This window comes from Streptomyces sp. NPDC127595, assembly GCF_042671685.1.
Classification (GTDB): domain Bacteria; phylum Actinomycetota; class Actinomycetes; order Streptomycetales; family Streptomycetaceae; genus Streptomyces.
In genome coordinates this window covers 301,299-415,004 of the sequence record NZ_JBHXWK010000008.1, presented here as the reverse complement: position 1 = coordinate 415,004, position 113,706 = coordinate 301,299, and the positions used below count along the sequence as shown (strand labels likewise).

General features: G+C 70.4%; 100 protein-coding genes and 1 riboswitch (1 of these 101 cut by a window edge). Of the genes, 68 read left to right on the top strand and 32 right to left on the bottom strand.

Features of this window, described 5'->3' with window-relative positions; genetic code table 11:
- On the bottom strand, positions 1-1,866 hold the 5' portion of the coding sequence (locus ACFVKT_RS26655; RefSeq protein WP_385735670.1) for a DNA topoisomerase (ATP-hydrolyzing) subunit A. The gene continues 594 nt to the left of window position 1, outside the view; the window shows 1,866 of its 2,460 coding nt (coding positions 1-1,866); it begins with the start codon at positions 1,864-1,866; its stop codon lies off the left edge, out of view.
- A gap of 331 nt (positions 1,867-2,197) precedes the next feature.
- Here ACFVKT_RS26655 and ACFVKT_RS26650 point away from each other — a divergent pair, with 331 nt between their 5' ends.
- The 4 genes from ACFVKT_RS26650 to ACFVKT_RS26635 all read left to right on the top strand — a co-directional run bounded on the left by ACFVKT_RS26650 (position 2,198) and on the right by ACFVKT_RS26635 (position 6,961).
- Positions 2,198-3,553, top strand: coding sequence for a M16 family metallopeptidase (locus ACFVKT_RS26650; RefSeq protein WP_385735717.1), 1,356 nt, complete (start codon positions 2,198-2,200; stop codon positions 3,551-3,553).
- Positions 3,550-4,938 carry a M16 family metallopeptidase gene (locus ACFVKT_RS26645; protein ID WP_385735668.1) on the top strand — a complete coding sequence of 463 codons (1,389 nt, stop codon included), beginning with the start codon at positions 3,550-3,552 and terminating at the stop codon, positions 4,936-4,938. The genes ACFVKT_RS26650 and ACFVKT_RS26645 overlap by 4 nt, the downstream gene beginning before the upstream one ends.
- Before the next feature lie 203 nt (positions 4,939-5,141).
- Positions 5,142-5,302, top strand: a riboswitch (cyclic di-AMP (ydaO/yuaA leader).
- A gap of 12 nt (positions 5,303-5,314) precedes the next feature.
- Positions 5,315-6,067, top strand: coding sequence for a M23 family metallopeptidase (locus tag ACFVKT_RS26640; RefSeq protein ID WP_385735666.1), 753 nt, complete (start codon positions 5,315-5,317; stop codon positions 6,065-6,067).
- A gap of 198 nt (positions 6,068-6,265) precedes the next feature.
- Positions 6,266-6,961 carry a GntR family transcriptional regulator gene (locus ACFVKT_RS26635; RefSeq protein WP_385735664.1) on the top strand — a complete coding sequence of 232 codons (696 nt, stop codon included), beginning with the start codon at positions 6,266-6,268 and terminating at the stop codon, positions 6,959-6,961.
- 39 nt (positions 6,962-7,000) lie between these two features.
- Here ACFVKT_RS26635 and ACFVKT_RS26630 read toward each other — a convergent pair whose 3' ends face one another.
- Both ACFVKT_RS26630 and ACFVKT_RS26625 read right to left on the bottom strand, forming a co-directional pair.
- Positions 7,001-7,225 (bottom strand): hypothetical protein, encoded by a 225-nt coding sequence (locus ACFVKT_RS26630; RefSeq protein ID WP_385735662.1) that lies wholly within the window; start codon positions 7,223-7,225, stop codon positions 7,001-7,003.
- A 28-nt stretch (positions 7,226-7,253) separates the two neighbouring features.
- Complete coding sequence (locus ACFVKT_RS26625) at positions 7,254-7,535, bottom strand: HPr family phosphocarrier protein (protein WP_385735660.1); 282 nt, start codon at positions 7,533-7,535, stop codon at positions 7,254-7,256.
- 231 nt (positions 7,536-7,766) lie between these two features.
- On the opposite strand from ACFVKT_RS26625, the gene ACFVKT_RS26620 reads away from it, so the two are divergent.
- The 4 genes from ACFVKT_RS26620 (at position 7,767) to ACFVKT_RS26605 (ending at position 13,134) form a co-directional block, all read left to right on the top strand.
- The gene (locus tag ACFVKT_RS26620) at positions 7,767-10,583 is read left to right on the top strand and encodes a GNAT family N-acetyltransferase (protein ID WP_385735658.1); all 2,817 of its coding nucleotides are present in this window, start codon (positions 7,767-7,769) and stop codon (positions 10,581-10,583) included.
- 78 nt (positions 10,584-10,661) lie between these two features.
- The gene (locus tag ACFVKT_RS26615; protein ID WP_385735715.1) at positions 10,662-11,258 is read left to right on the top strand and encodes a DUF5998 family protein; all 597 of its coding nucleotides are present in this window, start codon (positions 10,662-10,664) and stop codon (positions 11,256-11,258) included.
- Positions 11,258-12,445, top strand: coding sequence for an alkaline phosphatase family protein (locus ACFVKT_RS26610; protein WP_385735656.1), 1,188 nt, complete (start codon positions 11,258-11,260; stop codon positions 12,443-12,445). The genes ACFVKT_RS26615 and ACFVKT_RS26610 overlap by 1 nt, the downstream gene beginning before the upstream one ends.
- Before the next feature lie 41 nt (positions 12,446-12,486).
- A complete protein-coding gene (locus tag ACFVKT_RS26605) occupies positions 12,487-13,134 on the top strand; it encodes a thymidine kinase (protein ID WP_385735654.1) in 648 nt (215 codons plus the stop codon).
- Positions 13,135-13,162: 28 nt separating this feature from the next.
- On the opposite strand, the gene ACFVKT_RS26600 is transcribed toward ACFVKT_RS26605, so the two are convergent.
- On the bottom strand, positions 13,163-13,966 hold the full coding sequence (locus ACFVKT_RS26600; protein WP_385735652.1) for a VOC family protein: 804 nt from the start codon (positions 13,964-13,966) through the stop codon (positions 13,163-13,165).
- Between the two features lie 324 nt (positions 13,967-14,290).
- On the opposite strand from ACFVKT_RS26600, the gene ACFVKT_RS26595 reads away from it, so the two are divergent.
- Positions 14,291-15,118 carry a sulfurtransferase gene (locus ACFVKT_RS26595; protein ID WP_385735713.1) on the top strand — a complete coding sequence of 276 codons (828 nt, stop codon included), beginning with the start codon at positions 14,291-14,293 and terminating at the stop codon, positions 15,116-15,118.
- Between the two features lie 73 nt (positions 15,119-15,191).
- On the opposite strand, the gene sepH is transcribed toward ACFVKT_RS26595, so the two are convergent.
- Positions 15,192-16,244, bottom strand: a complete 1,053-nt coding sequence (gene sepH, locus ACFVKT_RS26590) for a septation protein SepH (protein WP_385735650.1) — start codon at positions 16,242-16,244, stop codon at positions 15,192-15,194.
- Positions 16,245-16,734: 490 nt separating this feature from the next.
- On the opposite strand from sepH, the gene ACFVKT_RS26585 reads away from it, so the two are divergent.
- Positions 16,735-17,487: a hypothetical protein gene (locus tag ACFVKT_RS26585; protein ID WP_385735648.1), complete on the top strand. Its 753-nt coding sequence runs from the start codon at positions 16,735-16,737 to the stop codon at positions 17,485-17,487.
- Here the strand turns inward: ACFVKT_RS26585 and ACFVKT_RS26580 are convergent.
- On the bottom strand, positions 17,411-18,730 hold the full coding sequence (locus tag ACFVKT_RS26580; protein WP_385735646.1) for a D-arabinono-1,4-lactone oxidase: 1,320 nt from the start codon (positions 18,728-18,730) through the stop codon (positions 17,411-17,413). The genes ACFVKT_RS26585 and ACFVKT_RS26580 overlap by 77 nt on opposite strands.
- Positions 18,690-19,928, bottom strand: a complete 1,239-nt coding sequence (locus ACFVKT_RS26575; protein ID WP_385735644.1) for an MFS transporter — start codon at positions 19,926-19,928, stop codon at positions 18,690-18,692. Before ACFVKT_RS26575 ends, ACFVKT_RS26580 begins: the two co-directional genes overlap by 41 nt.
- Positions 19,929-20,149: 221 nt before the next feature.
- Here ACFVKT_RS26575 and ACFVKT_RS26570 point away from each other — a divergent pair, with 221 nt between their 5' ends.
- Together ACFVKT_RS26570 and ACFVKT_RS26565 are read left to right on the top strand one after the other, a co-directional pair.
- Entirely contained in the window at positions 20,150-21,277 is a 1,128-nt protein-coding gene (locus tag ACFVKT_RS26570; protein WP_385735642.1) for a ferrochelatase, read from the top strand.
- Positions 21,278-21,285: 8 nt separating this feature from the next.
- Complete coding sequence (locus ACFVKT_RS26565) at positions 21,286-22,101, top strand: inositol monophosphatase family protein (RefSeq protein ID WP_385735640.1); 816 nt, start codon at positions 21,286-21,288, stop codon at positions 22,099-22,101.
- Positions 22,102-22,265: 164 nt separating this feature from the next.
- On the opposite strand, the gene ACFVKT_RS26560 is transcribed toward ACFVKT_RS26565, so the two are convergent.
- Positions 22,266-22,439 (bottom strand): hypothetical protein, encoded by a 174-nt coding sequence (locus ACFVKT_RS26560; protein WP_365426212.1) that lies wholly within the window; start codon positions 22,437-22,439, stop codon positions 22,266-22,268.
- Between the two features lie 392 nt (positions 22,440-22,831).
- Between ACFVKT_RS26560 and ACFVKT_RS26555 the strand changes: the two genes are divergently transcribed.
- From ACFVKT_RS26555 to ACFVKT_RS26540, 4 genes are all read left to right on the top strand, one after another.
- The gene (locus ACFVKT_RS26555) at positions 22,832-23,485 is read left to right on the top strand and encodes a response regulator transcription factor (RefSeq protein ID WP_365426214.1); all 654 of its coding nucleotides are present in this window, start codon (positions 22,832-22,834) and stop codon (positions 23,483-23,485) included.
- Positions 23,486-23,491: 6 nt separating this feature from the next.
- Positions 23,492-24,724 (top strand): sensor histidine kinase, encoded by a 1,233-nt coding sequence (locus ACFVKT_RS26550; protein WP_385735638.1) that lies wholly within the window; start codon positions 23,492-23,494, stop codon positions 24,722-24,724.
- A 392-nt stretch (positions 24,725-25,116) separates the two neighbouring features.
- Positions 25,117-25,413, top strand: coding sequence for a DUF4193 domain-containing protein (locus ACFVKT_RS26545; protein ID WP_003997302.1), 297 nt, complete (start codon positions 25,117-25,119; stop codon positions 25,411-25,413).
- 13 nt (positions 25,414-25,426) lie between these two features.
- A complete protein-coding gene (locus ACFVKT_RS26540; protein ID WP_385735635.1) occupies positions 25,427-26,362 on the top strand; it encodes a hypothetical protein in 936 nt (311 codons plus the stop codon).
- 42 nt (positions 26,363-26,404) lie between these two features.
- Here ACFVKT_RS26540 and ACFVKT_RS26535 read toward each other — a convergent pair whose 3' ends face one another.
- Complete coding sequence (locus ACFVKT_RS26535) at positions 26,405-26,866, bottom strand: DUF3093 domain-containing protein (RefSeq protein ID WP_385735633.1); 462 nt, start codon at positions 26,864-26,866, stop codon at positions 26,405-26,407.
- A 58-nt stretch (positions 26,867-26,924) separates the two neighbouring features.
- Here ACFVKT_RS26535 and ACFVKT_RS26530 point away from each other — a divergent pair, with 58 nt between their 5' ends.
- The 8 genes from ACFVKT_RS26530 (at position 26,925) to ACFVKT_RS26495 (ending at position 34,879) form a co-directional block, all read left to right on the top strand.
- Complete coding sequence (locus tag ACFVKT_RS26530) at positions 26,925-27,509, top strand: PaaI family thioesterase (RefSeq protein ID WP_385735631.1); 585 nt, start codon at positions 26,925-26,927, stop codon at positions 27,507-27,509.
- Complete coding sequence (dut, locus tag ACFVKT_RS26525; RefSeq protein WP_385735629.1) at positions 27,506-28,021, top strand: dUTP diphosphatase; 516 nt, start codon at positions 27,506-27,508, stop codon at positions 28,019-28,021. Before ACFVKT_RS26530 ends, dut begins: the two co-directional genes overlap by 4 nt.
- A 1-nt stretch (position 28,022) precedes the next feature.
- Positions 28,023-28,784, top strand: coding sequence for a DUF3710 domain-containing protein (locus ACFVKT_RS26520; protein WP_385735627.1), 762 nt, complete (start codon positions 28,023-28,025; stop codon positions 28,782-28,784).
- 204 nt (positions 28,785-28,988) lie between these two features.
- Positions 28,989-30,209, top strand: a complete 1,221-nt coding sequence (locus tag ACFVKT_RS26515; protein ID WP_385735625.1) for an alginate lyase family protein — start codon at positions 28,989-28,991, stop codon at positions 30,207-30,209.
- A 180-nt stretch (positions 30,210-30,389) separates the two neighbouring features.
- A complete protein-coding gene (locus tag ACFVKT_RS26510; protein ID WP_385735623.1) occupies positions 30,390-32,954 on the top strand; it encodes an ATP-binding protein in 2,565 nt (854 codons plus the stop codon).
- Positions 32,951-33,634, top strand: a complete 684-nt coding sequence (locus tag ACFVKT_RS26505; protein WP_385735622.1) for a response regulator — start codon at positions 32,951-32,953, stop codon at positions 33,632-33,634. The genes ACFVKT_RS26510 and ACFVKT_RS26505 overlap by 4 nt, the downstream gene beginning before the upstream one ends.
- A gap of 87 nt (positions 33,635-33,721) precedes the next feature.
- Complete coding sequence (locus ACFVKT_RS26500; protein ID WP_385735620.1) at positions 33,722-34,120, top strand: OB-fold nucleic acid binding domain-containing protein; 399 nt, start codon at positions 33,722-33,724, stop codon at positions 34,118-34,120.
- Positions 34,121-34,123: 3 nt separating this feature from the next.
- Positions 34,124-34,879 carry a DUF3159 domain-containing protein gene (locus ACFVKT_RS26495; RefSeq protein ID WP_385735618.1) on the top strand — a complete coding sequence of 252 codons (756 nt, stop codon included), beginning with the start codon at positions 34,124-34,126 and terminating at the stop codon, positions 34,877-34,879.
- A gap of 286 nt (positions 34,880-35,165) precedes the next feature.
- On the opposite strand, the gene ACFVKT_RS26490 is transcribed toward ACFVKT_RS26495, so the two are convergent.
- Entirely contained in the window at positions 35,166-35,843 is a 678-nt protein-coding gene (locus ACFVKT_RS26490) for a potassium channel family protein (protein WP_385735616.1), read from the bottom strand.
- Complete coding sequence (locus ACFVKT_RS26485; protein ID WP_385735614.1) at positions 35,843-36,514, bottom strand: potassium channel family protein; 672 nt, start codon at positions 36,512-36,514, stop codon at positions 35,843-35,845. The genes ACFVKT_RS26490 and ACFVKT_RS26485 overlap by 1 nt, the downstream gene beginning before the upstream one ends.
- Positions 36,515-37,083: 569 nt before the next feature.
- On the opposite strand from ACFVKT_RS26485, the gene ACFVKT_RS26480 reads away from it, so the two are divergent.
- The 3 genes from ACFVKT_RS26480 to ACFVKT_RS26470 all read left to right on the top strand — a co-directional run bounded on the left by ACFVKT_RS26480 (position 37,084) and on the right by ACFVKT_RS26470 (position 43,710).
- Positions 37,084-39,138, top strand: a complete 2,055-nt coding sequence (locus ACFVKT_RS26480) for an APC family permease (protein WP_385735612.1) — start codon at positions 37,084-37,086, stop codon at positions 39,136-39,138.
- Between the two features lie 158 nt (positions 39,139-39,296).
- Entirely contained in the window at positions 39,297-40,625 is a 1,329-nt protein-coding gene (locus tag ACFVKT_RS26475) for a class I SAM-dependent RNA methyltransferase (RefSeq protein WP_385735611.1), read from the top strand.
- A 1,111-nt stretch (positions 40,626-41,736) separates the two neighbouring features.
- Positions 41,737-43,710 (top strand): discoidin domain-containing protein, encoded by a 1,974-nt coding sequence (locus tag ACFVKT_RS26470; protein ID WP_385735609.1) that lies wholly within the window; start codon positions 41,737-41,739, stop codon positions 43,708-43,710.
- A gap of 348 nt (positions 43,711-44,058) precedes the next feature.
- Here ACFVKT_RS26470 and ACFVKT_RS26465 read toward each other — a convergent pair whose 3' ends face one another.
- Positions 44,059-44,499, bottom strand: coding sequence for a nuclear transport factor 2 family protein (locus ACFVKT_RS26465; RefSeq protein WP_385735608.1), 441 nt, complete (start codon positions 44,497-44,499; stop codon positions 44,059-44,061).
- A 73-nt stretch (positions 44,500-44,572) separates the two neighbouring features.
- On the opposite strand from ACFVKT_RS26465, the gene ACFVKT_RS26460 reads away from it, so the two are divergent.
- The 10 genes from ACFVKT_RS26460 (at position 44,573) to ACFVKT_RS26415 (ending at position 53,561) form a co-directional block, all read left to right on the top strand.
- Positions 44,573-45,532: a 3-hydroxyacyl-CoA dehydrogenase NAD-binding domain-containing protein gene (locus ACFVKT_RS26460; protein WP_385735607.1), complete on the top strand. Its 960-nt coding sequence runs from the start codon at positions 44,573-44,575 to the stop codon at positions 45,530-45,532.
- Positions 45,532-46,518, top strand: coding sequence for a zinc-binding alcohol dehydrogenase family protein (locus tag ACFVKT_RS26455; RefSeq protein ID WP_385735605.1), 987 nt, complete (start codon positions 45,532-45,534; stop codon positions 46,516-46,518). The genes ACFVKT_RS26460 and ACFVKT_RS26455 overlap by 1 nt, the downstream gene beginning before the upstream one ends.
- Before the next feature lie 112 nt (positions 46,519-46,630).
- Positions 46,631-47,269, top strand: coding sequence for a hypothetical protein (locus tag ACFVKT_RS26450; RefSeq protein ID WP_385735603.1), 639 nt, complete (start codon positions 46,631-46,633; stop codon positions 47,267-47,269).
- Between the two features lie 28 nt (positions 47,270-47,297).
- Complete coding sequence (locus tag ACFVKT_RS26445; protein ID WP_385735601.1) at positions 47,298-48,218, top strand: NADP-dependent oxidoreductase; 921 nt, start codon at positions 47,298-47,300, stop codon at positions 48,216-48,218.
- On the top strand, positions 48,215-49,801 hold the full coding sequence (locus ACFVKT_RS26440) for an MFS transporter (RefSeq protein WP_385735599.1): 1,587 nt from the start codon (positions 48,215-48,217) through the stop codon (positions 49,799-49,801). Before ACFVKT_RS26445 ends, ACFVKT_RS26440 begins: the two co-directional genes overlap by 4 nt.
- 1 nt (position 49,802) lies before the next feature.
- Positions 49,803-50,198: a PPOX class F420-dependent oxidoreductase gene (locus ACFVKT_RS26435; RefSeq protein ID WP_385735597.1), complete on the top strand. Its 396-nt coding sequence runs from the start codon at positions 49,803-49,805 to the stop codon at positions 50,196-50,198.
- A gap of 91 nt (positions 50,199-50,289) precedes the next feature.
- Positions 50,290-51,174: a DUF6081 family protein gene (locus ACFVKT_RS26430; RefSeq protein WP_385735596.1), complete on the top strand. Its 885-nt coding sequence runs from the start codon at positions 50,290-50,292 to the stop codon at positions 51,172-51,174.
- A gap of 26 nt (positions 51,175-51,200) precedes the next feature.
- Positions 51,201-52,085 carry an NmrA/HSCARG family protein gene (locus ACFVKT_RS26425; protein ID WP_385735594.1) on the top strand — a complete coding sequence of 295 codons (885 nt, stop codon included), beginning with the start codon at positions 51,201-51,203 and terminating at the stop codon, positions 52,083-52,085.
- Entirely contained in the window at positions 52,082-53,227 is a 1,146-nt protein-coding gene (locus tag ACFVKT_RS26420; protein ID WP_385735592.1) for an acyl-CoA dehydrogenase family protein, read from the top strand. Before ACFVKT_RS26425 ends, ACFVKT_RS26420 begins: the two co-directional genes overlap by 4 nt.
- Positions 53,220-53,561, top strand: a complete 342-nt coding sequence (locus tag ACFVKT_RS26415) for an antibiotic biosynthesis monooxygenase (protein ID WP_385735590.1) — start codon at positions 53,220-53,222, stop codon at positions 53,559-53,561. The genes ACFVKT_RS26420 and ACFVKT_RS26415 overlap by 8 nt, the downstream gene beginning before the upstream one ends.
- 21 nt (positions 53,562-53,582) lie before the next feature.
- Here ACFVKT_RS26415 and ACFVKT_RS26410 read toward each other — a convergent pair whose 3' ends face one another.
- The gene (locus ACFVKT_RS26410; protein WP_385735589.1) at positions 53,583-54,323 is read right to left on the bottom strand and encodes a TetR/AcrR family transcriptional regulator; all 741 of its coding nucleotides are present in this window, start codon (positions 54,321-54,323) and stop codon (positions 53,583-53,585) included.
- A gap of 141 nt (positions 54,324-54,464) precedes the next feature.
- Between ACFVKT_RS26410 and ACFVKT_RS26405 the strand changes: the two genes are divergently transcribed.
- From ACFVKT_RS26405 to ACFVKT_RS26395, 3 genes are all read left to right on the top strand, one after another.
- Positions 54,465-56,159 (top strand): MFS transporter, encoded by a 1,695-nt coding sequence (locus ACFVKT_RS26405; RefSeq protein WP_385735587.1) that lies wholly within the window; start codon positions 54,465-54,467, stop codon positions 56,157-56,159.
- Positions 56,159-58,294: an MMPL family transporter gene (locus tag ACFVKT_RS26400; RefSeq protein ID WP_385735585.1), complete on the top strand. Its 2,136-nt coding sequence runs from the start codon at positions 56,159-56,161 to the stop codon at positions 58,292-58,294. The genes ACFVKT_RS26405 and ACFVKT_RS26400 overlap by 1 nt, the downstream gene beginning before the upstream one ends.
- A gap of 153 nt (positions 58,295-58,447) precedes the next feature.
- Complete coding sequence (locus tag ACFVKT_RS26395) at positions 58,448-59,215, top strand: BTAD domain-containing putative transcriptional regulator (protein WP_385735583.1); 768 nt, start codon at positions 58,448-58,450, stop codon at positions 59,213-59,215.
- A 146-nt stretch (positions 59,216-59,361) separates the two neighbouring features.
- Here ACFVKT_RS26395 and ACFVKT_RS26390 read toward each other — a convergent pair whose 3' ends face one another.
- The gene (locus tag ACFVKT_RS26390; protein ID WP_385735581.1) at positions 59,362-60,147 is read right to left on the bottom strand and encodes a 3-oxoacyl-ACP reductase; all 786 of its coding nucleotides are present in this window, start codon (positions 60,145-60,147) and stop codon (positions 59,362-59,364) included.
- A gap of 80 nt (positions 60,148-60,227) precedes the next feature.
- Here ACFVKT_RS26390 and ACFVKT_RS26385 point away from each other — a divergent pair, with 80 nt between their 5' ends.
- From ACFVKT_RS26385 to ACFVKT_RS26350, 8 genes are read left to right on the top strand one after another with little or no spacing between them, the layout of a single operon-like run.
- Positions 60,228-61,637 (top strand): beta-ketoacyl-[acyl-carrier-protein] synthase family protein, encoded by a 1,410-nt coding sequence (locus ACFVKT_RS26385; RefSeq protein WP_385735711.1) that lies wholly within the window; start codon positions 60,228-60,230, stop codon positions 61,635-61,637.
- Positions 61,634-62,857 (top strand): ketosynthase chain-length factor, encoded by a 1,224-nt coding sequence (locus ACFVKT_RS26380; RefSeq protein ID WP_385735580.1) that lies wholly within the window; start codon positions 61,634-61,636, stop codon positions 62,855-62,857. Before ACFVKT_RS26385 ends, ACFVKT_RS26380 begins: the two co-directional genes overlap by 4 nt.
- A gap of 48 nt (positions 62,858-62,905) precedes the next feature.
- Positions 62,906-63,163 (top strand): acyl carrier protein, encoded by a 258-nt coding sequence (locus ACFVKT_RS26375; protein ID WP_385735578.1) that lies wholly within the window; start codon positions 62,906-62,908, stop codon positions 63,161-63,163.
- Positions 63,160-64,092, top strand: a complete 933-nt coding sequence (locus ACFVKT_RS26370) for an aromatase/cyclase (RefSeq protein WP_385735576.1) — start codon at positions 63,160-63,162, stop codon at positions 64,090-64,092. The genes ACFVKT_RS26375 and ACFVKT_RS26370 overlap by 4 nt, the downstream gene beginning before the upstream one ends.
- A complete protein-coding gene (locus tag ACFVKT_RS26365; RefSeq protein ID WP_385735575.1) occupies positions 64,089-64,982 on the top strand; it encodes an MBL fold metallo-hydrolase in 894 nt (297 codons plus the stop codon). The genes ACFVKT_RS26370 and ACFVKT_RS26365 overlap by 4 nt, the downstream gene beginning before the upstream one ends.
- A gap of 34 nt (positions 64,983-65,016) precedes the next feature.
- Positions 65,017-65,550: a flavin reductase family protein gene (locus tag ACFVKT_RS26360; RefSeq protein WP_385735573.1), complete on the top strand. Its 534-nt coding sequence runs from the start codon at positions 65,017-65,019 to the stop codon at positions 65,548-65,550.
- Positions 65,551-65,568: 18 nt separating this feature from the next.
- Positions 65,569-67,146 (top strand): acyl-CoA carboxylase subunit beta, encoded by a 1,578-nt coding sequence (locus ACFVKT_RS26355; protein ID WP_385735571.1) that lies wholly within the window; start codon positions 65,569-65,571, stop codon positions 67,144-67,146.
- A complete protein-coding gene (locus ACFVKT_RS26350; RefSeq protein ID WP_385735569.1) occupies positions 67,143-67,352 on the top strand; it encodes an acyl-CoA carboxylase subunit epsilon in 210 nt (69 codons plus the stop codon). The genes ACFVKT_RS26355 and ACFVKT_RS26350 overlap by 4 nt, the downstream gene beginning before the upstream one ends.
- A gap of 86 nt (positions 67,353-67,438) precedes the next feature.
- On the opposite strand, the gene ACFVKT_RS26345 is transcribed toward ACFVKT_RS26350, so the two are convergent.
- The 8 genes from ACFVKT_RS26345 to ACFVKT_RS26310 form a co-directional block, all read right to left on the bottom strand.
- Positions 67,439-67,957, bottom strand: a complete 519-nt coding sequence (locus tag ACFVKT_RS26345; RefSeq protein WP_385735567.1) for a hypothetical protein — start codon at positions 67,955-67,957, stop codon at positions 67,439-67,441.
- 416 nt (positions 67,958-68,373) lie between these two features.
- On the bottom strand, positions 68,374-68,958 hold the full coding sequence (locus ACFVKT_RS26340) for a TerD family protein (RefSeq protein WP_385735566.1): 585 nt from the start codon (positions 68,956-68,958) through the stop codon (positions 68,374-68,376).
- A gap of 185 nt (positions 68,959-69,143) precedes the next feature.
- On the bottom strand, positions 69,144-69,824 hold the full coding sequence (locus ACFVKT_RS26335; RefSeq protein ID WP_385735564.1) for a response regulator: 681 nt from the start codon (positions 69,822-69,824) through the stop codon (positions 69,144-69,146).
- 120 nt (positions 69,825-69,944) lie between these two features.
- Entirely contained in the window at positions 69,945-71,126 is a 1,182-nt protein-coding gene (locus ACFVKT_RS26330; protein ID WP_385735562.1) for a sensor histidine kinase, read from the bottom strand.
- Positions 71,127-71,438: 312 nt separating this feature from the next.
- A complete protein-coding gene (locus tag ACFVKT_RS26325) occupies positions 71,439-73,649 on the bottom strand; it encodes an MMPL family transporter (protein WP_385735560.1) in 2,211 nt (736 codons plus the stop codon).
- Between the two features lie 230 nt (positions 73,650-73,879).
- On the bottom strand, positions 73,880-74,650 hold the full coding sequence (locus tag ACFVKT_RS26320; RefSeq protein WP_385735558.1) for an SDR family NAD(P)-dependent oxidoreductase: 771 nt from the start codon (positions 74,648-74,650) through the stop codon (positions 73,880-73,882).
- Between the two features lie 74 nt (positions 74,651-74,724).
- A complete protein-coding gene (locus ACFVKT_RS26315; protein WP_385735709.1) occupies positions 74,725-76,443 on the bottom strand; it encodes a hypothetical protein in 1,719 nt (572 codons plus the stop codon).
- Between the two features lie 93 nt (positions 76,444-76,536).
- Positions 76,537-76,956, bottom strand: a complete 420-nt coding sequence (locus tag ACFVKT_RS26310) for a molybdopterin-binding protein (RefSeq protein WP_385735556.1) — start codon at positions 76,954-76,956, stop codon at positions 76,537-76,539.
- A 176-nt stretch (positions 76,957-77,132) separates the two neighbouring features.
- Here ACFVKT_RS26310 and ACFVKT_RS26305 point away from each other — a divergent pair, with 176 nt between their 5' ends.
- The 4 genes from ACFVKT_RS26305 to ACFVKT_RS26290 all read left to right on the top strand — a co-directional run bounded on the left by ACFVKT_RS26305 (position 77,133) and on the right by ACFVKT_RS26290 (position 79,817).
- A complete protein-coding gene (locus ACFVKT_RS26305; protein ID WP_385735554.1) occupies positions 77,133-77,522 on the top strand; it encodes a cell division protein SepF in 390 nt (129 codons plus the stop codon).
- 112 nt (positions 77,523-77,634) lie between these two features.
- Positions 77,635-78,786: an AAA family ATPase gene (locus ACFVKT_RS26300; protein ID WP_385735552.1), complete on the top strand. Its 1,152-nt coding sequence runs from the start codon at positions 77,635-77,637 to the stop codon at positions 78,784-78,786.
- A 38-nt stretch (positions 78,787-78,824) separates the two neighbouring features.
- Positions 78,825-79,157 carry a nucleotide pyrophosphohydrolase gene (locus ACFVKT_RS26295; RefSeq protein WP_385735550.1) on the top strand — a complete coding sequence of 111 codons (333 nt, stop codon included), beginning with the start codon at positions 78,825-78,827 and terminating at the stop codon, positions 79,155-79,157.
- Positions 79,158-79,361: 204 nt separating this feature from the next.
- Positions 79,362-79,817, top strand: coding sequence for a DUF6099 family protein (locus tag ACFVKT_RS26290; RefSeq protein ID WP_385735548.1), 456 nt, complete (start codon positions 79,362-79,364; stop codon positions 79,815-79,817).
- Positions 79,818-79,966: 149 nt separating this feature from the next.
- Here the strand turns inward: ACFVKT_RS26290 and ACFVKT_RS26285 are convergent, their stop codons facing one another.
- Positions 79,967-80,131, bottom strand: coding sequence for a hypothetical protein (locus ACFVKT_RS26285; RefSeq protein ID WP_385735546.1), 165 nt, complete (start codon positions 80,129-80,131; stop codon positions 79,967-79,969).
- Positions 80,132-80,365: 234 nt separating this feature from the next.
- On the opposite strand from ACFVKT_RS26285, the gene ACFVKT_RS26280 reads away from it, so the two are divergent.
- Positions 80,366-81,289, top strand: coding sequence for an LLM class F420-dependent oxidoreductase (locus ACFVKT_RS26280; RefSeq protein WP_385735544.1), 924 nt, complete (start codon positions 80,366-80,368; stop codon positions 81,287-81,289).
- 131 nt (positions 81,290-81,420) lie between these two features.
- On the opposite strand, the gene ACFVKT_RS26275 is transcribed toward ACFVKT_RS26280, so the two are convergent.
- From ACFVKT_RS26275 to ACFVKT_RS26265, 3 genes are all read right to left on the bottom strand, one after another.
- The gene (locus tag ACFVKT_RS26275) at positions 81,421-82,401 is read right to left on the bottom strand and encodes an ABC transporter substrate-binding protein (RefSeq protein WP_385735542.1); all 981 of its coding nucleotides are present in this window, start codon (positions 82,399-82,401) and stop codon (positions 81,421-81,423) included.
- A gap of 83 nt (positions 82,402-82,484) precedes the next feature.
- Positions 82,485-83,891, bottom strand: a complete 1,407-nt coding sequence (gene fes, locus ACFVKT_RS26270; RefSeq protein ID WP_385735540.1) for an enterochelin esterase — start codon at positions 83,889-83,891, stop codon at positions 82,485-82,487.
- Complete coding sequence (locus ACFVKT_RS26265) at positions 83,888-85,036, bottom strand: nucleotide disphospho-sugar-binding domain-containing protein (RefSeq protein ID WP_385735538.1); 1,149 nt, start codon at positions 85,034-85,036, stop codon at positions 83,888-83,890. Before ACFVKT_RS26265 ends, fes begins: the two co-directional genes overlap by 4 nt.
- Before the next feature lie 116 nt (positions 85,037-85,152).
- Here ACFVKT_RS26265 and ACFVKT_RS26260 point away from each other — a divergent pair, with 116 nt between their 5' ends.
- From ACFVKT_RS26260 to ACFVKT_RS26240, 5 genes are all read left to right on the top strand, one after another.
- A complete protein-coding gene (locus tag ACFVKT_RS26260; RefSeq protein WP_385735536.1) occupies positions 85,153-89,634 on the top strand; it encodes an ABC transporter transmembrane domain-containing protein in 4,482 nt (1,493 codons plus the stop codon).
- On the top strand, positions 89,631-90,683 hold the full coding sequence (locus tag ACFVKT_RS26255; RefSeq protein WP_385735534.1) for a FecCD family ABC transporter permease: 1,053 nt from the start codon (positions 89,631-89,633) through the stop codon (positions 90,681-90,683). Before ACFVKT_RS26260 ends, ACFVKT_RS26255 begins: the two co-directional genes overlap by 4 nt.
- A gap of 2 nt (positions 90,684-90,685) precedes the next feature.
- Positions 90,686-91,762 (top strand): FecCD family ABC transporter permease, encoded by a 1,077-nt coding sequence (locus ACFVKT_RS26250; RefSeq protein ID WP_385735708.1) that lies wholly within the window; start codon positions 90,686-90,688, stop codon positions 91,760-91,762.
- 179 nt (positions 91,763-91,941) lie between these two features.
- Complete coding sequence (locus ACFVKT_RS26245) at positions 91,942-93,432, top strand: 3' terminal RNA ribose 2'-O-methyltransferase Hen1 (protein WP_385735532.1); 1,491 nt, start codon at positions 91,942-91,944, stop codon at positions 93,430-93,432.
- Positions 93,429-95,966 carry a polynucleotide kinase-phosphatase gene (locus ACFVKT_RS26240; protein WP_385735530.1) on the top strand — a complete coding sequence of 846 codons (2,538 nt, stop codon included), beginning with the start codon at positions 93,429-93,431 and terminating at the stop codon, positions 95,964-95,966. The genes ACFVKT_RS26245 and ACFVKT_RS26240 overlap by 4 nt, the downstream gene beginning before the upstream one ends.
- A 200-nt stretch (positions 95,967-96,166) precedes the next feature.
- On the opposite strand, the gene ACFVKT_RS26235 is transcribed toward ACFVKT_RS26240, so the two are convergent.
- Both ACFVKT_RS26235 and ACFVKT_RS26230 read right to left on the bottom strand, forming a co-directional pair.
- Positions 96,167-97,066 (bottom strand): hypothetical protein, encoded by a 900-nt coding sequence (locus ACFVKT_RS26235; protein ID WP_385735528.1) that lies wholly within the window; start codon positions 97,064-97,066, stop codon positions 96,167-96,169.
- Complete coding sequence (locus ACFVKT_RS26230) at positions 97,063-98,109, bottom strand: SPFH domain-containing protein (RefSeq protein WP_385735526.1); 1,047 nt, start codon at positions 98,107-98,109, stop codon at positions 97,063-97,065. Before ACFVKT_RS26230 ends, ACFVKT_RS26235 begins: the two co-directional genes overlap by 4 nt.
- A 232-nt stretch (positions 98,110-98,341) precedes the next feature.
- Between ACFVKT_RS26230 and ACFVKT_RS26225 the strand changes: the two genes are divergently transcribed.
- Positions 98,342-99,565 (top strand): arginine deiminase, encoded by a 1,224-nt coding sequence (locus ACFVKT_RS26225; protein WP_385735524.1) that lies wholly within the window; start codon positions 98,342-98,344, stop codon positions 99,563-99,565.
- 89 nt (positions 99,566-99,654) lie between these two features.
- A complete protein-coding gene (argF, locus tag ACFVKT_RS26220) occupies positions 99,655-100,662 on the top strand; it encodes an ornithine carbamoyltransferase (RefSeq protein WP_385735522.1) in 1,008 nt (335 codons plus the stop codon).
- Between the two features lie 25 nt (positions 100,663-100,687).
- Here the strand turns inward: argF and ACFVKT_RS26215 are convergent, their stop codons facing one another.
- The 3 genes from ACFVKT_RS26215 to ACFVKT_RS26205 form a co-directional block, all read right to left on the bottom strand.
- Entirely contained in the window at positions 100,688-101,143 is a 456-nt protein-coding gene (locus ACFVKT_RS26215) for an ATP-binding protein (protein ID WP_385735521.1), read from the bottom strand.
- 523 nt (positions 101,144-101,666) lie between these two features.
- Positions 101,667-102,491, bottom strand: coding sequence for a PaaX family transcriptional regulator C-terminal domain-containing protein (locus tag ACFVKT_RS26210; protein ID WP_385735519.1), 825 nt, complete (start codon positions 102,489-102,491; stop codon positions 101,667-101,669).
- Positions 102,492-102,597: 106 nt separating this feature from the next.
- Positions 102,598-102,792 (bottom strand): DUF5999 family protein, encoded by a 195-nt coding sequence (locus tag ACFVKT_RS26205; protein WP_385735517.1) that lies wholly within the window; start codon positions 102,790-102,792, stop codon positions 102,598-102,600.
- Positions 102,793-103,069: 277 nt separating this feature from the next.
- On the opposite strand from ACFVKT_RS26205, the gene ACFVKT_RS26200 reads away from it, so the two are divergent.
- Positions 103,070-103,501 (top strand): DUF6299 family protein, encoded by a 432-nt coding sequence (locus tag ACFVKT_RS26200; protein ID WP_385735515.1) that lies wholly within the window; start codon positions 103,070-103,072, stop codon positions 103,499-103,501.
- A 64-nt stretch (positions 103,502-103,565) separates the two neighbouring features.
- Positions 103,566-104,018, top strand: coding sequence for a hypothetical protein (locus ACFVKT_RS26195; protein ID WP_385735513.1), 453 nt, complete (start codon positions 103,566-103,568; stop codon positions 104,016-104,018).
- Positions 104,019-104,179: 161 nt separating this feature from the next.
- Here ACFVKT_RS26195 and ACFVKT_RS26190 read toward each other — a convergent pair whose 3' ends face one another.
- A complete protein-coding gene (locus tag ACFVKT_RS26190) occupies positions 104,180-106,003 on the bottom strand; it encodes a right-handed parallel beta-helix repeat-containing protein (protein WP_385735512.1) in 1,824 nt (607 codons plus the stop codon).
- A gap of 647 nt (positions 106,004-106,650) precedes the next feature.
- On the opposite strand from ACFVKT_RS26190, the gene ACFVKT_RS26185 reads away from it, so the two are divergent.
- From ACFVKT_RS26185 to ACFVKT_RS26160, 6 genes are all read left to right on the top strand, one after another.
- The gene (locus tag ACFVKT_RS26185) at positions 106,651-106,851 is read left to right on the top strand and encodes a hypothetical protein (RefSeq protein WP_385735511.1); all 201 of its coding nucleotides are present in this window, start codon (positions 106,651-106,653) and stop codon (positions 106,849-106,851) included.
- 317 nt (positions 106,852-107,168) lie between these two features.
- Positions 107,169-108,137 carry a hydroxyacid dehydrogenase gene (locus tag ACFVKT_RS26180; RefSeq protein ID WP_385735706.1) on the top strand — a complete coding sequence of 323 codons (969 nt, stop codon included), beginning with the start codon at positions 107,169-107,171 and terminating at the stop codon, positions 108,135-108,137.
- A gap of 282 nt (positions 108,138-108,419) precedes the next feature.
- A complete protein-coding gene (locus ACFVKT_RS26175; protein ID WP_385735509.1) occupies positions 108,420-109,397 on the top strand; it encodes an ABC transporter permease in 978 nt (325 codons plus the stop codon).
- A complete protein-coding gene (locus tag ACFVKT_RS26170) occupies positions 109,394-110,371 on the top strand; it encodes a carbohydrate ABC transporter permease (RefSeq protein ID WP_385735507.1) in 978 nt (325 codons plus the stop codon). Before ACFVKT_RS26175 ends, ACFVKT_RS26170 begins: the two co-directional genes overlap by 4 nt.
- An 8-nt stretch (positions 110,372-110,379) precedes the next feature.
- Positions 110,380-112,041 carry an ABC transporter substrate-binding protein gene (locus ACFVKT_RS26165; RefSeq protein WP_385735505.1) on the top strand — a complete coding sequence of 554 codons (1,662 nt, stop codon included), beginning with the start codon at positions 110,380-110,382 and terminating at the stop codon, positions 112,039-112,041.
- On the top strand, positions 112,038-113,706 hold a 1,669-nt coding region (locus ACFVKT_RS26160), incomplete at its 3' end, for a DUF2264 domain-containing protein (RefSeq protein WP_385735503.1). The genes ACFVKT_RS26165 and ACFVKT_RS26160, both read left to right, overlap by 4 nt.

Here is a 113,706-nt window from a genome sequence, read left to right as displayed (position 1 = left end):
CGACGACTCGTCGAGCGTCGTCAGGCAGATCACCGTCTCGTCCGCCTCCAGGGAGGACAGGAACTCCGAGATCGGGGCGCCTCCGGAGAGGTTTGGCGCGGACGCCGTCCCCGGGAGCTGCGGGAGGTCGATCACGTTCAGTCGCAGCAGCCGGCCGGAGGAGATGACCGCGCCGATCTCACCGCGGGCCGTGGCGGGCACCGCGGAGACGATCAGGTCGTGCTTGGCGCGCTTGTCCTCCTCGGCCTCTCCGAAGGGGTCTCCATTTGCCGTACGGGCGAGCAGGCCCGTGGAGGACAGCAGGACCCGGCACGGGTCGTCCGCCACCTGGAGCGGGACCGTGGCGGCGGTGGCGCCCGCGGACTCCAGCAGCACCGTGCGCCGGTCGGTGCCGAACTTCTTGGCCACCGCGGCCAGTTCGGTGGAGACCAGCTTGCGCAGCTCCGTGTCCGAATCCAGGATGCCGGTCAGCTCGTCGATCTCGCCGTTGAGCCGGTCGCGCTCCGACTCCAGCTCGATGCGGTCGAACCGGGTCAGCCGGCGCAGCGGCGTGTCCAGGATGTACTGCGTCTGGATCTCGCTGAGCGAGAAGCGCTCGATCAGACGCTCCTTCGCCTGCGCCGAGTTGTCGCTGGAGCGGATGAGGCGGATGACCTCGTCGATGTCGATCAGGGCGACGAGGAGGCCCTCGACCAGGTGCAGCCGGTCGCGCTTCTTGGTGCGGCGGAACTCGCTGCGGCGGCGTACGACGTCGAAGCGGTGGTCGAGGTAGACCTCGAGGAGCTCCTTGAGACCCAGGGTGAGGGGCTGGCCGTCCACCAGAGCAACGTTGTTGATACCGAAGGACTCCTCCATCGGCGTCAGCTTGTAGAGCTGCTCCAGGACCGCCTCCGGCACGAAGCCGTTCTTGACCTCGATGACCAGACGCAGACCGTGCATGCGGTCCGTGAGGTCCTTCACATCGGCGATGCCCTGCAGCTTCTTCGCGCCGACCAGGTCCTTGATCTTGGCGATCACCTTCTCCGGGCCGACGGTGAAGGGCAGTTCGGTGACGACGAGGCCCTTGCGCCGGGCTGTCACGTCCTCCACCGACACCGTGGCGCGGATCTTGAAGGTGCCGCGGCCGTTCTCGTACGCGTCCCTGATGCCGGTGAGGCCGACGATCCGGCCGCCGGTGGGCAGGTCGGGGCCCGGGACGTACTTCATCAGCGTGTCCAGGTCGGCGCCCGGGTGCCGGATCAGGTGGCGGGCGGCCGCGATGACCTCGCCGAGGTTGTGCGGCGGCATGTTCGTGGCCATGCCGACGGCGATCCCCGACGCGCCGTTGACCAGGAGGTTCGGGTACGCCGCCGGGAGGACGCCCGGCTCCTGCTCCTGGCCGTCGTAGTTCGGCGAGAAGTCGACCGTGTCCTCTTCGATGGACTCGGTCATGAGTGACGTGGCGTCGGCCATCCGGCACTCGGTGTAACGCATGGCGGCCGGTGGGTCGTCGTTGCCGAGCGAACCGAAGTTGCCGTGGCCGTCGACCAGCGGCAGGCGCATGGAGAAGGGCTGCGCCAGGCGCACCAGCGCGTCGTAGATCGACGCGTCGCCGTGCGGGTGGAGCTTACCCATGACTTCGCCGACGACGCGGGCGCACTTCACATAGCCGCGGTCGGGGCGAAGGCCCATCTCGTTCATCTGGTAGACGATGCGACGGTGCACCGGCTTGAGGCCGTCGCGGGCGTCCGGCAGGGCTCGGGAATAGATGACCGAGTACGCGTACTCGAGGAAGGAGCCCTGCATCTCGTCGACGACGTCGATGTCGAGGATGCGCTCCTCGAAGTCGTCGGGCGGTGGCGGGGTCTTCGTGCTGCGGCGGGCCATCGCTGCTGCGGCTCCTTCACAGTCTCTGCCGGGGCATGAACGGGTTCTGACGCGCACCATTGTGGACCGCCCCACTGACAACGCGGACCACGACCCGTCTGTTGAGGGTCTTTGCGGGGCGCTCAGAGGGGCCGGTGCTGCACCCGAGCCGGGCTCCGGGCGTACCAGGACGGTACGCGTCCGCCCCTCTCCTCATACGAGATCCGTACGCCGATTCTCGCTCTCGGCGTACGAGGTGCGGGAACTTCGCCAGCTGTCCGCGCGCTTGCATACAGTGGCAGGACCGACAGGAAATCCGTAGTTTTCCGCGATCGAAGGGACGTACATGCCCATGGGTCACACGGCCACAGCTGAGGCAGGCTCCGGCGGGCTGTCAGCGACCGAGCACCGCCTGGCCAACGGCCTGCGCGTGGTGCTCTCCGAGGACCACCTGACCCCGGTCGCCGCGGTGTGCCTCTGGTACGACGTCGGCTCACGCCACGAGGTCAAGGGGCGTACGGGCCTCGCCCACCTCTTCGAGCACCTGATGTTCCAGGGCTCGGGCCAGGTGAAGGGCAACGGCCACTTCGAACTGGTCCAGGGAGCCGGTGGTTCGCTGAACGGAACCACCAGCTTCGAGCGCACCAATTATTTCGAGACCATGCCCACCCACCAGCTGGAGCTCGCCCTCTGGCTGGAGGCCGACCGCATGGGCTCGCTGCTCGCCGCGCTCGACGAGGAGTCCATGGAGAACCAGCGGGACGTCGTCAAGAACGAGCGGCGCCAGCGTTACGACAACGTCCCCTACGGGACCGCGTTCGAGAGGCTGACCGCGCTCGCGTATCCCGAGGGCCACCCGTACCACCACACGCCGATCGGGTCGATGGCCGACCTGGACGCGGCCACCCTGGAGGACGCCCGCGCGTTCTTCCGCACCTACTACGCGCCCAACAACGCGGTGCTGTCGGTCGTCGGGGACATCGACCCCGAGCAGACCCTCGCCTGGATCGAGAAGTACTTCGGCTCGATCGCCGGGCACGACGGCAAGCCCGCGCCGCGTGACGGCGCGCTGCCCGACACCATCGGCGAGGAGCTGCGCGAGGTCCTCGAGGAGGAGGTCCCCTCACGCGCGCTGATGGCCGCCTACCGGCTCCCGGAGGACGGCACGCGCGCGAGTGACGCGGCCGACCTGGCGCTCACCGTCCTCGGCGGCGGCGAGTCGTCCCGGCTCTACAACCGGCTCGTACGCCGCGACCGCACCGCCGTCGCGGCCGGGTTCGGCCTGCTGCGGCTCGCCGGAGCGCCCTCCCTGGGATGGCTCGACGTGAAGACCTCCGGCGATGTGGAGATCCCCGTCATCGAGGCAGCCGTGGACGAGGAGCTCGCCCGGTTCGCCGAGGAGGGCCCCACGGACGAGGAAATGGAGCGCGCCCAGGCCCAGTTGGAGCGCGAGTGGCTGGACCGGCTCGGCACGGTCGCAGGCCGCGCCGACGAACTGTGCCGGTACGCCGTCCTGTTCGGCGACCCGCAGCTCGCCCTGACCGCCGTACAGCGCGTCCTCGACATCACCGCCGAGGAGGTCCAGGAGGTCGCCAAGTCCCGCCTGCGCCCCGACAACCGCGCGGTGCTCGTCTACGAACCGATCGCCGCCGAAGACGCCGAAAACGCTGAAGCCGCTGAAGACACCGACGAGGAGGCGGCGAAGTGACCGAGCTCGCCACCATGGAGTTCCACCCCCAGCCGCAGGCCGGCGAGGCCAGGCCGTGGGCCTTTCCCGCACCCGACCGGGGCATCCTCGGCAACGGCCTGACCGTGCTGCGCAGCCACCGCCCCGGCCAGCAGGTCGTCGCCGTGGAGGTGCTGCTCGCAGCACCCCTGGACGCCGAGCCCACGGGCCTCGACGGTATCGCCACGATCATGGCGCGGGCCTTCTCCGAGGGCACCGACAAGCTCTCCGCCGAGGAGTTCGCCGCCGAGCTGGAGCGCTGCGGTGCCACGCTCGACGCGTACGCCGACCACCCCGGCGTACGCCTGTCGCTCGAAGTCCCCGTGTCGCGCCTCCCCAAGGCCCTTGATCTGCTCGCCGACGCCCTGAGGGCACCGGCGTTCGCGGACAGCGAGGTCGAGCGGCTGGTGCGCAACCGTCTGGACGAGATCCCGCACGAGACCGCCAACCCGTCCCGTCGTGCGGCGAAAGAGCTCTCCAAGGAGCTGTTCCCGGCCACATCGCGCATGTCGCGCCCGCGCCAGGGCACCGAGGAGACGGTCACGGCGATCGACGCGGCGGCCGTACGCGCCTTCTACGAAAAGCACGTACGCCCCGCCACGGCCACCGCGGTGATCGTCGGCGACCTCACCGGAGTCGACCTCGACGCGCTGCTCGCCGACACGCTCGGCGCCTGGACCGGCTCGTCCGCCGAGCCGCTGCCCGTGCCGCCGGTGACCGCCGACGACAGCGGCCGGGTCGTCATCGTGGACCGCCCCGGCGCCGTGCAGACGCAGCTGCTCATCGGCCGGGTCGGCGCCGACCGGCACGACCGAGTGTGGCCCGCCCAGGTGCTCGGTACGTACTGCCTCGGCGGCACCCTCACCTCGCGCCTGGACCGCGTCCTGCGCGAGGAAAAGGGTTACACCTACGGTGTGCGGGCGTTCGGCCAGGTATTGCGCTCAGCCCCGGACGGCACCGGCATCTCGATGCTCGCCATCAGCGGCTCGGTGGACACCCCGAACACCGGCCCGGCGCTCGACGACCTCTGGAAGGTGCTGCGGACCCTCGCCGCGGAGGGCCTGACGGACGCCGAGCGCGATGTCGCCGTACAGAACCTGGTGGGCGTGGCGCCCCTCAAGTTCGAGACGGCGGCGGCCGTCGCGGGCACGCTGGCCGACCAGGTCGAGCAGCACCTGCCGGACGACTACCAGGCGACGCTGTACCGGCAACTCGCCGCGACCGGCACGGTGGAAGCCACCGCAGCCGCCGTGAGCGCCTTCCCCGTGGACCGGCTGGTGACCGTCCTGGTGGGCGACGCCGCGCAGATCGAGGAGCCCGTCAAGGCTCTCGGAATCGGTGAAGTGAGCGTCGTTCCGGCGGAGTAGGGACGGAGTAGGACAGCAGCTCCCCTGGGGGCCCAGGAGACCACGGAGTCTCCTGGGCCCCCATTTGTCCGTATTGATAGAGAGGTTGCCTGTCTGCCCTGTGGCATGCGCTACAAAAGGCGTGATCCGTTTGTCGATTGAAAGATGTCCCGTTTAGCGTCGGTCCGGCTGTTCGTCAGGCAGTGCGCCGCGCCCGCGGCACCGGACAGCCATCGCTTAGTCCCCGTACGGCGTGAGCCAGGGGAGCCGGGGACCCACACGTAGTCCCTGGGGTGAATCGGACGCCCTCCCCGGAGGTGGTCCGTAGGAGACCTTCCTGCTCCGAACCCGTCAGCTAACCCGGTAGGCGAGAAGGAAGGAAAGGATCAGCTCCTCCATGGCGTTCACCTGTGGCACAGGCAAGCATCGTCGCCCGGGCCGCGTGAAGCGCACGACCACGAACGCCCTCGGCGTCGCGGCGCTCACCACGACCGGTGTCCTCGGCACCCTGGCCGCCCCGGCGCTCGCCGCGGACAACTCCGTCGAGCAGACCGGCCTCACCCAGGCCGTCGAGATCGGTGACTCGATCGCCGACCAGATCGACGCGCAGGCCGCCGCCCAGCAGCAGGCCGCCGACGCGGCCGCCGCGCAGAAGAAGGCCGAAGCGGCCGCCGAAAAGAAGGCCAAGGAGGAGCGCGAGGCCAAGGAGCGCGCCGCCCGCGAGGCCGAGCGCAAGCGCCTCAACACCTTCGTCGCGCCGATCACCGGCTCGTACATCTCCACCGGCTACCAGGCCGGCGGCAGCCTCTGGTCGTCCGGCAGTCACACCGGCGTCGACTTCCACGCCGCGTCCGGGACCTCCGTCCACGCGGTCGGCTCGGGCACGGTCGTCACGGCCGGCTGGGGCGGTGCGTACGGCAACCAGATCGTCCTCAGGATGAACGACGGGACCTACACGATGTACGGCCACCTGTCGTCCATCGGAGTCTCCGTGGGCCAGACGGTCACCCCAGGTCAGCAGATAGGTCTCTCGGGGGCCACCGGCAACACCACCGGACCGCACCTCCACTTCGAGGCCCGCACGACCGCCGAGTACGGCTCGGACATCGATCCCGTCGCATATCTCCGCTCGCACGGCGTGAACGTCTGATCACTCGCGTACGTACTTCACAGGGTCCCGGCTCGACAGAGTCGGGGCCCTGTCGTTTCGAACCGTTTCGAACGACCTACTGTCCAAAAAATATCCATGGATTCCGGTCCCCCGTCGGAAATTCCGAGTCTCTGCAATAGAGTCACTGAACAAGCGCCAATCGACGGCGTTTCACGGGGATTAAAGCGGAGGTCCGGTATGCGTGTTCCTGCGCACTCGGTATGCACAGCGATCCGCGACGACATCGTCGCGGGTGTCTACGAGCGTGGCAGCCGGCTCACCGAGGAACTGCTGGCGCGCCGCTACGGCGTCTCGCGCGTCCCCGTCCGCGAGGCCCTGCGCACCCTGGAGGCCGAGGGCTTCGTGGTCACCCGGCGGCACGCGGGCGCGTGCGTCGCGGAGCCGACCGAACAGGAGGCCGCGGACCTCCTGGAGATGCGCATGCTCCTGGAGCCGCTGGGCGCCGCGCGGGCCGCGCAGCGCCGCACCGAGGCGCACCTCAAGGTGCTCCGAGGCCTGGTCAGGCTGGGTCAGGAGCGGGCCAGGAGGGGCAACAGCGAGGACCTGCGCTCGCTGGGCGGCTGGTTCCACGAGACCCTCGCGCAGGCCTCCGGCAGCCCCGCGCTGACCTCCACGCTGTCGCAGCTCCGGCACAAGATCGCCTGGATGTACGCGGTAGAGGCGCCGGCCAACCCGGCGGAGTCCTGGGCGGAGCACGGCGGGATCGTGGACGCCGTCGCGCGCGGCGACAGCGAGCGGGCGCGGGCGATCACAGCCCTGCACACCGAACGCGCGACGGCCGCACACCGCCTCCGCTTTCCCGGCGGAGCCGACCGCCCGGACCGTGTGAGGACTTCGCAACATCCCGTAAACATGACGGGCCTGCGGCATTAACATGAGCGCCGTATACAAAGAGGAGTAATTCGCGGGAGATTATTTATGCTGCCCGCACAAGGGAAATGCGAAGGGCCCACCCGATAATTCGGGCGGGCCCTTGCCGGTGTTTTGGAGCGATGAAAAGCGCCTTCGAAGCGAAGGTGCCGCCACCGAGGCGATGGCCGCCGTCATCGAGGCGATGGCCGCCGTCGTCGAGACGACGGTCACCGTCATCGAGGCGACGGTCACCGCCATCGTCATCGAAGCAATGGTCACCGCCATCGAAGCGATGAGGCACCACCGCTCACCCTCAGACGGTCTCGGGAAGCTCCTCGAGCCCCTCGGAGACCAGCTTGGCCAGCCGGTCGAGTGCGGCGTCCGCACCCTCGGCGTCGGAGGCGAGGACGATCTCCTCGCCGCCCTGGGCACCCAGGCCGAGGACCGCGAGCATGGAGGCCGCGTTGGCCGGGTTCCCGTCCGCCTTGGCGATCGTCACGGGGACTCCGGAGGCCGTGACGGCCCGGACGAAGATGGAGGCGGGGCGGGCGTGGAGACCCTCGGCCCAGCCGACGTTGACGCGGCGCTCAGCCATGTGATGCAGCCCTTCAGATGTCTCAGGTTGTCTAGCAGATGTCTCAGGTTGTCTAGACCACGTTGTCTAGACCAGTGTCCCATATGGTGAAGCGTGCCGGGAGCGGGTCAGAGGGTGACAAAACCCTTGCTCCCGTCCCCGGCCCGGCGCCGGATCCCGGCCTGGATCCGGCTTCGGTTCCCCCAAGACTGCCTCGCGCCGTTGTCGTACGCGAGCCGTACTCTGGGGCGCATGCAGACCTCGTCGGACCGGCACGAGTACCCCTCCCACTGGGAGGCGGACGTGGTGCTGCGCGACGGCGGAACCGCACGCATCAGACCCATCACCGTCGACGACGCCGACCGCCTGGTCAGCTTCTACGAGCAGGTCTCCGACGAGTCGAAGTACTACCGCTTCTTCGCGCCGTATCCGCGTCTGTCCGCGAAGGACGTCCGCCGCTTCACCCACCACGACTTCGTGGACCGGGTGGGACTCGCGGCCACGGTGGGCGGCGATTTCATCGCCACCGTACGCTACGACCGCATCAACGCCGACGGACGTCCCGCCTCCGCTCCCGCCGACGAGGCCGAGGTCGCCTTCCTCGTCCAGGACGCCCACCAGGGGCGCGGCGTCGCCTCCGCCCTCCTCGAACACATCGCGGCAGTGGCCCGCGAGCGGGACATCCGCCGGTTCGCCGCGGAGGTGCTCCCGGCCAACAACAAGATGATCAAGGTGTTCACGGACGCCGGGTACCAGCAGAAGCGGCACTTCGAAGACGGCGTCGTACGCCTGGAGTTCGACCTCGAACCCACCGACCGGTCGCTCGCCGTGCAGCGCGCGCGGGAGCAGCGCGCCGAGGCCAGGTCCGTGCACCGGCTGCTCGCGCCCGGCTCGGTCGCCGTCGTCGGCGCCGGCCGCACGCCCGGTGGCGTGGGCCGCAGCGTCCTCACGAACCTCCGCGAGGCGGGCTTCACGGGACGGCTGTACGCCGTGAACAGGGCGGTGCAGGAAGGCGAGATCGACGGCGTGCCCGCCTACCGCTCCGTCGTCGACATCACCGGGCCCGTCGACCTCGCGGTCGTCGCCGTGCCCGCGCCCTACGTCCCCGAGGTCGTCGCGGAGTGCGGTGAGCACGGCGTGCAGGGGCTCGTGGTCGTGTCCGCCGGGTACGCCGAGAGTGGCCCCGAAGGGCGCGAGCGCCAGCGCGAACTCGTCCGCCAGGCCCGCACGTACGGGATGCGCATCATCGGCCCGAACGCTTTCGGGGTCATCAACACGTCCCCCGAGGTGCGGCTCAACGCCTCGCTCGCGCCGGAGATGCCGCGCCCCGGACGGATAGGCCTGTTCGCCCAGTCGGGCGCGATCGGGATCGCCCTGCTGTCCCGGCTGCACCGGCGCGGCGGCGGCGTCACCGGCACCACCGGCGTCTCGACCTTCATCTCGTCCGGCAACAGGGCGGACGTGTCCGGCAACGACGTACTCCAGTACTGGTACGACGATCCGGACACCGACGTCGCCCTGATGTACCTCGAATCCATCGGCAACCCGCGCAAGTTCACCCGGCTCGCCCGGCGGACCGCGGCCGCGAAACCGCTGGTCGTGGTGCAGGGTGCCCGGCACGCCGCCGCTCCGCAGGGGCATGCCGTACGGGCCACTCGGTTGCCGCACGCCACCGTGTCCGCGCTCCTTGGGCAGGCCGGGGTGATCCTGGTGGACACGATCACCGAGCTGGTCGACGCGGGCCTTCTGCTGGCACGCCAGCCGCTCCCCACCGGGCCCCGGGTGGCGATCCTCGGGAACTCGGAGTCGCTCGGGTTGCTCACGTACGACGCCTGCCTGGCCGAAGGTCTTCAGCCCTCGCCGCCGCTGGATCTCACGACGGCGGCGTCGGCGGACGACTTCCGGCGGGCGCTGGCGAAGGCGCTCGCCGATGACGGCTGCGACGCCGTCGTCGTGACCGCCATCCCGGCGGTGGGGGAGACCTCCGCCCAGGACGCGGCGCTGGCCGAGGCCCTGCGAGCCGCATCGGCCTCGGCTCCGGCCAAGCCGGTGCTCGTGGTGCACGTCGAGCTCGGGGGGCTGGCCGAGGCCCTGTCCGCCGCCGCCGGCACCGCACCCCAGGCAGCCCCGACCGCTCCGGGCGGTAGCGATGACCCCGCGGAACACCTGCCCAGCGATGCGGAAGCGACCGGCGAAGCCCGCCTCATCCCCGCCTACCCGGCCGCCGAGCGTGCCGTCCGGGCCCTCGCCGAGGCCGTGAAGTACGCCCAGTGGCGGCAGGACGCCGCCGAACCGGGCAGGGTCCCGGAGTACGAGGACATCGACGAGAAGGGCGCAGCCCAGCAGATCCCCGTCCTCCTCACACGAGAGGAGGACGGGGAGGGACTGACCCTCGGTACTGAGGAGACGCGGGAGCTGCTCGGCCGGTACGGCATCGACGTGCACCCCGTTCTGCCGGCTCCGACACCGGACGACGCGGCGCGCGCCGCGAGGGACCTCGGCTACCCGGTGGTCCTCAAGACCACCGCCCCGCATCTGCGGCACCGCGCCGACCTGGGCGGCGTGCGGCTCGACCTGGCGGACGAGGAGCAACTGCGGCGGGCGTACGCGGAGTTGACCGAGCTCTTCGGGAAGCCGGCGGAGCTGCGCCCGGTCGTGCAGGCCATGGCGCCCCGCGGGGTCGACACGGTGGTATCGGCCGTCATCGACCCGGCGGCCGGAGCGGTGCTCTCGTTCGGGCTCTCCGGGGCCGCCTCGGAGCTGCTCGGGGACACCGCGCACCGGCTGATCCCGGTCACCGACCGGGACGCGACCTCGCTGGTCAGATCGATCCGGACGGCGCCGCTCCTCTTCGGCTGGCGCGGCTCCGCCCCGGTCGACACGGCGGCCCTCGAAGGCTTGATGCTGCGCGTCTCGCGCCTCGTCGACGATCACCCGGAGGTCGTCGCGGTGTCCCTGGAACCCGTGGTGGTCGCCCAGCACGGCCTGAGCGCGCTCGGCGCCTCCGTACGGCTGCACCGCGCTCCCGTCCGTGACGACCTCGGCCCGCGGACGCTCCCCGCCTACTGATCTCCTTCCCGGTGGGACATGGATCTCCGCCGGGAAGACCCCGCGAGCGGTGCCTCGCAGTCAGTGGGCGCCCGTAAGATGGACATCATGGCCAAGACCAGTACGTCGACCCAGGGGCTGCGAGCGGCGATCGAGCGCAGCGGCTACTACCCGGCCCTCGTGGCCGAGGCGGTGGAGGCCGCGATCGGCGGCGACACCATCCGGTCGTACCTGGTTCATCAGGAGACGACGTTCGACGCCAACGAAGTGCGTCGGCACGTCACGGTGCTCGTCCTCACGGGCAACCGTTTCATCGTGAGCCACACCGACGAGCAGGCCGAGGACACCACCTCACCGACGCCGTACGCCACCACGTCGACGGAGTCCGTGAAGCTCGGCCGTATCTCCTCGGTCGTCGTCAGCCGGGTCGTCGCCAACCCCGAGTCGTACGCGCCGGGCACGCTGCCCCGCGAGGTCGTCCTCACCATCGGCTGGGGCGCGGTCTCCCGTATCGACCTGGAGCCCGCCGCCTGCGGCGACCCCAACTGCGAAGCGGACCACGGATACACGGGCAACTCGACGGCGGACGACCTGAGCCTGCGTGTCAGCGAGGCCGGGGACGGCCCGGAGACCGTGCGCCAGGCCCTCGTCTTCGCGCAGGCCCTCTCCGAGGCGACCGCGGACATCACGCGCTGATGGTCCTGCCCGCCTGGGACCACCCGGAACCTCTCGCCCTCGACACCGCACCCGTCCCCGAGTACGGCGCGGGCTCGCTCGCCGACCTGCTGCCCACGCTCGCCGCAGGCATGGCCGTGCCCGGCATGACAGCCGCCATACCGGAACTGACCGGAGCCGACCGGAACTGCGTCTTCCTGATCGACGGCCTCGGCTGGGAGCAGCTGAAGGCGCACCCGGACGAGGCCCCCTTCATGACGTCACTCCTGGCGTCCTCACGAGGTGGCACCGGCCGCCCGATCACCGCGGGCTACCCGGCCACCACCGCGACCTCACTCGCCTCCGTCGGCACCGGCCTGCCGCCCGGCGCGCACGGCCTGCCCGGCTACACCGCGCGCAATCCGAAGACCGGCGAGCTGATGAACCAGCTCCGCTGGCAGCCGTGGACGGACCCGCGCGCCTGGCAGCCGTACCCCACGGTCTTCCAACTGGCAGACAAGGCCGGCGTGCACACCGCCCAGGTCTCCTCGCCCGCCTTCCAGAACACCCCACTGACGAAGATCGCCCTCAGTGGCGGAACGTTCCACGGCCGGCTGACCGGCGAGGAGCGTATGGACGTCGCCGCCGCACAACTCGCCGCGGGCGACCGCTCCCTGGTCTACACGTACTACGCCGAGGTGGACGGCAAGGGCCACCGCTTCGGCGTCGACTCCGACCCCTGGCGCGGCCAGCTCATGTACGTCGACCGCCTGGTCCAGCGGCTCGCGGAGCAACTGCCGCCGCGCACGGCCCTGTACGTCACCGCCGACCACGGCATGATCGACATCCCCTTCGACGAGCAGCACCGCATCGACTTCGACGAGGACTGGGAGCTGCGCGCCGGAGTCGCCCTCCTCGGCGGCGAGGGCCGCGCCCGGCATGTGTACGCCGTCCGGGGCGCCGAGTCGGACGTCCTGACCTGCTGGCGCGAGGTGCTCGGCGAGCAGTTCTGGGTGGCCTCGCGGGACGAGGCGATCGCGGCGGGCTGGTTCGGCCCGCACATCGACGAGCGGGTGTACGCCCGGATCGGCGACGTGGTCGCCGCGGCCCGGGACGACGTCCTGATCACCGCGTCCGAGCGGGAGCCGAAGGAGTCGGTGATGGTCGGCAACCACGGCTCGATGACCCCGGCGGAGCAGCACGTACCGCTTCTGCAAGTCCGCTCCTGACCCGCTCCTCCTTCCTCTCGCCGAAAGGTGCTCAACTCGCCATGCCCGAGCTGGTGTTCTTCTCCGGAACGATGGACTGCGGGAAGTCCACGCTGGCTCTCCAGATCGAGCACAACCGTTCGGCGAGGGGTCTGCAGGGCATGATCTTCACGCGCGACGACCGCGCGGGCGAGGGCAAGCTCTCCTCACGCCTCGGGCTGGTCACGGACGCGGTGGAGGTGGCGGACGAGCAGGACCTGTACGGGTACCTCGTCGACCACCTCTCCCGGGGCGGCCGCGCGGACTACGTGATCGCGGACGAGGCCCAGTTCCTGGCCCCCGCGCAGATCGACCAACTGGCCCGCGTGGTGGACGACCTGGGCGTCGACGTCTTCGCCTTCGGCATCACCACCGACTTCCGCTCCAAGCTCTTCCCCGGTTCCCAGCGCCTGGTCGAGCTGGCCGACCGGGTCGAGGTCCTTCAGGTCGAGGCCCTGTGCTGGTGCGGCGCGCGCGCCACGCACAACGCCCGCACCATAGGCGGCGAGATGGTCGTCGAGGGCGCCCAGGTGGTCGTCGGCGACGTCAACCAGGCCGAGGACATCGGCTACGAGGTGCTGTGCCGCCGGCACCACCGCCGCCGTATGACGGCCGCCACGGCTCACGCGGGCGCCCTGTCACCGGACGTGCTGCCGATCACCTCGGCCTGACCTCAGGTTCCCTCAGCCGGTCAGCCCGTCAATGGACGCTGTGGATCACGGAGAACATCGCGCCCTCCGGATCCGCCACCGTCGCCACGCGCCCGTACGGCGAGTCGTGGGCGGCCTTGAGGACGTGCCCGCCGAGGTCCGTGACACGGGTGACGGTGTCGTCCACGTCCGCTGCCTCGAAGTACGTCATCCAGTGCGGGCCGCGGTCACGGGGCAGGCCATGGCCGACGCCGTGGATGCCGGCCACCGGACGGCCGTCGATGTGCAGGGTCACGTAGTCGAAGTCGGCCGAGACGACCGGCTCCAGCTCGTAACCGAAGACCCCTTGGTAGAACTTGACGACGCTCTCGGTGTCGCGGGTCACCAGCTCGTTCCACGCGGGCGTGCCCGGTACGCCGGTGATGCCCGTGCCCAGGTGGGCGGCCGTCTGCCAGATCCCGAAGACGGCGCCTGTCGGGTCGGAGGCGATCGCCATGCGGCCGGCCTCACCGGCGTCCAGAGGGCCGACCCCGACGGTGCCGCCGCTGAGTCGTACCGTCTCGGCGGTCAGATCGACGTCGTCCGAGGCGAGATAGGGCGTCCAGGCGATGGGCAGATGCCGGTCGGGCGGCAGCTGCCCGATGCCCGCCACCTCCTCGCCGTGCAGCAGGGCGCGTACGTACGGGCCGAGCTGGTGCGGGCCCGGCTGGAACTCCCAGCCGAACAGCGCTCCGTAGAAGTCCTGGGTCGTGGCCATCCCGTGCACCATCAGGCTCACCCAGCAGGGTGTGCCGGGCGTGTGCGGAGCGTCCGTTGCGCCGTTCAGGCCGGCCGACCCCCGTGCCTCGGTCATCGTCACTCTCTTCTCGGCCCCTCGCGGTGGCCGGTCACCTTCCGCCTACCCGCACGCGTACCGCAATCGCGTACCCATAAGCCCCGTGCCGATGTTCGCACCACCGGTAGCACCCTGCGTCCCGGCCGCGCCGTCGTGCGGCGGCCTACCAGCGGAGGATGCCCGATGTGCAGTTTCCCGTCCGTTTCCGCACCATTGCGACACGGTGTCCATCGGCTGTACAGCATGTGCCCGATCCCATACGCCTCGTGATCGGACCTGCCCGGCGGAGCACAGTAGCCCGACATGGACGACGCGGCCACCCCGTACGCAAGGATGGTCGCCATGAACGCCATCATCTCCGCGCCCGACCTGGCGAGCGACCTGGCCGGACCGAACCCGCCCGTCGTCCTTGATGTCCGCTGGCAGCTCGCTGGCCCGAGTCTGCGCTCCGAGTACGAGAAGGCGCACATTCCAGGCGCTGTTTTTGTCGATTTGGATGCCGAACTTGCAGGTCCGGCGGGGGTCGGCGGCCGTCATCCGCTGCCCGATCCCGAAGTCTTCGGCGCGGCGATGCGTGCCGCCGGGGTCTCGGCGGACCGCGATGTCGTTGTGTACGACGGCGGGCTCGGCTGGGGCGCCGCGCGCGCCTGGTGGCTGCTCGGCTATACGGGTCACCCTTCGGTGCGCGTGCTTGACGGCGGACTCGCCGCCTGGAGCGGGCCGGTGTCCTCGGAGGTCCCGGCGCCCGCCCCCGGGGACTTCGTGCCGGCGCCCGGTGCCCGGCCGCTGCTGGACGCGGACGGGGCGGCGGCGCTCGCCCGCACCGGACTGCTGCTCGACGCCAGGGCCGGTGAGCGCTACCGGGGCGAGGTCGAACCGATCGACCCGGTGGGCGGGCACATCCCCGGCGCCGTCTCCGCGCCGACCACCGAGAACGTCACGGAGGACGGACGGTTCCGGCCCGCCGCTGAACTCGCCGACCGCTTCAAGTCCTTTGGCGCGAGCGGTACTCCGGAGGTCGGCGTCTACTGCGGTTCGGGCGTCTCCGGCGCCCACGAGGTGCTGGCACTCGCCGTCGCGGGCATCCCGGCCGCCCTGTATGCGGGGTCCTGGTCGGAGTGGACACAGGACGGGAGCCGGCCGGTCGCGGTGGGACCCGACCCGCAGTGACAGCGGTGGGGCCCGCGTCAGTTCGGCGCGGGCCCCACCGTCGTACGACTGATCAGTCCTCGTTCCGTTCTCGTCAGTCCTTGTTCTTCCGGCGCGTCCCGAACACGATCTCGTCCCAGCTCGGGACCGCCGCGCGGCGGCCCGGGCGGACGCCGTCGGCCTCGGCCTGGCGGTCGGTGGAGCCGACGAGACGGTCGCGGTGGCTGCCGACCGAGCGGGGCATGAGGACGTCCGCGTAGGCGGAACCGGCACCGGCGGAGGCCGCGGGGGCCGGGGGCTCCTCGGCTTCGGGCTCCGGGGCGGGTTCCTCCGTGTCGGGCCGCTCCGTGGTGGCGGGCCGCTCGGGCACCACCATGTCGCCCCGGAAGCTCGGCACCGCCTCCAGGAGGCTGGTGAGCGAGTCCCGCTCGGACTCCTCGACCGGCTCCGGGGACGGCGCGGGCTGGCCCGGCCGCTCCGACTGCCGCTCCAGGGCACGGTCCATCGGGCGGTCCCGGGGCAGCCGTGCGATGCGCGGCACGAACGGGAAGCTCGGCTCGGCGGCCGTCGACAGGTCGTCGGACTCACCGATCAGCGAGCGCGCCTCGTCGTCGACGGCCTGGACGAGCCGCCGCGGCGGGTCGTACGTCCAGCTCGCCGAATGCGGCTCACCCGCGACCCGGTAGACCAGCAGCACTTCCCAGGTGCCGTCGTCACGACGCCACGAGTCCCACTGGGCGGTGTCCTTCTCGGCGCCGCGCAGTGTCAGCCGCTCCTGCACGGCTTCGCCGAGCTGGGGTCCGGCGTTCTCGCCGGGGCGGCGGACAGGGGTCTTCCTCGCGCGCTCGGCCATGAAGGCGCGCTCGGCGAGGACGGGCCCCTCGAAGCGGCGCACACGGTCGACGGGGATTCCGGCGAGCTGTGCGACCTCCTCCGCGGAGGCGCCGGCACGTATACGTGCCTGGATGTCTCGGGGGCGGAGATGGCTCTCCACCTCGATCTCGATCTGGCCGAGGCGGGGACGGTCGCCGCGTACAGCGGCGCGCAGACGCTCGTCAATCGGAAGCGTGTACTCCGTGCTGTCCGCAGCCTTCAGCACCAGCCGTGTGCCGTCGTTAGAGACGGCCACGACACGCAGTTCCGGCATGAGGACCTCCCGGGTGGTGCCTGCCGACGTCACGTGCGTCGCTGCTTCCGCTAGTCGAGTGTGGCCTGCCCGGGTGCAGCCTGCCACAACCTTGCCGAGTTGCCCGGCGTGTCGGGCACAGGCCCGGGATCGCCGTTATGGCACGGTTACCTATTCGCAACGCTAAGTGACGAACTCCATCACCCTGTGCAACGAGCCCCCTCCCGGCGGTCCTGCAAGGCCCCGGACACCCTGGCGGGAGTCCGGACCCAGGGCTCGCAAGAGTACTCCATTCGGGCCACTTGCGCGGATCGGCACACCACCCAACTTCGATCAGGGTGCGGCAGTTGGCCGGTCTGAGCGTCGTTTCCGTGACCATGAAAAGTGGCGCACTTCACGTAATCACCGCAAACGGAACTAATTGCCTCGCCCGTCCGTCCCCTCCTTGTGCGGTCAGTTGATCAGTCGGGTCAAGTCGATCAAGTACGGGAAAGGCAGGCAAGGTCCGGGCATGCGTGAAAAGCCGGATGTCGGTGTGGAGTCGGGTGTTGATGAGGAGGCCGGAAAGACCAGCAGGAAACGACTGGATCTGAGCGTGCCCCAAGTGGCGGGCAGCGCGGTGGCGGCGGTGGTGGCCGCGAAACTCGCCTCCTACTTCGGGGTCTACGGGACGATGCTTGGCGCGGGCCTGGTCAGTGTCGTCGCCACCTGCGGAGGCACGGTCTTCCAGCATTTCTTCAGGCGCACCGGCGAGCAGTTGCGCGATGTGACGGTGCAGGCCAGGCCGAGGCCCCAGCAGGTCCCGGCCGCGGGGGAGTTCACCGAGGGAACCGTCTACCGCGCGCGGGTCAGGAGCTGGAAGCGGCCGGTGATCGCGGCGGCGCTCGTCTTCGGCGTCACCATGGCGGGCATCACCACCTACGAACTCGTGTCGGGCCACAGCTTCAGCGGCGACAGCAAGGGCACGACTGTGGGCGATGCCCTCAAAGGCAGTTCCCCGTCGGAGCCTGCTACGCCTCCAGCGTCCAGTGCGACGCCTTCGGACACCCCCTCCTCCGGGCAGCCGTCCGGCGACAGCGGTACCGATCAGGGCGGGGACGGGGCTACGAGGCCCACACCGACGCCGAGTTCGAGCGCCACGCCGGAAACCGGGGGCGACGCACAGACCCCGGCGCCCAGCGGAGCCGCTACGACCCCAGCACCCTCCGCAAGTAGTCGTTCCCAAAGCGCCGATCCGGGTCAAGCCGATCCCTCAGCGCAGTGAACTCGCCGAAGCGCGGGTAGACCCCGGCGAGGTACTCCGCGTCGCGGGTGTGCACCTTGCCCCAGTGCGGCCGCCCCTCGTGCGCCGTGAGGATCCGCTCGGCGGCGGTGAAGTACGCCTGATAGGGGGTGCCCTTGAACATATGCACGGCGATGTACGCGCTCTCCCGCCCGGACGCCGTCGAGAGCGTGATGTCGTCCGCCGGCGCCGTACGTACCTCGACGGGGAAGCTGACCCGCAGGGAAGACCGGTCGACCATCGTCTTCAGCTCGCGCAGCGTCTCGACGAGGGCCTCGCGCGGAACGGCGTACTCCATCTCCACGAAGCGCACCCGGCGCGGAGAAGTGAAGACCTTGTAGGGAATGTCGGTGTAGGTCCGTGCGGACAGCGCGCGGCTGGAGATCTTCGCGATCGTCGGGATGGTGGCGGGCACCGCGCGGCCGACCAGATTGGCCGCGTGGAAGACGCCGTTGGAGAGGAACTCGTCCTCGATCCAGCCGCTGATCTGCGGCACCGGCTTCTCGGGCCCCGCGCTGCGGTTGTTGCGCTTGGTGTTGCAGTTGCCGGTGTGCGGGAACCAGTAGAACTCGAAGTGCTCGTTCTCGGTGAACAGTTCGTCGAAGTCGGCGGTGACCTTGTCGAAGGTCATCGGCTCCTCGCGCGCCGTGAGCAGAAAAACGGGCTCTACGGAGAAGGTGATCGCGGTGATGATCCCCAGGGCGCCGATTCCGATCCGGGCCGCGGCGAAGACCTCGGGATTCTCCTTCTCGGAGCAGGAGATGACCGAGCCGTCGGCCGTGACCAGCTCAAGGCCCTTGATCTGGGCGGCGATCGAGGCGGAGTCCCGCCCGGTGCCGTGCGTTCCGGTGCTGACCGCGCCGGAGACCGTCTGCTCCATGATGTCGCCCATGTTGGTGAGGGACAGTCCCTCCCGGGCGAGAGCGAGGTTGAGACGCTTGAGCGGGGTGCCCGCCTCCACGGTGACCGTGCCGGCGTCGCGGTCGATCCTGCGGATGCCGGTCAGCAGTTGAGGGCGGATCAGTACGCCGTCGGTCGCGGCGGCGGCCGTGAAGGAGTGCCCGGTGCCGACGGCCTTCACCTTCAGACCGTCCTCGGCGGCGCTGCGCACGGCCGCGGAGAGCTCCTCCACGGAGGCGGGAGTGACCTCTCGTGCCGGACGGGCGGTGACCGTGCCCGCCCAGTTACGCCACGTTCCGCTCTTCCCGTTCGCTGTGCTGCTCATGGGTCCCTCCCCGATGCGGAACCGGCCTGTTCAGCCGGCGATACCCGAGGAAACCGACCGCGACCGCGACGGCCCCGGACACCGCCGGAACCCCGTACCCGGCCTTCGCACCGGCGGCGTCGATCACCCAGCCGGCCACGGAGGAACCGAGCGCGACCCCGACCGCGAGCCCGGTGCTGATCCAGGTCATGCCCTCGGTCAGTTTCGCGCGTGGTACGTGCTGTTCGATGAGGGACATCGTGGTGATCATCGTGGGAGCGATGGACAGGCCCGCAACGAACAGCGCCACGGCCAGGAACGGCAAGTTTCCGACCAGTAGGAGGGGGATCATACTCACGGCCATCGCACATACGCCCAGCAGCCATCGACGTTCGGGCGCCCCCTTGAAGTGCAGCAGCCCGAACACCGCTCCCGCCGCACAGGAGCCCGCCGCGTAGAGCGCGAGGACGACGCTCGCGGCGGCCTTGTGGCCCTGCTCCTCGGCGAAGGCCACCGTGACCACGTCGACGGCCCCGAAGATCGCTCCGGTGGCCACGAAGGTGGCCACCAGGACCTGGAGTCCGGCCGAGGCCATCGCCGAGCCGCGCTTGTCGTGGCCGCGCGGATGCGGTACCGGTTCGGTGCCGCGCTGGGCCGTCAGCCAGAAGACGCCGACCGCGAGGAAGCAGGCGGCGAGCAGCGGCCCGGCCTCCGGGAACCACACCGTGGACAGCCCGATCGAGATGATCGGTCCGAAGATGAAGCAGATCTCGTCCACCACGGACTCGAAGGAGTACGCGGTGTGCAGTTGCGGGGTGTCCCGGTAGAGGGCCGCCCAGCGGGCCCTGACCATCGCGCCCATGCTTGGCACACAGCCGATGCCGGCCGAGCAGACGAACAGCACCCAGTCCGGCCACTCGAACTTCGCCGCGAGCAGCAGCCCCGCGGACGCGGACAGCGCGAAGAATGTCACGGGGCGCAGCACCCGCCGCTGCCCGTGCCGGTCCACCAGCCGGGAGACCTGCGGGCCCATCGCCGCGGCGGCCAGCGCCATGGTCGCCGAGAGCGCACCCGCGAGCCCGTACCGCCCGGTGAGCTGGGAGACCATCGTGACCACGCCGATGCCCATCATCGACAGCGGCATCCGGCCGAGGAAGCCCGCGGCGGCGAAGCCCTTGGAGCCGGGGGCGGCGAAGAGGGCGCGGTACGGGCTGGGCAAGGCGGAACTCCGGTCGGCTCGGCTCGGCCGCCCGGTCACCGTGGGCGGCCTGAACACCGGTAAGGCGTGAATCTGGCCGATACAGCTTACGGGTGAGGTGACCCTAACGCACGCCCTCGGACGTTTGAGCGCACGCCCTCGGGCGCTCGAGCGCACTCACTCGGACCGCTTGTCCGGTGGCCGTTGTCCACCTGTCAGCGACGGATGGCAGGATCGAAGGCATGCCAGACGTGCTCGATGCCACCCCCTACGACGCCCTGCTCCTGCTCTCGTTCGGCGGCCCTGAAGGGCCGGACGACGTGGTCCCGTTCCTGGAGAACGTGACGCGGGGGCGCGGCATCCCCAAGGAACGGCTCAAGGAGGTGGGTCAGCACTACTTCCTGTTCGGCGGGGTCAGCCCCATCAACGACCAGAACCGAGCCCTGCTCGACGCGCTCCGCAAGGACTTCGCCGACCACGGCCTGGACCTGCCCGTCTACTGGGGCAACCGCAACTGGGCGCCATACCTGACCGACACCCTGCGCGAGCTGGTCGCCGACGGCCGACGCCGTGTCCTGGTCCTCGCCACCAGCGCGTACGCCTCGTACTCGGGCTGCCGCCAGTACCGCGAGAACCTCGCCGAGGCCCTGGCCGGCCTGGAGGCCGAGGGCCTGGACCTGCCCAAGGTCGACAAGCTGCGGCACTACTTCAACCATCCCGGCTTCGTACGCCCGATGGTGGACGGCGTGCTGAAGTCCCTGGCCGAACTTCCCGGGGACGTACGGGAGGGCGCGCACCTCGCCTTCACGACGCACTCGATCCCGGACGCCGCCGCCGACACCTCGGGGCCCGTCGAGGACCACGGCGACGGCGGCGCGTACGTGAAGGAGCACCTCGACGTCGCCCGGCTGATCGTCGACGCCGTGCGCGAGGAGACCGGGATCGACCACCCCTGGCAGCTCGTCTACCAGTCGCGCTCCGGAGCCCCGCACATCCCGTGGCTGGAGCCCGACATCTGCGACCACCTGGAGGAGCTGCACGGCGCCGGTGTCCCGGCCGTCGTGATGGCGCCCATCGGGTTCGTGTCGGACCACATGGAGGTGCTGTACGACCTCGACACGGAGGCCACCGCCAAGGCGGCGGAGCTGGGCCTGCCGGTGCGCCGCTCGGCCACCGTGGGCGCCGACCCGCGGTTCGCCGCGGCGATCCGTGAACTGGTTCTGGAGCGCGCCGCGACCGAGAGCGGACGGCAGGTGACACCCTGCGCCCTGGGTGCTCTCGGTGCGAGTCACAACCTGTGCCCCGCGGGCTGCTGCCCGGCCCGTGCCCCGAAGCCCGCCGCCGCGGGCGCCGACAGCCCGTACGCCTGAGGAGCCCCGTGATCGAGCCCCTGCACACCGAACTGCTCCAGCTCGCCCACCAGGCCGCCCGTAGCGCCGGTGAGCTGCTGCGGGACGGACGCCCGGCGCACCTCACGGTCGCCGCGACCAAGTCCAGCCCGATCGATGTCGTCACCGAGATGGACATCGCCGCCGAGAAGCTGATCACCGACCTGATCACCCAGCACCGCCCGGCCGATGGCTTCCTGGGTGAGGAGGGCGCCGCCACGGAGGGCACCAGCGGCATCCGTTGGGTCATCGACCCGCTCGACGGCACGGTCAACTACCTGTACGGGCTGCCCACCTGGGCGGTGTCCATCGCCGCCGAGCAGAACGGCGAGACCGTCGTCGGAGTCGTCGCGGCACCGATGCGCGGCGAGACCTATCACGCGGTACGCGGCCGGGGCGCCCGGGCCACCGGAGCCTGGGTCGGCGAGCGCCGGCTGAACTGCCGCCCGTCACCGTCCCTGGACCAGGCCCTGGTCTCCACCGGCTTCAACTACGTGACCGAGGTCAAGACCCACCAGGCCGACGTCGCCCAGCGGTTGATCCCGCTGCTCCGTGACATCCGGCGTTCCGGGTCCGCGGCGGTCGACCTGTGCGACGTCGCGGCGGGCCGTCTCGACGGCTACTACGAGCGCGGGCTCCACCCGTGGGACCTCGCGGCGGGCGACCTGATCGCCCGGGAGGCGGGTGCACTGACCGGTGGGCGCCCCGGTGAGCGCCCCGGAGGCGATCTCGCGGTGGCTGCCTCCCCGGGCGTCTTCGAGCCCCTCCAGCGGCTCCTGGAGGAGTTCGGCGCCTGGCACGACTGACGGCGCGTACAACAGCGCGCAGGAACGGCGCGCACAACAGGCGGCAAACGGAGCGGGGCCCCGGCACTGGATCGATGCCGGGGCCCGCTCTCGTACGAAGGAAGATCTGGTGAAGCGCTGAGATGAAGAACTGAAGAACCGAAATAGGGAACTGATCAAACTGATCAGACGCGCGTCGCGCCGACCTGTACACCGTGCTCGGCGGCGAGGCGGTGCAGGTCGTCGAGCTCGGCCTGCTCGACCTCCGCGAGGAAGTCGTCGCCTGTCTCGCGAGCCCGCGTCAGGTCGGACTCGGTAGCCCTTATACGCTGCAGAAGTCCTGCGGTGAATGCGTCCATGCTGCGCCCCCTCGTCCTGGGTCGTGGGTCGGTGGCACGGGGGTGTGCCGTTCAGAAGGGGCGATCACGTCTCCAAGGGGTGCCCAGCGCTGCCCTGCTGGGCGGCGACGGTGCCGGACACCCACGCCCACTCTGCGGAAAGCGGTTGGACCTACCACAAGGTGGCTTGCCACAAGCAGAGCGTGATCGCGGGGTGTAAAGCTGTCGTCCCCCCACTCCCTTCCGTGGAAACCTCAACCGCACGAGAAAATCTGGCATTCCCACCCGCTCTCCCCGTCTTACAGCCGACTTATGGCCGAAAAGGGCAGGATGGAGGCCTTACCCCACGACAGGCCCTGCCCGCGTGCCGCCGAAGAGGCGCTGCGCGAGCGGACAGAGGAAGGACAAGCGACGTGCGCGTACTCGTCGTCGAGGACGAGCAGCTGCTCGCCGATGCGGTGGCCACCGGACTGCGCCGGGAGGCCATGGCCGTCGACGTCGTGTACGACGGCGCGGCCGCCCTGGAGCGCGTCGGAGTCAACGACTACGACGTGGTGGTTCTCGACCGCGACCTCCCGCTCGTGCACGGCGATGACGTCTGCCGCAAGATCGTCGAGCTCGGCATGCCCACACGCGTGCTGATGCTCACCGCTTCCGGCGACGTCAGCGACCGTGTCGAGGGCCTGGAGATCGGCGCGGACGACTACCTCCCCAAGCCGTTCGCGTTCAGCGAGCTGACGGCACGCGTGCGTGCCCTGGGACGCCGTACGAGCCTGCCGCTGCCGCCGGTCCTGGAGCGCGCCGGGATCAAGCTCGATCCCAACCGCCGCGAGGTCTTCCGCGACGGCAAGGAAGTCCAGCTCGCGCCGAAGGAGTTCGCCGTCCTGGAGGTGCTGCTGCGCAGCGAGGGCGCCGTCGTCTCGGCCGAGCAGCTCCTGGAGAAGGCCTGGGACGAGAACACGGACCCCTTCACCAACGTCGTACGGGTCACGGTCATGACCCTGCGCCGCAAGCTCGGCGAGCCCCCCGTGATCGTCACCGTGCCCGGTTCCGGTTACCGGATCTGATCCACGGTGACCACGACGCCCGCGCCTCCCACGGCGCCTCCGAAGCCCACGTGGGACCCCAGACGGGTGGAGACTCCGTTCCCCTGGCTGCGGCCCACCATCCGGATAAGGCTGACGCTGCTGTACGGCGGGATGTTCCTGATCGCCGGCATCATGCTGCTGTCGATCATCTATCTGCTCGCGGCGCAGGCGCTGAACGTGGGCAGTGATCTGCCCTTTAAGATCCTCTCTGGCCAGGTGAGCAGCCAGATCTGCAATTTCCCCGCCCAGCCGGACGCAGCCGAGCTCAACAACGCGATGAACGCCTGCGTCAACGAGCAGCGTCAGCACGCCCTGGACGACCTGCTCTCCCGCTCCTTGCTCGCCCTGCTCGGCCTCGCCATCATCGCCTTCGCCTTCGGTTACGCGATGGCGGGCCGGGTGCTCGCGCCGCTCGGCCGGATCACCCGTACCGCGCGCGCGGTGGCGGGCTCGGACCTCTCCCGGCGGATCGAACTGGACGGCCCGGACGACGAGTTGAAGGAGCTGGCGGACACCTTCGACGACATGCTGGAGCGGCTCCAGCGGGCCTTCACCGCGCAGCAGCGCTTCGTGGGCAACGCCTCGCACGAGCTGCGGACGCCGCTGGCGATCAACCGCACGCTTCTCGAGGTGCACCTCTCGGATCCCGGGGCGCCGGCGGAACTGCAACAGCTCGGCAAGACCCTGCTGGCCACCAACGAGCGCAGCGAGCAGCTCGTCGAGGGCCTGCTGCTGCTCGCCCGCAGCGACAACCAGATCGTCGAGCGCAAGCCCGTGGACCTCTCGGAGGTCGCTTCACGGGCCGTCGACCAAGTCCGCGCCGAGGCGGCCGTCAAGGGCGTGGAGATCCGCTCGGAGTGCGCCCCGGCGGTCGTCCAGGGCAACGGCGTCCTCCTTGAGCGGATCGCCCTGAACCTCGTCCAGAACGCCGTCCGGTACAACGTGCCGGAGGACGGCTGGGTCGAGGTCACGACCCAGGTTCAGCACGGTCAGGCGGTCCTGGTCGTGTCGAACACAGGTCCGGTGGTTCCCGCGTACGAGATCGACAATCTTTTCGAGCCCTTCCGGCGGCTGCGTACAGAGCGCACAGGTAGCGACAAGGGTGTGGGCCTTGGCCTGTCGATTGCCCGGTCGGTGGCCCGTGCGCACCGGGGGCATATCCTCGCGTCGCCGCGTGAAGGAGGTGGGCTCGTGATGCGAGTCACCCTGCCGATCTGAGACCATGTCGCCGACACGCGAGGATGTTCGCTTTGCGCGGAATTTTCTGGGCATACGTCCGGGAGGCTCGTGTGTGATCGATCACAAGGGCGAATTTCCGGCCATCTACTCTCCGTGATCAAGAAGGCTGTCGTAAAGCCGGGATAATCCGGGTTTTCGGGGGTCCAGATCACGGGAAGTACACGGGGGTACGCCTTTGAAGTGCGGCCTTCGGACCGTGTACGGTCCGCATCGCCATCCAAGCCGATCACTCTTGAGGAGTCCGGTTGGGTGTCGATTGAGTAACAGACCTTGATGTGAGGCAAAATCTCCGCCTCGGGTCGGGCACAAGTCCGGCCTCTCACGCGTTACGTGCGCTGAGACACCGCAGACACCCAGAGGGGGAGAGCGACATGGCAACGGATTACGACACCCCACGCAAGACCGACGACGACGTCGATTCGGACAGCCTTGAGGAACTGAAGGCTCGCCGTAACGACAAGTCGACGTCGTCTGTAGACGTGGATGAGTTCGAGGCCGCAGAAGGCCTGGAACTGCCCGGCGCGGACCTCTCGAACGAGGAGCTGGCCGTCCGGGTCCTTCCCAAGCAGCAGGACGAGTTCACTTGCATGAGCTGCTTCCTGGTGCACCACCGCAGCCAGCTGGCCCGAGAGAAGAACGGCCAGCCGATCTGCCGCGACTGCGACTGAGGCGGGGTCGGCCGTGACTGGCTCGACCCCTCCCTGGAAGCGCCGCTCCTCCGGACGGGGAGCGGACGAAGGGCCGTCAGACGGCCCTGAAGGCGTGCGTGACGACGAGCGGGGCTCTTCCCGACCAGGATCAGCCTCGCTCGACCGGCCGCCCGCCACGACGTCGGCAGGGGCTTCGGCGCCCACCGGCGAACTGGTGCCCGTGGACACCCCGGCGCCCGCGGCCAAGCGCCGTGCGGCGGCCGTCCGCGACGGCGTCAAGGAAGGCGTTCGCAAGGGCGGCAGCAGGGCGAGAGCAGGCCTGTCCTACCTCGCCGACCGCATCATCGACATCGCTCCGCGTATCCCCGTACGGGACCTCGCGGCCCTCCGTCGGCAGTTCCCCGGCCTGACCGCGGAGCAGCTCGCCGACAAGCTCGTCGCGGGCGCGGCCAACGCGACCTCGGCGGTGGGCGCCGGCATCGGCGCGGCCGCCATGCTTCCGGTGCCGCCCGCGATGCCCACGGAGATCGCCGCCGAGATCACCGGCGTCGCCGCGATCGAGCTGAAGCTGATCGCCGAACTGCACGAGGTGTACGGCGTCCGCCCGCCCGGGAACCTGACGCAGCGCAGTACGGGGTATCTCAACTCCTGGTCCACCGAGCGCGGGATCGACGTGACGAAGGTGGCCTCGCTCAACGCCGCGCTGGGCGGCCCCATGAAGCGTCAGCTTCGCCAGCAGATCATGAAGCGCATGGTCCGGGACCTGCCCAACCTGATGCCGTTCATGGTCGGCGCGGCGGTCGGAGCGGTCATGAACCGCCGCGACACCAGACGCCTCGCGGAGCACATCCGCAAGGACCTGCGTAAGTCCCAGGTGCCGTGGGACGCACTTCCGGAGCTCCCGCCGCTCGACGCACCCGCCGACCCCCTGCGGATGGGGGAGATCCCCAAGGAGCTCGGGAACTGAGCTCGCCCTGCCTGTCCTGCCCGCCCTGAGGCGACCGGGTCCCTACGCCGTTGCCCGCGCGGCTTCCAGCGCCGCTGCCAGGCGCTCGGGCTCCCGGGTCGACAGGTACAGGTACGGCGTCGGGTCCGCGGGGTCGGTGACCTCGACCTTCAGGGCCGTGGGGATGTAGGCGCGCAGCAGCATGAAGGCGCGAGTGTCGGCCTTGAACGTGCGCCAGGCGCGCGCCTCCTCCTGGTCCAGGGTCACGGCGTCGCCGAGGGCCGCGACCGGGATCTTCGCGTCGCCCGCGATCAGGGAGTCGCCGACGATCCGGATGCGGATCGAGCCGTACGAACTCGTCACGACCGCCGCGACCGCGGTGCCGCCGACCAGAGCGCCCAGCAGTGGCAGCGCACCGAACGGCAGGAAGATCAGGGCCATCGAGACCCCCACCAGGAAGCAGACCAGCCACCAGCTTCGGGGCGCGTTGAGGCGTTCTTCGTACGGCGTGGTGGAGAGCTGCATGAAGTCAAGCTTGGCACGGGGCGTCCGTCGGCTTGACGCGCGGGTAAGGTCTGCGGCTGTGAGTGGTACTTCCGCAGCTCTGAAGCCTCCCGCCGACGCCGTCGCGCCGGTGCGGCACCCCGACGCACCCCCGGCAGGTGAGCTCCTCGGAGCGCACTACGGGCAGTGTTTCGGATGCGGCGAGGGACAGGCCCATGGGCTGCACCTGCAAGCGCGTGCGGGCGAAGGGGTCAAGATCACGGCGGAGTTCACCGTGCGGGCCGCCCACCAGGGCGCCCCCGGTCTCGCGCACGGCGGGGTGCTCGCCACCGCGCTCGACGAGACGCTCGGCTCGCTGAACTGGCTGCTGCGGACCATCGCGGTGACGGGACGGCTGGAGACGGACTTCGTACGGCCCGTGCCCGTCGGCACCGTGCTGTTCCTGGAGGCCGAGGTCAAGGCCGTGGCCGGGCGCAAGATCTACTCGACCGCGACCGGGCGGATCGGCGGCCCCGAAGGGCCCGTCGCCGTCCGCGCCGACGCCCTCTTCATCGAGGTGAAGGTCGACCACTTCATCGACAACGGCCGCCAGGAGGAGATCCAGGTGGCCATGGACGACCCCGACCAGGTCAGGCGCGCACGCGCCTTCGAGGTGAACCCGTGACCCGTAATCCTGTGGATGTGCTGATCAGGCGCGTCGACCCGGAAGTCCCGCTTCCCGAGTACGCGCACCCCGGTGACGCGGGAGCGGATCTGCGTACCACCGAGAGATGTGAACTGGAACCGGGTGAACGGGCCGTTCTGCCCACGGGAGTGTCTGTCGCGCTGCCAGAGGGGTACGCGGCCTTCGTACACCCCCGTTCCGGGCTGGCCGCCCGCTGCGGTGTCGCCCTGGTGAATGCCCCGGGGACGGTGGATGCCGGGTACCGTGGGGAGATCAAGGTGATCGTGGTGAATCTCGACCCGCGCGAGTCCGTGCGGTTCGAGCGCTTCGACCGGATTGCCCAACTGGTCGTCCAGCAGGTCGAGAAGGTCCGCTTCCGGGAGGTCGCGGAGCTTCCCGACTCGGTGCGGGCCGCAGGGGGCTTCGGGTCCACCGGCGGTCACGCCGCCGTGGGCGGCGGGGCGGGTGGGAATCGATACGCTTCGGTCGTATCCGACCGGGAAGGACAGTGACGTGTTCGGACGTCGCAAGAAGGGCAGTGCCGCCGAGGACGCGGCGGGCGAGGCCGAGCAGGTCGTCGACGACGTCGACACTGAGGCGGACGAGGCGGACCGGGAGCGGGTGAGGCTCGAGCCCGAGCCGCGGCCCGACGGACCCTGGGACGACTCGGAGGTGCGCGAGCCCGCCGAGGGCCGTGTCGACCTGGGCGGCATTCTGGTGCCCGGAGTCGACGGCATGGAGCTGCGGGTGGAGGTCGCGGGCGACGCGATCGTCGCGGCCACCGTCGTTCTGAAGGACAGCGCCATCCAGCTGCAGGCCTTCGCCGCTCCCAAGCGCGAGGGCATCTGGGGCGAGGTGCGTGAGGAGATCGCCTCCGGCATCACCCAGCAGGGCGGTGTCATCGACGAGGTCGAGGGCCCGCTGGGCTGGGAGCTGCGCGCGCAGGTTCCGGTGCAGCTGCCGGACGGCACGGGCGGTTTCCAGGTCGTACGGTTCGTCGGCGTGGACGGCCCCCGTTGGTTCCTGCGTGGAGTGATCTCCGGGCAGGGTGCGGTGCAGCCGCAGGCCGCGGGTCTCCTTGAGCAGATCTTCCGGGACACGGTCGTCGTGCGTGGTGAGGGTCCGATGGCCCCTCGCGACCCGATCGTCCTGAAGCTGCCGAACGACGCGCAGATGGTGCCCGAGGGTGTCCAGCAGGAGGAGCAGGCCGGTTCCCGCTTCTCCGGCGGCATGGGGCAGTTGCAGCGCGGGCCGGAGACCACCGAGGTTCGCTAGCACTCCTCGCATACGAGTCGGGCCGTATCCCCAGCACAGGGGGTGCGGCCCTTTCGTATGCCCGAGTCCTCCTGGCCGAAGGGCAGTTGAGGTGCGCGTTCTTCGGCAGGCCTTGACGGAAAGTTGGTCTGGACCTATGGTCCCCGCCAACGCGTGTGTTCAGTCCCCAGTGTGTAATTCACATACGAGAACGGATCCCGTCACATGCCCGAAACCCCCACAGTCCGTCTCCGCAGACGTCGCCCAGCCTTCCTCGTCACCGTCGCCACGACCGCCGCCCTGGTCGCCGCGATGCTCTCGCTGCCCGGCGCCCAGCAGAAGGCCGAAGCCGCGCCCACCACCTTCGTGCACCCCGGAGTCGGCGTCTCCAGGGGGCAGTTGGACTTCGCCCGCACCCAGGTCCTGGCCGGCGCCCAGCCCTGGAAGGGCGCGTACGACCAGATGCTGGCGAGCAAGTACGCCTCGCTGACGCGCACCCCCCTCCCGCGCTCGGTCGTCGAGTGCGGCTCGTACTCGAACCCCAACAACGGCTGCACCGACGAGCGTGAGGACGCGATAGCCGCGTACACCACCGCTCTCGCCTGGTACATCACCAAGGACGTCCGCTACGCGCAGAAGTCCATCCAGCTGATGGACGCCTGGTCGGCCACCATCACCGACCACACCAACAGCAACGCGCCTCTGCAGACCGGCTGGGCCGGGTCCTCCTGGACCAAGGCCGCCGAGATCATCAAGTACACGTACACCAGCACCTGGACGAACTCCGCGCGCTTCGGGACCATGCTGCGCAACGTCTACCTGCCGGAGATCATCAACGGCTCCAATTCCAACGGGAACTGGGAGCTGACGATGATGGAGGCCGCCATCGGCATCTCCGTCTTCCTCGAGGACAAGACGGTGTGGGACTCCGCCATGGCGAAGTTCCGGACGCGTACCGCCGCGTACATCTACCTCGCCTCCGACGGCGCCGTGCCGAAGACCGTGCCGAGCCAGAACCTCGACACCACGGCCAAGATCGTCGCCTACTGGCAGGGACAGTCGACCTTCACCACCGGCCTCACCCAGGAGACGTGCCGCGACTTCGTGCACACCGGGTACGGCATCTCCTCCATCTCGCACGTCGCGGAGACCAGCCGGATCCAGGGCATCGACCTGTACACCACCGACGTGGGTGAGCGGCTGCGCCAGGCGCTCGGCTTCCAGGCCAAGTACCAGCTGGGCACGGCGGTGCCCAGCAATCTGTGCGGAGGGTCCCTCACGCTCGGGCTCGGACCGGTCACCGAGGTCGGCTACAACGCCATGCACAACCGCCTCGGCTATGCCATGGCCAACACCCAGACCCTGACCCTGCAGAACCGTCCGGCCGGCACCAACAACCTGTTCGTGGCCTGGGAGACCCTGACCCAGGGGGACAACCTCAGCTGACGTACGGGGACGACCTCGGCCGAACCGTCCCGCGGCCGGGTGCCCACCAGCGACACGGGTGCCCGGCCATCAGGGTTGCGTCAAAACGTGCTCCGTCCAGCCTCCCGTCCCTTTTGCCGGGATTATTGGCCGTAAGGTCGACGCTGCGTACACAGCGGTGACGGGAAGACAATAGGGGCCATGGGACGCGGCAAGCTTCGGATCTACCTGGGCGCGGCACCGGGCGTCGGCAAGACGTACGCGATGCTCTCCGAGGCGCACCGGCGCGTCGAGCGGGGCACCGACTGTGTGGTCGCGTTCGTCGAGCACCACCATCGCGCGCGTACCGAGGTGATGCTGCACGGCCTGGAGCAGGTCCCGCGCAAGGAGCTGGAGTACCGCGGCTCCGTCTTCACCGAGATGGACGTGGACGCCGTACTGGCCCGGCACCCCCAGGTCGCCCTGGTCGACGAGCTGGCCCACACCAATGTCCCCGGTTCGCGGAACGCCAAGCGCTGGCAGGACGTCGAGGAACTGCTCGCGGCGGGGATCGATGTCGTCTCGACGGTCAACATCCAGCATCTCGAGTCGCTGGGCGACGTGGTGGAGTCGATCACGGGGGTACGGCAGCGGGAGACCGTCCCGGACGAGGTGGTCCGGCGGGCGGATCAGATAGAGCTGGTCGACATGTCGCCCCAGGCGCTGCGGCGGCGGATGGCGCACGGGAACATCTACAAGTCCGACAAGGTCGACGCGGCGCTGTCGAACTACTTCCGCCCCGGCAACCTCACGGCTCTGCGTGAGCTGGCGCTGTTGTGGGTGGCGGACCGGGTCGACGAGTACCTGACCGAGTACCGCACCGATCACAGCGTCAAGAAGATCTGGGGTTCGCGGGAGCGGATCGTGGTGGGGCTGACGGGTGGTCCGGAGGGCCGGACGCTCATTCGCCGCGCCGCGCGGCTGGCGGAGAAGGGCGCCGGTGGCGAGGTGATGGCCGTCTACATCGCGCGCAGCGACGGGCTGACCTCCGCCTCGCCCAAGGAACTGGCCGTCCAGCGCACCCTGGTCGAGGACCTCGGCGGCACCTTCCACCACGTCGTGGGGGACGACATCCCGGCCGCGCTGCTGGACTTCGCGCGGGGCGTCAACGCCACGCAGATCGTGCTCGGCTCCTCACGCCGCAAGACCTGGCAGTACGTCTTCGGGCCCGGCGTCGGTGCCACGGTCGCCCGCGAGTCGGGCTCCGACCTGGACGTGCACATCGTCACGCACGACGAGGCGGGCAAGGGCCGGGGGCTGCCGGTGGCGCGGGGTGCGCGGCTCGGCCGGTCCCGGATCATCTGGGGCTGGATCGTCGGCGTGGGCGGCCCGGTGCTCCTCGCGCTCTTCCTCAACAGCGTGGATCTGGGCCTCGCCAACGACATGCTGCTGTTCCTGGCGCTGACGGTGGCGGCCGCCCTCCTCGGCGGTCTCTATCCGGCGCTCGCCTCGGCGGCTTTCGGCTCGCTGCTCCTGAACTACTACTACACGCCCCCGCTGCACCGGCTGACGATCGCCGATCCCAAGAACATCGTCGCCATCGCGATCTTCTTCGGGGTCGCCGTGTCCGTGGCGTCGGTGGTGGATCTGGCGGCCCGGCGTACACACCAGGCGGCCCGGCTGCGCGCCGAGTCGGAGATCCTTTCCTTCCTGGCGGGCAGTGTGCTGCGCGGTGAGAACAGCCTGGAGGCGTTGTTGGATCGGGTCCGGGAGACGTTCGGGATGGAGTCGGTGGCGCTGCTGGAGCGGGAGAGCGACGTCGATCCGTGGACGTGTGCGGGGAGTGTGGGTCCGAGGTCGTGTGTCCGCCCCGAGGACGCGGACGTGGACATCCCGGTGGGCGACCACATGGCGCTCGCGCTGTCCGGGCGGGTGCTGCCGGCTTCCGACCGCCGGGTTCTGGCGGCCTTCGCCGCGCAGGCCGTGGTGGTCCTGGACCGGCAGCGCCTTCAGCACGAAGCCGACCAGGCCAAGGAGCTGGCCGAGGGCAACCGCATCCGTACGGCGTTGCTGGCGGCCGTCAGCCACGACCTCCGCACCCCGCTGGCCGGGATCAAGGCGGCTGTCACATCCCTGCGCTCGGACGACGTGGCCTGGTCGGAGGAGGACCAGGCGGAACTCCTCAAGGGCATCGAGGACGGCGCGGACCGGCTCGACCACCTGGTGGGCAACCTGCTGGACATGTCCCGCCTCCAGACCGGCACCGTGTCCCCGCTGGTCCGCGAGATCGACCTCGACGAGGTGGTCCCGATGGCGCTCGGCGGCGTACCCGAGGACAGCGTCGAGCTGGACATCCCCGAGACCCTGCCGATGATCGCCGTCGACGCGGGGCTGCTGGAGCGAGCGGTCGCCAACCTCGTGGAGAACGCCGTCAAATACAGTCCCGCCGACGAACTCGTTCTGGTGTCGGCGAGCGCCATGGCCGACCGGGTGGAGATGCGGGTCGTGGACCGCGGCTCCGGCGTCCCCGATGAGGCCAAGGACCGGATCTTCGAGCCCTTCCAGCGCTACGGCGACGCCCCGCGCGGCGCCGGTGTGGGCCTTGGCCTCGCGGTCGCCCGGGGCTTCGCCGAGGCGATGGGCGGCACACTGAACGCCGAGGACACCCCCGGCGGTGGACTCACCATGGTGCTCACACTCCGGGCGGTGCCCAGCCGCCCCGACCCGACCACCGCCGTATCCACACCTGCCTCAGCAGGATCAGCAGCAGAAAGGCAGGCCTCATGACCCGGGTCCTCGTGGTCGATGACGAGCCCCAGATCACGCGAGCCCTCGTCATCAACCTCAAGGCACGCAAGTACGAGGTCGACGCGGCCCCCGACGGAGCCACCGCGCTCCAGCTCGCCGCCGCCCGGCACCCCGACGTCGTCGTGCTCGACCTCGGCCTGCCCGACATGGACGGCGTCGAGGTCATCAGGGGGCTGCGCGGCTGGACCCGGGTGCCCATCCTGGTGCTCTCCGCCCGGCACTCCTCGGACGAGAAGGTCGAGGCCCTGGACGCGGGCGCCGACGACTACGTCACCAAGCCCTTCGGCATGGACGAGCTGCTGGCCCGGCTGCGCGCCGCCGTCCGCCGCGCGGAGCCCACCGGCGGCGGCGAGGACGACGTGATCGTCGAGACCGAGGACTTCACCGTCGACCTGGCCGCCAAGAAGGTCAACCGCGACGGACGCGATGTGCGCCTGACCCCCACGGAGTGGCACCTCCTGGAGGTCCTGGTGCGCAACACAGGGCGGCTGGTCAGCCAGAAGCAGCTGCTCCAGGAGGTCTGGGGGCCGTCGTACGGCACGGAGACGAACTATCTGCGGGTCTACATGGCACAGCTCCGCCGCAAGCTGGAGGTGGACCCCTCGCATCCTCGGCACTTCATCACGGAGCCGGGGATGGGGTACCGGTTCGAACGCTGACCCTCGGGGGACTCCGAGGGGGATACCGGTTCGAAGGCCGGCCCTTGTGGGTACGACGCTGTCAGCGCCCCCCGGTACGCTTTCGGTATGAGTGCTGTTCCGCGTTCCGAAAAGTCTGCGGGCCGGTTCCGGCGCATGCTGGACAGGCTCTCCTCGTCCCAGGAGGACCTGGAGTCCGAGGAGCTGCGCGAGGACGCCGAGACCGCGGGCTGCACGCGTATCGGTGACTGCCACGACCGACAGATCGTGACGGTTACTGGTACCTTGCGCACGGTCACTCTGCGTCCGCGCGCCGGAGTCCCGGCCCTGGAGGCCGAGCTGTTCGACGGCTCTGCTGCCCTGGACGTGGTGTGGCTCGGCAGGCGTTCCATCGTGGGCATCGAGCCGGGGCGCAAACTCATCGCATCGGGCCGCGTCTCCATGAGCCGGGGCCGTAGGGTGCTCTTCAACCCGAAGTACGAACTCAGACCGCTTGGACGGGAGTAGCCGGTGACGTCGCTCGACAAGCCGACCGAAGACCCCCAGCAGGACTCGAGGGCGGTGACGGAGGCCGCGCTCTTCGAGGCGTTCGGCGGTGTGCGGGGCATGGTCGAGACGGTCGTGCCCGGCCTCCTCTTCGTCACCATCTTCACGATCAACAAGGACCTGCACTCGGCGGCCATCGCCGCCCTCGCCATGTCCGTGGTTCTCGTCGTGGTCCGGCTGGTCATGAAGGACACCGTCAAGCACGCCTTCAGCGGCGTCTTCGGCGTCGCCTTCGGCGTGATCTTCGCGATGATGACGGGCAACGCGAAGAACTTCTACCTGCCGGGCATGCTCTACACGCTCGGCCTGGCCCTCGCCTACATCATCACCACCCTCGCGGGCGTCCCCCTGATCGGCCTGATCCTGGGCCCGGTCTTCAAGGAGAACCTCTCCTGGCGCACCCGCAACCCCGGCCGCAAGAAGGCGTACACCAAGGCCAGTTGGGCCTGGGGCCTGATCCTGCTCGCCAAGTGCGCGATCCTCTTCCCGCTCTACTGGTGGGCCGACACCACCCAGTTCGGCTGGGTTCTGATCGCCCTGAAGATCCCGCCGTTCCTGCTCGCCGTCTGGCTCACCTGGGTCTTCCTCGCGAAGGCGCCGCCGCCCATCGACGTGTTCGCCGAGATGGAAGCCGAGGAGAAGGCGGAGGACGAGCGCAAGGCCGCGCTGGCACAGGAGCGCGGCGACACCGCGCCGACCAGCCACCGCCGAGAGGCGTAAGCGCTTCAGCCTGTACGAGGACGTAAGCCCGTCCGCCCGTACGAGGACGTAAGCACTCAGCCCGTACGAGGATGGGGGCGCCCGGAGATCTCCGGGCGCCCCCATCCCCGTATCGGAAACGGCTAGGGGGTGTCGTTTGGATCACCTCGGATCAGGCCGCGGCGCGTGGTGCGGTGCATCGCAAGGCGGAGCATGACCCGCGTACTGGGCGTACTCGGGTGATGCGACAACGCGGCGAGGTGCCGTGCCAGGCGTCGCGGACCCGAGGTGATCCAAACGACGCCCCCTAGCTGTTCGCGTCCTCGCGGCGCACCGACAGCAGGTCCTCGAGCTGTTCCTCGCGGGCCTGTGCGGCGACGAACAGGAGTTCGTCGCCGGCCTCCAGGGAGTCCTCCCGGGAGGGGGTCAGGACGCGGGTGCCGCGGATGATGGTGACCAGGGACGTGTCCTCGGGCCACTCCACGTCGCCGACCTGGGTGCCGGCCAGGGCGGACTCCGGCGGCAGGGTCAGCTCGACGAGGTTGGCGTCGCCGTGGCTGAAGCGGAGCAGGCGGACCAGGTCGCCGACGCTGACGGCCTCCTCGACCAGGGCCGACATCAGACGCGGGGTGGAGACGGCGACGTCGACGCCCCAGGACTCGTTGAACAGCCACTCGTTCTTCGGGTTGTTGACGCGGGCGACGACCCGCGGGACGCCGTACTCGGTCTTCGCGAGCAGCGAGACGACGAGGTTGACCTTGTCGTCGCCGGTGGCCGCGATGACCACGTTGCAGCGCTGGAGCGCGGCCTCGTCCAGGGAGGTGATCTCGCAGGCGTCGGCGAGCAGCCACTCCGCCTGCGGGACGCGCTCGACCGAGATGGCGGTGGGCGCCTTGTCGATCAGCAGGATCTCGTGACCGTTCTCCAGGAGCTCGCCCGCGATCGAGCGGCCCACGGCGCCGGCACCGGCAATGGCGACTCTCATCAGTGACCGGCTTCCTCTTCAGGGCCCTTGGCGAAGGACGCCTCGACCTTGTCCACGTCGAAGGTGCGCATCATCACGTGCACCAGGTCGCCTTCCTGCAGCACCGTCTGCGAGCTGGGCAGAACCGCCTCGCCCAGCCGGGTGAGGAAGGCCACGCGTACGCCGGTCTCGTCCTGGAGCCGGCTGATCTTGTGACCGACCCAGGCGGTGGAGGCGTGTACCTCGGCGAGCTGTACGCCGCCGGTCGGGTCGCGCCACAGCGGCTCGGCGCCCGAGGGCAGCAGCCGGCGGAGCATCTGGTCGGCCGTCCAGCGGACGGTGGCGACGGTCGGGATGCCCAGGCGCTGGTAGACCTCGGCGCGGCGCGGGTCGTAGATGCGCGCCGCCACGTTCTCGATGCCGAACATCTCTCGGGCCACCCGGGCGGCGATGATGTTCGAGTTGTCACCGCTCGAGACCGCGGCGAAGGCCCCGGCCTCCTCGATGCCCGCCTCGCGCAGCGTGTCCTGGTCGAAGCCGACGCCGGTGACGCGGCGGCCGCCGAACCCGGAGCCCAGTCGTCGGAAGGCGGTGGGGTCCTGGTCGATCACGGCGACCGTGTGCCCCTGTTGCTCCAGGGTCCGGGCAAGTGCGGAACCGACTCTTCCGCAACCCATGATGACAATATGCACGGCCTTACCCCGCACTCCCCGCTAGGCCTTCGACCTGCGTAAATGTCCTGCTCATAGCTCTCTCTCGGCTCGCCGGGCAACACGCTGCGGCCTGTTTTCGGCCACTGGGCAACATCATGCCGGTGAACCCTGATGGTGATCCCGCGCAGGTGTGAGCCGTCTGCATCGCTTGTCCGCCTCCACCGTAGCGGCAAAGCCGTACGGATCGACGGGGGGTGGTGGCCCTGGGAGGCCGCCCAAGTGATCCGGGTCACTCCTCCCTCGCGCCAGGTAACTGACCGGAAGCCGTCTGTCGGCTCCTGTCGAGTGGGGGTCAGCGACGGTTGATGCTGCGGACGCTCAGCAGGGTCAGGATTCCGAGGCCGATGAGTCCGGCGGCCGCGCCGATGAGCTCCGCGGTGGCGTGCATGGAACCTCCATAAGCGGGCAAATGTGGATGTTTTTCATATAGGCATGCGGATCTGTGCGACTGCGGAATCCGCAACGGGGCATGTGCCCGTTTTCACTCGGAGGGCAGATGTCGTGCGGCAGGTGGGCGACCGCCCGTTCGAACGCTTACGATCCTCTCCGTGTCCAAACTGACCGACGTGCCCAAACGGATCCTGATCGGGCGCGCACTGCGCAGTGACCGGCTCGGAGAAACGCTCCTGCCGAAGCGCATCGCACTCCCCGTCTTCGCATCCGACCCGCTCTCCTCCGTGGCGTACGCACCCGGAGAAGTGCTCCTGGTCCTCTCCATCGCGGGCGTGTCGGCCTACCACTTCAGCCCGTGGATCGCGCTCGCGGTCGTGGTGCTGATGTTCACCGTGGTCGCCTCCTACCGGCAGAACGTGCACGCGTACCCGAGCGGCGGCGGCGACTACGAGGTCGCCAACACCAACCTCGGCCCGCGCGCCGGCCTCACCGTCGCCAGCGCGCTGCTCGTCGACTACGTCCTCACCGTCGCCGTCTCGATCGCCTCCGGCATCGAGAACCTCGGCTCGGCGATCCCGTTCGTGATCGAGCACAAGGTGCTGTGCGCGGTCGGCGTCATCGTGCTGCTCACGCTGATGAACCTGCGCGGAGTGAAGGAGTCCGGAAAGCTCTTCGCGATTCCGACGTACGTCTTCGTGGCGGGCGTCTTCATCATGATCGCGTGGGGCTCGTTCCGCGGGCTCGTGCTGGACGACACCATGAAGGCGCCGACCGCCGACTTCCACATCGAGGCCGAGCACCAAGGGCTTGCCGGCTTCGCCCTCGTCTTCCTGCTGCTGCGCGCGTTCTCCTCCGGCTGCGCCGCGCTCACCGGCGTCGAGGCGATCTCCAACGGCGTCCCGGCCTTCCGCAAGCCCAAGTCGAAGAACGCCGCGACCACCCTCGCGGCGATGGGCCTGCTCGCCGTCACCATGTTCTGCGGCATCATCGGCCTGGCCATGGCGACCAAGGTGCGGATGGCCGAGAACCCGGCCGTCGACCTGATCCACAACGGCGTCGCGGTCGGCTCCGGCTACGTCCAGAACCCGGTGATCTCGCAGGTCGCCGAGGCGGTCTTCGGCAAGGGCAGCTTCCCGTTCGTGGTGCTGGCCGCCGCCACCGCGCTGGTCCTGTTCCTCGCCGCCAACACCGCGTACAACGGCTTCCCGCTGCTCGGCTCGATCCTCGCCCAGGACCGCTACCTCCCGCGCCAGTTGCACACCCGCGGCGACCGCCTCGCCTTCTCCAACGGCATCGTGCTGCTCGCCCTCGCGGCCGCGCTGCTCGTCTGGGTCTACGGCGCGGACTCGACCAAGCTCATCCAGCTCTACATCGTCGGTGTCTTCGTCTCCTTCACGCTCAGCCAGACCGGCATGGTCCGGCACTGGAACCGTCATCTGCGCACCGAGAAGGACCAGGCCAAGCGCCGCCACATGGTCCGCTCCCGGGCGATCAACACCTTCGGCGCCTTCTTCACCGGGCTCGTGCTCGTCGTCGTCCTCGTCACGAAGTTCACGCACGGCGCCTGGGTCGCGCTGCTCGGCATGGTGATCTTCTACGCGACGATGAGCGCGATCCGTAAGCACTACGACCGGGTCGCCGAGGAACTGGCCGCGCCCGAGGGACCCTCCGACGACAGCGTCCGCCCCTCCCGCGTCCACTCCGTGGTCCTGATCTCCAAGATCCACCGCCCCTCGCTGCGCGCCCTCGCATACGCCAAGCTGATGCGCTCCGACACCCTGGAGGCGCTCAGCGTCAATGTCGACCCGGTCGAGACGAAGGCGCTGCGCGACGAGTGGGAGCGCCGCGGCATCGACGTACCGCTGAAGGTCCTGGATTCGCCGTACCGCGAGATCACGCGTCCCGTCATCGAGTACGTGAAGGGGCTGCGCCGCGAGTCCCCGCGCGACGCGGTGTCCGTGATCATCCCCGAGTACGTGGTCGGACACTGGTACGAGCAGCTGCTGCACAACCAGAGCGCGCTCAGGCTGAAGGGCCGGCTGCTGTTCACGCCGGGCGTGATGGTGACGTCGGTGCCCTACCAGCTGGAGTCCTCCGAGGTCGCGCGCAAGCGGGCCCGCAAGCGGCAGGAGTGGAACGCGCCGGGGGCGGTGCGGCGCGGTCCCGCGCAGGACCGTCCGAAGGAGCCGACGGGGACGACGAAGGGCTGACGCCACCTCGGCCCTGCCGCCGCCTGGCTTGTGGTGAGCGGCCGGGCGGTGGCCACGTAGACTGGTGGGCTGTTGTCCGGCCGTTCCCCCCTCCCGCACCCTTCCCGTACCGCTTCCGCACCCCTCCCGCACCCTTTCGCATCTGGAGTCACCCCGCCATGCAGGCAGAACCGAAGAAATCGCTGGTGGGGGAGGAGTACGAGGTCGAGATCGGCCCTGTCGCCCACGGCGGGCACTGCATTGCCCGTACGGCCGAAGGACAGGTCCTCTTCGTCCGGCACACCCTGCCTGGCGAACGGGTCCTCGCGCGGGTCACCGAGGGCGAGGAGGGTGCGCGGTTCCTGCGCGCCGATGCCGTCACCGTGCTCGAACCGTCCAAGGACCGTGTGGAGGCCCCCTGCCCGTACGCCGGTCCCGGCCGCTGCGGCGGTTGCGACTGGCAGCACGCCAAGCCGGGCGCCCAGCGACGGCTCAAGGGCGAGGTCATCACCGAGCAGCTCCAGCGGCTCGCCGGCCTCACTCCGGAGGAGGCGGGCTGGGACGGCACGGTGATGCCCGCCGAGGGCGACAAGCTGCCGGCGGGCGAGGTCCCGGCCTGGCGCACCCGCGTGCAGTACGCCGTCGATCCGGATGGCAACGCGGGGCTGCGCCGCCACCGCTCGCACGAGGTCGAGCCGATCGACCACTGCATGATCGCGGCCGTCGGCGTCAGCGAGCTCGGGGTCGAGGAGCGTGACTGGTCCGGCATGGTCTCGGTCGACGCGATCGCCGCGACGGGCTCCCAGGACCGCATGGTGATCCTCGAACCGAGGCCCGGCGCCCGGCTGCCCCTCGTCGAGCTCGACAAGCCCGTCTCCGTCATGCGCGTCGAGGAGCACGACGGCGGCATCCACCGCGTCCACGGCCGCGCCTTCGTCCGCGAGCGCGCCGACGGCCGTACGTACCGTGTCGGCAGCGGCGGCTTCTGGCAGGTCCATCCGCAGGCCGCGGACACCCTGGTCAAGGCCGTCATGCAGGGCCTGATGCCGCGCAAGGGCGAGATGGCGCTCGACCTGTACTGCGGTGTCGGCCTCTTTGCCGGCGCCCTCGCCGACCGCCTCGGCGACAAGGGCGCGGTCCTCGGCATCGAGTCCGGCAAGCGTGCGGTCGAGGACGCCCGGCACAACCTCACGGCCTTCGAGCGCGTCCGCATCGAACAGGGCAAGGTCGAAGCCGTCCTCCCGCGCACCGGCATCACCGAGGTCGACCTGATCGTTCTCGACCCGCCGCGCTCCGGCGCCGGCAAGAAGACCGTCGAACACCTCGCCTCGCTCGGCGCCCGCCGCATCGCGTACGTCGCCTGCGACCCGGCGGCGCTCGCCCGGGACCTGGGGTACTTCCGGGACGGTGGGTACAAGGTGCGGACGCTGCGGGCGTTCGATCTGTTTCCGATGACTCATCATGTGGAGTGTGTGGCGATTCTGGAGCCGGTGGCTAAGGGATCCTGACCCGTGGGTTCTGTTCGGCGCGGTGTTGAAGGTGGCTGTGACCAGTCGGTGTGAGTGGTGCTCGGGTTGGGATCAGTGATCAAGCCGTGCCCTGGGCTGTCCGCGGCGGGCATCGGTAGCAGCCGTATGATGTCGCGATCTGTCGGGGATTTGCAGGATCTGACAAGAAACCTGCATGGGCTTGCGTGAGGGATTCTTTACTTCGTCGGAATCCAGCGAGCCGCAACGGCATCGCGATCTCGCCGTCGGTCCACCCCGCGCCCAGCGGCTCGACGGTCACCGGCTGCGGTGGCAGGGGCACTGCGCCTGCCGGACACCTCCGGCGCCGACCTGACCGGAGCCGTCGACCTGCCCGCCGGCGGTGACTGACGGACCTGGGCCGCCGGACACTCCGTTCGGCGGCAATGGCATGTGTGCGGCCTGTGCGGACCGGCGCTGGGTGCAGGATCGAGACGGAACATTAGATCTTGCACGCTGAAATTTTATCGTTGCAATGTTCTGTCGGGATATTGCGTGTTCATGTCGACGTGATTACGGTCCACCACACGTCGTTGTCGCACCCTGTCTCCCCCCACTCCCTGTGGCCCCGGTCCTCCCTCTCCGGCGGCGTCAGCGGAACAGGTATGGCATTTCGCGATGAAAGGAGTGGCGCGTGTTCCATTCCAACCGAGATCTGAGACGCGCCCTCATCCCGGCGGTCAGCACCGCGATGGTGGCCGCAGTCGGCGTCGTCGCGCTGGCCGTCCACCCGCCTGGGCGGCGTCCACCGCGACCGGCGGCAGCGGCGCGAGCCTGCCGTACGGCGAGGTGCAGGCGGAGGACTTCGCCATCAACGGCTGTACATCGACGGAGTCAAGCAGCCGGTCTTCACCCTCACCAACGCCTACAGCGGGTACTACGGCAGCTTCCTGTTCTTCAGTAAGGGTGCCGACTCGACCGGTGTGTCCGACGCGACCCGTGCGTCCTGCACGGTGAACGTCGGGTTCAAGCCCACCACGGGCGGATCCCGTACGGGCAACCTGACCGTCGCCAGCAACGCCGACAACACGGTGACCATCACGTTCAGCCAAGAGGAGCCAAGCGGAGTCAACAGGAGTCCGGAGGAGTCCAGATGGGTGTCACACGCAGAGTCTTCCTGAGGGCCGCGGTCGCGGCCGGCGCGGTGGGAACCGTGGGAGCGGCCGGGACCGTACTCGCCCCGAACGCGTCGGCGGCCAGCCCGCCGGGCGACGTGGTCGGCAAGATCACCGTCGGCTACCAGGGCTGGTTCGCCTGCATCGGCGACGGCGCGCCCATCAACGGCTGGTGGCACTGGACCCAGAACTGGAGCCAGCCGCCGTCCCCGTCCAACACCGGCATCAGTTGCTGGCCCGACGTACGGGAGTACACCAGCACCTACCAGACGTCGTACGCCGCCCTGGGCAACGGCCAGCCCGCCAGGCTGTTCTCCTCCTACGACCAGCAGACGGTGAACACCCACTTCCTGTGGATGCAGCAGAACAACATCGACACGGCCGGCCTGCAACGCTTCAACCCCACCGGTGGAGAGGGCCCCACCCGCGACGCCATGGCGACCAAGGTGCGCAGCGCCGCCGAGTCGTACGGCCGGAAGTTCTACGTCATGTACGACGTCACCAGCTGGACGAACATGCAGTCCGAGATCAAGACGGACTGGACGAACAAGATGTCCGCGCACACCGCGTCCTCGGCGTACGCGAAGCAGAACGGCAAGCCGGTCGTCTGTATCTGGGGCTTCGGCTTCAACGACAACAACCACCCCTTCACCGCCGACGCCTGCCTCGACGTCGTCAACTGGTTCAAGGGACAGGGCTGTTACGTCATCGGCGGCGTCCCGCGCGAATGGCGGACGGGCACCGGGGGCTCACGGCCCGGCTATCTGGGTGTCTACCACGCCTTCAACATGATCTCGCCGTGGATGGTCGGTGCCATCGGCAATGTGACCGAGGCCGACAACGCGTACAACACGTACACCGTCGGCGACCAGGCCGACTGCAACGCCAACGGCATCGACTACCAGCCCTGCGTCCTGCCCGGCGATGTCTCCGGTCGGCAGCGCGCTCATGGCGACTTCATGTGGCGGCAGTTCTACAACGTGGTGCGGGCCGGGGTGCAGGGCATCTACATCTCGATGTTCGACGAGTACAACGAGGGCAACCAGATCGCCAAGACCGCCGAGACCCAGGCGTGGGTGCCCACCAACTCCGGATTCCTCGCCCTCGACGAGGACGGCACCGCCTGCTCCTCCGACTACTACCTCCGCCTGACCGGTGACGGCGGCCGCATGCTCAAGGGCCAGATCGCGCTGACCGCCACCCGCCCCACGCAGCCGACCGTCCCCTCCGGCGGCGACACCACACCGCCCGCCGCGCCGGGTGCCCTGACCGTCACCGGGCGCACCAGCAACTCCGTCTCGCTGGCCTGGAATCCGTCGACCGACAACGTCGGCGTCACCGGCTACCGGATCCTTCAGATGTCCGGCTCGACCAGCACCCAGGTGGGCGCCACCGCCGCAACGTCCTTCACCGTCAACGGACTTGGTGCGTCCACCGCGTACACCTTCGGCGTCGTCGCCCTCGACGCGGCCGGCAACGTGTCGCAGCCCTCCAACCAGGTCAACGTCACCACCGACCCCCCTTCCAGCACCACCAACCTGGCACTCAACCGCCCCACCGCGGAGAGCAGCCACACCCAGATCTACGGATCGGGCAATGCGACCGACGGCGACGCCAACACCTACTGGGAGTCCGCCAACAACGCCTTCCCGCAGTGGATCCAGGTCGACCTGGGCGCCGCGACCGGCGTCAAACGGATCGTCCTCCGCCTTCCCCCGGCGACCGCCTGGGCCATCCGTACCCAGACCATCTCCGTCCAGGGCGGCACGGACGCCGGCACCTCCACCCAGCTCCTCGCCCCGGCGGGCTGCACCTTCGACCCGGCGACCGGCAACACCGCGACCCTGACGCTCCCCTCGACCGTCTCCATCCGCTACGTACGTCTCACCTTCACGGCCAACAACGGCTGGCCGGCCGGGCAGGTCTCGGAGTTCCAGGTCTTCGGCGCCTGATGAACGGAGGGCCGGCCCCGGCTTCAGGGCCGCGGTGCTCGTCGCGGTGGTCGGTCCGCGGCCGTTCGCAATGGACAAGGAGTACGGCCCTCATGCCACAACAGAACATGGCGTCGCCGGGCGCCCCCGGTCTTCGTCGGTCGCGCCGTCGATCCGCGCGTCATCGGCCAGTCGGCAGATCCGCGGCAGTCGGGGGCGCTCGACCCGGCGTGATGCGGGTGCTCCGCTTCTGAGGCCGAAGGTTCGCATCCTGTCCGGCGATCGGTGGAAGGGGGCCTGGCAGGACCGGGCCACCTTCCACGGGCCACCGCGCTCCGGTCCGCCGCGCTCCGGTCCACCGTGGTTCGGTCAGCCGGTGAGGACGTGGTCGTGGGTGACATGGCGGGATCGCAGGAGCAGTTCGCCGTCCTCGCCGCGGACCAGGACGTCGTGCACGACGCAACTCGGCCCGAACTCGGGCTCCTTGACGTCCGCGTGGACGGTGAGCACCAGGCAGTAGCTAGTCGCCGTGATCGAGCCGTCGGGCGCCTGGCTGAGCGCGGCGTGGTTGAACCAGTGCCGGCGCTGGATCTTCCGGGCGTCGAATTTCCGGTGGAAGTCCTCCAGGACGGCGATGATCCCGGCACGGGTGTGGGCCGCGGGCAGGGTGGGGGAGTGCTTGAACTCGCCGTCCTCGGTGAAGGTCGCGGCATAGCCGTCGAAGTCACGGCCGTCCAGCTTCTGCATCTGGTGGCCGTAGAACGACAGGACTTCGGCGTACAGGCCGGTGGGAAGCGCTGTGATGGTCATACGGCCACGGTCGTCCTGAGGCCTCGAAGGCCGCTCGAGCGGGGTTCGAGCGGGCGCTGTCAGCCTCATCGCCATGAGCACCGTGACAGTGATCGGGGCGGGCACGATCGGCCTGGGATGGATCAATCTGTTCAGCGACTACGGGCTGACCGTACGGGTCAACAGCCGCAGGTCCGACGTCCGGCGCATCGTGCGCGACGGACTCGAACTGTTCTCGCCGGGCCGGGTGGACGAGCTGGCGGCGCAGATCGAGTACGAGCCGGACCTCGCACGGGCGGTGGCCGGAGTGGACCTCGTCTCCGAGAACGCCCCCGACGACCTGCCCCTCAAACAACGGCTGTTCGCCGAGATCGGCGAGGCGGCCCCGGCCCACGCCCTCGTCCTTTCCTCCACGTCGAAACTGCTCCCCGACGACCTGAGCCGCGACATGTCAGGACCGGGCCGGCTGGTCGTCGCCCATCCGTTCAACCCGCCGCACATCGTGCCGCTGGTCGAGGTGATCGCCGGGGAACGTACCGACCCGGAGGCCGTCAAGAGGACGGTGGCCTTCCTGGAGTCCGTGGGGCGCACCCCGGTCGTGCTGCACAGGGCGCTGCCGGGCTTCGCGGCCAACCGGCTGCAGTCCGCGCTGCTGCGCGAGAGCATCCACCTCGTCCTCGAAGGTGTGGTGACCGTCGAGGAACTCGACCGGATCGTCACCGAGTCGATCGGGCTGCGCTGGTCCACCATCGGCCCCTTCCACGCGTTCCACCTGGGCGGGGGCCCGGGCGGCCTGCGCAAGTGGCTCGAGCATCTCGGCAGCGGCCTCGAACAGGGCTGGCGCGGGCTCGGGCAGCCCGCCCTCACCCCGGAGGCGGTCGAGACCGTGGTCGGACAGACCGAAGCCGCGTACGGGCACCGCACCTATGCCGAACTCGTCCGGGACCGTGACGAACGGCACCACGCCGTACTTGCCGCCCTCGGGCGGGACCGGGACCACGCCGTACTCGCCGCCCTCGGGCGGGACGGGCAGCCGCAGAAGGAGGAGAAGTGATGCGTGCCGCGCAGTTCGACCGGTACGGCGCCCCCGACGTCCTGTACGTCGCCGAGAGCCCGGTCCCCGAGCCCGGCCCCGGCCAGGTGCGGATCGCCGTCGAGGCGGTCAGCGTGGGCCACGCACAGACCCAGATGCGGCGCGAGGTCTTCCCCGCGCCCATGTGGCGGCCCGTCTTCCCCGTCGTCCTCGGCGGCGACGTGGTCGGCCGGATCACCGCGGTGGGACCGGACGTCGAGGGCCTGCGCCCGGGGCACCGGGTCGGCGCCTTCACCCTCTACGGCGCCTACGCCGAACAGGTCGTCGTCGACGCCGCCACCGTCGTACCCGTACCCGAGGAGCTGGACGCCGCCGAGGCCGCGGTCCTGCCGGGCACCGGACTGATCGCCCTCGGCATCCTCAGGACCGGGCAGCTGCGCAAGGGCGAGACCGTACTGGTGCACGCGGCGGCCGGCGGCGTGGGCCACATCGCGGTCCAGCTCGCCCGGGCGGCCGGGGCCGGCCAGGTCATCGGCACGGCGGGCGCGGACGCCAAGCGCGAGTTCGCCCGCGCGACGGGCGCCGACGCCGTCGTCGACATCCGCTCCCCGCAGTGGGCCGAGGAGGTCCGGGAACTCACCGGCGGACGCGGACCCGACCTGATCCTGGACGGTGTCGGCGCCGAGGTCCTGCAACAGGGCATCGGCCTGCTCGCCCCGGGCGGCCGGCTGGTGTTCTACGGCTCCTCGGGCGGCGAGCTGGAGATCCCGCGGGTGTCGGTGATGGACCTCATCTCCATCAAGTACGTCACCGGCTTCGCACTGTCGGCCTGGCGGCTCGGCCGCCCGGACGAGTACGAGGCGGGCGTCGCCGAACTCGCCCGGCTGCTGGCCGACGGCCAGGTGAAGTCCGCCGTGCACGCCCGACTGCCCCTGGAGCAGGCCGCCGAGGCGCACGCCCTCGTCGAGGCCAGGGCCCAGCTGGGCCGGGTCGTCCTCATTCCCTGACGTCCGTCCCCGATGCCCGTGACGTCCCCCCAATTGCCCTGACTTCCTGACCTTTCATTCCGAGCCGTATCCGTTTCGCATTCCAGAGTTCGTATTCGAAGGAGAACCTCTCATGACGTCGATGGTCCAACAGGGAATACGTCTGACCACCGCGGCAGGCCTCGCCCTGGCGGGAATCGTGAGCCTGGGCGGCAGCGCGTACGCCGCGAACGTCGCCGTGCCGTACGAGTGCCGCACCTGGGTGCAGGGCAACACGCACCCGGTCTACGACTACGCCCGCGGATTCGATGTCACCGTGCCCGACTCGGTCCGGCGGGGCGGGCAGTTCAAGGCCGCGTACGACCCGGCCCCGATCACCGCCTTCGCCGAGTACAACAAGACCGTCACCGATGTGCGGGTCGCCTACCGGATTCCGGAGGGCGCGAAGGTCAAGCACCTGAACCTCACCGGCGGCAGCGGCCTTGGCGACTCGACCGTCGACGCCGCGGTCGTGGGCACCGACATCGTCGTCAGCGCGTCCGGCCCCTTCGAGGGCGGCGTCGAGTTCGACCTGCCGACACTGAAAGTGACGTACAAGGCACCGAAGGCCACCGGTACGCTCAACTTCGTTCCTGGCGGCTCGAGTTACGAGCAGCCCGGTTTCTACTGGTACCGCTACCAGCCGATCCTCGACGAGTGGGGCCCGTTCGAGTGCTTCCCCGACCCGGCGAAGCCCCAGACCGTGCTGGCCAGCACGCAGGTCAAGAAGTAGCAGCAACTTCGACGAACGTGGAGAACGCATGCCTAAGGCCGTAGCCATCCATGATTTCGGCGGGCCGGACGTACTCGGCCTCATCGATGTCCCCGAGCCGCTGCCAGGACCGGGTCAGGTGACGGTCCGGGTACGGGCCGCCGGGGTCAACGGATTCGACTGCCGGGTGCGCTCCGGCGGCATGCGGGGTCGGTATCCGGTCGAGTTCCCGCAGATCATCGGCAACGAGTTCGCCGGGACCGTCGAGCGGACAGGACCGGAGGTGACCGGGTTCGCGCCGGGCGACGAGGTACTGGGGTTCGCCGTCATGCAGTCCGGCGCCGAGGTGCTCGCCGTCGGCGCGGACCAGATCACCGCCAAGCCGCCGGAGCTGTCGTGGGAGGTCGCAGGGTCCCTGTCGGCGGTGGGGCAGACCGCGGACATCGCCCTGGACGCCCTGCGGGTCGGCAAGGGCGACACCGTGCTCGTGCACGCCGCGGCCGGCGGGGTCGGCAGCCTCGCCGTCCAGCTCGTCCGGGAGCGGGGCGGCACGGCGATCGGCAGCGCCGGTGAGCGCAATCACGACTTCCTGCGCTCGCTGGGCGCGCTGCCCGTCGCGTACGGCCCGGGCTTCGCCGACCGGGTGCGCGCCCTGGCGCCGGACGGCGTCGACGTGGCACTGGACTGCCACGGCGGCCCTGAGGCGCTGGCCGTCTCGCTCGAACTCGTCGCGGACCGGGCCCGGATCGGCACCATCGCCAACTTCCGTGCCGTGCACCAGGAGGGCATCGTCATGCCGCAGGTGGAGCGGTCCGCCTCCCGGCTGGCCGCCCTGGCCGCACTCTGCGCCGACGGCAGCCTGCGGCCGCACATCGACGCCGTCTTCCCCTTCGCCGAGGCGGCCGAGGCCCACCGCACACTCGAGCAGGGCCATGTGCGGGGGAAGCTAGTTCTGGTGCCGGCCCTGTGAGGCCGGGCGGCCCGGCCGACGAGGGGCATCCGCGGCGCTGGGCGATTCTCGCGGTACTGGTCCTCAGTCTCGTGAGCATCATCCTCGACAACACCGTGCTCAACGTGACGCTGCGCACCCTCACCGACCCCGACCAGGGTCTCGGTGCCTCGCACAGCCAGGTCGAGTGGGTGCTGAGCGCCTACACCCTGACCTTCGCCGCGACACTGTTCACCTGGGGTGTGCTCGGAGACCGGCTGGGCCGCAAGCGCGTACTCGTCCTGGGACTCGTCCTGTTCGGGCTGTCGTCCCTGGCCGGGTCCTACGCAGCCTCGCCGGAGCAGCTCATCGCCGCCCGCGCCTGCATGGGGGTGAGCGGTGCGGCGGTGCTGCCGAGCACTCTCGCCACCATCGCCGCCGTCTTCCCGATGCGGGAGCGCCCCAAGGCCCTGGGGATCTGGGCGGCTTCGGTCGGCTTCGCCCTGGGCGTCGGCCCCGTCACCGGCGGGCTGCTGCTCGCCCACTTCTGGTGGGGTTCGGTCTTCCTGGTCAATGTGCCGATCGTGCTGATCAGCCTGGTCGCGGTGGTGTTGCTGGTGCCCGAGACCCGGGGCGCCGTCGGCAAGCGCGTCGACGCGGGCGGGCTGCTGCTCTCGATCGCCGGTCTCGTGGTCCTCGTCTACGGGATCATCGAGGCCGGCCGGACCGGCGGGGTCACCGAGCCCACGGTCTGGGGACCCGGCCTGGGGGGCCTCGGCCTGCTCGGGGTGTTCCTGTGGCATGAGCGGCGTACCGCCGAACCCTCGCTCGAACTCGGGTTCTTCCGGCTGAAGGCATTCTCCACCGCCGTGGTCGCCGTCGGCCTGGTCAACTTCGCGATGATGGGCTTCCTCTTCTTCAGCGCCTTCTATCTGCAGAGCGTGCGTGGCTACACGCCGCTGCAAGCCGGCACGTGCACCGTGGCGCTGGCCGTCGCGAACGTGATCTTCGGGCCGCTCAGCACGGTCCTCGTCCGCTCGGTCGGTCCCCGGTACGTCTGCGCGGCCGGCATGTTCGCCGTGACGGCCGCACTGACCGGGGTCTCCTTCGTCACCCAGCAGGCTTCCGTCTGGCTGATCCTCACCCTGTTCGCCTTGCTGGGGGCGGGCGTAGCCTGCGTCATGCCGACCGCAGCGGTATCCATCATGAACGCGATTCCTCGTGAGAAGGCGGGCGTGGCCTCGGCGATGAACAACACCATGCGCCAACTCGGCGGCGCGCTGGGCGTCGCCGTACTCGGCTCGGTCATGGGCGCCGCGTACCGCAGCGGCATCGAGGACGAACTCGCCGTACTGCCGCCCTCCATGCGGCACGAGGCCGGCGAGTCCCTCGACGCCACGCTCCTGGCCGCGACCCGGCTGGGGGAGAGCGGACTGGCCGCGCCCGCACGGCAGGCGTTCCTGGACGCCATGCATCTGGCCGCCGGGGCGGCTGCCGTGGCGGCCTTCGTGGGCGCGCTCGCCGTGCTTCGCTGGCTGCCCTCGACCGTTACGTCTCCGAAGCCCGGGGCGGGCCCCACGCCCGGCCGGGAGCACCTCAACTACACCAAGGTCCAAGGAAGCTGACATGCCTTTCACTCCTGAAGAGCTCGCCTACTACGCCTCCCAGAACCTCGGCCGGTTGGGCACCGTGGCGCCCGACGGGCAGCCTCAGGTCAATCCCGTGTCGTTCCGGATCAACACCGAGACCGGCACGATCGACATCGGCGGACACAATCTGACGGCCAGCAAGAAGTTCCGGAACGTCGTCAAGAACGATCAGGTCGCCTTCGTCGTCGACGACCTGGTCTCCACGCAGCCCTGGGAAGCACGCGGTATCGAAGTGCGCGGCCGGGCCGAGGCGTTGACCGACGCACAGCCGCCGCACCCGTACTTCGGGACCGCGATGATCCGCATCCACCCCAAGCGCATCATCACCTGGGGCATCGGCGACGACACCGCACAGAGCAGCCGCAACGTCTGACTGAGGCGCCTTCGACTCCGCTTCGAGTGGACCTCGACGACCCCTTGCCAGGGTGGAGCCCGTTGACCGGGCACACGATGGGGAGGGCCGGATGGGCACAGAACTCTTCCGCGAGGATTTCACCGGGGGACTGGTGACCGAGGGACCGGGCGCGCCGTGGAGGCTGCGCCCGGTCGACGGTCTCACCGGAGGCGACGGGTTGGTCCGCGGCGGGCCGGACGGCCTGGTGGTCGTGCCGAGCGCCGCAGATCCACGGACCCGGCGGCCCGCGTTCAGCGAGCCCAAGCCGGGACCGGACGGCGCGGCCCCGCTCCATCTGCGGTGGGGCGCCTTCACCACGGATGGCACCGCCGGTGCCCGCGGCGGGTTCACCGCCGAGCCCGGCGAACTGCTCACGGTCACCGCGGAGATGGGACTGCGCGGCTTCGGCCTGCGCTCCCACTCGTACGAGGACGTGGCCGAGCCGACCGCGGCCCCCGGCCTCGGCGCCGGCGGCCTGATCTCGGTCGACCTCGAGACCGGGATCATCTTCGACTTCTTCCTCACGCACAGCCGGCTCTACGCGGTCTACGAGCGGCTCGCGCTGCGGCCGGACGTCCCGTTCGCGTCCTTCACGTACTGCGTTCCCGTCACGGACCGCGCTCCGGGTCAGCTCCACCGGCTCGGGATCTCCTACGACGCCGCGGCCGGCACCGTCCACTGGAAGGCGGACGGGAAGCAGGTGTTGTCCGTGGACCGGATCGGCTTCCGCGCGCTGGACGCGCAATGGCTCCGGCGGGACAACGGTGGCCAGGAGGAGGCCGTACGGCCGCGTGGACTCAGCTTCGGTCTGGGGCTGTTCCTGGAGCGCTGGTTCGGCCAAGGGGTACGGCTGTCCGTACGCGACCTGCGGGTGTCCACCTCCCCTGCAGATGCCCCCGCCACCTCCCTCGCCGGATCTGCCGCGACCTACCCCGCCGGCTCCCGCGACTCGTGACGACCACCGACGAAAGGCACACAGCCATGCCCGATGAGAACAAGCCCGTACTGGTCCTCGGAGCCACGGGCAAACAAGGCGGCTCCGCGGCCCGGTACCTGTTGGAACGCGGCTGGACCGTCCGGGCGTTCGTCCGCGATCCGGACGCGCCGAAGGCCAAGGAGCTGCGGGAGCTGGGCGCGAGTCTGCACACCGGCGACCTGGAGGACGCCGAGTCGGTGCGCGCGGCGATGAAGGACGCGTACGGCGTGTTCAGCATCCAGACGCCGATGACACCGGCGGGCGTCGAGGGCGAGGAGCGGCAGGGCAAGATCTGCGCCGACGCCGCCCGTGACCTCGGCATCGAGCACTACGTACACAGTTCGGTCGGCGGGGCGGAGCGGCCCGAGGGCGTGAACTGGCGGCTGTCCAAGCTCGCGATCGAGCAGCGGATCCGGGAGAACGAACTCAACTTCACCTTCCTGCGGCCGTCGTACTTCATGGAGAACCTCAACCACGACATGTCGCCCCTCGTCATGGAGGACGGCGTGCTGACCTTCCGCCGGGGGCTCGGACCGACCAACACCCTGCAGATGATCAGCGGCCCCGACATCGGGTACTTCGCGGCCGACGCCTTCGACGACCCCGGGACCTTCCTCGGCGCCAAGATCGAGCTGGCCGGCGACGAGGTGACCGGCGAGCAGCTCGCGGCCGCGTTCGGCCGCCACACCGGACTGCCCGCCCGGTTCGTATCGGTGCCGATACCGGAGCTGCACCGCCTGGGCCTCCAATGGCAGGCGATCTCGTACACCTGGATGAACGGGATCGGCTATCACGCCGACATCCCCACGCTGCGCGCCCGTTTCCCGCAGCTCCTCACCCTCGACCAGTGGCTGGCCAAGACCGGCTGGGCCCCGATGGACCCGGCATGAGTGCGGACACGACGGCCCAGGAGCAGTCGCCCCTGGTGGCCGGGGCCCGCCGGATCGCCGAGCTCGCCGGGAAGCGGGCGGCCGAGGCCGAGCAGCAGCGCAGGCTGAGCCCCGAGGTCGTGCGCGCGGTCCTGGAGGCCGGTTTCGCCGCCCACTTCGTGCCGGTGGCACAGGGGGGCAGGGCGTCGGCCTTCGCCGAACTCGTCGAGCCGGTCGCGGTGTTGGGCGAGGCCTGCTCCTCCACCGCCTGGTACGCCTCGCTCACCGCGAGTCTCGGCCGGATGGCCGCCTATCTGCCGGACGAGGGCAGGGCCGAGCTGTGGTCGGACGGACCCGACGCCCTGATCGTCGGTGCCCTGATGCCGCTCGGGCGCGCCGAGCGGGCGGCGGGCGGCTGGCAGGTCTCGGGCACCTGGCCGTTCGTCAGCGTCGTGGACCACTCCGACTGGGCGCTGGTGTGCGCCAAGGCGGGGGACGAGCCGTGGTTCTTCGCGGTGCCGCGGCAGGCGTACGGGATCGTCGACAGCTGGTACCCGATGGGCATGCGGGGGACGGGCAGCAACACCCTTGTCATCGACGGGGTGTTCGTGCCGGACTCGCGGGCCTGCACCCGTGCGACCATCGCGGCCGGTCTCGGTCCCGGCGCCGAGGCGATCTGTCACACCGTGCCCATGCGAGCGGTCAACGGGCTGGCCTTCGCACTCCCCTTGCTCGGCGCGGCCCGCGGCGCCGCGGCCGTCTGGACCTCGTGGATCGCCGAGAAGCTGGCCGCGCCGACCGGGCAGAACGCCATCTCCTCCCACGACCGGGTGCTGTACGAGCACGCGCTGGCCCGGGCCACCGGTGAGATCGACGCGGCGCAACTGCTGTTGGAGCGGGTCGCCGCGGTCGCCGATGCCGGCGGGGTGACCGACGAACTCATCGGCCGGGGGGCACGGGACTGCGCCCTGGCAGCCGAGTTGCTGACCGCCGCGACCGACCGGCTGTTCGCCTGTGCGGGCACCAGGGCGCAGGCGGAGGGCAGCCCGATGCAGCGCTTCTGGCGCGATGTGCACGCGGCTGCGAGCCATATCGGGCTGCAGTTCGGTCCGGGAGCGGCGCTGTACGCCGGAGAACGGCTGAGGAGGAGCAACGATGACTGAAGTGAACGATCCGCGGGTGGGCTTCGTCGCCCTCGTCACCTTCTCGGTGGACGGCCCCGCCACCCAGCGCAAGCTGGTGGAGCTGGCCACGGGCGGGGTGCAGGAGTGGCTCCGTGCGGTGCCCGGTTTTCTGTCGGCCACCTATCACGCCAGCACGGACGGCACGGCGGTCGTCAACTACGCCCAGTGGGTGAGCGAACAGGCCTACCGGGAGAACTTCGCCGCCGACCCGCGGTCGGCGAAGCTGCGGGAGGCGCTGAGCGCCCTGCCCGGGCTGACCGGGCCGCCGAAGGCCGTCTTCATGACTCCTGAGGGGTCTGTCCTGTCGTCCTGACCGGGCCGCCGAAAGCCGTCTTCATGACTCCTGAAGGGGCTGTCCTGCGGTACTGACACCCTCGCCCGCGCAGGCCAGCAGGCCAGCGAGCATGATGTCGAGGCCGAGCTCGAACCGGCGGTCGGAGTCGAGCGAGGTGATCGGGCCGGCCAACTGGACCAGGTTCGGGAACTGGGTGGCCGGCAGGGATTTCAGATAGCCGTGGAGCTGGTCGGCGAACATGCCGGCCTGCTCCCGGCTCTGTTCCGTGGCGGGCTGCCGGGACGACTCCCCCATGGTCTCCGCCGTGACGAAGGTCGACAGCAGGTCGCCCGCGTAGGCCGCGAGCTCGTCGTGAAGGCCCCCCGCGCGCAGCAGATTCATGGTGCGCTCCATGCCCATGATCCCGTTCGGGCCGAGCGGGACCCGGTCGATCGCGATGCGCGCCAGGTCCCGGTGCGCCAGGAACACGCGGCGCAGCGACCGGAGCATCTCCTTGACCTGCTCCACCCAGCGGCCCGGCTCCGGCTCCGGGATCTCCACCTCGGTCAGTACGAGGTCGAAGACGAGGTCGAGCACCTCGTCCCGGTTCTCCACGTGCGCGTACAGCGAAGCGTGTCCGGTCTTCAGCTCCTGGGCGAGCCGCCGCATGCTCAGGGCCTCGAGCCCCTCGGCGTCCAGGATGCCGAGCGCCGTGCCGACGATCAGATCCTGGCTCAGCGGCATCCGCGGCGGCGCCTTCTTCGGCCGGCGCCACGGAGGTACGGGGATCTCCTCGGGCATGGGCCTCCTTCCCTCTTCCTTCGCAGTCGGTGGACCACATCGTAGGGCATCGGCGATCCACCGTTCCTTGACACGACCACCGTTCCACTATAGAACAGTGGTCGTTCAAAGACCTACTGTCGAAGCAATGCATGGGATGCCATGACTTCCGTTGAAGCAGACGAACCGGAGAAAACGTCGGAAGGGGCCGCGGTCGAGGCCCCCCTCTACGCACGCCGCTGGGCGGCGCTGGGCGTCATCCTCGGCGCCGAGATCATGGACCTGCTCGACGGCACGGTCATGAACGTGGCCGCGCCGTCGGTCCGTGACGACCTGGGCGGCAGTCTCAGCGTCATCCAGTGGATCACCGTCGGGTACACGCTCGCCTTCGCCGTCCTGCTCGTGGTCGGCGGCCGGCTGGGCGACATCTACGGCCGCAAGCGCATGTTCGTCTTCGGCGCGGTCGGATTCACCCTCGCCTCCGTGCTGTGCGCGGTGGCGGGCAGTCCCGAACTGCTCATCACCGCGCGCTTCCTCCAGGGCGGCCTGGGTGCGCTGATGATTCCGCAGGGACTCGGCCTCATCAAGCAGATGTTCCCGCCCAAGGAGACCGCGGCGGCGTTCGGCGCCTTCGGGCCCGCCATCGGGCTGGGCGCCGTACTGGGGCCGATCGTCGCCGGATTCCTCATCGACGCCGACCTGTTCGGCTCGGGCTGGCGGTCCGTCTTCCTGATCAACCTGCCGATCGGGGCAGCCGTGGTCATCGGTGGCGTACTGCTGCTGCCCGAGGGCAGGGCGCCGGTGCGGCCGAAGTTCGACTTCGGGGGCACGCTGCTGGTGACGCTCGGCCTCACCCTGCTGATCTTCCCGCTGGTCCAGGGACGCGAACGCGGCTGGCCCGCCTGGACGTTCGCGATGATGGTGGCCGGACTCGCCGTACTCGCCGCCTTCGTGGCCTACGAACTGCGGCAGGAGAAGAGCGGCGGCGCCACGCTCGTCGAACTCAGCCTGCTGCGCAGGTCCCGCTACGCCGCCGGACTGGCCGTGGCGCTGGTGTTCTTCACCGGGATCTCCGGGATGTCGCTGCTGCTTGGCCTGCACCTGCAGATGGGCCTGGGCTTCAGCCCGACCCGGGCCGCACTGACGATGACACCCTGGTCGGTGTTCCTGGTCGTCGGCGCGATCCTGACCGGAGCGGTGCTGGGCGCCAAGTTCGGGCGCAAGGCCCTGCACGGCGGACTCGCGGTCATGGCACTCGGCGTACTGATCATGCTGCTGACGATCGGCGGCCAGGCCGGCGGGCTGACGAGCTGGGAGCTCGTTCCCGGCATCGCCGTGGCCGGGCTCGGCATGGGCATCATGATCGGTCTGCTCTTCGACATCGCCCTGGCCGATGTGGACAAGCAGGAGGCCGGCACCGCCTCCGGGATCCTCACCGCGGTCCAGCAGCTCGGTTTCGCGATCGGCGTCGCGGTGCTCGCGACGCTGTTCTTCGGGCTGCTCGGCTCACACGCCACGGCGAGCGTCGCCGACGGCGAGAGCAGGACCCGGGCCGAACTCACCGACGCCGGGGTGGCCCCGGCCGAGCAGGAACAGCTGCTCGCCGACCTGGGCCTGTGCCTCAAGGAGTCCGCGAGCGCGCCGGACTCCGACCGGGCGCCCGAAAGCTGCCACCGGATCCAGCAGGCCGGGCCGGAGGCGGCCGAGGCCATGTCGGAGGCCTGGCGGACGGCCCACACCGAGAACTTCAGCAGCGCGATGGTCCGCATGCTCTGGGTGGTGATCGGGCTGCTGGCGGTGTCCTTCCTGCTGGCCTTCCGGCTGCCGCACAAGCCCCGTGAGGAAGAGGGTTTCTGATGACACGCAAACTGCTGTCCTGGCCGGGAGGGCGCCGGGCCAAGTGGCTGGTGGTCCTGGGCTGGATCGGTCTGCTGATCGTGCTCCAGCCACTGGCCGGAAAGCTCGGCCAGGTGGAGTCGAACGACGCCGCGGCCTGGCTGCCCGGCAACGCCGAGTCGACCGAAGTGCTCGAACTCTCCGAGAAGTTCCAGCCCGCAGACACCAGCCCGGCCATCGTCGTCTACGACCGCCCCGCCGGGGTCACGGCCGCCGACGAGGAGAAGGCCCGTGCGGACGCCGCGGAGTTCGCGGACGGTACGGGTGTCGTGGGCGAGCCGTTCGGCCCGGTGCGCTCGGACGACGGCAAGGCCCTGCGCACGGTGGTCAACATCCACCTCGGCAAGGAGGGCTGGGAAGGGCTCAACGCGGCCACGAAGGATCTGCGGGCGGTGGCGCAGCCGAACGCGCCCGACGGTCTCGGTGTCCATGTGACGGGCCCGACCGGCTACGCCGCCGACTCCGCGGAGTCCTTCAGCAGCGCAGACTTCAGGCTCACCCTGGTCACCCTGCTGATCGTCGTGACGATCCTCGTCATCACCTACCGCAGCCCGTTGCTCTGGCTGCTGCCGATGATCTCCGCGGGCATGTCACTGGTCATCTCGCAGGCCGTCATCTATCTGCTGGCCAAGAACGCGGGGCTGACGGTCAACGCCCAGACCGCGATGATCCTCACGGTGCTGGTGCTCGGCGCGGCCACCGACTACGCGCTCCTGCTCGTCGCCCGCTACCGGGAGGAGCTGCGGCGGCACGAGGACCGGCACGAGGCCATGGCCGTGGCGCTGCACCGGGCGGGCCCTGCCATCGTGGCCAGCGCCGCCACCGTCGCCATCAGCATGCTCCTGCTGCTGCTGGCCGGCCTGAACTCCACCAAGGGCCTCGGACCCGTCTGCGCCGTCGGTGTGCTGGTCGGCCTGGTGGCGATGATGACCCTGCTGCCCGCCCTGCTGGTGATCTTCGGGCGCTGGATCTTCTGGCCGGCCCGGCCCAAGCACGGCACCGAGCCCGACATCACCCGGGGCGTGTGGACGCGGGTCGCCCGGCTCGTCTCCCGTCGCCCGCGTACGGTCTGGATCGCCACCAGCGTGGTGCTGGGGGCGGTGGCCACGCTGGCATTCACCCTGAACGCCGACGGGCTGCAGCAGAAGGACGGCTTCAAGAACAGGCCGGAGTCGGTGGTGGGCGAGGAGATCCTCGCCCGGCACTTCCCGGCCGGTTCCGGCGAGCCGATGGTCGTCATCGCCAAGGACTCCTCGGCGTCCGAGGTACGCGGCGCACTGGAGTCCGTGCCCGGCGTCACCGAGGTCGCGGATCCCCAGATCAAGGACGGCCTCGCCTACATCGAGGCGACGCTCGGTCCCGGCGCCGACAGTCCGGAGGCGATGGAGGCAGTCGTCGCGGCACGCGAGAGCCTCGGCCGGCTGGACGGGGCGGACGCGAAGGTGGGCGGCAGCAGCGCCGTCGTGCACGACATGCGTGAGGCGTCCAGCAGTGACCGCGGGCTCATCATTCCGGTGATCCTCTTCGTGGTGTTCTGCATCCTCGCTCTGCTGCTCCGGGCACTGGTGGCGCCGTTGCTGCTGATTGCCAGCGTGGTGTTGTCCTTCTTCACGGCGCTCGGTATCGCTGCCTTCTTCTTCAATCACGTCCTGGACTTCGCGGGGGCCGACTCCGCCTTCCCGCTCTGGGTGTTCGTCTTTCTGGTTGCCCTGGGCGTCGATTACAACATCTTTCTCGTCACCCGAATCAGGGAGGAAAGCAGTCGGCTCGGCACCCGGCAGGGCGCGATCAAGGGCCTCACGTCGACCGGCGGTGTGATCACCGCGGCCGGCCTGGTGCTGGCCGGGACCTTCGCCGCCCTGGCCACGCTGCCCCTGGTCTTCATCGCCGAACTCGGCTTCGCCGTGGCGGTGGGCATCCTGCTCGACACCATGATCGTGCGCTCGGTCCTGGTCACCGCGCTCACACTCGATGTCGGCCGGTGGATGTGGTGGCCGCACCCGCTCTCCCGGCAGGAATACTTGCCCGAGGAAATCGACGGAGCGACTTCTTCCGATTCATTGGATTCGGAGGTAAAGGCTCCCCTTGCCCGTTAGGAAATGCAAATATGAATCAGCACGGCTTGCCGTGCTGATTCATATTTGAGAAATAGACGATCTTCTGTGACGCTAACCACGTTGAGTGCGGCAAGCCTGACTGTTACCCTCGCCCCCAGAGAAGAAAACGGAGAATCTCGACGGGGGCGCTAAATGAGATTCAATCTGTTAGGGCAGATGCACGTAGTCACTGATTCGGGGAGACTGATTCCGCTTAAGTCATCGAAGGCGACCCAGCTCCTGGCGCTGCTGCTGCTCAGGCGGCACCAGGTGGTGGGGGCGGGGGTGCTCATCGAGGAACTGTGGGCCGACGAACCGCCGCGCAGCGCGATGACGACGCTGCAGACGTACGTCTACCACACCCGCCGGATGCTGGCGCAGCAGCAGGTGTCCGGCAAGCAGCGGGAGTTGCTCCTGACCCGGCCGCCCGGCTACTTCGCCCTGATCGAGGACGAGGAGCTCGATGCCACGGTCTTCGAGCGGATGATCCGCGCGGGCAGCCGGCAGCTCGAGGACAACCGTCCCGGGGAGGCGCTCGCCGCACTCAACGCGGGTCTGGATCTCTGGCACGGGCCGGCGCTGTCCACCGTGCCGTGCGGCCGGGTGCTCGAGAGCCATATCGCTCACCTGGAAGAGCTCCGGATCTTCGGACTGCAGCTCCGCATCGAAGCCAATTGGAGGCTGGGCAGAATCGGTCCGCTGATTCCGGAACTGCGTTCCCTGGTGATTTCTCACCCGCTGAACGAGACGCTCCACGCCAAGTTGATGGGGGCGCTCTACCGGGTGGGCAGGCGGGCGGAGGCGCTGGAATCGTACCGGAATCTCCGGAAGATTCTGTCCGACGAACTCGGAGTGGACCCGACGCCGGAAATACAGCGCATGCACATGGAAATTCTCAACGGTGAGCCCGTGCTGGCGTAGGCGCGGGCAAGTGAATTCGGTGAAGCCCCTTACGAACCGTAAGGGGCTTCACCGAATTCACGGACATTCGGACGTCAGCGGTTCTCCAGGTCACGGCAGGCGGTCGGACGTCAGCGGTTCTCCAGGCCACCGCAGGCGGTCGGACGTCAGTAGTTCCCCAGGCCACCGCAGACGTTCAGGGCCTGCGCGGTGACCGCGGCCGCACCGTCACCGATCAGGTAGGCCACCATCTCCGCCACCTCGGACGGCTGGACGTACCGGCCGATCGGCACGCGCGCGGTGATCCGGTCGAAGGCCTCGTCGGTCGACACCTCCCAGATCTCCGAGTAGTGCTCCCGCACGGACGCGGCCATCGGCGTCTCGACGAAGCCGGGGCAGACGGCGTTCACGGTGATGCCGGTCCTGGCCAGTTCGAGGCCTAGCGCCTTGGTGAAGCCGACCACGCCGTGCTTCGACGCCGAGTACGGGGCCGCGTGCACAACGCCCTGCTTCCCGCCCGTCGAGGCGATGTTGATGATCCGGCCGGCGCCCTGTTCGAGCATGCCGCCGGCCTTCAGGACCTGCTGCGTCACCCGGAACACGCTGGTGAGGTTGGTGTCGATCACGTCGAGCCAGAGTTCGTCGGCCAGCTCCGCCGTGGCGCCACCGCCGGGGCGGCCCGCGTTGTTCACGAGCACGTCGATCGGACCGTAGCGTTCGACCGCCGCCGCCACGAGCGCCTCGATCTCGGGGAGCGAGCGGACGTCGCAGCTCCGGCCGTCCGCCTCCACCCCGGCTTCCTGAAGCTCCTTCAGCGTCGTGCGCAGCGCTTCCTCGCCGCGCGCGCAGATGAAGACGCGCAGCCCGTCCTTGCCGAGCCTGCGGGCGATCTCCAGCCCGATACCGCTGGTTGCGCCCGTCAACAGTGCGACCTTCGAGGCCTGCGTGGCCATAAGTACCTCTCCCTCTCCCTGCTTCGCGGTCCCGGACCCGGCCATCTTCGGGCGCCGGGCTCGAACGGCGGTCGAAGGGGATTGGGGCGAGGCCGGGCACAGCGGCGGTGGATCCCCTGTCGAGGGGCTTCATATCGGCCTTCGAGCCTCCTTCGAGCCAGGGCGCCGACGATGACGACGACCACCGGGCGAACTCATCGAAGGAGCTGTTCCGATTGAAGCGCAGAGTCGTCATCACCGGCGTCGGCGTTCGTGCCCCCGGCGGGAACGGCACGCGGCAGTTCTGGGAGCTGCTCACCTCGGGGCGGACGGCCACGCGCCGGATCTCGTTCTTCGACCCGTCGCCGTACCGTTCCCAGGTTGCCGCCGAAGCCGACTTCGACCCGATCGCCGAGGGCTTCAGCCCCCGGGAACTCGCCCGGATGGACCGGGCCTCGCAGTTCGCCGTCGCCTGTGCCCGGGAAGCCGTCACGGCCAGCGGGCTCGACTTCGACACCCTGGACCCCGCCCGGGTCGGGGTCAGTCTCGGCAGCGCGGTGGCCGCCGCGACCAGCCTGGAACGTGAGTACCTGCTGTTGTCGGACTCCGGCCGCGAGTGGGAGGTCGACGCCGAGTGGCTGTCCCGGCACATGTTCGACTACCTCGTGCCCAGCGTCATGCCGGCCGAAGTGGCCTGGGCGGTCGGCGCCGAGGGCCCGGTCGCGATGGTCTCCAACGGCTGCACCTCGGGCCTCGACTCCGTGGGCCACGCGGTGCGGCTGATCGAGGAGGGCAGCGCCGACGTGATGCTCGCGGGGGCCGCCGACACCCCGATCACGCCGATCGTCGTCGCCTGCTTCGACGCGATCCGCGCCACGACGGCGCGCAACGACGACCCGGAGCACGCCTCGCGGCCGTTCGACGGCACGCGCGACGGCTTCGTCCTGGCCGAGGGAGCCGCGATGTTCGTCCTGGAGGAGTACGAGAGCGCGCTGGCCCGCGGCGCCCGCATCCACGCCGAGATACCGGGGTACGCGACGCGCTGCAACGCGTACCACATGACGGGGCTGAAGACCGACGGCCGGGAGATGGCGGAGGCCATCCAGGTCGCCCTCGACGAGTCCGGCACGAACGCGACGGACATCGACTACATCAACGCCCACGGCTCCGGGACCCGGCAGAACGACCGCCACGAGACCGCGGCCTACAAGCGCGCGCTCGGCGATCACGCCCGCCGCACCCCGGTCAGCTCGATCAAGTCGATGGTCGGCCACTCGCTCGGCGCGATCGGCTCGCTGGAGATCGCGGCCAGTGTCCTCGCGCTCGAACACGGGGTGGTGCCGCCGACCGCGAACCTGCATACGAACGACCCCGAATGCGATCTCGACTACGTCCCGCTGGAGGCGCGGGAGCGGAAGCTGGGGACCGTCCTCACGGTGGGCAGCGGCTTCGGCGGCTTCCAGAGCGCGATGGTCCTGCGCGGCGCCGAGGCTGCGGAGGCCGTCGCATGACCGTCCTGATCACCGGAGCCGGTGTCGTCGCGCCCAACGGCCTCGGCATGGAGCCGTACTGGGCGGCCCTGCTGTCCGGCCGCTCCGGCCTCGGCCGGGTCACCCGCTTCGACGTGAGCCGTTACGCGGCGACCCTCGCCGGCCAGATCGACGACTTCCACGCCCCCGACCACATCCCCAGCCGGCTGCTGCCGCAGACGGACCCCTCCACCCGGCTCGCGTTGACCGCCGCGGCCTGGGCGCTCCAGGACGCGAAGGCCGACCCGGAGACGCTGACCGACTACGACATGGGCGTGGTGACCGCCAACGCCTGCGGCGGCTTCGCCTTCACGCACCGGGAGTTCCGCAAACTGTGGACCGAGGGCCCCAAGTCGGTCAGCGTGTACGAGTCCTTCGCCTGGTTCTACGCGGTGAACACCGGCCAGATCTCCATCAGGCACGGGATGCGCGGCCCGAGCAGCGCCCTGGTCGCCGAGCAGGCCGGGGGCCTGGACGCCCTCGGTCACGCCCGCCGTACGATCCGGCGGGGCACCCCGCTGGTGGTCTCCGGCGGCGTCGACTCGGCGCTCGACCCGTGGGGCTGGGTCTCGCAGATCGCGAGCGGACGGATCAGCACCGCCACCGACCCGGCGCGCGCCTATCTGCCCTTCGACGAGCAGGCGGCCGGTTACGTACCCGGTGAGGGCGGTGCCCTCCTCGTCCTGGAGGACAGCGCCGTGGCTGAGTCCCGGGGCCGCCACGAGTCGTACGGCGAACTCGCGGGCTATGCCTCGACCTTCGACCCCGCCCCCGGCTCCGGACGCCCCCCGGGCCTGGAGCGTGCGATCCGGCTCGCGCTGAGCGACGCCGGGCTCGGCCCCGAGGACATCGACGTGGTGTTCGCCGACGCCTCGGGTGTACCGGAGCTGGACGCCGAAGAGGCCAAGGCCATCCGCCAGGTGTTCGGCAGCCACGGCGTGCCCGTCACCGCGCCGAAGACCACGACAGGCCGGCTCTACTCCGGCGGCGGCCCCCTCGACGTGGTCACCGCCCTGCTGTCCTTCCGCGAAGGCCTGATCCCGCCGACCGTCGGCGTCCGGTCCGTGCCGCAGGAGTACGGCATCGACCTGGTGCTCGGGGAGCCGCGCACCGCGTCCCTGCGTACCGCCCTTGTGCTGGCCCGGGGCCGCTGGGGGTTCAACTCGGCGGTCGTCCTGCGCCGGCCCGAACCGACCCGGTAGAGAACCCGAACCGCCCCCCGTAGAAGACCAAGAGAACTGGAGATCGACATGGCAACTCTGCTGACCATCGACGACCTGCGCCGCATACTCGTCGAGTGCGCCGGTGAGTCGGACGGGATCGACCTGTCCGGCGACATCCTCGACACCCGCTTCGAGACCATCGGTTACGACTCGCTCGCCCTGATGGAGACCGCGGCGCGGCTGGAGAACCAGTACGAGGTGTCCGTCCCCGACGACATCGCGGTCCAGGTCGCCACGCCGCGGGAGCTGCTCGACCTGGTCAACGGCGCGCTGGCGCAGGCATGAGCGGGCCCGAAGAGCACCGGGTGGTCCACACCTTCAAGGTCGCGGCCCCGGCACGGCGGCTGTACGAGCTGGTCGCGCTGGCCGAGCACTGGCCGGCGGTCTTCGAACCCACGGTGCACGTGCGGATACTGGAGCGCGGTCCGGGCACCGAGCGCTTCCAGATCTGGGCGAGCGTGGCCGGCCAGGTGAAGACCTGGACGTCGCGGCGGACCCTGGACCCCGACGCCCTGCGGGTCACCTTCCGGCAGGAGCGCAGCCAGCCGCCCATCGCCTCGATGGGCGGGAGCTGGGAGTTCCGGGACGACGGCCGTATCACCGAGGTGGTGCTCACGCACGACTTCGCCGCCGTCGACGAGGCTGCCCTGCCGGGACTGCGCGCGGCGCTGGACGCCAACAGCGAGCGGGAACTGTCCGCGCTGGCCCGGCTCGCGGAGCGCCAACACCCGGTCGAGGAGCTCCTGTTCACGTTCGAGGACACCCTGGAGGTGCCGTCGGCGGCCGACGCCTACGCCTTCATCGACCGCAGCGACCTGTGGCCGGACCGGCTGCCGCACGTGGCGAAGGTGACGCTGACCGAGGAGGCGCCTGGCGCCGGTTCCCCCGGCGTCCAGGACATGACGATGGAGACCGTGACCGCCGACGGCAGTACGCACACGACGCGTTCGGTCCGGCTCTGTCTCCCGGGCGAGAGCATCGTGTACAAGCAGCTCGTCCCGCCCGCCCTGCTCTCGGGACACAGCGGCGCCTGGCTCTTCGACGGGAACGCTGTCACCGCCCGGCACACCGTGCTGATCGACCCGGCCCGGATCGAGGAGGTCCTGGGCAAGGGCAAGACCGTCGCCGACGCCCGCGCCTATCTGCGCGAGGCGCTCGGCGCCAACAGCCGGGCCACGCTCAGCCACGCCGCGGCCGCCGGGCCGACACCATGACGGTCGCCGTCCACGAGGTCGCCGAGGGGGTCTACGCCTACGAACAGGCCCCCGGCGGCTGGTGCGTCAGCAACGCGGGCATCGTCGTCGGCGGTGACGGCGCCCTCGTCATCGACACGCTGTCGACGATCCCGCGGGCCAGGCAGCTTGCCGAGACGGTGGACAAGCTCGCCGGGGGCCCGGGCCGCACCTTGGTCAACACCCACTTCCACGGCGACCACGCGTTCGGCAACCAGGTCTTCCCGCCGGGGACGCCGATCATCGCGCACGAGGACATGCGGACCGCCATGGTGGCGACGGGCCTCGCCCTCACCGGGCTCTGGCCGCGGACCGACTGGGGCGAGATCGAGGTGACGCCGCCGACCGTGACCTTCCGCGACCGTCTCACCGTGCACGTCGGTGAGCGACGGGCCGAACTGCTCTGCGTCGGCCCCGCGCACACCGGACACGACGTGGTGGTCTGGCTGCCCGAGGAACGGGTGCTGTTCGCGGGGGACATCGTGATGTCGGGCGTCACCCCGTTCGTGCTGTTCGGTTCGGTGGCCGGCACGCTGGCCGCGCTCGACCGGCTGGCGGAGCTGGAGCCCGAGGTGGTCGTCGGCGGGCACGGACCGGTGGCGGGACCCGAGGTGCTCGACGCCAACCGGGCCTATCTGCGCTGGGTCCAGGACCTCGCCGCCGAGGCGGCCGACAGCGGGCTGACGCCGCTGGAGGCCGCGGGCGAGGCGGACCTCGGTGCTTTCGCCGGCCTGTTGGACGCGGAGCGCCTGGTGGCGAACCTGCACCGGGCCCACGAGGAACTGTCGGGCAGCCCCCGGCGCGACGCCATGGAGATCTTCGCGGAGCTGGTCGCCCACAACGGCGGGCGGCTGCCCACCTGCCTCGCCTGAGGAGCCACGCAGTCAAGGAGTCAAGGAGTCAAGGATGGCCATCGACCAGGGAATGCTCCGTGACGCCATGGCGCGGGTGCCCGCCGGGGTGGCACTCGTCACCGCCCATGACCGCAGGGGAGTTCCGCACGGATTCACCGCCAGCTCGTTCGTGTCCGTCTCGATGGAGCCGCCGCTCGCACTGGTCTGCCTGGCCCGTACGGCCAACTCCTTCCCGGTGTTCGACAGTTGCAGCGAGTTCGCGGTGAGCGTGCTGCGCGAGGACCATGCCGAACTGGCGATGCGCTTCGCGCGCAAGTCCGCGGACAAGTTCGCCGGCGGGGAGTTCGTCCGCACCGCACGCGGAGGCACCGTGCTCGACGGAGCGCTCGCGGTCGTGGAGTGCACGGTCCACGAGCGCTACCCCGCGGGCGACCACATCATCCTGCTCGGCGAGGTGCAGTCCGTGCACGCCGAGGAGAAGGGGGTGCCGGCGGTCTATGTGGACCGCGGATTCGCCGCCCTCTGTTCGGCGCCCGGCGCATGCCCGTTCGCCGCCGAGCGGAGCCCGCACGTCCACACCGCCTGAGGAACCTACGGAGGAACCATGTCCGTGACCCATGAGGTCACCCACGAGCTGGCCCGCGGGCGCACGGCGGAACTGACCGAGATCCGGGCGGCGGCCGTGGCCGGCCCCGGTGAACGGGCCACCGAGGCACAGCACGCCAAGGGAAAGCTGACGGCCCGGGAGCGGATCGGACTGCTGCTCGACCCCGGTTCGTTCCAGGAGGTGGAGCAGCTGCGCCGGCACCGGGCACAGGGCTTCGGGCTGGAGCGGAAGAGGCCGTACACGGACGGCGTGATCACCGGCTGGGGCACGGTCGACGGCCGGACGGTCTTCGTCTACGCCCACGACTTCAGGATCTTCGGCGGCTCGCTCGGCGAGGCGCACGCCGCGAAGATCCACAAGATCATGGACATGGCGATCTCGGCGGGCGCCCCGCTGGTGAGCCTCAACGACGGGGCCGGCGCACGGATCCAGGAGGGCGTCTCCGCGCTGGCCGGCTACGGCGGGATCTTCCGGCGCAACACCCGTGCCTCCGGGGTGATCCCGCAGATCTCGGTGATGCTCGGCCCGTGCGCGGGCGGCGCGGCGTACTCGCCGGCGCTGACCGACTTCGTGTTCATGGTCCGCGACACCGCGCAGATGTTCATCACCGGCCCCGACGTGGTCAGCGCCGTCACCGGAGCACAGCTCACCCAGAACGCGCTGGGCGGCGCCGACGTGCACGCCTCGACGTCCGGGGTGGCGCACTTCGTCTACGAGGACGAGGAGACCTGTCTGTCGGAGGTGCGCTATCTGCTCTCCCTGTTGCCCTCCAACAACCGGCAGAACCCGCCCGTCCAGCCCTGCGACGACCCGGTGGACCGGCGCACGCCCCTGCTCCACGACCTGGTGCCGGAGGACGGCAACCAGCCGTACGACATGCACAAGGTGATCGAGGAACTCGTCGACGACGGCGACTGGCTGGAGGTCCACGAGCGCTGGGCGGGGAACATCGTCTGCGGCCTCGCCCGGCTCGACGGCCAGGTGGTGGGCATCGTCGCCAACCAGCCGCGGACGCTGGCCGGCGTACTGGACATCTCCGCCTCGGAGAAGGCCGGTCGCTTCGTGACGATGTGCGACGCCTTCAACATCCCGGTCGTGACCCTGCTCGACGTGCCCGGCTTTCTGCCCGGGGCGGACCAGGAGCACGGCGGAATCATCCGGCACGGAGCGAAGCTGCTGTACGCGTACTGCAACGCCACCGTCCCACGGGTCTCGATCGTGCTGCGCAAGGCCTACGGCGGCGCGTACATCGTGCTGGACTCCCAGTCCATCGGCGCCGATCTGACCTACGCGTGGCCGGCCAACGAGATCGCGGTGATGGGCGCGGAAGGCGCGGCGAACGTCATCTTCCGGCGCGAGATCGCCGCGGCCGAGGACCCCGAGGCCAAGCGCGCCGAAATGGTCAAGCAGTACAAGTCCGAGCTGATGGACCCGTACTACGCGGCCGAGCGGGGCCTGGTCGACGACGTCATCGACCCGGCGGAAACCCGTGAGACGCTGATCCGCTCGCTCGCGATGCTGCGTACGAAGCACGCCGACCTGCCGTCGCGCAAGCACGGCAATCCGCCGCAGTGACGCCGCCGGCCGCCGGCGCTCTGCGCGTCGAGAAGGGGCATGCGAGCCCCGAGGAGATCGCGGCGCTCACCGCCGTCCTGCTGGCCCGCGCCGCCAACCGGCCCGAGCCCGCCGCGAGTCGGGGCTCGGGCAGCACGGCCGGCTGGCGCCGCCTGGAACGCACTCCGGGGTTCCGTGCGCCGCACAGCTGGCACGAGTCCGGTTGACGGCGGGGCGGCGGCCCGGGTGTCAGCGCACGGACACCCCGCGCGGTGGGACCGGGCGCGGGGTGTCGGGTGTCGGTGGGAGGTCGTCAGGCGCAGAGGACGCGCGTCTCCGGTGTGTAGACCGGACCGCCGCTGGTGTTCGTGGCGTCGCTGAAGTCCGCGTAGTAGTAGGAGTAGAAGCCGATGTTGCCGTTGCAGCCCGAGTCGGCGGCGACCTGGAGGGTCAGGTTGACGGTCCGGCTCTGCCCGGGCGGGATCGTGGCGCCGTAGTTCGTGCCCAGGTTGGTGGGCCCGGTGCCGGAGCACGGGGTGCTGCCGGTGGCCGTGGTCAGGGTGCAGCCGGTGAAGCTGTACTTGAGGTCGGGCCGCTGGGTGGTCAGCCAGGTGGGATCGATCGTCTGGTAGACGAACAGGATGTCGTAGGTCTTGTTGTTGGTCAGCGTCATCGAGAGGTTCACCGTGCCGCCGGGCGTCGTGGTGGCGGAGTCGGTGGCAAACGTCAGGTCGGTGTCCGCCGCACTCGCACTCGTGCCCAGGCCGAAGACGGCGAGGAGGAAACCGAGGAGAGTGGCGAGGCCCAGGCGGCTCATAAGTGGTGATCGCATGGCTCGGGAGGCTAGGCGGGCCGTACGCACGCCGTCTGCCCCGAGAAGGACCCGCCGGCCGTGGACCGGCTGAATGTGTTCCTTGTGTGTCGGCAGTGCGGCGAGTGTGTGAAGTGCATGCCGGGGCTGCATATCCGCACGGCATGCGGAGGGGACGCGGGGCTCACGGGTGCGGAGCCGGGCCTGCCGGCTGCCGGGCGGTGCACGCCGATATTGGCGTGATTCCTGACGCGCCGGATGCCGTGACGTCTCGGGCGGTGCGGATGTTCCGGGGCGGCCGTCGAGTTCTGCCGGGACCATGGGCCGGACGACTGGCGTGCGGGTGTTCTCGGGCGGTTGTCCGGTTCCGCTGGGATCGCGCACCGGGCGCCCGGCGTTCGGGCCGGCGCTGGAGGCAGCGCCGGCCCGGAGCGCGCCTACTTGCTCACGGCGAAGCGCATCAGGGCCTTTTCGTCGCCCTGCTTGATCTTCCCGGTCTCGTTGATGACCTGGAGCTTCCAGGTCGCGCCGTCCCGGATGGCCTTGGCCACGGCGCAGCCGTTGTCGGCGCTGAGCAGGCTCGGCCAGATGTCGGCGACCTGCTGGGTGCTGCCGCCCGTCGCGTCGTACACCTTGAAGCTGATGTTCCGGGCCTTCTGGAAGTTGCTGCCCTTCTTGTACGCGGCGGCGACGAACACGATGGACGTGATGTTGGACGGCACCTTGGCGAAGTTGACGGTCACCGTCTCGTCGTCGCCGTCCCCCTGGCCGGTCTGGTTGTCACCGCTGTGCAGCAGCGAGCCGTTGCCCAGCGGATCCGGGGAGTCGAGGCCGGCCAGCCGCACCGGGTCCGCTCCCTGCATCGCGATGGCGATCAGGTCGAGGTCGGTACCGACTTTCTGGCGGATCTTCCCGATCAGGCCGCCGCTGCTCCCGACGGTCGGGTCCCAGGACGCGCCGATGGTCAGGTGGGTCACCCCATCCAGATCCGCCGGGCCGTCTTCCTTCGTGAGTGTGATCATGCGTGAACCCCTCGGTGAGGCGACTGCGACACACGAATTGTGTCTGGAGCCGTCGAAGTCGAGCACACCAGGTCCAGAAATACCGGGACAGGGGAGCCGGCGGAGGGGATTCGGCCGGGGAAGGTCGCTGAGCGTGACGGTCGTACGGCTGCGTGTGCGCGTCGCGTCCACCGCGCGGCTCCTGGTCAGCCCTGTGGCGGTGCGGGGCGCACCAGGCCCGACTGGTAGGCGATCACGACCAGTTGGGCGCGGTCGCGGGCGTTGAGCTTCGTCATCGCGCGGTGGACGTGGGTCCGTACGGTCAAGGGACTGACGAAGAGCTGCCCGGCGATCTCGGTGTTGGAGTGACCCTCCGCGGCCAGGGCCATCACCTCTCGTTCGCGGGCGGTGAGGGTGTCGAGGGCGCCGGGGAGTGCGAGCGGGGCGCCGGGTGCCGGGGTGGTCAGGAAGCGGGTGATGAGGGCGCGGGTGGCCAGCGGGGAGAGGAGGCTGTCTCCGGAGGCCACGGTGCGGATGGCGTCCAGGAGTTCGTCGGCACGGACGTCCTTGCCGAGGAAGCCGCTCGCACCCGCGCGCAGCGCCTGGGCGACGTACTCGTCGATCTCGAACGTGGTGAGGATCAGGACGCGGGTCGCCGACAGGTCCGGGTCGGTGCAGATCGCGGCGGTGGCGGCGAGCCCGTCCGTGCCGGGCATCCGGATGTCCATGAGCACGATGTCGGGGCGGTGGACGCGGGCGAGCTCGGCCGCCTCCTCCCCGTTGGTGGCCTCGCCGACCACGGTCAGGTCGTCGCAGGAGTCGATCAGGATGCGGAACGTGGCCCGCAGGAGGGCCTGGTCGTCTGCGAGGAGGACGCGGATGGTCATCTGGGCTGTCTTCTTCCGGATCTGGGGAGGGAGCGGGGCTGTTGGCGTCCGTGGTGCCGGGGCGGCCTGTCCGACCGTTCCCGTCTGCCCGCGGGCTGCGACGGGGGCTGTCGGACAGGCCTAGACGCGGATCGGCAGTTCCGCCGTCACCGTGAAGCCGCCGTCCGGGCGGTGGCCCGCCCGGAGACGGCCCCCGACGGACTGGGCACGCTCGCGCATGCCCATGAGCCCGAAGCCGCCGCTCGGGCCTTCAACGGTGGGAGCCGCCGCGTCTCCGTCGTCGCTGACCGTGATGGTCAACCGGTCCTGGGAGTAGGACAGCTGGACGCGAGCCGTCCTCGCGGCGGCGTGCTTGGCTACGTTGGTGAGTGCTTCCTGCACGATCCGGTACGCCGTCATGTCCACGCCCGGTGAGAGCGGCTGCTCCGCGCCCTCCGTGGTGACGGTGACCGTGAGCCCGGCGGCGGCGAAGGCTGTGGTCAGTTCGGAGAGGCGGCCCAGTCCCGGGGTCGGCTCCAGGGGCGCGCCCGGGTCGTCCGCCTGGCGCAACAGGCCGACGGTGGACTTGAGTTCACGCAGCGCCGAGGACGTCGTGACGGCCAGGTCGTCGAGCATCCGCGGGACCTGGTCGGGGTGGGTGCGCGCGAGGTGTGCGGCGGTGCTGGCCAGCGCGTTGGCCAGGGCCATGTGATGGGCGACGACGTCGTGCAGTTCGCGGGCGATGCGGACGCGCTCCTCGGCGACCCGGTGCCGTGCCTCCTCCTCGCGGGTGCGCTCGGCGTGTTCGGCGCGGGCCTGCACGGCGTCCAGATAGGCGTGCCGCAGCCGGGTCGCCGTGCCCCAGGCGATCGGCGCCAGCGCCCACAAGGCGGGGCCGATCGTCTCCAGGGCCCACGGGTGGTCGTAGTGGTCGCTGCCCAGGGCCGTGCCCACGAGAAGGACGACGACGGCGACGAGGGCGATCCGTCCCGTCCTGCGGTCGGTGTACATGGCCAGCGCGTACAGCGCGACCATGAGCGGTGCGAGCAGTAGCGGCGTCATCAGATAACCCAGAGCGCTGCTGGTGTTGACGGTGACCGCGGTCACCGCCACGACGCTACGGGGGTGGCTCTGGCGCCACCACAGGGCCGCGGAGCCGACGGCCCCCAGGACGGCACCGGGCCACCAGGCGATGTGGCCGCCGGAGGGCTGCCGGAGGCTTGTCGCGCTGCCGAGAAGGGTGAGGCTGAACACCTGCACGATGATCATCACGTCGACGACGCGGGGATGGGCGTCGACGTATCGCTTCAAGCTGGTGATCATCGGTTCTCCGGTCGAGGTTGGCTGGGTCCATGGTGTGCGCCGGCGCGGCAAACCGCCGCGGAGGGCCGCCCGTGTCGCCACGTGCGGCCCTTGCCGTCGGGCGGGTCGCTATGTGAGGCCCTTGCCGTCGGGCGGGTCGCTATGTGCGGCCCTTGCCGTCGGACGGGTCGCTATGTGCAGCCCTTGCCGTCAGACGGGTCGCTACGTGCGGCGAGTGCCGTCAGACGGGTCGCTACGTGGCGCCCTCACCGTCAGAGGTGTTGCCACGTGCGGCCCTCACCGCCAGAGGTGTCCCACGGCCGGCCCCCGCAGTCAGACGCGAGCCGACTCCAGGCCTGCCGGGTCCGCCTGTGGCGACGCGGCGGCCGGCCGCCGGCTGAGCGCCTCTCCCTCCACGTCCACGCGCGGCAGGATCCGGTCCAGCCAACGCGGCATCCACCACGCGGCCTTGCCGAGCAGCGCGAGGACCGCGGGCACCAGCGCCATACGGACGACGAACGCGTCGAACAGGACGGCGATGGCGAGACCGAAGCCGATCATCTTGATGATCGACTCACCGGCGCCGACGAACCCGGAGAACACCGCCATCATGATCAGCGCGGCCGCCACCACGACCCGGGCGCTGTACCGGAACCCGGTGACCACCGCCTGACCGGGCCCGTCCCCATGGACGTACGCCTCCCGCATGCGCGCGACGAGGAACACCTCGTAGTCCATGGCCAGACCGAACACGATGCCCACCAGGAAGATCGGCATCATGCTCATGATCGGGCCGGTCGACTCGACGCCCAGGAGATCCGCGCCCCAGCCCCACTGGAAGACCGCGATGACGCAGCCGAGGGCCGCGAGGACCGACAGGAGGAAGCCGAAGGCCGCCTTTATCGGTACGAGGGTCGAGCGGAAGACCACCATCAGGAGCACGATCGCCAGGCCCACCACGACGATCAGGTACGGGATCAGCGCGTCCTGCATCTTCTGGGCGACGTCGATGTTGAGCGCGGTGGTGCCGGTGACCTCGAACTCCGCGCCGGTCGAGGACTCGGTCGCCGGGCGGTCGTCCCGGATGGTCTGGACGAGATCCTTGGTCTTCTCGCTGGTGGGCGCGTCGGCCGGGACGGCGGAGAAGACGGCCGTGTCGCCCGCGGGGTTGAACCGCGCGGCCGACACGGAAACGACTCCCTCGGTGTCGCCGATCTTCTCCTCGATCACCTGGACCGCGGCCTTCGGGTCGGCGGCGCCCTTGGCGTCCACGACGATGGTCAGCGGGCCGTTGAAGCCGGGGCCGAAGCCCTGGGCGAGGTCGTCGTAGGCGCGGCGCTCGGTGGTGGAGGTGGGCTTGGCCTCGTCCCCGCTCGTGCCGAGCCGGAGGTCGAGGACCGGGAGCGCCAGGGCGCCGAGGCCGGCGACCGCGACGAGGAGGACGGGCAGCGGGTGACGCAGGACGAACCGTGCCCAGCGGGTGCCTCTGTTGTTCCCGTCGGACTCCTTGACCCGGCCGCGCTTGCGGGCGGAGCGGGACAGTACGGCGTTCGGCCAGAAGCCGAGCAGGGCCGGGACCAGCGTCAGCGCGATGAGGACACCGACGGCGACCGCTCCGGCGGCGGCCAGGCCCATCTTGGTGAGCATCGGCACGCCGACGACCGAGAGGCCGGCCAGCGCGATGACGACGGTGAGCCCCGCGAAGACGACCGCGGACCCGGCGGTGCCGGTGGCAAGCCCTGCCGCCTCCTCGGGCGAGTGGCCCTTGGCGCGCTCCTCGCGATAGCGGGAGACGATGAACACGGCGTAGTCGATGCCGCACGCGAGCCCGAGCATCATGGCCAGCGTGCCGGTCGTCGAGGACAGGCCGAACGTACTGGCCAGGGTCATGATCGCGGCCATGCTGACACCGACCCCGATGATCGCGGTCAGCAGCGGCAGCCCGGCGGCGGCCAGCGAACCGAAGGTGACCAGCAGGACGACGGCCGCGATGGAGATGCCGATCACCTCGGCCGCGCCGCCCGCCGCAGGCTGGGTCGCCAGCGCGGTGCCGCCCACCTCGACGGTCAGATCCGAACCCTGGGCCTCCTCGACGGCGGCCTTCAGGGTGTTCTTGGCGGCGTCGCTGAGATCGTCCGCCTTCACTTTGTAGGTGACGGTGGAGTACGCGGTCGAGGCGTCCTCGCTCACCGCGTTCGCCTGGAAGGGGCTCACCGCACTCGCGACCTGCGAACCGTCGGACGCCTCGGCGACGAACTTCTCGATGACCGCACGGTTCTCGGACGAGGTGACCCGCTGTCCGTCGGGCGCGACGAACACGACACGGGCGCTCGCTCCGTCGGCCGTGGTGCCGGGGAAGCGCTGCTCCATGAGGTCGAACGCCTTCTGGGACTCGATGCCCGGCATGGCGTAGCTCTCGTCGGAGGCGGCCGGAGCCGTGGCCGCGCCCATGGAGACGCCGCCGAGCACCGCCACCCACAGGAGGGCGGCGAACCAGCGCCGCCGGAAGGCCAGACGGCCCAGTCGATAGAGAAAGGTAGCCACGGGGAGAGGTCTCCACTTCTGGTCTCGGATACCTCCCAGGCTTCCGGGAAGGGGGGTGCGCCGTCGTCGTGCGCCTGCCGACAATCCGCACTACTGAGAACGCAGTACGCCGGGCCCGCGTGTGGTCCCCGGGGACGAGGGCGCCCGGAGAACGCCTTGTGCCGGCGACGCTGCCTCGCCCCGGACGCGGTGAACACGCAGGGTGAGCCGCGCACACCGGTTCCCGGAAGCTAGACGCTGTACCCGCCGTCCACGCCCAGCGCCTGCCCGGTGATGAAGCCGGCCCGGTCGGACGCCAGGAACGCGACCGCCTCGGCGATGTCGGTCGCGTCGCCGAACCGGCGCAGGGGGATGTTGCGCCGGGTGATCTCCAGTGCCGCCTCGTCGAGTTCGCCGGAACTGATCAGGCGGGCGGCGATGCCGTCGGTCAGCATGCCGGGGCCGACGCAGTTCACGCGCACCCCGTACCGCCCCTCCTCGGCGGCCAGCGCCCGTGCGACCGCCTCGACAGCGCCCTTCGTGCCCGACGAGAGCCCGTCCCGGACAGGGAACCGGCGGGTGGCCACGGTGGTGACGGCGACGATGCTGCCCCGGCTCTCCCGCAGTCTCGGCAGCACGGCATGGACCAGGTTGAAGAACGCCCCCGCGTCCGCGTCGAGTTGGGCGCGGTACCGGCTCGGCGTGACCTTGCTCAGATGCACCATCGGCACGTGCGGGCCCGCCGCGTACACCAGGGTGTGGATGCCGCCGAACGCCGAGGCGGCCTCGGACACCGCTCCCGCCGTGGCCGACTCGTCGGTCAAGTCGAGCCGCAGGGACAGGACTTGGCGCCCGTACGCCTTCACCTCACCGGCGAGGGCGTCGGCAGCGGCCTGGCTGGCGCGATACGTGAACGCCACGTCGCTGCCCCGCTCGGCGAGCGTCCGTACGACCGCCGCGCCGATACCGCCCGTGCCGCCCGCGACGAACGCGGCGCCTGTGCTGTTGGTGAAGTCGGACATCGCAGCATTCCAACACGCGCGCGTACCCGGCGAACAGGCACGGGCAGCGACTGAACCGGCGGTGAGGCGATCCGTCAGCCTTGGCCGGTCCTGACGGCAGGCAGGTGCACGTCCGCGCTCGACAAGGTCATCGGCGATGCCGAGACGGCCCGTATGCGGATGCGCGTACCGGCGCGGGGGAGGGCGAAACTGCCGTCGGGCGGCAGGAGTTCGTACTGTGCCGAGGCGTGGGCGGGGAGGTCGGTGGGGCCGGACACGATGGACCAGTAGCGGCTCATGCCCTGGCCCGTGGTGAGGGTGAAGTGGGGGCGCAGGGCGGAGCCGCCCGAATTGCGCGCGCGGACGGTGAGTTCGGCGAGGGCGCTGACGGAGCGTCGTGCGCCGACGACCTGCATCCGCAGGGGCGGTGAGCCCGTCGCCGCCAGGGTCGCCGCCGCCATCGACGGGGCCAGCAGGAGAAGGGCCGTGGCCACCCGGGCGGCGCGCCGGTGCGGGCCGCGCAGGAAGGCCGGGCGGGGCTGCCACGCGGTGCTGAAGGACTGCGGGGGCGCGGTGACGGCCGCGGCCAGCCACAACGGGGTCATCAGCAGGTAGTAGCCGTCCTGCGAGCGGGTCGCCAGATAGAAGGCGCACCAGGGCAGGACGGTCGCCGCCGGGCCCAGACGCCGTACGAAGAGCACGAACAGGGCCAGCAGGCCGGCGGCCAGGAGCAGGCTCGCGTGGGAGTACCAGACCAGGCGTCCGCTGCCGTTGGTGAGGTAGAGCGAGATACCGGCCAGGCCCTGGCCGTGCAGGTCCGCGCCCTGGGTGAGGGGGAGCGCGATACCCGCGAGCCAGGCGCGCGGCTCGCTCACGATGAAGTACGCGTTGACCAGCAGCCAGGTCAGCGCGGCCACGCCCACGATCCGGCCCACGGCGGCCGCCGCGGCACGGGGGCCCAGCTGGCCACGGCGCAGCGCGTACACCCCGGCCAGCAGGAACGGCGCCAGGAACCAGGGCAGTTGCTGAGCCGCGCAGGCCGCGCCCAGACAGACCGCCCGCGCCCAGTCGCCCCGCCCGCCGCCGCCCATCCGGGGCCAGCCGGTCACCACCGGGATGAGCAGGGCGAGCGCGACGACCGCCGGATAGCCGAGCCGGGCGTACATCGGCAGCAGACCGAGACCCAGGCAGACCAGCGTGGCCGCGGAACGCCACGGCACCGGCAGCAGCCGCCACAGCACGACCGTGCCCACGACCAGTGCCAAGGTGCTGACCAGCACCGTCGGGGCAGCGCCGTGACCGATCCACAGCAGCGGTGCGGTGAGCATCAGGGTCAGTGGCGGATAGCCGTACGTGTAGTCGTAGCCGCCCGTCATCGTCGGGGTGAGGGCGATGCCGTGACCGAACAGCGAGGGCCAGGGCCGCCCGTAGACCTGGTGACCGGCGAGGAACTCATGCGCGGCCCGCGTGGTCAGCACGGCCTCGTCGCTGCCGCCGTGGTTCATGGCGTACGCGCACAGGGCGAGCGTCACGGCGGTCACCAGGACGCAGGTGTCGAGGCGGGCGAGCGTACGGCGCCGGCGTACGACCAGGGTCAGGACGCCGGTCGCCAGGATCGAGGCGTAGCAGAGCGAGACGACCGCGGCCACGGCCAGGCGGTGGCTCGCGGCCTGCGTCCACACCGGGCGCGTACCGACGAAGAGGCTGATGTCGGCGAGCAGTGTCAGGACGCGGTGCCACTGCGTGGGCGCGTCGTCCGGCGCCCTCCTTGTGAGGTCCCGTCCGACGGTCGGCGACGGCCTCGTCTCTGCCAAGTGCACGGATCCGGAGGCTAATTCGCGCAGGTGAGCGGCGTACGACCAGAGGTGAAGATTCCGGTGTGAGGCAAGTAAGAGGGGAAGTCGCCGTCAGGCGTTCGAGAGCGACACCTCGGTCGCCTTGATCAGCGCCACGACCGGGGAACCGGTGGCCAGGCCGAGTTCCGTGACCGCGTCCTTGGTGATCGCGGAGGTCAGTTCGCCGCCCGCGACGTCGACCTTCACGCGGGCCATGGCGCCCCCGGTGGCGACGTCGCTGACCGTGCCGGGGAGCTGGTTGCGGATGCTGACCCCGCTCACCGGGCCGGTGGCCAGCGACACCTCCGTCGACTTGATCAGCGCGCGGACCGCGGAACCCGTGGTCAGTCCCAGGTCCTCGACGGCCTCCAGGGTGACGGCCGCCGTGAGGTCCTGACCGCCGTCGAGATGTACCTTCACCGTCGCCATCACCTCACCCGGGGTGACGGAGGCGACGGTGCCGGGGAGTTGATTGCGGATGCTCAGACTCATGAGGAACGCCTCGATTGCTGTGCGGGGTGGCAGGTTCGAGCCATTATGTCCGCCATGTCGCCCGCCCGGCGCTCGCGGACGTGTCGCGGACCGTGTCGCTGTTGGGCCGAACGGGTGACCATGCGTAAGAATTGCCCGGTGCAGACAACGAGTGCGAGCCAGGACGGGGTGGACCTGTGAACGGCCACGACGCCACCGACGAACAGTGGGAGGGGCTCGCCCAGGTAGTTCCGTTGCGAGGCCGGGACGCCTGGCCCTCGGCAGTCGATCACCGGTCGATACCCGAGGCCCCGACGGAGGCGCGCCGCCGCTTCATGGTGCTGCGGATCAACGTGTTCGCGGACGCGCGTGAGGTCGCGGAGACCCTGATGGCGGGCATACCCGTCCTCCTGGACCTGACCGGCGCGGAGACCGAAGTCGCCAAGCGGGTACTGGACTTCAGCACCGGCGTGGTCTTCGGGCTTGCGAGCGGCATGCACCGCGTCGACAAGAACGTGTTCCTGCTGACGCCGCCGGGGACCGAGGTTCAGGGGCTGATGGAGGGAGCGCGGATTCCTGGGGCATGACCCGAGGTTCCCGGCACGCGCCTTGGGGGTCGGTCGGTGACCCGTCCCCCGATCGTAGGAAGGTTCCCGAGGCGGAACGGTTCGCCTGACGGCGGAGGCCTACCGTCCGGATATGACCCTGCCCTCCCTGGAAGCCCCTGCCGTGGCGGAGGTGCGCCCCGACCGTCCGGGCGTCGCCGAGCTGCGCCTCGCCGCCTTCGCCGCGCACCGGCGCGTCCGGTTCCCGCTCGGACCGCTCACCCTCGTCGCCGGGCCGAGCGGCAGCGGCAAGACCAGTGCCCTGCGGGCGTACGAGGCGCTGGCCCGGCTCGGCAGCGGCGCCGAGCTCGGAGACGTGTTCCCGGCCCCGGTCACCTGCGTGCCCGAGCGCGCCCGGCCCGACGCCCAGCAACGGCGCGGCTTCCGGATCGGCTGCACCGTCAACGGCCCCGAGGGTCCCGTCCGCCTCGACCTCGCCGTACAGGCCGAGCCCGAACTGCGCATCGTGGGCGAGCGGTTGACGGCGGGCGGCCTGACCCTGCTGGAGACGGCGCTACGGGACCCGGGGCGCCCCGTGGTCCAGGCCGCCTGGCACACCGGGGGCTCCTCCGCCGTGACCCGGGGCCCGCTCCCCGACGACCGACTCGGCACCGCACTCCTGCCGCTGCGCGTCTCGGGCCGGACGGACGGCGAGCGCCAAGTCCTCGCCGCCGCCGAACAGATGGTCCTCGCGCTGCGGTCCGTCTTCGCCTGCGACCCGAGCCCCCGGCTGATGCGCGCCCCCGTCCCGGTCGGCTCCGGTCTGCTGCTGCGCGGCTGCGACAACCTCGCCGAAGTGCTGTGGCGTACCCGCGTGGAGTGCGGGCGACGGCACGCGCAGCTTGTCACCGCGGTCGATTCCGGATGCGCGGGCCGCGTCACCGACGTACTGGGCGAGCCCCTGCGCGACGGCACGATCCGAGCGTTCCTCGACCGCGGCGACGGCTTTCGTACGGAGCTGGGGCTGCTCGGGGACGGCGAGTTGAGGTATCTGGCGCTGGCCCTGGTGCTGCTCACCGGACCGGGCGTCCTGGCGGTCGACCAGGCCGGTGAGGTGCCCGCGGCCCTCCAGACGCTGACCGTCCTGGCCGACGGCCTCGACCGCTGTCTGGACGCCCGGCAGACGGGGGAGCTGGTGCGGCTGGCGGCACGGATGTGTGAGCGTGGGCACATCCGGCTGGTCGGCACGGTGAGCGATGCCTCCTGGGGGTATGGAGTGCCTGGTGTGACGGTGGTGGAGTTGTAGGCGAGTTGCAGGCCCTCAACGGAAGTTGGACGTGAGCTGTGAGTGAACTGGACGTGGGGAAACTGCAGCGCCGCCTGGCCGAGTTCGCGGCCGTGCGGAACTGGCAACCATACCACACCCCCAAGAACCTCGTCGCCGCGCTGAGCGTCGAGGCGTCCGAACTGGTCGAGATCTTTCAGTGGCTGACGCCTGAGGAGTCGGCCCGGGTGATGGACGACGCGGACACCGCCCACCGCGTCACCGACGAGGTCGCGGACGTGCTGGCCTATCTGCTGCAGTTCTGCGAGGTGCTGGGCATCGACCCGCTCGCGGCGCTCGACGCGAAGATCGACCGGAACGAGCGGAGGTTCCCGGCGCCGGAGGAGCCGTAACCAACCCGGGCTGCAGTCCGATTGGTTCGGATAGCCTGCGGGATTGTCACGCTACGGAGTTTCTGAGTTGTCCACGCCCAACTCCGTGTCCACAGATTTCGGTCTTCCTCTGGCTTTTCGTCCCGCATCAGCTCACTCTGGGTAGTGGACGGCGGGGTTCGAGTGGACGTGCGGTGAGCGCGTCGGGACAGACGGGGACAGCGCATGGAGGCGGTGCGGCTCATCGTGGCGAGCAGGCGTGCCCTGGCGGGGACCGGCGAGACCCCGGAGGTGATGGAAGAGGCGTGGCAGGCGCATGCGCTGGCCCAGGCGATAGGCAGCCGGTTCGCCGTCTCGGGACCACCCGAACTCCGGGGCGAGGCCCTGGGACTGACCGAGCTGGCGGGCCGGGGCTGCGGAGTTCTCGGCACTCACGCCCTCGGTGTCGGCGCCTTACGGGCCGCCCGGCTCACCGAGTTGGGCGACGCCCGCGAGGCACTCGTCTGCCTGGGCTGTCTCCTGGGCGAGGTCGGGATCGCCCTCGTGGGGATCGCCTGCGCGTCGGACGACCAGGCGACCTACTGGCAGTGCATGGAGGCCATCGACGCGGCGGACGAGTCCCGGGACCGGGTGCTGGAGATGCTGAGACGACTGACGGTGCAGGACACGGCGGCGGGGTGAAGGCCCTTCAGCTCCGGCCGGCGCAAGAGGTTTTCAGCCCGTCCGGCGTTTGAGGACGAGCGCGTTCAGCGCGATGCGGGGGTCTGGGGGCGGCAGCCCCCAGGTACGGGACAGGTAGGGGCGGAGGGGGCGAAAAACGCCCCCCGAGGTCAGCCGCGGTCGCCCTCCTCCGCGAGAGCGGGCCGGGCCCCCGAGAGATCCGCGTCCAGTTGGGACAGATCGGCGTTGAGCGCCGCCATCAGCTCCTCCATCTGCTGGAGCAGCCCTTTCGGCTGCGCGGACACCACCTGCTGTGGAACTGCGTCTTGGGACATGACGGCCTCCTCGGCCCGTGGCCCCGACAGGGACCGGTGCGGGTGACGCCCCGGCGACCGCCGGCGACGGTGCCGGGCAGTCCGGCTCCGCCCGAGCCAACGATCATCACCGAGCCGGGTCACTGGCGCGGAGACGCGCCACACGCGGGGTTGACGGATTTCACCCGACCGGGGACAGGAGTACCCCGGTGGGACCGATGGGTTGACCGGTACGCGACCGTGCAGGATGGAGGCATGGATCTTCGAATCTTCACCGAGCCCCAGCAGGGCGCGACCTACGACACCCTTCTCGCGGTCGCCAAGGCCACTGAAGACCTCGGCTTCGACGCCTTCTTCCGCTCCGACCACTATCTCCCCATGGGCTCGTCGGACGGCCTCCCGGGCCCGACCGACGCCTGGATCACCCTCGCCGGGCTCGCCCGTGAGACCAAGCGCATCCGGCTCGGCACGCTGATGACCGCCGGCACCTTCCGGCTGCCCGGCGTTCTCGCGATCCAGGTCGCGCAGGTCGACCAGATGTCCGGCGGCAGGGTGGAACTGGGCCTGGGCGCGGGCTGGTTCGAGGAGGAGCACAAGGCGTACGGCATCCCGTTCCCGAAGGAGAAGTTCGCGCGCCTGGAGGAGCAGCTCGCGATCGTCACCGGGCTCTGGGCGACCGAGCCCGGCAAGACCTTCAGCCACCACGGCACGTACTACGACCTCACCGACTCGCCCGCCCTGCCCAAGCCCGCCCAGGCGAAGGTGCCTGTCCTCATCGGCGGCCACGGCGCGGTCCGCACCCCGCGGCTCGCCGCCCAGTACGCCGACGAGTTCAACATGCCGTTCGCGTCGGTCGAGGACAGCGAGCGCCAGTTCGGCCGGGTGCGTGCCGTGGCGGAGCAGGCCGGGCGCAAGGGCGAGGAGATCACGTACTCCAATGCGCTCGTGGCCTGTGTCGGCAAGGACGACGCGGAGGTCGCCCGCCGTGCCGCCGCGATCGGCCGTGAGGTCGACGAGCTGAAGGCCAACGGTCTGGCCGGCACCCCGGACGAGGTCGTCGAGAAGATCGGCCGGTACGCGGCGATCGGGTCCCGGCGGATCTACCTCCAGATCCTCGATCTCGACGACCTGGACCACCTCGAACTGATCTCGGCGAAAGTCCAGTCGCAGCTGGCGTAGTTCGGGAGCCCAGTTCGGGCCGGGTGCCCCGTTCGGGCCGGGTGCCCGGTGCCGGGCGTCGGCGCGGGCGGCGCGCTCCATGAGTGCGCCGCCCACCGGCTCACCGAGGTCGGTGAGTTGAGGCCCGACGCTCAGCCCGCGAGTGCCGTTGTCACGTCGTCGAGGACGATCCGGGCCGCCAGCGGGCCGCCCGCGCTGTTCCACGCCGAACCCTGGATGACCACCACGTGGCCCTGCTTCTCGGCCGCCAGCTTGCTGAAGTTGGGAACCTTCCGGGCCTCGGCGTACGCCTTCTCGCCGTCGGCCTTGTCGGCGAGGGTGCCGAAGAAGAGCCAGTCACCGTCGATGGTGGTGAGCTTCTCCAGGCTGACCGGCTCGCTGTGTCCGCTGCTCTCGCCCTGCTGGTCGGTCGGCCGGTCGAGGCCCAGCGCGGAGAGGGTGGAACCCACGTGGCCCTTGCCCTTGCCGACGACGGAGGGGGCACTGTCCTGCCAGCGGATGACGCTGACGACCGCGCCGGCGTTGGCGCCGAGCTTCTCCTTCGTGGCGGCGACGTCCGCGTCGAAGCCGGTCAGTATCTTCTCGCCCTGTTCCTTCTTGTTCAGGGCGTCGGCCGTGGCCGCAAATGCCACCTTCCAGTCCTCGTTGAGCTTGGCGGTGACCACGGTCGGCGCGATGGCCTGGAGCTTGGCGAGTTCGCGCTTCGCGCCGGTCGTCTCGTCGAGCAGGATGAGGTCGGGCTGGAGCGTGGCCAGCTTCTCCATGTCGGCCTCTGCGACGGTGGCGACGACCTCGGACTTCGAGGCCTTGTCGGCGAGATAGGTGGACACCCCCGTCTGGCCCCGCCCCGCCGTGGCGCCGACGGGCTCGACACCGAGGGCGAGCGCGGCGTCCAGCGTGGGCTCGCTGAGCGTGACGACCTTCTGCGGATCGGCGGGCACCTTGACCTTGCGGCCCTGGGCGTCGGTGATCGTGCGGGTGGCCGACGCGCTCGAGTCCGCGGCGGCGGTGCTGCTGTCGTCACTGCCACAGGCGGTCAGGAGCAATGCTCCCGTGATGACGGCGGCAGCCGAGGTCAGGACCGCTCTGCGGGAGGCTCGGGTGGAGGACATCTGCGTAAGCTCCTTGGGGGGCAACGGGAGTTGAAAGGGAGTTGCTGGGTTGTGCGGGGGGTGGGTCTTGGGGCCGGGCCAGGTCAGCGGAGACCTGGACCCAGCAGCCGCACCAGGCCGTCGGCCAAGGCGCTGTGCCAACAGGCGTAGTCGTGGCCGCCGTTGTACTCGTTGAAGGTCATCCGGTAGCCCGCAGAGGTCAGGGACTCGTGGACGACACGGCTGTGGTCGACCATGAGCCCCTCGTGCAGTCCGACGTCCAGGTGGATCGTGATGGGCCGGGGGCCCGCTTCGGTGTAGAGACCGATGACCCAGGGGATGCCGGCGACCGCCGACTTGGGCACGCCCGGTGGCAGGCCGGGCCGCCACCACAGGGAGGCCGACTGGGCGAGCACGTTGCCGAACCGGTCGGGCCGCAGGTGAGCGGCGAACAGTGCGGTAAGGGCGCCCAGGCTCTGGCCCGCGACGACGGTCCGTCCCGGGTCCGCGGTCAGTGGCCAACGGCCGGCCGCCCAGGGCAGCAGTTCGTCCGTGAGGAAGGAGACGAACTCCTCGCGTCCGCCCAGTTCGTTCCAGCGGGTGTGCCGGTCCACGGCGTCGGGTGAAAGCACGGCGAGTGGCGGCAGCGCACCGTCGGCGATCAACGCGTCGAGCGTGCGTCCGAGTCCGAGCCGGCCGAACCACATGTCGCCGTCGCACAGTACGAGGACGGGCAGCGGGTCCGCGCCGCCGGAGCCCGTAGCCCTGTTCCGGCCGCCTGCGCCGCGCTGTTCGTGGCCCGGCGGCAGGTACACCCACACGTCGCGATCGGCGCCGAGCGCGGTGGCGGTTACCCGGTGCTGCTCGACACGCCCGGCCGGGACGGTGCCGTGTCGCCCCGCCCAAGGCTGCGCGGGGGAGTTGGGCAGCGCGAAGACCGAGCTGTCGGCCGGGTGCCAACGGGTCGGCATGGCGTGCCGGTTCAGCGGGTCGGGTGCGGCGTGCCCGGACAACGACCGCAGTCGCTGCTGGAGTTCGTCCGCGTCCTTGGGTGGTTCCTCGGCCGAGATGTCGGCGGCCATGCGGTAGGAGCCGGCATGGTCGGAGCGCAGCCGCAGGCCCAGGTGCCAGACATCGGTGCCGGGGACGCGCTCCAGCAAGGAGCCCGCGAGGTTCTCGCGGTCGATGATGCGGTTGCCGAGCAGCAGCACTTGTCGGGTCGCCCGGTCACCGCGCCACAGGAAGGTGACGGCGCGGTGGCCGGGTTCGTCCGCCAGTTCCTCGATGAGAGGGGTCCCGAGGCGCACCACTTCGGCCCAGAACTCCGTTGTCAGGAGCTCGTGTTGGCCGTCGTCGGTCGCGCCCAGGTCGGTCACGAGGCGTGCGACGCGCGGTCCGGTGATGCGCACCGGACGCGCGCCGGTCCGGGGGTCGGTCTGAGGGCCGGGCGGTGTGACGCCGGTCCGGGGGTCGGGCGGTGCCGGGGCGGGGCCGGCCACTCGCGCGGTCACCGCAACTCTCCTTGGGTGCGGGCGAGTTCGACGAGCCGAGGCACGGTCTCCGCGGGGCTCGGCATCGCGGCCATCTCGCGGGCCGTGTCCCGGGCGGCGGCGCGCAGAGGGTCGTCGGTCAGGAGGCGGTCGATCAGCCCGGCCGTGAGGTCACCGGGCCCGTCGGGTACGAGGCCGCAGCCGCGGGCCCGCACCGCGGCGGCGTTGGCGGGCCGGTCGGCGCCCTCGCCGAGGACGATCTGCGGCAGCCCGGCGTCGAGTGCCGTCAGGGTGGTGCCGGAGCCTCCGTGGTGGACGACGGCGTCGCTGCGGGCGAGCAGGAGGCCCAGCGGGATCCAGCCCACGGGCCGTACGTTGTCGGGCAGCGTGCCCAGCGCGCTGAGGTCCCCGCCGCCGAGCGCGAGGACGAACTCCGCGTCGGTCTCCCGCGCGGCGTCCACCACCCACTTCACCGGCCAGACCCCGCCGACGACGGGCTGCACGGTGCCGAGGGTGACGGTGACACGGGGGCGCTTGCGGGTTGCGGAGAGCCACTCGGGCAGCCTGCCGCCGCCGTTGTAGGGGACGTACCGCATGAACCAGCGGCGGGGTTCGGCGGTGGTGCTCATGCTGGGCGGCGCGATGTCGAGCCAGGCGGCGACGGGTGCGGGGCCTTTGAGCCCGTGCCGTTCGTAGGCGGGCGCAAGGGTGTTGTTGATCATGCGGACATGCGCCCCGGTGTGACCGAAGCCCACGGCGTGCAGGACCGAGGGGACGCCGAGGCGGGCGGCCACCAGCTGTCCGGCCACGCCGAGCGGAGTGTGGACGACGAGGTCGGGCCGCCACTCCTCGGCGACCTTGACCATGGTGTCGGCCATCTCGTCGCTGAAGAAGGAGAATCCCTTGCCCTTCGGCGGCTCCCCGCGCTCACCCGGCGCGGGCGGTTTCCGGTCACCTTTGGCCTTCTCCATCCGTGCGTAGAGCGCGTCGGGGTCGATGCCGGGCGCGCAGTCGACGGCGTTGAGGCCGGAGCGTTCGGTGTGCCCGACGGCCGCGCCGCAGGTGGCCACGAGGACGTCATGACCGGCTGCCCGCAGCGCGTGGGCGAGCGACACCATGGGATAGAGCAGCCCGAAGAATGGCGGGCCTGCGAACAGGACGCGCATGTCTCCTCATCTCAACGAGTTGCGCACCGGGGGGAGTTGGACATGGGCACACACGGGCGGGAGGTCTGTCGGTGGAATCGTCAACAGTAAAGGTAAGGTTAGCCTAAGCTAAGTCCATGTCCACCGGAACGCGTCCCCAACCGGGTGGAATACGGCGGCTCGCCACGGCCTGCCGCAGCCACCCCCGCCTCCTGACCGCCCTCGTCCTCGGCTCCGTCTTCGGCACCGGCCTCGAAGCTTTCGGCCCCCTGATCGCGGGGATCGCCGTGAACGACGCCGTGGCCGGGCACACCCACCGGGTCGGCGTCCTCGTCGCCGTCCTGTGCGCCCTGGCCGTCGTCCAGTTCGGCGCCGAGTTCACCCGCCGCTTCTTCGCCGGCAAGCTCGCACTCGCCGTGCAGCACCAGCTGCGGACCGCCGTGTTCGCGTCGGTCCAGCGCTACGACGGCGTCAAACAGGACGAGTTGCGCACCGGGCAGGTCGTCTCGCGCGCGAACAGTGACCTCCAGCAGATCCAGATCATGCTCGGCATGCTCCCGATCCCGATCGGCGTGACCGCGCTCTTCACGGTCTCTCTCGCCGCGATGCTGTGGCTGTCCGCGCCGCTCACGCTGGTCGCCCTCGCCGTGCTGCCGGCCCTCGCGTTCACCGCGGCCCGCAGCCGTACGCGTCTGGTGCCCGCCACCCGGAACGCGCAGGCACAGGCCGCCACGATCGCCGAGCACGTCGAGGAGACCGTCACCGGCGTACGTGTGGTCAAGGCCTTCGGCCAGGAGGACGCGGAGACGGAACGCATGGCGCGCGCCTCCCGCACCCTCTTCACGCGTCGGGTGGTGGTCGCCCGCCTCCAGGCCGCGGCCACCGCGGGCATGTCCGCGCTGCCCGCGGCAGGACAGGTCGGCGTACTCGCCCTCGGCGGCTGGCTCGCGCTGCGCGGCAGCATCGACGTCGGTACGTTCCTCGCCTTCGCCGGCTATCTGACGCTGCTGGCGGGCCCGGCCAGGCTCCTCGCCAACTTCACCGTCACCGCCCAGCAGGCGCGGGCCGCCTCCGAGCGCGTCCACGAACTCATCGACGTCACACCGGACATCACGGACCACCCGCACGCCGCGGATCTCCCCGACGGCCCGCTGCGGATCGAACTGCGCGACGTCACCTTCGGCTACGCGCCCAGCGACCCCGTCCTCGCCGGTCTCTCCCTGACCGTGCACCCCGGCGAAACCCTCGCCGTCGTCGGCCCGCCCGGCTCCGGCAAGTCCACGGTGTCCCTGCTCCTCAACCGCTTCTACGACCCCCAGTCCGGGAGCGTCCACGTCGGCGCGCCGGGCGGGGCGGGCGGCGTACGGGGCGGGGTGGAGGGCGTACCCGGCGAGACAACCGGCACGCCTGGTGCGGCAGGCGGCGTACGCGGCGAGGTAACCGGTCTGCCCGGCGCGGAGGATGGCGTACGCGGCGAGGTAACCGGTCTGCCTTGCGCGGAGGATGGCGTACGCGGCGAGGTAACCGGTCTGCCTTGCACGGAGGATGGCATACGGGGCGCGGCAACCGACGTACCCAGCACGGCAGATGACGTGCTCGGCCCGGCAACCAGGTTGCCTGGCGCGCAAGATGGCGTACCCCGCGTGGCAACCGGGACGCCCGGCATGCCGGACGGCGTACCCCGCGCAGCACCCCGTCTCCCGGGCGCCGCAGATGGCGTACCCCGCCTGGCAACCGCGATGCCGGACGGCGCGCCCCGCGCAGCAACCCGCCTCCCGGGCGCCGCAGATGGCGTACCCCGCCTGGCAACCGCGATGCCGGACGGCGTACCCCGTGCAGCAATCCGTCTCCCCGGCGCCGCAGATGGCGTACCCCGCCTGGCAACCGCGATGCCAGACGGCGCGCCCCGCGCAGCAACCCGCCTTCCCGGCGCCGCAGATGGCGTACCCCGCCTGGCAACCGCGATGCCGGACGGCGTACCCCGCGCAGCAATCCGTCTCCCCGGCGCCGCAGATGGCGTACCCCGCCTGGCAACCGCGATGCCGGACGGCGCGCCCCGCGCAGCAACCCGCCTCCCCGCCACGCCGGACAGCGATCCCTGCGCGGCCCCCCGCCCGCCCGGCCTCGAACACGGCGTCCCCGCCGAGGCCACCGACCTCCGCCTGGTCCGCCTGGCTTCCCTCCGCTCCGCCATAGGCAGCGTCTTCGAGGACCCCTTCCTCTTCTCCTGCTCCGTGAGGGACAACATCGCGCACGGCCGCCCCGGCGCGACCGACGCCGAGGTGGAGGCGGCGGCGCGGGCTGCCGACGCGCACGGGTTCATCAGCGAGCTGCCCGACGGCTATGCGACCGAGGTCGGCGAACGGGGCATGGCGCTGTCGGGCGGGCAGCGGCAGCGCGTTGCCCTCGCGCGTGCCCTGATCACCGACCCGCGCGTCCTCGTCCTCGACGACGCGACGTCCGCCGTCGACCCGGCGACCGAGGCGGTCATCCAGGACGCGCTGCGCAGCGCCACGGACGGACGTACGACCGTCCTGATCGCCCACCGCCGTTCCACGCTCGCCCTCGCCGACCGCATCGCCGTCCTCGACGGTGGCCGCCTCGTCGACCTCGGCACCGAGGCCGAACTCACCGAACGCTGCGCCCTGTTCCGCGAACTGCTCGCAGGACCCGGCGGCAGCCTCGACGACCGCGCCGCACCCGCGCCGGTCACCGTGCAGGACGGCGTCACCCCTGAACTGTGGCCCGTGCCGCCCCAGACCACCCGCACCGGCAGCGGCGCCGCCCCGGACGACGAGCCCGGCCTCGACGAGCAGGCGCTGCGCGCACCCGGCGGTCCGCGCCCCACCCTGCGCCGGCTGCTGCGCCCCGTACGCGGACCGCTGCTGCTGGGACTCGCGCTGCTCGCCGTGGACACCGCGGCCGGCGTCGCCCTGCCGCTGCTCGTGCGGCACGGCCTCGACAACGGCGTGTCCGCCGACGAGGGCGCCGTGCTCGCGGTGTGCGTCCTGCTGGCCGCCGCCGCGGTCGCCATCAGCTGGGCGGCTCTGAACACGCAGGCCCGCGTCACCCGCCGCGCGGGGGAAAGCGTCCTGTACGGGCTGCGCGTACGCAGCTTCGCCCATCTCCAGCGCCTCGGCATGGACTTCTACGAGCGTGAGCGCGGCGGCCAGATCATGACCCGCGTCGTCAACGACATCGATGCCCTGTCCGCCTTCCTCCAGAACGGCCTGCTCACCTCCGTCGCCTCGCTGGCCACCATCACCGGCGCCGTATGCGCGATGATCGTCGTTCACCCGCCACTCGCCCTGGCGGCACTCGCGCTGCTGCCGCTGATCCTCGTCGCCACGTACGTTTTCTGGCGGCTGTCGTCGGCCGCGTACGACGAGGCGCGCCGCCGTATCGGCGAGGTGAACTCCTCGCTCCAGGAGAACGTCAGCGGACTGCGCACCTCGCAGGCGCAGGGCCGCGAGCAGGGCGCCGCCCGTGACTTCGACAAGCTCTCCGACGCCTACCAGGCCTCGCGCCTGCGCGCCCAGCGCTACGCCTCCGTCTACTTCCCCAGCATCAACCTCACCGCCGAACTCTCCCGCGCCCTGGTCCTGTTGGTGGGCGCGCACCGGGTTGCCTCCGGCGAGCTGTCGTCCGGCGTGCTGGTCGCGTTCATGCTCTACCTGGGCATGTTCTTCTCGCCCATCCAGCAGCTTTCCCTCACTTTCGACAGCTATCAGCAGGCCTCCGTCGGTCTGCGCCGGATCATGGGACTCCTGCGGATCACACCGTCGGTGCCCACGGCCGCGGACGAGGCCCCGCTGCCCGAGCGCCTGAGGGGCGAGGTCGAACTGCGGGGCGCGGGGCACACCTACGCGGGCGCCGAGCGGCCGTCCCTGCGCGGGGTCGACCTGCGTATCGCCGCCGGTGAGACGGTCGCCCTGGTCGGCACCACCGGCGCGGGCAAGTCCACCGTCGTCAAACTGCTCGCCCGCTTCTACGACCCCGACGAGGGCAGCGTCCTGGTCGACGGCACCGACCTGCGCCGCTGGCCGGTGTCCGGCTACCGCCGTCTCATCGGCTATGTCCCGCAGGAGGCCCACCTGTTCAGCGGCGACATCGCCGGCAACATCCGCTACGGCAGGCCCGCCGCGACCGACGCCGACGTGGAGGCGGCGGCCCGCGCCGTCGGCGCCCTCGACGCGATCGCCGCCCAGCCCTACGGCTTCCGGCAGCCCGTCGGCGAGGGCGGCAGGTCACTGTCCGCGGGCGAGCGCCAGCTCATCGCCCTCGCCCGTGCTGAACTCGTCGACCCCGCCGTGCTGTTGCTCGACGAGGCCACCGCCTCACTCGACCCGGCCACCGAACAGACGGTCGCCCTCGCCGGCGAACGGGCGGCCCGGCGGCGTACCACCGTGGTCGTGGCCCACCGTATGTCGACCGCGGCCCGCGCCGACCGCATCGTCGTCCTCGACCACGGCCGCATCGCCGAACAGGGCACGCACGCCGAGCTGTTGGACGCGGACGGCGCGTACGCGCGGCTGTGGCGGCACGGGACCGCCGGGGTCGCCGACGAACCCGGCCGGTTCCGGGAGCCAACCGCCAAGACCACGGGAGAACGGCGATGAGCGCCGCGACGACGTCCGCGCCACCCGAGGAGGCGTACGTCGAGGAAGGCCGCCGCAGCCGCGCCTCGGTGCGGGCGGCCGGCCTGCTGCTCGGTCTGGTGCTGCTGGTCGCGGCGGTCGCGCTGTCGCTCGCCGTGGGCACCAAGCAGATTCCGCTCGGCGAGGTGTGGTCGGGACTGTTCGCTCCCTCGGGCACCGAGAACGACGCGATCATCCGGGACCTCAGACTGCCGCGCACCCTCATCGGGATCGCCGTCGGAGCGGCGCTCGGCATCGCGGGCGGCGTCATGCAGACCCTGACCCGCAACCCCCTCGCGGATCCCGGGCTGTTGGGCGTCAACGCGGGCGCGTCCGCCGCCGTCGTCACCGCGATCAGCGTCCTCGGCATCACCTCGTTCACCGGATACCTGTGGTTCGCGCTCGCCGGAGCGGCCGTCGCCGCAACTGCCGTGAACGCGCTGGGCGGTGGCCGCCTCGCCACCCCGGTCCGCCTCGCCCTCGCCGGAACCGCCATCAACGCGGCCCTCTTCGGTTACGTCAACGGGCTCCAGCTCTGGAACCTGAGCGCCCTGGACGCCATGCGGCACTGGTCGGTCGGCACGCTCGCCAAGCGCGACCCCCAACTCCTGCTCACCGTGCTGCCGTTGCTCCTCGCAGGCGCCCTGCTCGCCTTCGCCCTTGCCCGGCCGCTCGGCGCACTCGCCCTGGGCGAGGACCATGCCCGGGCACTGGGCACCCGGGTGAGACGCACGCGGGTGCTGTCGGTCGTCTCCATCACGCTGCTGTGCGGCGGCGCGACCGCGGTGTGCGGGCCGATCGGCTTCATCGGGCTGATGATCCCGCACGCCGCACGGGCGTTCGCCGGTCCCGACCCGCGCCGGCTGCTGCCGTACTGCGCGGTGTTCGCGCCGGCGCTACTGCTCGTCTCGGACGTGATAGGGCGGGTCGTGGTGCCGCCGTCCGAGATCGAGGTCGACATCGTCACGTCGTTCCTCGGCGGGATTCTCTTCATCCATCTGGTGCGGCAACGGAAGGTGGCCCAGCTGTGACCCTGATCGAGGACGAGCGGCGCCGTTCCGTGGCGGTCCGCGCCGACCTGCGGCACGGTCTGCTGCGTACGGGCCGCTGGTCCCTGCGGTACGACACCCGCGCGCTGCTGGTCTGCGTCGGCATCGCCGTGCTGGCCGGGTGCGTGACGGTGCTCTCCATCGGCACCGGCACGTACCAGCTCTCGCCCGTGGAGGTCGTGCGCACTCTCGCCGGGAACGGGCCGCCCGGAGCCGAGTTCATCGTGCTCGATCTGCGGCTGCCGCGCGCCTTGGTGGCACTCCTGGTGGGCTTCGGGATGGGCATGGCGGGCGCGGTCTTCCAGTCGCTGACCCGCAACCCGCTCGGCAGCCCGGACATCATCGGGTTCGGCAACGGCGCCTCCGCGGGTGCGCTCGTCGCGATCATGATCTTCGACGCGGGAGCGCCCCAGACGGCGCTCGGCGCGGTGGCCGGAGGATTCGCCACGGCCGCCGTGGTGTATCTGCTGGCCTGGAAGCGGGGTGTGCACGGATACCGACTCGTCCTCGTCGGCATCGGCGCCTCCGCGGTGCTCGGCTCGGCGACCAGCTTCCTCTACGTGCGCGCCGAGATCGGCAAGGCGGCGCAGGCCGCGGGCTGGATGATCGGTTCGCTCAACGCCCGTGACTGGAACGAGGTCCGCATCGGCGCCCTGGGCCTGGTGCTCCTCGTCCCGGTCGTCCTGGTGTACGGGCGGCGGCTGACGATGCTGGAGATGGGCGACGACACGGCCGCCGCGCTCGGTGTGCCGCCCGAGCGCAGCCGCCTGCTCCTGCTGTGCGCGGGGACCGGGCTGACCGCGATGGCGGTCGCCGCCTCCGGCCCCATCCCGTTCGTCGCGATGGCCGCGCCACAACTGGCCCGCCGGGTGACCAGGACAGCCGGACCGAACGTCCTGCCTGCGGCGTGGATGGGCGCGCTCCTGGTCGCAGCCGCGGATCTGGCCACCCAGCGCGTCACCGGCTCCGCCCTGCTGCCCGTCGGCGTGGTGACGGGCGTGGCCGGCGGCATCTACCTGGCCTGGCTGCTGCTGCGGGAACGCCGCGACCACCGACTGTGAGTCGCCGGGCGACGGGAAAATTCCTGTGCGGGAGTGCCGCGGCCACCGACTGTGAGTCGCCAGGCGACGGGAATATTCCTGAGCCCGAAAGATGAGTTCGCTGTACGTTGAGCCTGCGCGCCGTACCGGACCGTACGGTAAGTATCCGCAGCTCAGAAGACGTTTCGAGGCAACCCACCGTGTTCCTGACGATCACCGCCACCGGCACCCCCGAGCGCCCAGCGACCGACCTCGGCTACCTGCTGCACAAGCATCCCGACAACGCACAGGCGTTCTCGACGTCGTACGGCACGGCTCACGTCGTGTACCCCGAGGCGTCCGTCGAGCGGTGCACGGCCGCGCTGCTCCTCGAGGTCGACGCGGTCGCGCTGGTCCGGCGCGGCAAGGGCAAGGGCCGCGGCGGAGCGCCCGACGCCGCGCTCGCGCAGTACGTCAACGACCGCCCGTACGCGGCCTCCTCGCTGCTCGCCGTGGCGCTGAGCGCGGTGTTCTCCAGCGCGATGAAGGGCCAGTGCAACGCCAGGCCCGAGCTGCCCGCCCTGCCCCTCCCGCTCCGTATCGAGGTGCCCGCACTGCCCGCACGCGGCGGCGCGGACCTCGTACGGGAGCTGTTCGAGCCACTGGGGTGGACGGTGACGGTCGAAGCCGTGGCGCTGGACGCGGAGTTCCCCGAGTGGGGTGACTCGCGGTACGTACGCCTCGTACTGGAGTCGACGCGGCTGACCCTGTCCGAGGCCCTGCGGCACCTCTACGTCCTCCTCCCGGTGCTCGACGACGCCAAGCACTACTGGGTCTCCTCCGACGAGGTCGACAAGCTGCTGCGGGCGGGTGAGGGCTGGCTGCCCGATCACCCGGAGCAGAAGCTGATCACCAGCCGGTATCTGTCGCGCCGTTGGTCGCTGACGCGCGAGGCGATGGAGCGGCTGGAACTCGTACGGCTCGCCGAGGCCGACGACAGCGCGGTCGAGGAGATCGACAACGCGGTCGCCGAGGAGACGGAAGGCCCGGAAGCCCCGGAAGCCCCGGACGGTACGGAGGAGAAGTCCGTGTCCCTCGCCGTCCAGCGGCGGGACGCGATCCTCGCCGCACTGCACGCGTCCGGCGCGGCACGGGTGCTCGATCTCGGCTGCGGACAGGGCCAGTTGGTGCAGGCGCTGCTCAAGGACACGCGGTTCGACGAGATCGTCGGTGTCGATGTGTCGATGCGCGCGCTCACCGTCGCCTCGCGGCGGCTCAAGCTGGACCGCATGGGAGAGCGGCAGGCCGGGCGCGTCAAGCTCATCCAGGGCTCGCTCGCGTACACCGACAAGCGGCTCAAGGGGTATGACGCGGCGGTGCTCAGCGAGGTCATCGAGCACCTCGACCTGCCCAGGCTGCCCGCCCTGGAGTACGCGGTGTTCGGCTCCGCACGCCCCAAGACCGTCCTCGTGACCACGCCGAACGTCGAGTACAACGTCCGCTGGGAGACCCTCCCGGCCGGCCACTCCCGGCACGGCGACCACCGCTTCGAGTGGACGCGTGAGGAGTTCCGGGCGTGGGCGGGGCGTGTCGCCGGGCGGCACGGATACGACGTGGAGTTCGTGTCCGTCGGACCCGATGACCCCGAGGTGGGACCGCCCACGCAGATGGCCACATTCACTGTTACCGCGAAGGAGGAGAAAGCAGCATGACCGACACCAAGGGGCGCACCCTGCCCGTCACCGACCTCTCCCTCGTGGTTCTGGTCGGCGCGTCCGGCTCGGGCAAGTCCACCTTCGCCCGCAGGCACTTCAAGCCGACCGAGATCATCTCCAGCGACTTCTGCCGGGGCCTGGTCGCCGACGACGAGAACGACCAGAGCGCCAGCGGCGACGCCTTCGACGTGCTGCACTACATCGCGGGCAAGCGGCTCGCGGCGGGCCGGCGCACGGTCGTCGACGCGACGAACGTGCAGCAGGAGAGCCGCAAGCAGCTCATCGAACTCGCCAAGCAGTACGACGTGCTGCCCATCGCCATCGTGCTCGACGTGCCCGAGGAGGTCTGCGCCCAGCGCAACGCCGCCCGCGTCGACCGCGCCGACATGCCGCGCCGCGTCATCCAGCGCCACACCCGCGAACTCCGCCGTTCCCTGCGCCACTTGGAGCGCGAGGGATTCAGGAAGGTACACATCCTGCGGGGCGTCGAGGAGGCGGAGAGCGCCGAGATCCGCACGGAGAAGCGGTACAACGACCTCACCCACCTCACCGGCCCCTTCGACATCATCGGCGACATCCACGGCTGCGCCACGGAGCTGGAGACCCTGCTGGGCAAGCTCGGCTATGCCGACGGGGTGCACGCGGAAGGTCGTACGGCCGTCTTCGTCGGCGACCTCGTCGACCGCGGCCCCGACACCCCCGGCGTGCTGCGCCGCGTGATGTCCATGGTCGGCTCCGGCAACGCCCTGTGCGTGCCCGGCAACCACGAGAACAAGCTCGGCCGTCACCTCAAGGGCCGCCAGGTCCAGCACACCCACGGACTCGCCGAGACCATCGAGCAGTTGGCGGGGGAGAGCGAGGAATTCGTCGCAGGCGTACGGGAGTTCGTCGACGGGCTCGTCAGCCACTACGTCCTGGACGGCGGACGGCTCGTCGTCTGCCACGCCGGTCTGCCCGAGAAGTACCACGGCCGTACGTCGGGCCGCGTGCGCTCGCACGCGCTGTACGGGGACACCACCGGCGAGACCGACGAGTTCGGGCTGCCGGTGCGCTACCCGTGGGCGGAGGACTACCGGGGCCGGGCGGCCGTGGTCTACGGCCACACCCCCGTCCCCACCGCGACCTGGCTGAACAACACCATCTGCCTCGACACCGGCGCCGTCTTCGGCGGCAAGCTCACCGCGCTGCGCTGGCCCGAGCGCGAGCTCGTCGACGTACCCGCGGAACAGGTCTGGTACGAGCCCGCCAAGCCGCTCGCCTCCGAGGCGCCCGGCGGACACGAGGGGCGGCCGCTCGACCTCGCGGACGTGCACGGCCGGCGGGTCGTCGAGACGCGCCACGCGGGCCGGGTGTCGGTCCGCGAGGAGAACGCTGCGGCGGCCCTGGAGGTCATGAGCCGCTTCGCCGTGGACCCGCGGCTGCTGCCGTACCTGCCGCCGACCATGGCACCGACCGCGACCTCGCACGTCGAGGGCTACCTTGAGCACCCGGCCGAGGCCTTCGCGCAGTACAAGGAGGACGGGGTCGAGCGGGTCGTGTGCGAGGAGAAGCACATGGGTTCGCGTGCGGTGGTGCTGGTGTGCCGCGACGCGGAGGCCGCGCGGGAGCGGTTCGGCGTGGAGGGTCCGACGGGTGCGCTGTACACCCGCACCGGGCGCCCCTTCTTCGACTCCGCCGAGGTGACGGAGGAGATCCTCGGGCGGCTGCGGGCTGCCGTGGACGCGGCGGGGCTCTGGGCGTCGCTGGAGACCGACTGGGTGCTGCTGGACGCCGAGTTGATGCCGTGGTCGCTCAAGGCGTCCGGGCTGCTGCGCACGCAGTACGCCGCCGTGGGCGCCGCGTCCGGGGCGGTGTTCCCCGGCGCGCTGGCCGCGCTCGAAGGGGCGGCCGCGCGAGGCGTCGACGTACGGGAACTGCTGGACAAGCAGCGGGAGAGGGCCGCCGACGCGGCGGCGTTCACCGATGCCTACCGGCGGTACTGCTGGACCACCGACGGACTGGAGGGCGTGCGCCTCGCCCCCTTCCAGATCCTCGCGGTACAGCGGCGCAGCCTGGCCGGCCTCCCGCACGACGAACAGCTCGCCCTGCTCGACCGACTCGTCGAGCACGACGGGAGCGGGCTGCTTCAGACGACGCGGCGGCTGTTCGTGGACACGGGGGACCCCGAGTCCGTGCGTGCGGGCGTCGACTGGTGGCTGGAGATGACCGGACGCGGGGGCGAGGGCATGGTCGTCAAGCCGCTCGCCGCGCTGGTCCGTAGTGGGAACGGACGACTGGTCCAGCCCGGCATCAAGTGCCGCGGCCGCGAGTACCTCCGGATCATCTACGGCCCCGAATACACCCGCCCGGAGAACCTCACCCGCCTGCGCGGCCGCTTCCTCAACCACAAGCGGTCGCTCGCGATCCGCGAGTACGCACTGGGTCTGGAGGCCCTGGACCGCCTGGCGGAGGGCGAGCCGCTGTGGCGCGTCCACGAGGCGGTGTTCGGGGTCCTGGCGCTGGAGTCGGAGCCGGTGGACCCGAGGCTGTAGGTTTTTTCGCCTCCTCCGCCCCTTCCCGTCCCGTTTCTGGGGGGCTGCCGCCCCCAGACCCCCGCTGTCGGCCTGGACGGCCTCGGCCTCAAGCGCCGGACGGGCTGGAGACAGCCCCTCCGGCGTTTGAGGAGCGGGGGTCCAGGGGGCAGAGCCCCCTGGGGACGGGAATGGGCAGGGGCGGAGGGGGCGAAAAAACCTCACCCCACCAACCGCAACCGCGCCCCCGCCATCCCGACCCGAACCGTCTGCCCCCACGTCAGTTCCAACGCATCCCCCTCCATCCCGTCCCCGAACGCGATGACCCGGTCGGACTCCACAGTGAGCCGCAGCCCCACCCCCGCGCCAAGTTCCCCCGCCACCAACGACGTCCCGGTGGCCGGCGACGGCCAAGCCTCCCGCACGAACCACAGCAGCCGCGCCTCCGTGGGCCCGGGCAACGGAACCCGACCACCCCTCTCCTCCCACAGCGACCGCAGCCACCCCGTCGCCCCGGTCCCCGTCCCCACCAGCACCCCGGACGAAGCCTGGGGCTCGACGACACCCCTGTCGTCGTCGAGCCCCAGGCGGTAACGGACGGTCTGATGCCCGGCCGCCCCGAGATAGATCTCGTTCAGCGCCAGCAGCCGCTGGGTGTCGTCGGCGACGGCCTCGACCATGGTGAGTTCGTCGGCCACCCCGCCGCGGGCGACCGCCGAGGCGATCAACGCGCCCGCGTCGCCGACCCGATGCCGCACCAGCACCCCGGGATTGCGCCCGGGATCGGTGTCGATCCCCACAACGGGCTGCCCCGCCAGGTACTTGGCGACGTTGGCGACAAGCCCGTCCTGCCCGACGACGACCACGACGTCCTCGGGCGCGAACAGGAACCGGTCCAAGTCGGCGCGCTCCACCCGCGCTTGACGCCATGTCAGAGGGATGTCGGAGGCGACCTCGGCCAGCGCCCGCCGCGTCCGCCGGCTCCGCTCCGCCACCTCCTCGATGTCCCGCCCCCGGGAGGAGAGAAAGAACGCCGCCTGCCCGTGCGTGCCGTGCCGGGCCACCAACTCCTCGTACTCCGTGGTGCGATGGACCAGGACGACCCGTGGCGCGAGACTCACGCCGGTTCCTCCGAGGCCCCGTTGCCCAGCTTGGCGAGCAGACCCGTCAGGACGTCCGGCGACACGGTGACACTCTCGATCCGCGGCAGGTTCTCGGCGAGCCGCGACCCTGTCAGGGCGTGCAGCGTGGCGACATCGACGTCGGCGTGCACCCGCAGCCAGGCGGCCTGCGCCTCGGCCCGGGCCGCGCCGAGCCCTCGCTCGGCCTCCGCCTCGGCCTTGGCGAGCCGCACGGCACGCGTGGCCTCCGCCTCCGCGAGGCGGACCGTCCGTGCCGCCTCCGCCGTGGCGCGCACCGCGTCCGCCGCCGCGACTTCCTCCGCCTCGCGCCGCGCGTTAGTGCCCCGCTGGTCGACCAACTGCTCCTCGCGCCGGGCGAGTTCGATCTGACTGGCGAGTTCGTTCTCGGCGATGGCACGCTCCCGCTCGACCGCGACGGCACGGCGTTCGTACGTCGCCTTGTCGGCGTCCTGCTGGATCTGCTCGCGGGCGGGGGTGCGCAGCGCCCGCTCCACCTCGGGCTCGGGACGCAGCGCGACCACGCGTACGGCCACGATCTCGATCCCCGTCGCGGGCAGCCGGGGTTCCGCGTCGAGCCCGCCCGCGATCCGTTCCCGTACCGCCGCGACACCGTCCATCAGGGCGGCGGCCAGCGACGTACGGGCCAGCACGTCGAGCGCGTGCTGCTGGGCCGTCTCCGTCAGCAGCGAGCCGAGCTGTTCCAGAGGCGCGCCACGCCAGGCGCCCGTGTCAGGGTCGATGGAGAAGTCCAGGCGGGTGGCCGCGACCGCCGGGTCGCTGACGCGGTAGGTGACGGTGGCCTGCACCGCCACGTCCTGGAAGTCGGACGTACGGGCGTGGAAGGTCATCGCCAACTCGCGGTCGTCGACCGGGACTTCGGAGAGCGCGGCGGTCAGCGACCGGTACCAGAAGCTGAGTCCGGGACCCTCGTGCACCAGGCGGCCCGACCGGTGGTGCCGGACATGGGCGGTCGGCGCTCCCCGCAGATGGCGCCAGCCGAAACGGCGGGTGATGTCGGCCATGGATAAACCCCCTTGTCGCTGAGTGGCCCAGCGGCCCCAGCGACCTTCGTCAGTCGTTCGTGAGTCATTCGTGCAGTCGAATGTGCAGTCACACGCACAGTCGTTCGCCAGTTCGTTCTCGTCAGCACGACGATAATGGAGGGGCTTGCTTATCGTCAAGGGGACGAAATGAAACGGAGCGGGTCGGTGCGATCAGCGGGTGAACACGCGTCCGGATGGTCAGGATGGAGGCATGGGATTCCATGTCGACTCCGAGGCCGGTCCGCTGCGCCGCGTCATCCTGCACCGGCCGGACCTTGAGCTCAAAAGGCTCACCCCCAGCAATAAGGACGCCCTGCTCTTCGACGACGTGCTGTGGGTGCGCCGGGCGCGCGCCGAGCACGACGGGTTCGCGGACGTGCTGCGCGATCGCGGGGTCACCGTCCATCTCTTCGGTGACCTGCTGACCGAGGCCCTGGAGATCCCGGCGGCCAGATCGCTCGTCCTGGACCGGGTCTTCGACGAGAAGGAGTACGGGCCGCTCGCCACCGACCACCTCCGGGCCTCCTTCGAGACCCTGCCAGCCCCGGAGCTGGCCGCCGCACTGGTCGGCGGCATGACGAAGCGGGAGTACCTGGACGCGCACATGGAGCCGACCTCCGTGCGCTTCCACGTCATGGACCTCGACGACTTCCTGCTCGGCCCGCTGCCCAACCACCTCTTCACCCGGGACACCTCCGCCTGGATCTATGACGGGGTCTCCATCAACGCCATGCGGTGGCCGGCGCGGCAGCGCGAGACCGTGCACTTCGAGGCGATCTACCGGCACCACCCGCTCTTCCGTGACGAGACCTTCAACCTCTGGTCCGAGGGGCAGGCGGACTACCCCTCCACCATCGAGGGCGGTGACGTGCTCGTCATCGGCAACGGCGCGGTCCTCATCGGTATGAGCGAGCGGACGACTCCGCAGGCCGTCGAGATGCTCGCGCACAAGCTGTTCGAGGCCGGGTCCGCGAGCACCATCGTGGCGCTCGACATGCCCAAGCGGCGGGCGTTCATGCACCTCGACACCGTGATGACCATGGTCGACGGCGACATCTTCACGCAGTACGCGGGCCTCGGCATGCTCCGCTCGTACACCATCGAACCGGGCGTGGGGGACAAGGAGTTGAAGGTCACCGACCATCCCCCGGAGCACATGCACCGCGCGATCGCCGCGGCGCTGGGCCTGAGCGAGATCCGGGTCCTCACCGCCACCCAGGACGTGCACGCCGCCGAGCGGGAGCAGTGGGACGACGGCTGCAACGTCCTCGCCGTCGAGCCGGGGGTCGTGGTGGCGTACGAGCGGAACGCGACCACCAACACGCATCTGCGCAAGCAGGGCATCGAGGTGATCGAGATTCCGGGGAGCGAGCTGGGGCGGGGGAGGGGCGGCCCGCGCTGTATGAGCTGTCCGGTCGAACGCGGGGCCGTATAAGCACCCGGGTGGCTGTATAGAAATGCCAATCATCGTATAGAATTCCAGGGTCATTCTCTCCCTTGCCCCCGTCATCCTGGAGCGCTCTCATGGCGACAGTCCCGACCGCCCTCGCCGGCCGCCACTTCCTCAAGGAGCTGGATTTCACGGCAGAGGAGTTCCGCGGGCTGGTCGAGCTTGCCGCCGAGCTGAAGGCGGCCAAGAAGGCCGGGACCGAGACCCAGCGCCTGCGGGGCAGGAACATCGCGCTGATCTTCGAGAAGACCTCGACGCGTACGCGCTGCGCGTTCGAGGTCGCGGCGGCGGACCAGGGCGCCTCGACGACGTACCTCGACCCGTCCGGTTCGCAGATCGGTCACAAGGAGTCCGTGAAGGACACGGCGCGAGTGCTCGGGCGGATGTTCGACGGGATCGAGTATCGGGGTGACAGCCAGGCCGCCGTCGAGGAGCTGGCCGCGTACGCCGGTGTGCCCGTCTACAACGGCCTGACCGACGACTGGCACCCCACCCAGATGCTCGCCGACGTGCTCACGATGACGGAGCACAGCGACAAGCCCCTCGGTGAGATGGCCTTCGCCTACCTCGGTGACGCCCGATTCAACATGGGCAACTCGTATCTGATCACCGGCGCGCTCCTCGGCATGGACGTCCGTGTCGTCGCCCCCCAGGCGTACTGGCCCGCCGACGAGATCGTCGCCCGGGCCCGCAAGCTCGCCGAGAGCGCCGGCGGCAGCATCACGCTCACCGAGGACGTCACCGGGGGAGTCCAGGGCGCCGACTTCGTCGCGACCGACATCTGGGTCTCCATGGGCGAGCCGAAGGGGGTGTGGGACGAGCGGATCGCCGCGCTGTCCCCGTACGCCGTGACGATGGACGTCCTGCGCGCCACCGGCAACCCGGACGTGAAGTTCCTGCACTGCCTCCCGGCCTTCCACGACCTGGGCACGAAGGTCGGGCGGGAGATCCACGAGAGCCATGGCCTGGACTCGCTGGAGGTCACCGACGAGGTGTTCGAGTCGGCGCACTCGGTCGTCTTCGACGAGGCCGAGAACCGGCTGCACACGATCAAGGCGGTCCTGGTCGCGACACTCGCCTGACCGGACCGCGGCCCGCTGCCGGGCGTTACACCGGTCGTCGCCGCTGCGGCGGTACGACGGGCAGCCTGAACCAGACCGCCTTGCCGGAGCCGGCCGGGCGGTGGCCGCAGGACGAGCTGAGGGTGCGGATCAGCAGGAGCCCGCGCCCGTGCTCCTGCCAGGGGTCGGGCTCGCGGGCCGGGTCGGGGACCGTGAGATCGCCGGGCGGCGCGGGGTCCGGATCGTGTACCTCGACCTGGCAGCCGGTCGGCAGAAGTTCGACGACCAGCTCTATGGGACCGTCCCCCGCGGTGTGCTCCACGGCATTGGCGACCAGCTCCGCGGTGAGCAGCTCGGCGGTGTCGCTGTCGGCCGCGTGCTCCAGGTCGGCCAGCGCCGTGCGTACCAGCGCACGGGCGACCGGCACGGCCGCGGCGGTGTGCGGCAGTGCGATGCGCCATGAGGCGGGGGCGGGGCTGTCGGGCAAAAGGGGTCCGTTCATTGAGCAGGTCGTCCTGCTTTCAACTTTAGAAATGGTACGACTCGACCGGACAGAGGCTCCTGGCGGGCGTATCCCGGGACTTTCGGCCCGGCATGGAGGCTGTGTACCCAGGCGAACGGCCGGCCTCCCGCGTGGTGCTCCCGCCGTTACGGGGTCATCGAGGATCCGTGACTCAGTGACGGATCTGCCGTGCTTCTATCGCGCGCTCGTGACGGAAGCGACAGGGGGGGCATAGGTTGACAAGGTAGCGCCGCGCGCTCGCCCTCGACAGGCCCGGACGCACGAAAGCCCCCGAGCGACCCGGCTCGCGCCAGGTACTCAGGGGCTGCGGCGATGCTCCTACACGGTCCTACGAGGTCCTTTGTTCGGGGAGCTTGACCATGCCCGCCGTCAGGGTCGAGCCGTCCGCCGGGTCGATCAGGAGGACGCGCCGGTGCGGCGGACGTCGGCGTAGTCGTCGAGCGCGCCCAGACGGAGGAGGCTGAGTGTTCCCGTAGCGACTGATGTTGCAACTGAAACTGAACTAGGCGCTCTCGGGTACGTCGGCGAAGGCCGCGCCCGCGTCCCGCAGCCGCTCGTGCAGTGCCCGGAAGACGGCGCCGGAGCGGGCGCCCGGCCAGTCCTGGGGGAGCAGCGCGGCGGGCAGTCCCGGGTCGACGTAGGGGAGGTGCCGCCAGGAGTCCAGGGCGAGCAGATAGTCGCGGTACGCCTCCTGAGGAGGGGTGTCCGCGCGCCGCTCCCACGCGTGCAGGACATGCGCGTGCTCGTCGAGGAACTGCTCGTGCTGCTTGGCGATCGAGGCCAGGTCCCACCAGCGGGCCACCGCCTCCGCCGTCGCGGCGAAGCCCAGATGCTCTCCGCGGAACAGCTCCACGTACGGGTCGAGCCGCAGCCGCTCCAGCGTGTGCCGCGCCTCTTCGTAGAGCCGTGCCGGGGCGAGCCACACCCCTGGGGCGGCCGTTCCGAAACCCAGGCCGGCGAGCCGTGAGCGCAGCACATGCCGCTTCTGCCGCTCGGACTCGGGAACGGAGAAGACGGCGAGCACCCAGCCGTCGTCCGTGGGAGGAACCGCCGCGTACACCCGCCGGTCGCCGTCGTCGAGCAGTTGCCGCGCGTCCTGCGACAGCGCGTACCCGGCCGCGCCCGCCGCCGTACGCACCGGTTCCAGCAGGCCGCGACGCTTGAGCCGGGAGACCGACGACCGTACGGAGGGAGCGTCGACGCCCACCGCTGCGAGGAGTCTGATCAGCTCGGACACCGGCACGGGGCCGGGCATGAAACGGCCGTACGCGCCGTAGAACGTGACGATGAGGGACCGGGGGGCGTGTTGCTCTGACACGTTGATCACTCTAGTCCGCGAAGATCACTTGGGATCGCCCGCCCGTGGACCTGGTCCGGTTCGACGGACTCGCGGTGTTGTTCCGCGCTCGGATCCGCGTAGGTGCCGGTGGGACTCAGGCGGCGACGGCCAGCTGCTCGACGAACGCCCGGCGCGGAGCGATCACGCTGCCGTCGGGGTGCAGTTCGCCGCTGTCGTCGAAGACGATCGCGCCGTCGCACAGCAGGTTCCAGCCCTGCTCGGGGTGGGCCGCCACGATGTGCGGGGCGTTGCCGTCCACGGACGGGGACGAAGACTGGTGGGAACACATGGCGCACCTCCACGTCGTATGCGATGAGTGCCGACGGCGGCGTCGCCGTCCTCGCATACATAGACCATGCTCGCGCGGCGAACTCATCGGAACAGCCGGTCGTGAAGCGTGACAACACGCGGACAACATTTGGACGTCCCCATGACGGACGGTGCCAACTCGCCACCAAAGGGGTGATGATCACCGCCCTCCGGGTGCCGGACGCCGCCCTCGGGGCCTTGGACCGATACCTGTGGAGCCCTTGTCAGGGTCCCGTTCCGTTCCAGGAGGTACTCCCATGTCCGTGCGCCAGGCCCTCGGCGCGGCTGCCGCCGTCGTGCTGCTCCTGTCCGTCGCCCCATCCGCTGTCGCCCGGTCAGGTCCGTACGACCAGGTGACCGTGGACCCGACCGGTCACGTCGCGGCCGACGGAACAGTCAGCCTCTCGGGCACCTACCGCTGTCTGAGCAGCACCGGCCCCGTGTTCGTGTCCTCCTCGGTCTCGCAGGGCGACCCCCGGGTACGCCACGGCATCGGCGGCACCTCGGCGGTCTGCGACGGCGCGGTGCACGCCTGGACCAACTCGGAGAAGCGCACACCCGGCACCCTCACCCCGGGCGCCGCCCATGTCGAGGCCACCCTGATGGAACTGCGCCCCAGTGCGGGCGGCCTGCCGCTGCCGGCCTTCCACGCGAGGCAGCAGCAGGACATCTCCCTCACCGAGGGCTGAGCCCGGTCCGGGTGCCGCGTCCGGCGAGCGGCGCGGCGAGGTAGTCCTTGCCGCGCCGCTCGACGTGGTGCTCGGTATCGGCGTCGGCATCCTGATGCAGAGCACGCTGCTCACCACGATGAACACGGCGCCCCCGCGCGACATGGGTGCCGCCACCGGAACGGTCACCCCGGTGCGCACGATCGGCGGCTCACTCGGTGTCGCCGCGCGCGGCGCCGTACACCTCGGGCGGATGACGGGCGAACTCTCCGACCGGCTCGGCGAGCGCACCGCCGAACAGCTCACCTCCGGCGGTGAGATGACCCCGCAGTCGGTCGACGGGATGTCCGCGGGACTGCGCGCCGTCGTCCAGGAGGCCTTCACCGGCGGACTGCACGGCGTCCTCATCGGGACGGCCCTGCTCTCCGCCGCCGCCTTCGCCCTCGCCGGGTTCGTCCGGGGGAATCAGGACCTCAAGTCGCCCGGGACAGCCGGGGATTCACCGGGTATCCAGCTCACCGTGACGTCCGCGGACTGACACCCCGGTCCTCCCCTTTTCACGCAGGCGCCCGTGCTCCGCGCCTCGTGCCCCGAGGGCCGGACCGAGGAACTCCGGCTGTTCCGTGTGGGACTCGTCGGCACCCTCCGCCGGGCCCGTGGCCGGGTGGAGGGTGCCGACCTGGGTGCCAGGTCGGGTATTCAGTCGGTGATCTCGAACGTGTCCGGTGAGTCGTTCCGGGTGGCGACCTGACCCGGGCGCAGGTTCTGCACCTCGTTGCCCGTGAAGGTCCCGGTGCCGGTGACTCCGGTCGTGACCCAGATTCCCTGGGTCGCCGGACCGTCGATCGTGTTGTTCGTCAGCGTCGCGTTGACGCGGGTCCGGTCGATGTACAGGCCCGCACGGAGGGCTCCGCGCAGCACGTTGTCGCTCAGGGTGACGGTCGTGTAGGCGGTCGGAAACAGCGAGGTGCTGGAGGGAGAGCTGATCCGCACACCGTGCCGGGTGCCGTTCCAGCCGCCGCCGCCGAGCAGGACGTTTCCGCTGACCGTGGCGGACTCCAGGGGATGCCCCGTGTCGCCGAACACGCCGATGTCCAGGGCGCTGTTCGACGACACGCTGATCACCAGGTTGTTCTTCATCTCGACGTCCTGCCCGCCGGCGATCCGGAGGCCGTTGGCCCACCAGGGCGCGACCGCGGTGTTGTTCAGGACCTTCGCACCGCTCACCTGGCCGTTGGTGCCGGCGGCGCCGGCGTCGGAGTACACCGCATAGGAATCGTCGCCGGTGCCCCGGGCGAAGTTGTTCTGGACCGTGATGTTGAGGCCGAGCTTGTCCGGGTTCGGTGTGTTGCTGTTGTTGATGTTGAACCCGTCACCGTAGGTGTCCGCGGTCCGGCTGTTCCGGATGGTGCCGTTGCTGCCAGACAGCCAGTTGGCGTCGACGTGCCGCGTCCAGATCCGGTCCACCTGCCAGCCGCCGGCACCGCTGGCGAGGATCCCGTAGTCCGAACCGCCGGTGCCACCGACTCCACGCCAGATGGCGTTGGCGTCGATCTGAAGGTCGGTCAGTGTGGTGCCCGAGCCCACCAGGATCTGCGAACGCCATGAGGTGGCCGGCAGGGGAACCTTCCGATAGATGGTCGTGTACCACATACCGGCGCCCTGCACCGTCACGCCGGTGAAGTCCAGCGCCTTGGACACCAGACTGTTCGTCAGGTACTTGCCCTGCGGGATCCACACGGACTTGCCCTGTTCCCGGGCGGCGTTCACCGTGTTCTGGATGGCGACCGTCGAATCCTGCCCGAAGTCCGGATCCGCGCCATAGCTGACGACGGAGAGTGAATCGGCCGGCTGGGTCCGCGCGGCCCCGACGTTCTCCAGATCGACGGAGTCGATGTCGTAGACGGCGGCTGTGTTGGCAGCGTCCTTCTTGAGCGTGATGGAACTCCCCGCGGCGATGGGGTCACCCGATATCCAGAGCGGGAACTCGTTGTAGAAGCGGTAGGCCGCCCCGCCGGCGTTGGGGTCGTCCGGGTTCGTGGTCGCGTCGCGGTAGTTCCACGCCTGCTCGGAACTCAGGGTGATCGCCTGGCGGAACTCGTCGTCCACGTACAGGTTCAGCGACGCGGTGATGCCCCCGCCGGTCGCCGCGTCGGGAATCGAGGCGCGGACCACGAGGGTATTGGCGTTCTCACCCGTGGAGTTCGGAATCGTCACCGAGTCACCGGTGTCGCTCAGTTCGACAAGCCCGTAGTTGGAGGCCTCGGTCTCCAGACTCGCCGCAGTCGGCGCGGTGTCCCCCGGCTCGATCGAACGAACTCGGGCGCCGCCGCCGAGCGTTCCGGCTTCGGCTTCGACCGTCACGAACGGCGTTTCGGCACCGGCTGAGGCGACCACCTCGGCATCGGCACCCGCAGTGACATCCGCATGGCCCTTGGTGCTTGGAAAGACGAGCAGAGCGCCGGCGACGAGCGCGGCAACGCCAGGAAGCCACACGGAGACGCGTCGGACTTTTCGATGCATGTTTCACCTCGTGGTGGGGATGAGCGACAGGCGGGGTCGCGAGCTGCGAGCAAGTACTCGCCCGAGACGCCCGAATTCCGCACCCTCGGAACGTCAGGGCAGCGATGTGCCCTGCTGGAACTCGGTCTTGTCCGAAGGAGGGGCGCTCGACACCGTTGGGATAACAGAAACCGGACCACGTACTTCTGAGTTGCCGGGGAGCAACTCCGCCGTCGGAGGTCCGGACCGGACGTTGTCGATGAAGGTGTCGAAGCGACCCTGCCGTGCCAGGTCAGGTGATGCCCGGATGCACCGGCCATGTTGATCGGGGGTGGGGGGAGGCTGTGCGCGACTGGCTGCGCGGCTGCGCCGTCATGTAAATCCATCGAGTGGTGTAAGTCAATGAGTCTGGCACCGGTCGGCCAGGTGCCACGTCCCGTCGCGGGTGGTTTCGGGGGCCTCGGGGTGGCGGACTCCTGTCCGAGCCTGTGCACCTGTCCGAGCGACGTGGTTGAGGGGACTCGTAGCGCCCCACTCCAGGGTTAATCAAGCATATTGACAAACTCTGGCACCGGTTCATAGGTTCAGAGGGCACCCGTGCGACCGCTCGCACGACGCCGTGGTGGTGAGCGCGGTCAAGCCGGCCCACGATCGCAACGGCGACCTTGGTGGTGCGCGTCTACGAGGCGCACGGCGGACGCGCCTGTGTGCGGGCAGGCGCCGACGGGTTCGCCGCCGGACGGGCCGTGCTGACGGATCCGCTGGAGCGCCCGCTCGCGGACGCCGAGCCGCCCAGAGAGGTGGAAGGTGGTGTCGTACCGGCCCTGCGACCCTTTCAGATGGTGACTCCACCCCTGCCGCGAGCCTGACGGCACGATTCGTCACCATTCGATTCGATTCGATTCGGCGCAACTCGACACGACACGATGCGACTCGACACGTGGGCGGGGGCGGCGCCCAGTCACCACTTGCTGTGCCTTCGGCCTGCCCGGACCGGCTGCCGCCGGTCCCGGGCCCGGGCCCCTCCGCACGGACCGAAAGAGGACCACACCGCATGACAGACCGCCCCCGTGCCCAAGTCAACCGTCCCGGGCGCCCCGACCGACCTTCTCGGCCCGACCAGCCCGACCGCCTCAACCAGCCCGACCGCCTCAACCGTCCCGACCGGTTCAAGGCCGTGTGCGTCATGGACCCCGCCGTAGTCGAGCAGGTGCTCCCCGAAGAGCTGCGCCGACGGCTCTCCGCGCTCGTGGAGCTCGCTCCCGACCAGGTGCCTCCGGCTCCGCCGGGCACGTTCCCCGGCGCGTTCGCCGAGGCGGAGATCCTGATCAGCGGCTGGGGCTGCCCCCGCCTCACGGCCGACGTCCTGGCGCGCGCACCCCGTCTGCGTGCCGTGCTGCACGCCGCGGGCAGCGTCAAGTCGCTGGTGAGCGAAGCGGTGTGGGAACGCGGCATCGTCGTATCGTCGGCGGCCGATGCCAACGCCGGCCCTGTCGTGTCCTACACGCTGGCCCTCATCACGCTGGCCGTGCGGCGCACCCTGTCCATGGCGGCCGGTTACGGCGACGGCTGGCCGGTGTTCGGCAGCCGTTCCGGAGCCGACGCCAGCACGGTGGGCATCGTCGGCGCCTCGCGCATCGGTCGCGGGGTGCTGGCCGGCCTGCGCCGGTCCGACGCGGGCCACCGGCTGCTGCTGAGCGACCCGTACGTGACGGACGAGGAAGCGCGTCTCATGGGTGCGGAGCGGGTGGAACTCGCCGAACTGTGCCGTCGGTCGGCGGTGGTGAGTGTCCACGCGCCGCTCCTGCCGGAGACGACCGGGCTGCTGGACGCCGGGATGCTGGGGCTCATCCCTGACGGTGGTGCGCTCATCAACACGGCTCGGGGCGCCATCGTCGACACGGAGGCCCTGACCCGCGAGTGCGCGGCCGGCCGGCTTGAGGCGTATCTCGACGTGACCGACCCCGAACCCCTGCCGTCCGGCCACCCCCTCCTGTCCATGCCCAACGTGTTGGTCACGCCGCACATCGCCGGTGCGCAGGGGCGCGAGGTGCGAAGGCTCGGACAGTACGCGGTGGCTGAGGCCGAGAGGTGGGTGACGGGCGAGCCGCTGCTCGGCGAGGTCACCCGTCAGGCGCTCGCACGCCTGGCTTGAGCGAGCCGCATACAACCGGACGAGCCCGGGCCAGGCGCTCGCACGCCTGGCCTGAGCGAGCCGCACGCAACCGGACGAGCGCGGGATTTCCGGGTGGCGGCTCGCCGGTTTGCGCAAGCGCTTACTCCCAGTCGTCGCAGGGCCCGACCGCACAGGAAAGACGCCGCGAGGATTTACCTGTCCAAAGCATTGACGTTAGCCAATCGATTGGATTTACATGCTCCTGCCGGTTCCCGGGGGTGGCCGGACAACGCCCGACCAACGGTGAAAGGGCTTTGTGTCATGACAACGCTTGAACAATCGGCCGCCCGTCCGGCCGGCGAGGACGGGCCGCCGGACAGGAGCCGTGCGCGGCCACCGCGTCAGCGCCGGCGCCGGGACATGGCCCTCTTCTGGTTCCTGATACCGGGCCTCGTGGTGCTGCTGCTCTTCCAGTACATCCCACTGCTCGGCAACGTCATCGCGTTCCAGGACTACCAGCCCTACATCGGCATCCTGCACAGCCCGTGGAGCGGGCTCGACAACTTCGACGTCATCTTCAACGGTGACGAACAGTTCCTGCACGCTCTGGTCAACACCCTCGAACTCACCCTGATCCAGGTCGTGTTCGTCTTCCCCGCACCGATCCTCCTCGCACTCGCCCTCAACAGCCTGGTCAGCGAACGCGTCAAGAAGTGGGTGCAGAACGTCCTTTACCTGCCGCACTTCCTGTCCTGGGTGGTCGTCGTCTCCCTGTTCCAGCAACTGCTGGGCGGCAGCGGCATGGTCAACCTGTTCCTCCAGGCCCACGACATGGGCACCTGGAACATCATCGGCAACCCCGAGCTGTTCAAGTCGCTGCTGACCTCCCAGGTCATCTGGAAGGACACCGGCTGGGGCACGATCCTCTTCCTCGCCGCCCTCTCCCGCGTCGACAACAACCTCTACGAGGCCGCCGCGATGGACGGCGCCAGCCGCCTGCGGCAGACCTGGCACGTGACCCTGCCGGCGCTGCGCGGCCTGGTGATCCTGCTGCTGATCCTCCGGCTCGGGGACGCGCTGTCCGTCGGCTTCGAGCAGATCCTGCTCCAGCAGACCGGCGTCGGCCTGGACAACAGCGAGGTGCTGGACACCTACGTCTACAACCACGGCCTGATCGCCGGGGACTGGGGCGTCAGCGCCGCCGTCGGACTCGTCAAGGGCATGGTCGGTGTGGTGCTCGTGCTGGGCGCCAACAAGATCGCCCACCTCTTCGGTGAGGAAGGTGTCTACCGGTCATGACCACACTCTCGCCGACCCGTCCAGGGCGCCGTGGACCGCGCCGTCGACCGAGCCTTGGACCTCACCGCGGACAGTGCCGCGGCTACAGCGCCATCCCCGGGGAGACTCCGGGCTCGCTGCCCTGGCGCTCCGTCAAGTCGCTGATCCTGCTGGTCTGCGTGGTCCTGGTCGTGCTGCCGTTCGTGGCGATCGTCTCGACCTCGCTCGCCGACTCCGTCGAGGTCACCCAGGCGGGCGGCTACGTCCTGTGGCCCGACCACCCCACCTTCAGCGCGTACCAGGCACTGCTCAACGGCGGAATAGTCTCCAAGGCCATGCTCGTCAGCGTCGGGGTCACCGTCGTCGGCACCACCCTCAGCCTGGTCTCGTCCATCATGCTGGCCTACGGCCTCAGCAGGCCCGGGTCCTTCGGGCACAAGCCCGTGCTGCTCCTGCTGCTGATGTCCATGCTGTTCGTGCCGGGTGTCATCCCCAGCTATCTGATGGTCAAGCAGCTCGGTCTGATCAACAGTTACTGGTCATTGATCCTGCCCACCATGATCAACGCGTTCAACGTGATCGTGCTGCGTTCCTTCTTCATGAGCGTGCCCCAGGAGCTCATCGACGCGGCCCGCATCGACGGCGCGTCCGAGGTGAACATCCTCACGAGGGTCGTGCTCCCGCTCTCCAAGGCCTCCGTCGCGGTCATCGGCCTGTTCTACGCGGTGACGTACTGGAACGCGTTCTTCAACGCCCTGCTGTACATCAACGACGCGTCGAAGTGGCCCATGCAGCTCGTGCTGCGGACGTACGTCGTCAACAACGCGGCGCTCAGCGGCGGTCAGGTGGATGTCGCGGCCGGCGCGCCGCTGCCCCCGGCCCAGTCGCTGCAGGCGGCGATCCTGGTGCTGTCGATCGTGCCCATCGTGATCATCTACCCCTTCCTCCAGCGGCACATGAACAAGGGCGTGATGGTCAGGGCGGTGAAGGGATGAACGACCCGATGAACACCCCGACAGAGCCACAGCAGCCACTGCCACGCCCGGCACTGAGCCGTCGCGGTTTCCTCGCCTCCGCCATCGGTGTCACGGCGGGCCTGACCCTGGCCGGCTGCGGGGACTACCGCCTCGCCACCACGGGGGACGCCAACGCCCAGGCCCAGTTGCCCACTTACCTCCCCTACAACGGCGTGCCGACATCGATGCCGGCCACCGCGGACGGTGTCGCCAACGGCTATCTGAACTACCCGGCCAACCCCGTCAGGGCCTTCCCCGACGGCCCACCCGCCAAGGGGCCCGGCATCGACATCATGACGCTGATCTTCAACCCGGTGCCGCCGCCGGAGGGACGCAACGTCCTGTGGCAGAACCTGAACGACAGCGTGGGCTGCGACCTCGACTTCGCGATCACGCCGGTCGGCGACTACCCAGCCAAGTTCGCCGTGACGATCGCGGGCGGCGATCTGCCCGACGCGATGCTGATGCTGCCGCCGGATCAGAACTCGGCGGCCACGCCGGACATGCTGGACACCCTCTTCGAGGACCTCACCCCGCATCTGTCCGGCGACAACATCCGGGACTACCCGTTCCTGGCCAACATCCCCACCACCTCCTGGGCGCCCTGCGTGCGCAACGGCGGTATCTACGCGCTGCCCATGCCCCGCCCGCTCTCCGGCGGCCCCATGTACACCCGGCTCGACCTGATCAACAAGCGGGGACTCGACCCGAATCCGCAGAGCTGGGACGAGTTCGTCCAGCTCTGCAAGGACGTCACGGACGCGAAGGCCAACCAGTACGCCCTGGGCGACAGCGTCACCGCATGGGAGTTCGTGATGAAGATGCTGAAGGCCCCCAACAAGTGGCGTGAGGAGAACGGCAAGTTCACCTGGTACTACGAGACCGAGGAGGCCAAGCAGTCCCTGGACGCGGTCAGCCGGCTCACCAAGGCCGGCGTGATGCACCCGGACACCTACAGCGTGCTGGGCAAGGTGAAGGAGTGGTTCGGCAGCGGACAGACCGTCCTCAACCCCGATGGCCCCGCCGCGTGGAACGACTACTACACCAACTACGCCGCGGCCACGGAGGGCTTCGACCTCGGCTACCTGATGGCGCCGGGCTTCGACGGCGGCGAAGGCGGTCAGTGGCAGGGCGCGGCCAACTACGCCACGCTCATCATCAAGAAGGCGCCCAAGTCCCGTATCCAGCAGATCCTGCGCGCGATGAACGCGCTCGCCGCCCCCTTCGGGACCGACGCCTACCTGCAGCGCAAGTACGGCGTCCAGGGCCCCGATCACACCCTTCAGGGCACCGACCCGGTACTCACCCCGCAGGGCCAGGCCGAGGCCACGCTGCCGACCATCTTCGCGACGGACGCGCCGTTCACGCTGTACTACCCGGCCAAGCCGGACATCGTGCCGAAGCAGTACGCCTTCCAGAAGGAAGCCGTCAAGGTGCTGATTCCCAACCCCGCCGAGCCGCTGTACTCGCCCACCGACTCCAAGAAGTCCAAGCTGTTCGGCACCCTCCTGGACGACACCCGCAAAGGCATCATGCAGGGGCGCCTCCAGCTCAGCGACTGGGACGACGCGATGAAGAACTGGCGCGAGGAGGCGGGCGACCAGATCCGCCGCGAGTTCGAACAGGCATGGGAGACCCGGAACTCATGAACCGTACCCCCGCCGAAGACCGCGCCCACTGGGAGCGGACCGCTGATCAACTGCTGCTCTCCGTGCGGCCGTACGCCACCGACGACCACGCCCTGATCCGGCTGCCCGGCCTGCCGAGTTCGAGTGGCGCGCTCAGCGACGGCCTCGAAGGGTTCGCCCGTACGTTCCTGTTGGCAGGCTTCCGGCTGGCAGGGGCGGCGGGGGTGGACCCGCACGACCTCGCCGGCTGGTACGCGGCCGGCCTGGCCGCGGGTACCGACCCGAAGAACCCGGGACGCTGGCCGACCTTCGCCGAGTGCAACCAGGCCAAGGTCGAGGCGGCGTCCATCGCGCTCGCGCTGCACGAGACCCGGCCCTGGATCTGGGACCGCCTCGACGACGAGGTCAGGCAGCGGGTTCTCGACTGGCTCGCCCCGATGGTCGGCGACCCGATGCCCGGCAACAACTGGATCTGGTTCCAGGGCGTCACCGAGGCGTTCGCCCGCACCGTCGGCGGAGACTGGCGCCAGCAGGACCTCGACCGCGTCATCGCGCTCACCGACGGCTGGTACGCGGGCGACGGCTGGTACTCCGACGGGCTCACCGGCGGCGAGCGGCGCAACTTCGACCACTACAACGGCTGGGCCATGCACCTCTACCCGTTGTGGTTCTGCCGCATCCTCGGCGCCGCCGCACCCAGTGGCCTGCTCGACCGCTACCGGGCCCGGCTCCACCGCTTCCTGGAGGACCAGCGGCTGCTGGTCGGCGCCAACGGCTCGCCCCTCGTCCAGGGCCGCTCGCTCACCTACCGGCACGCCGCGCTCGCCCCGCTGTGGACCGGCGCCCTGTTCGACGCCACGCCGCTCGCCCCGGGGGAGACCAGGGCGATCGCGAACCGGATGCTCGACCACTTCACGGACCACGGGGCCACCGACGGAGCGGGCCTGCTCACGCTGGGCTGGCACCGGCCCTACCGCGGCATCCTCCAGGTGTACTCCGGGCCCGCCTCGCCGTACTGGGCGAGCAAGGGCTTCATCGGTCTCGCACTGCCGCCCGCCCACCCGGTGTGGACCGCGGAGGAGACTCCCCTCGCCGTCGAACAGGCCGACTTCACCCGGGTGTTGGCCGGGCCCGGCTGGCTCGTCTCCGGAACCGCCGCCGACGGTGTCGTCCGCGTCGTCAACCACGGCGGGGACCATACCGACCCGGCCCGCCCGCACACGGACGATCCCTGCTATGCGCGCTTCGCCTACTCGACGCACACCGCGCCCGAGACCCCGGGCGATCCCACCGCCGGCGTCGGAGCCTGCGCGGGCGCCGACCCGCTCGACAACGCCGTCGTCCTGCTGGACGGGGCGGGACGCGCCTCCCACCGGCGTCCGGCGACCCGGGTCTCGCTGGACGGCGCCACGGCCGTCTCGCGCTCCCGCGCGCACTGGCCCCAGGACGCGACCTGGGATCCGTTCGGCGGCCCCAACTCCCGCTACACGCTGGGCCCTTGGATCACCGTCGGTTCGGCACTGCGCGGCTCGGTCGAGGTGCGCGCCGTACGGGTCGACCCCGCCCCCGGCGACGACCCGGCCGAACACGTCCTGCGCGTCGGCGGCTGGGCGCTGGCCGTCGACCGGCAGCCGACGGCCGGCGCGACGACGGACAGCGTCACCGATCGTGGGTCGGTGCTCGGTC

What these genes read in the sequence shown, in the direction of transcription:
- ACFVKT_RS26650 (WP_385735717.1), top strand. Translation starts at nt 2,198, where the DNA reads ATGGGTCACACGGCCACAGCTGAGGCAGGCTCCGGCGGGCTGTCAGCG.
- ACFVKT_RS26640 (WP_385735666.1), top strand. Translation starts at nt 5,315, where the DNA reads ATGGCGTTCACCTGTGGCACAGGCAAGCATCGTCGCCCGGGCCGCGTG.
- ACFVKT_RS26635 (WP_385735664.1), top strand. Translation starts at nt 6,266, where the DNA reads ATGCGTGTTCCTGCGCACTCGGTATGCACAGCGATCCGCGACGACATC.
- ACFVKT_RS26630 (WP_385735662.1), bottom strand. Translation starts at nt 7,225, where the DNA reads ATGGCGGTGACCATTGCTTCGATGACGATGGCGGTGACCGTCGCCTCG.
- ACFVKT_RS26625 (WP_385735660.1), bottom strand. Translation starts at nt 7,535, where the DNA reads ATGGCTGAGCGCCGCGTCAACGTCGGCTGGGCCGAGGGTCTCCACGCC.
- ACFVKT_RS26620 (WP_385735658.1), top strand. Translation starts at nt 7,767, where the DNA reads ATGCAGACCTCGTCGGACCGGCACGAGTACCCCTCCCACTGGGAGGCG.
- ACFVKT_RS26615 (WP_385735715.1), top strand. Translation starts at nt 10,662, where the DNA reads ATGGACATCATGGCCAAGACCAGTACGTCGACCCAGGGGCTGCGAGCG.
- ACFVKT_RS26610 (WP_385735656.1), top strand. Translation starts at nt 11,258, where the DNA reads ATGGTCCTGCCCGCCTGGGACCACCCGGAACCTCTCGCCCTCGACACC.
- ACFVKT_RS26605 (WP_385735654.1), top strand. Translation starts at nt 12,487, where the DNA reads ATGCCCGAGCTGGTGTTCTTCTCCGGAACGATGGACTGCGGGAAGTCC.
- ACFVKT_RS26600 (WP_385735652.1), bottom strand. Translation starts at nt 13,966, where the DNA reads ATGACCGAGGCACGGGGGTCGGCCGGCCTGAACGGCGCAACGGACGCT.
- ACFVKT_RS26595 (WP_385735713.1), top strand. Translation starts at nt 14,291, where the DNA reads ATGAACGCCATCATCTCCGCGCCCGACCTGGCGAGCGACCTGGCCGGA.
- sepH (WP_385735650.1), bottom strand. Translation starts at nt 16,244, where the DNA reads ATGCCGGAACTGCGTGTCGTGGCCGTCTCTAACGACGGCACACGGCTG.
- ACFVKT_RS26585 (WP_385735648.1), top strand. Translation starts at nt 16,735, where the DNA reads ATGCGTGAAAAGCCGGATGTCGGTGTGGAGTCGGGTGTTGATGAGGAG.
- ACFVKT_RS26580 (WP_385735646.1), bottom strand. Translation starts at nt 18,730, where the DNA reads ATGAGCAGCACAGCGAACGGGAAGAGCGGAACGTGGCGTAACTGGGCG.
- ACFVKT_RS26570 (WP_385735642.1), top strand. Translation starts at nt 20,150, where the DNA reads ATGCCAGACGTGCTCGATGCCACCCCCTACGACGCCCTGCTCCTGCTC.
- ACFVKT_RS26560 (WP_365426212.1), bottom strand. Translation starts at nt 22,439, where the DNA reads ATGGACGCATTCACCGCAGGACTTCTGCAGCGTATAAGGGCTACCGAG.
- ACFVKT_RS26545 (WP_003997302.1), top strand. Translation starts at nt 25,117, where the DNA reads ATGGCAACGGATTACGACACCCCACGCAAGACCGACGACGACGTCGAT.
- ACFVKT_RS26535 (WP_385735633.1), bottom strand. Translation starts at nt 26,866, where the DNA reads ATGCAGCTCTCCACCACGCCGTACGAAGAACGCCTCAACGCGCCCCGA.
- ACFVKT_RS26515 (WP_385735625.1), top strand. Translation starts at nt 28,989, where the DNA reads ATGCCCGAAACCCCCACAGTCCGTCTCCGCAGACGTCGCCCAGCCTTC.
- ACFVKT_RS26510 (WP_385735623.1), top strand. Translation starts at nt 30,390, where the DNA reads ATGGGACGCGGCAAGCTTCGGATCTACCTGGGCGCGGCACCGGGCGTC.
- ACFVKT_RS26505 (WP_385735622.1), top strand. Translation starts at nt 32,951, where the DNA reads ATGACCCGGGTCCTCGTGGTCGATGACGAGCCCCAGATCACGCGAGCC.
- ACFVKT_RS26500 (WP_385735620.1), top strand. Translation starts at nt 33,722, where the DNA reads ATGAGTGCTGTTCCGCGTTCCGAAAAGTCTGCGGGCCGGTTCCGGCGC.
- ACFVKT_RS26490 (WP_385735616.1), bottom strand. Translation starts at nt 35,843, where the DNA reads ATGAGAGTCGCCATTGCCGGTGCCGGCGCCGTGGGCCGCTCGATCGCG.
- ACFVKT_RS26475 (WP_385735611.1), top strand. Translation starts at nt 39,297, where the DNA reads ATGCAGGCAGAACCGAAGAAATCGCTGGTGGGGGAGGAGTACGAGGTC.
- ACFVKT_RS26470 (WP_385735609.1), top strand. Translation starts at nt 41,737, where the DNA reads ATGGGTGTCACACGCAGAGTCTTCCTGAGGGCCGCGGTCGCGGCCGGC.
- ACFVKT_RS26465 (WP_385735608.1), bottom strand. Translation starts at nt 44,499, where the DNA reads ATGACCATCACAGCGCTTCCCACCGGCCTGTACGCCGAAGTCCTGTCG.
- ACFVKT_RS26460 (WP_385735607.1), top strand. Translation starts at nt 44,573, where the DNA reads ATGAGCACCGTGACAGTGATCGGGGCGGGCACGATCGGCCTGGGATGG.
- ACFVKT_RS26455 (WP_385735605.1), top strand. Translation starts at nt 45,532, where the DNA reads ATGCGTGCCGCGCAGTTCGACCGGTACGGCGCCCCCGACGTCCTGTAC.
- ACFVKT_RS26450 (WP_385735603.1), top strand. Translation starts at nt 46,631, where the DNA reads ATGACGTCGATGGTCCAACAGGGAATACGTCTGACCACCGCGGCAGGC.
- ACFVKT_RS26445 (WP_385735601.1), top strand. Translation starts at nt 47,298, where the DNA reads ATGCCTAAGGCCGTAGCCATCCATGATTTCGGCGGGCCGGACGTACTC.
- ACFVKT_RS26435 (WP_385735597.1), top strand. Translation starts at nt 49,803, where the DNA reads ATGCCTTTCACTCCTGAAGAGCTCGCCTACTACGCCTCCCAGAACCTC.
- ACFVKT_RS26430 (WP_385735596.1), top strand. Translation starts at nt 50,290, where the DNA reads ATGGGCACAGAACTCTTCCGCGAGGATTTCACCGGGGGACTGGTGACC.
- ACFVKT_RS26425 (WP_385735594.1), top strand. Translation starts at nt 51,201, where the DNA reads ATGCCCGATGAGAACAAGCCCGTACTGGTCCTCGGAGCCACGGGCAAA.
- ACFVKT_RS26420 (WP_385735592.1), top strand. Translation starts at nt 52,082, where the DNA reads ATGAGTGCGGACACGACGGCCCAGGAGCAGTCGCCCCTGGTGGCCGGG.
- ACFVKT_RS26415 (WP_385735590.1), top strand. Translation starts at nt 53,220, where the DNA reads ATGACTGAAGTGAACGATCCGCGGGTGGGCTTCGTCGCCCTCGTCACC.
- ACFVKT_RS26410 (WP_385735589.1), bottom strand. Translation starts at nt 54,323, where the DNA reads ATGCCCGAGGAGATCCCCGTACCTCCGTGGCGCCGGCCGAAGAAGGCG.
- ACFVKT_RS26405 (WP_385735587.1), top strand. Translation starts at nt 54,465, where the DNA reads ATGACTTCCGTTGAAGCAGACGAACCGGAGAAAACGTCGGAAGGGGCC.
- ACFVKT_RS26400 (WP_385735585.1), top strand. Translation starts at nt 56,159, where the DNA reads ATGACACGCAAACTGCTGTCCTGGCCGGGAGGGCGCCGGGCCAAGTGG.
- ACFVKT_RS26395 (WP_385735583.1), top strand. Translation starts at nt 58,448, where the DNA reads ATGAGATTCAATCTGTTAGGGCAGATGCACGTAGTCACTGATTCGGGG.
- ACFVKT_RS26390 (WP_385735581.1), bottom strand. Translation starts at nt 60,147, where the DNA reads ATGGCCACGCAGGCCTCGAAGGTCGCACTGTTGACGGGCGCAACCAGC.
- ACFVKT_RS26380 (WP_385735580.1), top strand. Translation starts at nt 61,634, where the DNA reads ATGACCGTCCTGATCACCGGAGCCGGTGTCGTCGCGCCCAACGGCCTC.
- ACFVKT_RS26375 (WP_385735578.1), top strand. Translation starts at nt 62,906, where the DNA reads ATGGCAACTCTGCTGACCATCGACGACCTGCGCCGCATACTCGTCGAG.
- ACFVKT_RS26370 (WP_385735576.1), top strand. Translation starts at nt 63,160, where the DNA reads ATGAGCGGGCCCGAAGAGCACCGGGTGGTCCACACCTTCAAGGTCGCG.
- ACFVKT_RS26365 (WP_385735575.1), top strand. Translation starts at nt 64,089, where the DNA reads ATGACGGTCGCCGTCCACGAGGTCGCCGAGGGGGTCTACGCCTACGAA.
- ACFVKT_RS26360 (WP_385735573.1), top strand. Translation starts at nt 65,017, where the DNA reads ATGGCCATCGACCAGGGAATGCTCCGTGACGCCATGGCGCGGGTGCCC.
- ACFVKT_RS26355 (WP_385735571.1), top strand. Translation starts at nt 65,569, where the DNA reads ATGTCCGTGACCCATGAGGTCACCCACGAGCTGGCCCGCGGGCGCACG.
- ACFVKT_RS26345 (WP_385735567.1), bottom strand. Translation starts at nt 67,957, where the DNA reads ATGCGATCACCACTTATGAGCCGCCTGGGCCTCGCCACTCTCCTCGGT.
- ACFVKT_RS26340 (WP_385735566.1), bottom strand. Translation starts at nt 68,958, where the DNA reads ATGATCACACTCACGAAGGAAGACGGCCCGGCGGATCTGGATGGGGTG.
- ACFVKT_RS26335 (WP_385735564.1), bottom strand. Translation starts at nt 69,824, where the DNA reads ATGACCATCCGCGTCCTCCTCGCAGACGACCAGGCCCTCCTGCGGGCC.
- ACFVKT_RS26330 (WP_385735562.1), bottom strand. Translation starts at nt 71,126, where the DNA reads ATGATCACCAGCTTGAAGCGATACGTCGACGCCCATCCCCGCGTCGTC.
- ACFVKT_RS26320 (WP_385735558.1), bottom strand. Translation starts at nt 74,650, where the DNA reads ATGTCCGACTTCACCAACAGCACAGGCGCCGCGTTCGTCGCGGGCGGC.
- ACFVKT_RS26310 (WP_385735556.1), bottom strand. Translation starts at nt 76,956, where the DNA reads ATGAGTCTGAGCATCCGCAATCAACTCCCCGGCACCGTCGCCTCCGTC.
- ACFVKT_RS26300 (WP_385735552.1), top strand. Translation starts at nt 77,635, where the DNA reads ATGACCCTGCCCTCCCTGGAAGCCCCTGCCGTGGCGGAGGTGCGCCCC.
- ACFVKT_RS26290 (WP_385735548.1), top strand. Translation starts at nt 79,362, where the DNA reads ATGGAGGCGGTGCGGCTCATCGTGGCGAGCAGGCGTGCCCTGGCGGGG.
- ACFVKT_RS26285 (WP_385735546.1), bottom strand. Translation starts at nt 80,131, where the DNA reads ATGTCCCAAGACGCAGTTCCACAGCAGGTGGTGTCCGCGCAGCCGAAA.
- ACFVKT_RS26280 (WP_385735544.1), top strand. Translation starts at nt 80,366, where the DNA reads ATGGATCTTCGAATCTTCACCGAGCCCCAGCAGGGCGCGACCTACGAC.
- ACFVKT_RS26275 (WP_385735542.1), bottom strand. Translation starts at nt 82,401, where the DNA reads ATGTCCTCCACCCGAGCCTCCCGCAGAGCGGTCCTGACCTCGGCTGCC.
- ACFVKT_RS26265 (WP_385735538.1), bottom strand. Translation starts at nt 85,036, where the DNA reads ATGCGCGTCCTGTTCGCAGGCCCGCCATTCTTCGGGCTGCTCTATCCC.
- ACFVKT_RS26260 (WP_385735536.1), top strand. Translation starts at nt 85,153, where the DNA reads ATGTCCACCGGAACGCGTCCCCAACCGGGTGGAATACGGCGGCTCGCC.
- ACFVKT_RS26255 (WP_385735534.1), top strand. Translation starts at nt 89,631, where the DNA reads ATGAGCGCCGCGACGACGTCCGCGCCACCCGAGGAGGCGTACGTCGAG.
- ACFVKT_RS26240 (WP_385735530.1), top strand. Translation starts at nt 93,429, where the DNA reads ATGACCGACACCAAGGGGCGCACCCTGCCCGTCACCGACCTCTCCCTC.
- ACFVKT_RS26230 (WP_385735526.1), bottom strand. Translation starts at nt 98,109, where the DNA reads ATGGCCGACATCACCCGCCGTTTCGGCTGGCGCCATCTGCGGGGAGCG.
- ACFVKT_RS26225 (WP_385735524.1), top strand. Translation starts at nt 98,342, where the DNA reads ATGGGATTCCATGTCGACTCCGAGGCCGGTCCGCTGCGCCGCGTCATC.
- argF (WP_385735522.1), top strand. Translation starts at nt 99,655, where the DNA reads ATGGCGACAGTCCCGACCGCCCTCGCCGGCCGCCACTTCCTCAAGGAG.
- ACFVKT_RS26215 (WP_385735521.1), bottom strand. Translation starts at nt 101,143, where the DNA reads ATGAACGGACCCCTTTTGCCCGACAGCCCCGCCCCCGCCTCATGGCGC.
- ACFVKT_RS26205 (WP_385735517.1), bottom strand. Translation starts at nt 102,792, where the DNA reads ATGTGTTCCCACCAGTCTTCGTCCCCGTCCGTGGACGGCAACGCCCCG.
- ACFVKT_RS26200 (WP_385735515.1), top strand. Translation starts at nt 103,070, where the DNA reads ATGTCCGTGCGCCAGGCCCTCGGCGCGGCTGCCGCCGTCGTGCTGCTC.
- ACFVKT_RS26190 (WP_385735512.1), bottom strand. Translation starts at nt 106,003, where the DNA reads ATGCATCGAAAAGTCCGACGCGTCTCCGTGTGGCTTCCTGGCGTTGCC.
- ACFVKT_RS26180 (WP_385735706.1), top strand. Translation starts at nt 107,169, where the DNA reads ATGGACCCCGCCGTAGTCGAGCAGGTGCTCCCCGAAGAGCTGCGCCGA.
- ACFVKT_RS26175 (WP_385735509.1), top strand. Translation starts at nt 108,420, where the DNA reads ATGACAACGCTTGAACAATCGGCCGCCCGTCCGGCCGGCGAGGACGGG.
- ACFVKT_RS26170 (WP_385735507.1), top strand. Translation starts at nt 109,394, where the DNA reads ATGACCACACTCTCGCCGACCCGTCCAGGGCGCCGTGGACCGCGCCGT.
- ACFVKT_RS26165 (WP_385735505.1), top strand. Translation starts at nt 110,380, where the DNA reads ATGAACACCCCGACAGAGCCACAGCAGCCACTGCCACGCCCGGCACTG.